Here is a 96,380-nt window from a genome sequence, read left to right as displayed (position 1 = left end):
GGTAGAGATTGTCAAAGGAATCGTGCAGGAGACAAAACCGGACTTTATTGTAGCCATTGATGCCCTTGCGGCGCGGAATTCTAAAAGACTGAACCGCACCATTCAGATTGCAGATACAGGAATACATCCCGGATCAGGTGTAGGAAACCAGAGAAATGCTATTAATCGGGAAACGGTGGGAGTTCCTGTAATCGCCATAGGCGTTCCGACGGTGGTTGATGCGGCTACAATTGTAAATGACGCTATGGAAAATCTTCTGGCGGCTTTGGAAAGCTCTGAGATGTTAAAAGGAGTAGGCGTGGTGATGCAGGGATACAGTGCGGCGGAAAAATATGAATTAGTAAAAGAACTGATAGCTCCGCATTTAAATGGAATGTTTGTAACGCCGAAGGACATTGACGATACGGTAAAACGAATCAGTTACACAATTTCAGAAGCTTTGAATCTGCTATTCTCAAATCAGGTATAGTTTCATATAGTATAAAAGTGAATGAATAAATGTCTGATTGGGCAGGAAATAGAAATGGGTGGGAATATTTGGAAAGAAAATGGAGCGTGCATACCGTATTGCTCGGACTGGTGTTTGGAATTCTCATAATCTATGGAGGAATCAAGCTCGATATTCATCCGTTTCAGGCGGTAGAAGGAGAGGTTGCGGAAGAACTATTGGAGCAGTCCAAAGTAATGTACCTGACCGGATTTTCTTATCTCGAAGGAGATAAAAGTCATTCGATGGGGGAATGGCTGCTGTCTAAGGCAAATGAATTGATTCCTCTTGGAGGTTACGTAGAAGGGAAGTCCGCATCCGAGACAGACACCTCGGATGCGGATACATATGCTATGATTCTGGCGGCACAGGCAAATGATGAGAATGAAGTGGGGGCAGACGGACAGTTGGTGAATGGAGAAGATGATTCAGCACAGACGCTTCACACCGCCGGAGTACCGTTGGATACTTCTATAGAGAAAATGAGCGATTTTAACTACCTCATCAGTAATTTCTATGCGGTAGACAGCAGTACTATGATACGGCCGGATGAGCTAAAAGGGGAAGAGCTGTTAAGTAAAAATATGAAGATTAACCAGGAGACGGACGGTCCGAAGATATTGGTTTACCATACACATTCACAAGAAATGTTTGCAGATTCTGTGGAGGGAGATCCGTCTACTTCTATTGTGGGAGTCGGCGATTATCTGACAGAGCTTTTAAATCATACTTATCAGATCCAGACGCTTCATCATACCGGCGTGTACGATTTGATTAACGGGGAATTGGACAGAAGCAAAGCGTATGATATGGCAAAGCCGGATATTCAGAAGATACTGGAAGAAAATCCAACCATAGAGGTTGTCATCGACCTGCACAGAGATGGTGTGAATGAGGGCACTCATCTGGTGACAGAGGTAAATGGCAAGCAGACTGCGCAGATTATGTTCTTTAATGGGCTAAGCAAGACAAGGGCTAACGGTGAGATTGATTATCTTGCAAATCCGTATATTCAGGACAATCTGGCGTTTTCCCTTCAGATGCAGGTGGCGGCAAACAATAAATATCCCGGATTTGCCAGAAGGATTTATCTAAGAGGCTATCGGTACAACATGCATTTCATGCCAAAATCACTGCTTATAGAGGCAGGTGCACAGACCAATACCGTAGAAGAAATGAAGAATGCTATGGAAGTGCTGGCAGATCTTCTGCATACAGTACTTATCGAATAAGACTGGAAATATTGCGTTTCTTAGGGTATACTATAAAAGATTGTGGGTACAAAAGATACGCGGAAGAGTTTGATAGAAGAGAGGTTTAGGTAACATGGCGAAGAAGAATACATACGATGCGGATAGTATTGCGGTACTGGAAGGACTTGAAGCAGTCCGGAAAAGACCGGGAATGTATATAGGAAGCGTGTCAACCAAGGGACTGAATCATCTGATTTATGAAATTGTGGATAATGCAGTGGACGAACACCTGGCGGGATATTGTACGGAGATACAGGTAACACTGGAAAAAGACGGTTCTGCGACGGTATCTGATAATGGACGTGGTGTTCCGGTCGGCATGCACGCCAAAGGCGTGTCTGCCGAGAGAATCGTATATACGACGCTTCATGCAGGAGGAAAGTTTGACAGTTCTGCTTATAAGACAAGCGGCGGGCTTCACGGGGTAGGCTCTTCTGTGGTAAATGCACTGTCTGCCTATATGGACGTAGAGGTCAGCAGGGAAGGATATATTCACCATGACAGATATGAGCGGGGCGTTCCGGTTATTGAGTTGGAAGATGGTCTTTTACCCAGAATTGGCAAGACGAAGAAGACCGGAACGAAGGTGAATTTTCTTCCGGATGATACGATCTTTGAGAAGACAAAATTCCGTGGAGAAGAGGTAAAGAGCCGTATGCATGAGACGGCTTATCTGAATCCGTCTCTTACCATTATTTATGAAGATAAACGTCTGAGTGAGCCGGAACATATCGTATTCCATGAACCGGATGGAATCCTCGGTTTTATTAAAGAGTTGAATGCTAAGAAAGAAACAGTACATGAGCCGGTGTATTTTAAAGGGATGGCAGAGGGAATTGAAGTGGAAGCGGCATTTCAATATGTAAATGAATTCCATGAAAATGTTCTTGGTTTCTGTAATAATATCTACAATGCAGAAGGCGGGACCCATCTGACCGGATTTAAGACAACCTTTACTACCGTTATGAACCAGTACGCTCGGGAGCTGGGGGTGCTGAAGGAGAAGGACGCTAATTTTACAGGTGCGGACATCCGTAACGGTATGACGGCAATCGTCTCCATTAAGCATCCGGATCCCAGGTTTGAGGGGCAGACGAAGACGAAGCTGGACAACCCGGATGCGGCGAAGGCCACCGGAAAAGTGACGAATGATGAGATTGTCCGTTTCTTTGACCGAAATCTGGATACATTGAAAAAGGTTCTTTCCTGTGCGGAAAAAGCGGCGAAAATCAGGAAGACAGAAGAACGTGCGAAAACCAATTTGCTGACGAAGCAGAAATATTCCTTTGACAGCAATGGAAAGCTTGCGAATTGTGAGAGCCGGGATGCTTCCCGGTGCGAGATTTTTATCGTAGAGGGAGATTCCGCGGGAGGCTCAGCTAAGACGGCAAGGGACCGAATGTACCAGGCGATTCTTCCAATCCGCGGGAAAATTCTGAATGTGGAGAAGGCGAGCATAGATAAAATACTTGCTAATGCAGAGATAAAGACCATGATTAATGCTTTTGGCTGCGGATTTTCCGAAGGATATGGAAATGATTTTGATATCAGCAAACTGCGTTATGACAAGATTATCATTATGGCAGATGCGGATGTGGACGGTGCCCATATTTCTACACTGCTTTTGACCCTGTTTTACCGGTTTATGCCGGAGCTTATCTATGAGGGACACGTATATATTGCCATGCCGCCTCTTTATAAGGCAATGCCGAAGAAGGGGGAAGAAGAATATCTGTATGACGATAAGGCGCTGGAACGATACAGAAAGACTCACAGTGGGCCGTTTACCCTCCAGAGGTATAAAGGGTTGGGAGAAATGGATGCAGAACAGTTATGGGAAACAACACTGAATCCCGAAACCCGGATTCTTAAGCGAGTGGAAATTGAGGACGCGAGAATGGCTTCCAGCGTGACAGAGATGCTGATGGGAACAGAGGTACCACCGCGGCGGGCGTTTATTTATGAGAATGCTACGGAAGCGGAATTGGATATATAGGAAGGAGCAGATGAGAAATGGAAAGCCAGCAGATTATCCGTACCGAATATTCGGACGTAATGAAAAAATCATATATTGATTATGCTATGAGTGTGATTATTGCGAGAGCCCTCCCGGATGTGCGTGACGGATTAAAACCGGTGCAGAGAAGAACGCTCTATGATATGCATGAACTTGGAATCCGGTATGACAAGCCTTATAGAAAATGTGCGCGTATTGTGGGAGATACCATGGGTAAATATCATCCCCACGGCGACAGTTCTATTTATGAAGCACTGGTGGTTATGGCACAAGACTTTAAGAAAGGCATGATTCTGGTAGACGGACACGGAAATTTTGGCTCTATTGAGGGAGACGGAGCCGCCGCCATGCGTTATACGGAAGCCAGGCTTGCCAAGTTTACCCAGGATGCATTTCTCGCGGATTTAGATAAGGATATTGTGGACTTTGTACCGAATTTCGACGAGACGGAGAAAGAGCCGGAAGTGCTTCCTGTGCGGGTTCCCAACCTTCTGGTAAATGGTGCGGAGGGGATTGCCGTCGGTATGGCTACCAGCATTCCGACTCATAATCTTGGAGAAGTTATTGATGCGGTAAAGGCATATATGAAAAATGACGCCATCAGCACGAAGCAGTTGATGAAATACGTGAAGGGACCGGATTTCCCTACGGGCGGTATTGTTGTAAATAAAGACGATCTTCTAAATATTTATGAGACAGGCTCCGGCAAGATTAAGATTCGCGGCAAGGTGGAAGTGGAGGATATGAAAGGCGGAAAGAAGCGCCTGGTAATCACGGAGATTCCTTACACCATGATTGGGGCGGGAATCGGGAAATTTTTAAATGATGTCTGTGCGTTGGTGGAGTCTAAGAAAACTTCCGACATCGTAGACATTTCCAACCAGTCTTCCAAGGAAGGAATTCGCATCGTTATTGAACTGAAGAAGGGAGCAGATGTAGAGAATCTCACCAATATGCTTTATAAAAAGACCCGGCTGGAGGATACCTTTGGCGTTAATATGCTGGCGGTAGCAGACGGACGCCCGGAAACCATGGGGCTTAAGAAAATTATTGAGCATCACGTGGATTTTCAGTTTGAACTTGCCACCAGAAAGTATAAGAATCTTCTGGCAAAGGAACTGGACAAGAAAGAGATTCAGGAAGGACTTATTAAGGCCTGTGATGTGATCGATCTGATTATTGAGATTCTCCGGGGCAGCCAGAATGTGAAGGACGCGAAGGCGTGCCTGACCCAGGGGATCACAGAGAATATTAAGTTTAAGTCAAAAATATCCCAGAAGATGGCGGCGATGCTCCGGTTTACTGAGCGTCAGGCGACAGCAATTCTGGAGATGCGTCTTTACAAATTAATTGGACTGGAGATTGAGGCGCTTCAGAAAGAGCATGACGAGACTCTGAAAAAAATTGAGAGATACGAGGATATTCTGAACAATTATAATTCCATGTCAGATGTAATCATAGAAGAATTAGATCAGTATAAAAAAGAATTCGGAAGAAAACGCCGTACCGTAGTAGAGAATGCGGAAGAAGCCGTATTTGAAGAGAAGAAGATAGAAGAACAGGAAGTGATGTTTCTGATGGACAGGTTTGGTTATGCGAAGACGATAGACCTGCCCACCTATGAACGTAATAAGGAAGCGGCTGACAGCGAGAACAAATATGTGGTCTCCTGTATGAACACCGGAAAGCTGTGTATCTTTACCAATACCGGAAAGATGCATCAGATGAAGGTATTAGACCTGCCTTTCGGAAAATTCCGGGATAAAGGACTTCCTGTAGATAATGTCAGCAACTATGACAGCACACAGGAGGAAATTGTCTATATCTGCGATGCGGAGCAGATGCGATTCGCCAAGCTTCTCTTTGCAACAAAGCAAGGTATGATTAAGAAGGTTGAGGGAACGGAATTTCAGGTGGCGAAGAGAACCATTGTGGCAACGAAGTTTCAGGATGGGGACGAGCTGCTCTGTGTTCAGGTCATCACGGATAATCAGCATGTTGTCCTGCAGACCCGGGATGGGTTCTTCCTGCGTTTCCCGGCAGAGGAAGTTTCCGAAAAGAAAAAAGGAGCCATTGGTGTCCGGGGAATTAAGCTTAAGAAGGATGATGAGCTGGAGAACGTATATCTCTTTGTGGAAGGAACGGAGGCGAAGGTAGCATTTAAAGAGAAGGAGGTAACTCTGAACCGGCTGAAGATAGGAAAGAGGGATACCCAGGGAGTGAAGAACAGGGGATAAAGGCTGATGGGGAAAAGGAGAAAAAAGAAAAAGATTAATTTTGAAGAATCATGGTTGGGAGTTTTTATAGAAACAGTGCTGTTTTTTGCAGCATATATTCTTTTAATGATGCTTCCGGGAGTTATTGTCAGACCGGCGCTGTTTTTTCTGGTGTCTGTTTATATTATCTACCATGATAACAGCGGCATAAGAAAAAAACTTGTGAAGAAACTTCCTAAAAAATTTCCCTGGTATAAATCGTGGGCAAGACCGGAAAAATTTGAAGATCATCGGATAGAAGTTTATAAAACATGTACCTTTTTTTGTCTTCTTTTAAGCTGGGGGGTTCCTTATATAGGATTTTTATTTACTACGGGAGCGGTAGTTTTTCCGGTTTTGACAATTGTACGTTATATTCGGAATAGCGACAGAATTAGTTTCTCAGAAGATAAACAAGGCGGTTTTACCTCTGTGGTAATAACGGTTCTGGTTTCTGGTTTTCTTTTCTTTATATGGGGCGCAGATAATCATAGGTATAACCAGTTATTTTGGGTAATGTGGGGTGCTATATCCCTTACTTTTATTATTCCTTTTTTCATTTTTTCAAAAGAATATAAGAGAAAAATACTGGTTGCTGCTGGTTATATCTTTTGTGTCAGTTTCTTTTGGTTCGGTGCACTTTGCGTTATTAATATAGATTTTGATTTTAGTGTGGCCGAGGAATATCGGGTAAGAGTTGTAGATAAACATTCGTCATCAGGTAAGGCAGAAATGTATTATGTAACTGTAAAACCATGGGATGGAAAATATGGAGATGAAGATATAGAAGTTTCAATAGATGAATATAAGCAGGCGGAAGAAGGAGATATAGTAACAGTTGTCCAGAGAAATGGACTTTTACGGATGAAATGGTACTATTTAGAATTTAGATAGCAGACAAACATAAAATATAAAATTCCCGCTCCATAACGAATCGTTTATGGAGCGGGAATCTAGTTTATACCTTAGTATGCAAGAAAGGGTGCCAGTGGCACGCTTTCTGTATCAGATTCCGGCAAATTTATTTGCAAGCTTTCAGGACTGCTTTCAGGTATTCCCAGGAACGTGCAGTGGATGCAATGTCAAGCCGTTCTTTTACAGAATGAACATCCGGCAAATTCGGGCCGAAGGATACAATGTCTAAATCCGCTTTCTTGTCAATCAGGATTCCACATTCTAATCCGCCGTGGGTAGTCTCTACGGTTGGCTCGGTACCGAACATATCGCTGTAAATCTTAATCATCAGCGGACGGAGGGTGGAATCCGGATAAAAGCTCCATCCGGGGTATTCGCCGGAAAGCTCATAGGAAGCGCCCACAAGCTCACACCACATATTCATCACATTTTTCATATCTTCTAATTTGCTCTTTAGGGAACTTCTTACCTGGAATCTTACACGTACCGTATTATCTGAGGTTTCTACAATTCCGGTGTTCAGAGAAGTTTCCACATTGGAGGGGAAGGTACGGTCATAGCACTGTACACCGTTCGGAGCGCCATACAAGTAGGTAATGACACGGGAAGTAGAGTCTGCATCAAATGCCTTTACAGTTTTGCTCTCTCCGATTGTGGCAGTCAGGATAAAATCCGGCTCTGAACCAAGAAATTCAGCAGAGATTTCTTCTTTTAACGCAGAGACAGCATTTACAATGGCTTCTGCCTGTTCTGTCTCTGCCACAATAACGGTCTGGTTATTCTGAGCAATAACATTGGCGGCAGAACCACCGTCGGTGCTGAGCAGGTTGAAGTCGTAGGTATTGGCGAGTGAGTTAAGAACACGCCCCATAATCTTGTGGGCATTGCCGCGCTGTTTCTGAATCTCAGCACCGGAATGGCCGCCCTGTAATCCATTTATGGAGAGCGTGATTTCTACTCCGTCCTCTTCGCTCCACTCTACTGGAATGTATGTATCGTAGACAAATCCTCCGGCGCAGCCTACGGTCAGAACACCTTCTATCTCCGAATCAATATTCAGACATTTTTTTCCCTTCAGTTCAGATAAATCAATGGCATATGCCCCGTACATTCCGATTTCCTCGTCAGTGGTAAAAATTGCTTCAATCGGTGGATGGGGGATGTTATCGCTTGCAAGAATTGCCATTGCAAATGCGATTGCGATTCCGTCGTCACCGCCCAGAGAAGTGTTCTTTGCACCGATCATGCCGTCTTCAACAAAGAGATCCAATGGGTCATTCTCAAAATCATGAGTACTTTCCGGTGTCTTTACGGCTACCATATCCAGATGTCCCTGTAAAATAACCGGTTCACTATTTTCATAGCCGGGAGTTCCCGGTTTCTTGATGATTACGTTATTTACTTCGTCCTGCACATATTCCAGGTGGTGTGTTTTTGCAAATTCTACACAGAAATCACTGGCTTTTTTTGTGTAAAATGTTTTTCGCGGTACGCGGCTTAATTCTTCAAAATAATAGAATACTTCTTTTGGTTCGATGTTTGATAAAATGCCCACTTTTCTATCCTCCGTTTATAGTCAATAATATGATTTCATTGTAGCACGTTAAAAATTATTTTTCTATGGAATCTGCGAAGATATTTTCGTTATATTTTTGTCATTCTTTCATGCATGACGATGAGAAATTCTTCCATAACACGGGTTTTGTATTTATGGTTTTTGTAGTAAAAAAATACCTGACGTTTCGCGGCGCTGCCATCAAGTTTATAGTAAACAAGGTTTTCAAAAGAAGGGAGTTGGCTTACCAAAATATCACTGATAAATGTTGCCCCAAGCTGTGTGGAAGCCGCCATGTAAGCCGTTGACTGCTGGTTGAGCTCCAGAATAATATTAGGGTGAAATCCGGCCTCCCTGCACAGCCTGTCTCCTCGGATACGGGTATCGTTTCCAGGAGCAAGCATGATGAAAGGCAGTTCGGAAAATGTATGGAGCGGAACAGCCGGATGTACAGAGTCCAGGTAGCTTTTGTTTTTGATGCTTTCATAGGAAAGCTGGTATTCTTCAAGACTTCCATGGATGGGAAAATGCTTCGGGACAGCAAGAAGAATATTTTCATGGCAGTAGAGTTCTTTGTTATACAGAGTACTGTCATAGTGGTAATTGTCAATGACAAAATCCAGAGAATTATTACTGAGCATTGTCTCTAGCTGGGTGGTATTTCCTTCAGTAAGATGGACACCGATATGAGGATACTTTTGCTTGAACTGGGTAATCAACGGCGGGAGTACATAGGCGGCAAAAAGATTGCTGGCGCCGATGGACAGATTTCCGGTTTTTAAGGTGGTTAGGTTATTGATATAATTCTCTACCCGCTGTTCGATTTGGAAAATCTCTTCCGCAGCTTCTATGTAGGCCTTTCCTACTTCCGTAAGCTGGAGAGGGCTTGTGCTTCTGTCAAAGAGAGGGAAACCGATCAGATTTTCTATTTTCTTAATACGGGCGCTTAAAGACGGCTGGCTAATATAGAGATTTTGGGCGGCTTTCGAGAAGCTCTTTTCCCGGTATACTTCATAGACATATTTTTTCCATGTAAACATAGTGATACTCCTTTTGCGCAAATATGGCGATATTTATTATAGTTAAAATAATATAATTATTATATGATTATATGTATTTGATTATATTATACTGCCGGAGTATGATGAAAGCAAATAAAAGATATTTCGGATAAAAAGGTGGGGAAAGGAAATGGAAAAAATTACAAGAGCAAAGCGGATGGAGAATATACACTCTGATATTAGAGGAACATTATTTATGGAAGCGATGGAGATGCAGGCACAGGGGTCAGAAATATTGAAGCTGAATACAGGGAATCCAGCAGCTTTTGGCTTTGGACTGCCGGAAAGTATTGAGCACGCTTTAGAGCATCATATTCGAGAGGGGGTAGGATATTGTGACTTTAAAGGGATGCCAAAAGCGCGGATTGCGATCTGTGAATACGAAAGGAGTAAGGGAATCAGAGGAATCACTCCAGAGGATGTTTTTGTTGGGAATGGGGTTAGCGAAGTCATTTCTTTTGCATTGCTGCCACTTTTGGATAAGGGGGACGAAGTGCTGGTTCCTTCTCCCAGCTATTCACTTTGGGGGAATTCGGTTTATATGGCGGACGGAAAGCCAGTGTATTATATCTGTGATGAAAAGGCGGACTGGTATCCAGATATTGCGGACATACGATCGAAAATTACGAAAAGAACAAAGGCGATAGTCATTATTAATCCCAATAATCCTACAGGAATGCTATATCCGCGGGAAATTCTTCTGGAACTGATTGGGATTGCAAGAGAGTATGGGATTATGATTTTTGCCGATGAGATTTATGACCGGTTGGTAATGGATGGGCTGGAGCATGTCTCTGTAGCGTCTTTGGCAGAAGATATTCCGGTAGTAACAATGAATGGATTGTCGAAGTCACATTTTCTGTGCGGCTACCGGTGCGGGTGGATGGTGATGAGCGGACCGAAAAATCTGACGGAGGACTACAGGCAGGGAATCGTCCAGTTGACGTCCATGAGACTTTGTGCTAATGCCCTTGCTCAAATTGTGATACCAGCAGCCCTGGAAGATATGGAAACGCCGTTTTCAATGGTAAAGCCGGGAGGTAGAATCTATGAGCAGAGAGAAGTCGCCGTGGGGGAACTGGAGAAAATAGACGGACTGTCATTTGTAAAGAATAATAGCGCGTTTTATATTTTCCCGAAGTTGGATGTAAAGAAATTTCATATTACCGATGATAAACAGTTTGCCCGTGAACTGCTACATGAAACGAATATTTTAATCGTACCCGGAAGCGGATTTGATTGGAACTGTCCTGATCATTTCCGGATCGTTCTGTTGCCGGAAGCAGGGGTTTTGAGGGACGCAATAAAATGTATGGGTAAATTTCTTGATGGATATAGGCAAAGATAACAGAAGAACATATATTGACATTTTGCTTCCGATTCTATATGCTTAAATTTGTTAAAGAATACACAAGGCATAAAAAGCAGGAGATGGAGGACAAAAGTTATGAACATGGTGAACGAGGTAATGAATTATATCAGAAGCTGTGATGAAGAGATAGGAGATGCACTTTTTCTTGAGATGAACCGGCAGAAAAGAAATCTGGAGCTGATTGCTTCCGAGAATATTGTCAGCCCTGCGGTTATGTTGGCGATGGGAACGGTGCCTACCAATAAATATGCGGAAGGGTATCCGGCGAAGCGCTACTATGGCGGCTGCGAGGATGTGGATATTCTTGAAAATGTGGCGATTGAGCGTGCAAAAAAGCTTTTCGGATGCGAACATGTTTGTGTGCAGCCGCATTCAGGGGCCAGTGCTAATACAGCTGTTTATCAGGCGTTTCTGAAGCCGGGAGATACAGTGATGGGATTAAACTTAGCGCATGGCGGACATCTGACGCATGGTTCACCGGTAAATTTATCCGGTTTGCTGTATCATTTTGTCCCTTATAATGTAAATGATGAAGGTTTTTTAGATTATGAAGAAATCAGAAGAATTGCGAAAGAGTGTAAACCGAAGATGATCGTTGCGGGAGCGTCTGCATATCCAAGAGAGATACGTTTTGATCTGTTTGCGGATATTGCGAAAGAAGTGGGAGCGTATCTTTTTGTAGATATGGCGCATATTGCAGGGCTGGTAGCGGCAGGTTTACATCAGAGCCCTGTGCCATATGCTGATGTGGTAAGTACGACGACCCATAAGACACTGCGTGGTCCAAGAGGCGGTATTATTATGTGTAAAGAAGAATACGCAAAGGCAGTTAACAAAGCGATTTTCCCGGGAACCCAGGGAGGGCCGCTAATGCACATTATTGCAGCTAAGGCAATCTGTTTTGGAGAAGCGTTAAAACCGGAATTTAAAGAATATCAGAAGCAGGTGGTTAAGAATGCAAAGGCTCTTGCAGAAGCAATGGTAGAAGAAGGATTTGATCTGGTAAGCGGCGGCACGGATAACCACCTGATGCTGGTAGATCTACAGAATATGAATATTACCGGGAAAGACCTGCAGAATCGTCTGGATGAGGTCTATATTACGGTAAATAAAAACGCGGTGCCTAATGACCCGGCGAGTCCTTTTGTAACCAGCGGCGTACGTATTGGAACACCGGCCGTTACGACAAGAGGGCTTGTAGAAGAAGACATGAGAGTGATTGCAAGGCTGATTAAGATGACGGTTACAGATTTTGACAGTAAAGCGGATGAAATTCGCGAGGCTGTGAACCAGATTTGTCAGAAATATCCGATCTATGAGTAAGGAGAAAAGGGCGGAGAAATGCTTACGATAGGAACACACATGTCAATTGCCGGAGGGATTGCGAAAACAGCGGAGAATGTTGTGAAAATGGAAGCAGACACTATGCAGATTTTCAGCCGCAATCCCCGCGGTTCCAATTATAAGACGTATACAGAAGAAGAAATCGGGAAGTTCCAAAAAATCCGAAAAGAACATGGCTTTGGACCACTTCTGGCACATGCACCTTATACTATGAATCTGGCAAGCAGTCAGGAGAAAGTATATGAATTTGCCTGTACGGTTATCAGAGAGGATATTGCCAGAATGGATGCGCTTGAAATTGAGAATCTGGTCTTTCATCCGGGAAGCCATACTGGAATTGGTGTAGATGCAGGAATAAAAAATATTATCAGAGGGCTGAATCTGGCTATTACCGGAAAAGAAAAGATTACTGTTTTGTTGGAAACTATGAGCGGAAAAGGAACGGAGATCGGAGACCGTTTTGAGCAGTTAAAAGAAATCCGGGATGGGATGAATTATCCGGAAAGGGTGGGAATTTGTCTGGATACCTGCCATATATTTGCGGCAGGGTATGATATTGTACACGATCTGGACGGTGTTCTTGAAGAATTTGATAAAATACTTGGACTGAATCTGCTTCGGGCAATTCATCTGAATGACAGTATGATGCCATTTGCGTCTCACAAAGACAGACATGCGGCTTTTGGCGAGGGAGAGATAGGGACGGAGGCTCTGCTTCGTGTCCTTGAACATCCACTGCTAAAGGATCTGCCATTTTATCTGGAGACGCCCCATGATGATGCGGGCCATAAGAAAGAGATTGCGAAGATCCGGCATCTTCTGTCTGAGAGAAAGCTTTGCAGCTAAGAAGGCGGCGGTGGCATGCATCGGCGCCGGGAGGAGAAAATGACTATGAAAAAAGATCTGACAACAGGAGATGTGTCAAAATCCCTTCTGGCCTTTGCCGGACCTATGATTTTGGGAAATCTTCTGCAGCAGTGCTACAATATTGCAGATACCTTTATTGTGGGACGTTTTCTGGGCGCCGACGCATTGGCAGCGGTCGGCGCCGCTTATACATTGATGACATTTTTAACTTCTATATTGATTGGGCTGTGCATGGGAAGCAGCTCATTATTTTCGCTTTATTTTGGGAGAAAAGACAGGCAGGAGATGAAGAACAGCATTTCGGCTTCCTTTCTTTTTATCAGTTTGGCGGCTGTTTTGATGAATGTGTTGCTATTTTTGTTTATTGATGAGATCTTAAGACTTCTTTCTGTGCCGGAGACAATCTGCGGAATGATGCGAAGTTATGTGTGGATTATTTTTTTCGGTATCTTTCCGGTTTTTTTATATAATTTTTTTGCCTTTGTATTAAGGTCGGTGGGAAATTCTGCCCTGCCATTATGGTTTTTGGGAATTGCGTCGGCTATGAACATTATTTTGGACTATTTATTTGTTGTCAGCTTTCGATGGGGAATAGAGGGGGCGGCCATAGCCACCGTGGCAGCCCAGATTTTTGCCGGAGCCGGAATCGGACTCTATGTCTGGATAAAAGAGAGAGAACTGATGCCCGGAAGAGTGAATGTTTCCTGGAAGAAGGGGACCATGAAAGAAGTGGTTCGATTTTCGCTGGCGGCTTCGGTCCAGCAGTCCGTCATGAATTTTGGAATTCTGATGATTCAGGGGCTGGTCAACAGTTTTGGAACAGTAGTGATGGCGGCATTTGCGGCGGCGGTAAAGGTGGATTCTTTTGCCTATATGCCTGCACAGGAATATGGGAACGCTTTCTCAATCTTTATTTCACAGAATCATGGAGCGGGAGAGAAAGAGCGTATCCGAAAAGGAACTGCCAATGCGGTGAAAGTATCGGCGATATTTTGCGTTCTTGTTTCGGTGGCAGTATTTTTGCTTGCCCCTTATCTGATGATGATATTTATCAGCCCTGAGGAAACAGAGGTTATCCGGATTGGCGTGGGCTACCTGAGGGTGGAAGGCTCCTTCTATGTGGGAATCGGAATTCTGTTTCTGCTGTACGGATTCTACCGGGGAATTGGAAAGCCGGAGATGTCGGTCGTACTTACTGTTATATCACTGGGAACGAGAGTACTGCTTGCCTACGTCCTTGCTCCTATCCCTGCGATCGGAGTGTGGGGGATCTGGTGGGCAATCCCCATTGGATGGTTTCTTGCGGATGTGACCGGATTTCTGGTAATGTCGCGGTATAAGGGCGGTTAATGGTGTGCCTGCTTTATGGAAAAACAGGTAAGCAGCATCAGAACCGGGAAAATAACGGCGGCAAGGATGCCTTTATGTAAATCCCCATCAAATATGGAGGCGGCCAGTCCGGCGAAGGTGGGACCAAGAGAGCATCCGGCATCGCCGCCCAGCGCCAGAAGGGCGAAAAGAGGGGTACCGCCTTTTGGTATGGTTTTGGATGCCGTGCTGAAGGTTCCGGGCCAGAGAATCCCTACAGACAGACCACAGATGCCGCAGCCCAGAAGGCTTATCGCTGGAAGCGGCGACAAGGATACAATAAGGTATCCGACGATACATAAGAAAGAACTTGCCTTCATAAATTGGTTTAAGTTTATTCTTTCACCGTATTTTCCATATATGGCACGGGAAGCTCCCATTAAGGCGGCAAAAAACATGGGACCTGCCAGATCACCGATGGTTTTGGAGACATGAAGCCCGCTTTCGGCGAAGAAGGACGCCCACTGGCTGACTGCTTGCTCGCTGGCTCCGGCGCACAGCATTGCCAGTAACAGAAGACAGAACAGCCGTGACCGGAACAGCTCTTTTACAGGGACTCCGGTATCACTGTCTTCCAGAAGAGAGTAGATAGGAACCCGGGTGAAGAGCAGGCAGTTAAAGAGTGGAACGATGGACCAGAGAATCGCCAGGATTTTCCAGTTTTCCGTCCCCGCTACTGCGAAAAACAGGGTGGATATCAGCACAACAGCCACATGGCCCCAGCAATAAAAGGAATGCAGGAGACTCATGGCAGTTTCTTTATTGTCTGTGGGACATGCTTCTACTACCGGGCTGACAAGAACTTCCAGAAGCCCGCCGCCGGCAGCGTAAACCATGACGGAGATAAGCAGACCAGCAAAAGGATCCGGAAGGAGTTCTGGCAGCAGTGTCAGTAAAAGTAATCCGGCAGCGGACAGAAGATGAGCTAATATCATAGAAGCACGGTACCCAATTCGATCGATAAAGCCGGCGCTCAAAAGGTCTACAATTAGTTGTATGCAGAAATTAAAAGTGATTAAAAGCGTTATTTTTGAGAGTGCTATATCGTAGCTGCTTTGAAACACCAGAAAAAGCAGGGGTACAAAATTATTGACGATTGCTTGTACAATAAAGCCAATAAAGCAGGCTTTGATGGTATGGTTGTAAGTGAACTGTTTTGTTTGTCTGAAATGCATATCTTTCATTACCTCATAATTTTTTTGTAATTATATTTTCTTTTTTTGTCTGTATCAATAGACTTTATTCCCCAAATATATTACAATCTTCCCGGAACGAAAAAAGATAAGAGGAAGGGGCAGACTGATGTGAAAGTAAATACGATTCCCATGAATGATAATATGCGTGAGCTTACACAACACGGTTCTGTTGGTTTCCCTATTCAGTATTATGTGGATGAAATATTCCGATTTCCCAATCATTCGGTTCCGCTCCATTGGCATCCTGAGTTGGAGTTTTTCGTTGTTAGGGGAGGGGATGTGTATATACAGATTGGAAAGCAGGTTTTTCAGGCCGAGGAAGGTACTGGCATTTTTATTAATGCAAATGTATTGCATGGATTTTGGCAGAAGGATGAAAACGCGCGATGCCAGTGCCCGAACATTGTCTTTTCAGAAGAATTGATTGCATCTGTGGGAAGCAGGATTTATCAAGAATACATTCGCCCGATTACGATGGACGGACAGATGCCGTATGTGCTGCTGAAGCCGGATAATCTGTGGGAAAAAGAGATTCTCCAATGTCTTGACCGGATATTTTCACTGCTGCAGAAATACGGGGATTGCGGTATTTTTGGTAAAACGCCAGTGTTAGCATTTGAAAATGGCGAAATCGCCAGCCCGTGTTATGAGATGGCGGTACAGAGCGAGCTGAACCTGGTGTGGCAGAAGTTGTTTTCTCATAAAAGTGAGGATCCGAGGGTTTCCTTTGCAAAAAATGAACATTTATTACAAATCAGGACACAAAAGATGTTGTGTTTTATCCAGAATAACTATGATAAGCCGATTTCACTGCCAGAGATTGCCCTGGCGGCAGATGTCAGTAAAAGTGAGGCTTCCCGTTGTTTTCAGGCATATCTTCATACTTCTCCGGTTCGCTACCTGCTTTGGTACAGAATTGAAAAGGCGAAGCAGGAGCTTTTGAAAAATCCAGGCACGATCGAGCAGATCAGCAGAGAGTGCGGATTTCAGTCATTTAGCTATTTTTGTAAAATGTTCCGTATTCAGACAGGTATGACTGCAAAGGAATACCGGCATGGAAAATATTAAGGTACGAGAGGAGAACATGATGCAGGGACGTATTTTTAAAACAATTGCATATGTGCATACAGATTTTCCTGCCAAATTTGGCATACCGAGACAGAGCGGGCTGGCGGACACGGCAGGAAGAATTATATTCGAGAAAGAGTATCGAAGCAGGGAGGCTGTAAGAGGGCTGGAAGAATATTCTCATTTGTGGATTCTGTGGGAATTTTCAGAAGCTGTCAGAGAAGAGTGGAGCCACACGGTGCGTCCGCCCCGGTTGGGAGGTAATAAAAGAGTGGGAGTATTTGCAACACGCTCCCCGTTCCGTCCTAATCCGGTGGGTCTGTCCTGTGTAAAATTAGAAAAAATAGAATTTACAGAAAAGGGACCGGTTTTACACATTTCAGGTGCAGATATGCTGGATGGAACGCCGGTTTATGATATTAAGCCTTATCTGCCTTACGTGGACAGCCATCCGGAAGCAGACGGAGGATTTGCAGAGAGGGTAAAGGAATATGAGCTGGAGCTTTATTTTCCGCGAGAATGCCTTGAAAAGGTGCCGGAAGGAAAAAGAGAAGTATTAAAACAGATTCTCAGGCAGGATCCCAGACCTTCTTATCAGAAGGATTCTGAGCGGATTTACGGGATGGAATTTGCAGGAATGGAGGTAAAATTTCAGGTGCGGGAAAATTGTCTGATTGTGAAAGAAATTATTGCTTAAAAGAACTGTTTCAGGAGTTGCGAAACAGCAGTAGGTTGTGGTAAGATAGTACAGTAAGCGGACAGGGATTCTATTTTGTCCCTGTGCTGAAATTAAGGGGATATTATAAATAAAGGGGAGCAGTTGAATAATGAAGGAGAGAATCATTCTGGCATTGCTCGGTATGATTTGTTTTTTTGCATTTTCCGGCGGAGAATGCCGCGCGGAAATTGCAGGGGACGATGCATTTACCGGGCTTTCATGGGAACAGGTGCATGAGGATGAGATACAGGCACCGTTAGGAGTTGTACAATCAATCTGTGCGACGGAGGATTACATTATCTGTATTGAGAATACGGCAGATAACGCGGTAGATACGGATACGGTATCGGCATATTACAGAAACGACGTGGATGAGAATGGAAATCCGGTAGAAAGGTATTCGTTGGCGAAGAGAGTATCCGATATGAATTGGGAGCATGGGAATGGAATGGCCTATAATCCGAATACCAATGAAATTTATGTGGCGTTATATACGAATTTGATTCCGGAAAACCGGGGATGCCTTTATGTAATGGATCCGCAGACGCTTGCATATAAAAGGAAAATCAAAGTCAGTGATGATTATAATATACTGGGTATTGACTATAAAGAGGATACAAACCAGTATGTGATACAGACGAATGCAGATGGAGGATACAGTTTCAAGATATTGGATGCTGATTTTCATGTTGTAGAGGATTTGGGAAGTTATGCTGCTACGGCAAAAGGAGATAATTTTCAGGATCTGGTAGTGGATGGGGATTATATTATTAATTTTCCGCTCACGCTTAATATGGGAATTGGGGATTATCTGCATGTATACTCTATTTCCAGAAAAACAATGGTCGCAGACCCACAAGTGGATTTTAATTTTCAGAATATCACCGCAGATGAGCCGGAGGCATTGTGTGAGATTGAACCGGGGGTTTATCTGGCTGCGGTGAATGTGACGGACAGCGCCGGGGCGAAGAAGCTCCGCCTATACCGGACAGAGATTCCTTATTATTTTCACATTACAGTAATAGATGGCGATGGCAGTGTAATAGAAGAGCAGCAGGTGTCCAGAGGTGAAAACTTTGCGCTGAATTGTATGCCGGAAGAAGGGTATCAGTTATCTAGTCTATTTGTGGATGGCGAGAAAAAAGACGTACAGGAATATGAAGAGGGTTATGTGCTTGAGAATATCCAAAAGGATTCAACAATTCAGGTGCATTTTAAAAAGATACCTGTCGCAGTACCCAAGGCAGTTGCGCCGAAAGAAAGTGGAGAGACTAAGGCAGAACTTCCTGTTAAAGAGATTTCCGTAGGGATTCTTCTTATAGTATGTGCTGTGGGAGGATATGGTTATTATCTCCATATTCAGATGGAACGGCGCAGAAAGCGTTTGCGGGCGCGCAGGAGGCATAGACAGTTTGTGCTGGATTATTATCATCTGGCTGCTATTCACTCACAGCAAGGCGCGAATTGATAAAAATTATTGACAAGCTTTTGAAAAATCCTTATAATAGGCTCTAAGGTAAGGGAGTAGTTGGCGCAGATATGCGTGGTTTTGTCAACATACTGGTGCAGGGGCATCTGGCATTACTTTAAATAATGAGACTTATCCGTGGATGATATGCCACGGATAGGTTTTTTTTATGCTATAGAACAGTTTTTGCTTTCGATAGCATAAAAATGATCTGCATAATATGCGCAGCGCCTTGTTCTATAACCAAAAAGATTTTGGAGACGATGAATGGAGGAAATAAAATGGGAATTGCAGAGCTTTTTTTAATTGCGGTAGGTCTGTCCATGGATGCGTTTGCAGTGTCTGTCTGTAAGGGACTCGCCATGAAGAAATGTACCTGGAAGAAAGCGGGAATTGTCGGACTGTATTTTGGCGTTTTTCAGGCAGGTATGCCTACGATTGGTTATTTACTGGGGGTACAGTTTCAGGATATTATTACATCTGTCGATCATTGGATCGCATTTATTTTATTGGGAATCATCGGTGCCAACATGATTCGTGAGGCGATGGGAAGCTGCGACGAATGCCAGGAACATGATGATTCTCTGGATGTACGTACCATGACAGGTCTTGCGGTTGCTACAAGCATTGATGCACTTGCGGTAGGTGTAACCTTTGCTTTCCTTCAGGTAGACATTATTCCGGCGGTGAGTTTTATCGGAGTAATTACCTTTTTGATTTCTTTCGCCGGAGTCAAAATAGGCAATGTATTTGGAGTCAGATACAAGAAGAAAGCCGAGATTACCGGAGGCGTGATTTTAATTCTTTTAGGTGTGAAAATCCTAATTGAGCATTTAGGCCTAATATGATATAATGAGCGCATAGCGACGAACGCAAATCCGTGTAAAAATGCGCCGGCTGCTTGCAGGCGGAAGCATCTTCACACGGATTTATGTGAGTGCAACGGACACCGAGGAAAGGAAGTTTCCGAGGTGGCGTTCGGAGCGTAAGATACGCAGAAGTCCGAAGTGCAACGGACACCGAGGAAAGGAAGTTTCCGAGGTGGCGTTCGGAGCGTAAGATACGCAGAAGTCCGAAGTGCAACGGACATCGAGGAAAGGAAGTTTCCGAGGTGGCGTTCGGAAGGAGAGCAAAAATGAAGTGGAATAAATTTCGTATCAAAACAACGACAGAGGCAGAAGATCTTATATGCAGCAGCCTGATGGAACTGGGAATCCAGGGCGTTGAGCTGGAAGATAAGATACCGCTTACCCAATCGGATAAAGAGCAGATGTTTGTAGATATTATGCCGGAAATTGATGTGGATGACGGTGTGGCATATATTAATTTTTATCTGGAAGAGGATGAAGATAAAGGAGCAGTGCTTGCTGCAGTGAGAGAAGAACTTGAAGATATTGCCGTTTACGCGAATGTAGGGGAAGCAAGCATTGAGGAATCACAGACAGAAGACGTGGATTGGGTGAATAACTGGAAACAGTATTTTCATCAGTTTACCATAGATGATGTTCTGATTATTCCGTCGTGGGAGGATGTGCAGCCGGAAGATGAGGATAAAATGATTATTCATATAGACCCGGGAACGGCGTTTGGAACCGGAATGCATGAGACAACGCAGCTTTGCATCCGACAGATTAAAAAATATGTAACGCCGGATACGGTGATTCTGGATGTGGGCTGTGGAAGCGGTATCCTGGGGATGCTGGCACTTAAATTCGGAGCGAAATATTCGGTGGGTACAGACTTGGATCCATGTGCCATTGATGCCACCCATGAAAATATGGAAGTGAATGGTATTTCCGGAGAGCAGTATGAGGTTATGATTGGAAATATTATTGATAATACAGAGGTTCAGGATAAAGTCGGTTATGAAAAATATGATATTGTAGTGGCAAATATTCTGGCAGATGTGTTAGTCCCGCTTACCCCGGTAATCCTTGCGCAGTTAAAACCGGGAGGCATCTATATTACCAGCGGAATTATTGATGACAAGGAACAGACAGTAGTGGACGCTGTTTTGAAAGCAGGTCTTACGGTGCTGGAGGTTCATCATCAGGGTGAATGGGTATCTGTTACTGCAAGAAAATAGAGAATGGACAAGGGTGAGTAAAGATGCAGCATTTTTTTGTAACGCCGGATCAGGTGAAGCCGCCATATATTTATATTAAGGGTTCTGATGTAAACCATATGAAGAATGTGCTTCGTATGCGGGAAGGGGAAGAACTGGTGGTGAGTGATGGGAATAATCAAAAGTATCTTTGTGTTGTAGAACATTTTAAGGCAGACGAAGCTGTTGTTTCTATCCGGGATGAGCTGCCGCTGGATACAGAGCTTTCGTCCAGGGTCTATTTGTTTCAGGGACTTCCTAAAGGTGATAAAATGGAGCTGATTATTCAGAAAGCTGTAGAACTTGGCGTGTATGAGGTTATCCCGGTTGAGACAAAGAGAACGGTAGTAAAGCTTGATGCAAAGAAGGCAGAGAAGAAAGTGAGCCGTTGGAACGAAATTGCAAAGAGTGCAGCGAAGCAATCCGGCAGGGGAATCGTGCCGCAGGTTACCCGGGTAATGCGTTATGCAGAAGCAGCAGAATATGCGAAAGAATTGGATGTTGTCTTAGTTCCCTATGAGCTTGCCGAAGGCATGGATTGCACGAGGAAAATTATAGAAGGGATTTGTCCGGGACAGTCGGTGGGAATTTTTATCGGCCCGGAAGGGGGATTCGAGAAGGCAGAGGTGCAGGCGGCGGCAGATAAGGGAGCCAGGGTGATTACCCTTGGCAGGCGGATTTTGAGAACGGAGACTGCAGGACTTACAACATTGTCCATACTGATGTATCACCTGGAATCATAAGCAGCATAAATTATATAGTAAGAATAATAGAAATAGGAGTTAATCATGGAAGTTTATCTGGATAATTCTGCGACTACCAGAGCCTATGATAAAGTGGGCGATATGGTGCGCAGAGTATTATGCGAAGACTATGGAAATCCGTCTTCCATGCACACGAAGGGCGTGGAGGCAGAAAAATATATAAAAGAAGCCAAAGAGACGTTGGCGAAAATTCTGAAGGTGCAGGAAAAAGAGATTTTCTTCACTTCCGGCGGAACAGAAAGTGATAACCTGGCGCTGGTTGGTGCGGCAAGGGCGAACCGCCGTGCGGGAAAGCATCTGATTACTTCTTCCATCGAACATCCTGCTATTCTGAATACTATGCGGTATCTGGAAGAAGAGGAAGGGTTCCGGGTGACATTTTTGCCGGTAGATCAGTATGGTAGAATCCGGCTGGATGCATTGAAAGAGGCGCTTTGTGACGAGACGATACTGGTTTCTGTCATGTATGTGAATAATGAAGTTGGCTCCGTACAGCCAATTGAAGAAGCAGCTAGTATGGTCAAAGCGTATAATAAAAATATTTTGTTCCATGTAGACGCAGTACAGGGATTTGGTAAATACCATATTTATCCGAAAAGGATGAAGATAGATATGCTTTCTGTCAGCGGTCATAAGATTCACGGCCCGAAAGGAGTCGGAGCACTGTATATTGGTGAACAGGTTAAGATTAAACCGATTATCTTTGGCGGTGAACAGCAGAAAAATATACGTTCCGGTACGGAAAATGTTCCGGGTATTGCCGGGCTTTCTGTTGCGGCAAGAGAGATTTATACGGATCTGGATAAAAAGGTTGCTTTTATGCGGGAACTGAAACAGCATTTTATAGAAGGCGTTACAAAGATCGAGAATACAACGATTCACGGATTGTATGATGAGACCAGCGCACCGCATATTATCAGTGTGGGATTTGCAGGTATCAGGAGTGAAGTACTTCTGCATGCATTAGAAGAAAAGGGAATCTGTGTATCGTCCGGTTCTGCATGTGCATCGAACCATCCGGCAATCAGCGGCGTGCTGAAAGGAATCGGGGCGAAGAAAGAATATCTGGACGCTACGCTGCGGTTCAGTATGTCGGAATTTACGACGAGAGAAGAGATTGACTATACGCTGGAAACCCTTTATAATTTAGTTCCGATGCTTCGCAGGTATACCAGACGCTAGAATACTGCGGATAAATGAGAAAGGAAAAGGAAAATGACATTTCAAACATTTTTGATAAAATATGGAGAGATAGGGATTAAAGGCAAGAACAGACATCTTTTTGAAGATGCACTGGTGCGTCAGATCAGATATGCTTTAAAAGATGTGGATGGGGAATTTTCTGTATATAAATCACAGGCGAGAATCTATGTTGACTGCGAAGGAGACTATGATTATGATGAAACGGTGGAAAGTTTAAAGAGAGTTTTCGGAATTGTAGGCATTTGTCCGGTAGTCAGAAAAGAGGATGAAGGTTTTGAAAAGCTTAAGGACGATGTAGTTGCTTATATGGATGAGATGTATCCGGATAAGAAGATTACTTTTAAGGTAGAAGCGAGGAGGGCAAGGAAGACTTATCCGCTGAATTCTATGGAGATTAATTGTCTGGTGGGCGAGGCAGTTCTGGAAGCATTTCCGGAAATCCGGGTAGATGTGCACAAACCGGATGTGATGCTTCATATAGAAGTAAGAAATCAGGTCTATATTTATTCGGAAATTATTCCCGGGCCGGGGGGAATGCCGGTGGGAACCAACGGGAAAGCAATGCTTCTTCTGTCAGGGGGAATCGACAGCCCGGTTGCAGGATATATGGTATCTAAACGTGGAGTAGGGATTGAGGCAACCTATTTTCATGCTCCGCCGTATACCAGTGAGCGAGCAAAACAGAAGGTGGTAGATCTTGCAAAACTGGTAGCAAAATATGCGGGGCCGATTAAGCTGCATGTAGTGAATTTTACTGATATTCAGCTTTATATTTATGACAAGTGTCCGCATGATGAACTAACAATTATTATGCGTCGTTATATGATGAAAATTGCAGAACATTTTGCAAAGGAAGATGGCTGTCTGGGATTGATTACCGGAGAGAGTATCGGGCAGGTGGCAAGCCAGACGATGCAGAGCCTGGCGGCGACCAATGAAGTTTGCACGCTCCCGGTTTACCGGCCTTTGATTGGATTTGATAAGCAGGAAATCGTAGAGGTTTCGGAGAAAATCAATACTTACGAGACTTCCATACAGCCTTTCGAAGATTGTTGTACGATATTTGTTGCAAAGCATCCGGTGACGAAGCCCAATATCAATATCATTAAGAAATCAGAAGAGAATCTGGCGGAGAAGATTGATGGGTTGGTGCGTCAGGCAATTGAGACGGTAGAAATTATAGAAGTAAAATAGCAACAGTCAAAACAGCCTCCATACAGTTTGCGTATATACAATCCGTATGGAGGCTGTGTGGGTGTTCTTGCATTTTAAATAAGATAGGGCTTTAATGCCTCAAGAATCTGGTCTACATCAGATTCAGCATGGATATTCAGCGTAATCGGCTTAGACAGGTCCAGGCTGAAGATGCCCATGATGGACTTGGCGTCTATCACATATCTGCCGGATACCAGGTCAAAATCATAGTTAAACTTTGTGATTTCATTTACAAATGATTTTACTTTATCAATTGAGTTTAAAGATATTTCTACTGTTTTCATTAAACTAAATGCCTCCTTAAATTCATATTCTATGTCTATCTTAAAAGGATAGTGCTGAAAAGTCAAGAAATAAAAAGGAAAAGAAAGGAAAAGCAGATGAAAAAAGCAGCGTTGCATAATCTGGGATGTAAAGTGAATGCGTATGAGACAGAGGCAATGCAGGAACTTTTGGAACAAAGCGGGTACGAGATTGTGCCTTTTGAGGAAGGAGCAGATGTCTATATTGTTAATACCTGCACGGTAACGAATATGGCTGACAGAAAGTCCCGGCAGATACTTCACCGTGCCAGAAAAATGAATCCGGATGCAGTAGTAGTAGCCGCAGGGTGTTATGTTCAGGCGAAGGCAGAAAATATAGATGATAGTATAGATATTGTAATTGGAAATAATAAAAAGCAGGATCTGATACAGATTCTCGATGAATATTGGAGAAAAAAAGCAGAAGACCGTCAAGTGAGCAGGGAAATACTGGATATCGGCCATACTGCGGAATATGAGAGTCTGCATCTTAGTAAGACTGCGGAACATACCCGTGCTTATATAAAGGTGCAGGATGGCTGCAACCAGTTCTGTTCTTATTGTATTATTCCGTATGCAAGAGGACGGGTCAGAAGCAGGGCGAGAGAAGAGGTTGTCCGTGAAGTGGAGACGCTGGCGGAGAATGGCTACAAAGAAGTGGTTCTGACAGGAATACATTTAAGCTCTTATGGTATAGAGCGGGGAGATAACCTTCTTTCGCTGATTCTGGCGGTACATGAGGTGGCCGGAATTCAGAGAATACGTCTTGGATCTCTGGAACCAAGGATAATTACGGAAGAATTTGTAAAAACGATTGCCGGGCTTCCTAAAATTTGTCCGCATTTTCACCTGTCGCTGCAGAGCGGATGCAATGCGACGTTAAAGAGAATGAACCGGAAGTATACCGCAGAAGAATATTTTGAAAAATGTGAATTGTTAAGAATGTATTTTTCAGACCCGGCGCTTACCACAGATGTGATTGTGGGATTTCCGGGAGAAACAGAAGAAGAATTTGCGCAGTCAAGGGCATTTGTAGATAAAGTGAATTTCTATGAAACACATATTTTTAAATATTCTAAGCGTGCGGGGACGAAGGCGGCGGAGATGAAAAACCAGGTTCCTGAGGAAATCAAAGCGGCAAGGAGCAGTGAACTGCTTGCGCTTGGACGTCAGAAAGAGCGGGCTTATGAAGAAAAGCTGATAGGAAGGACAGTGGAAGTCCTGATAGAAGAGAGGGCAGAGAGGGAAGATGGCATTTATCAGGTGGGGCATACGAAGGAATATGTCAAAATTGGACTTAAAACATCAGAAAATCTGGAGAATCAGTTGATAAATGTAGAAATTGAGAATCGTTTACAAATAATACATTGAATTTTTTCATAGATTCATGTAGAATAAAACTGAAGTATTTTTGGAGGACGTGAGTATATGAAGGATTTAAGCAACACCCAGTTTTTTCAGGTAGAAAGCGGTCCACAGATTCAAGCAAAAGATATACTTGAGATTGTGTACGAAGCGTTGAGTGAAAAAGGATATAATCCGGTGAACCAGATTGTAGGCTATATTATGTCTGGCGACCCTACTTATATTACCAGCTACAATGGCGCAAGAAGCCTGATTATGAAGATGGAGAGAGACGAGCTGGTAGAAGAGATGCTTAAGACGTATATTGAGCATAATGGTTGGAGATAATGGTATATGAGGATTATGGGGTTGGATTATGGCTCTAAGACGGTGGGCGTGGCAATCAGCGACCCACTCGGCTTTACTGCCCAGGGAATAGAAACCATTTGCCGTAAAGAAGAGAATAAGCTGAGGAAGACTTGCGCTCGTATTGAGCAGCTGATTGCTGAATATGAGGTGGAGTGTATTGTGCTTGGGTTTCCGAAGCATATGAACAATGATGTGGGGGATCGAGCGGAGAAATCTCTGGAATTTGGTGAGATGCTGAGACGGCGCACGGGGCTTGAAGTTGTGATGTGGGACGAGCGCCTGACTACGGTAGAGGCAGAACGGACTTTAATTGAAAGTAAAGTAAGACGGGAAGATCGCAAAAAATATATTGATAAAATTGCGGCTGTTTTTATATTGCAGGGATATTTGGACTCGAAATCCTTTCAGAAATCAACAAACTGACAGAATATGGATTTTGAGGTGTTTTTATGGAAAAAATTAAATTTATGTCTGAAGATACGGCAGAAGAAGTAGATTTTTTTGTGCTGGAACAGACGAAGATAAGTGGTACATCCTACATTCTTGTGACAGATTCGGAAGATGAAGACGCAGAATGTTTGATTTTAAAAGACATTTCCAAGACAGATGACGTGGAAAGCACATATGTAATTGTGGAAGATGATACAGAACTTTCTGTGGTGTCTAAAGTTTTTGAAGAACTGCTTGAAGATATTGATATTGAAAGGTAATATGCTATGTCTATAAGTCAAGAGAAATTCAAGGAAATGTTGAAGGCGAAAGGGTTGAAAGTAACGAATCAGAGGTTGCTTGTATTAGAAGTACTTGCAGAGCATCGTGACAAACACATGACTGCAGAAGACATTTATGAACTGGTGAAGGAAGACTATCCGGAAATCGGATTGGCTACTATTTACCGGACAATGCAGCTGCTGCTGGAAATGCAATTAGTGGATCGTGTTAATCTGGATGATGGTTGTATACGGTATGAAATCGGTGGATTGTTTGATGGGGAATTCAGGCATCACCATCATCATCTGATTTGCAGGACATGTGGACGTGTGTTTCCCTTTAAAGATGACCTTCTGGAGGATTTGGAAGGGCAGATTGAAGGAAAGACAGGGTTTCGCGTGCTTGATCACGAATTGAAATTCTACGGACAATGCAGAGAATGCCAAGAAAAAGAAGTAACGGATTAAATGAACATATGGAGGTGCAAGTTTGAAAAACGAAAACAAGGGAAAATTGCGAATCATTCCGCTTGGAGGTCTGGAGAAAATCGGAATGAACATTACTGCCTTTGAGTATGAGGACAGTATTATTGTTGTGGATTGCGGTCTGGCATTCCCGGAGGATGATATGCTGGGAATTGATCTGGTAATCCCGGATATTACGTATTTAAAAGAGAATATCCAAAAAGTGAAAGGATTTATTATTACCCATGGACATGAAGATCATATCGGGGCTTTGTCTTATGTATTACGGGAGATGAATTTACCGATTTATACTACAAAGCTTACTATGGGAATTATTGAGAAGAAACTTGCGGAGCATAATCTTCTCCGCAGCACAAGAAGGAAAGTTGTAAAGCATGGACAATCTATTAATCTGGGACAGTTCCGGATTGAGTTTATTAAGACGAATCATAGTATTCAGGATGCGTCTGCACTTGCTATCTATTCACCGGCAGGTATCGTAGTGCACACGGGAGACTTTAAGGTGGATTATACGCCGGTGTTTGGCGATGCCATTGATCTGCAGCGGTTTGGCGAGATTGGGAAGAAAGGGGTTCTGGCGCTGATGTCAGACAGTACGAATGCAGAGCGTCCCGGATTTACGCAGTCAGAGCGTACAGTAGGGCATACGTTTGATCATCTGTTTGCAGAGCACAGAGATTCCAGGATTATTATAGCAACCTTTGCGTCCAACGTAGACCGTGTACAGCAGATTATCAATTCTGCTTATAAATATGAGAGAAAGGTTGTGGTGGAAGGCCGGAGCATGGTAAATATCATCTCTACAGCTCAGGAACTCGGGTATCTGAACGTGCCGGATAAGACGCTGATAGAGATTGACCAGCTCAAGAACTATCCGCCGGAGAAGACGGTGCTGATTACGACGGGAAGCCAGGGCGAATCTATGGCGGCTCTTTCCCGCATGGCTGCTGATATTCACAAGAAGGTATCTATTATGCCGGGAGATACGGTTATATTTAGTTCTAATCCGATTCCGGGCAATGAGAAATCCGTGTCAAGAGTCATTAATGAACTTTCTGAAAAGGGTGCGAATGTTATTTTCCAAGATGCCCATGTATCCGGACATGCCTGCCAGGAAGAGCTGAAGCTGATTTATTCACTGGTTAAACCCAAATATGCAATTCCGATCCATGGTGAGTTCCGCCACAGAAAGGCAAATGCAACTCTGGCACAGTCTCTTGGAATTCCGAAGGAGAATATCTTTATGCTGCAGTCCGGAGATGTTCTGGAGGTCAGTGATAAAGAGGCGAAGGTGGCTGATAAGGTCCATACAGGAGAAGTGCTGGTTGACGGACTTGGAGTAGGAGATGTGGGGAACATTGTACTCCGCGACCGCCAGCATCTGGCAGAGGACGGAATCCTGATCGTGGTAATGACATTGGAGAAGAAAACGAACCGGCTTCTTGCCGGACCGGACATTGTGTCAAGAGGATTTGTCTATGTGAGAGAGTCCGAGGGGCTGATGGAAGATGCAAGGCATGTGCTGAATGATGCTATTGATAAATGCCTGAGTCATCAGCGCGGTGCGGATTGGAGTAAAATTAAATTGGTGGTGCGTGATACCATGAATGAGTTTATCTGGAAACGTACAAAGAGAAGACCGATGATCTTACCGATCATTATGGATGTTTAGGATTATGATAGTAGACGAGCGGATGGTAGCATTTATTCACTCTCTGGAGATGCCGGAGAGTGATTTTTTAGAGACAATTGAGCAGGAAGCGCTTGCGGCCCATGTGCCGATTATACGAAAGGAAACGAAGAGCCTTCTGAAGGTTTTAGTCGGCATTCGGAAACCAATGCAGATTCTGGAGGTTGGTACAGCGGTTGGTTTTTCCGCATTAGTAATGAATGCTTATGCCCCTGAGGGCAGCCATATTACGACGATTGAAAAATATGAAAAAAGAATCCCCATTGCCAGGGAGAATTTTCGGCGGGCAGGAAAGGAAACGGAGATTACGCTTCTCGAGGGGGATGCGCTGGAAGTCATGAAAGGACTTTCAGGTTCTTATGATTTTATTTTTATGGATGCTGCAAAGGGACAGTATATCCATTACATGCCGGAGGTAATGAGACTGCTTGGAACGGGCGGGATTCTGGTATCTGATAATGTGCTTCAGGATGGGGATGTGATTGAATCCAGGTTTGCCGTGGAGCGCAGGAACCGCACAATACACAGTAGGATGAGGGAGTATCTATATGCGTTGAAGCATAATGAGGAACTTCTTACTTCTGTAATCCCACTGGGGGACGGCGTGGCGCTTAGCGTCAGAAAAGAAAGGAATGATAAGTGATGACAAGACATCCTGAATTATTGATTCCGGCAAGCAGTCTGGAAGTATTGAAAACAGCAGTTATATTTGGAGCGGATGCGGTATATATAGGCGGCGAGGCTTTTGGACTCCGCGCGAAGGCAAAGAATTTTTCTATGGAAGATATGGCGGAAGGAATTCGGTTTGCTCATGAGCATGGGGTGAAAGTGTATGTGACAGCAAATATTCTGGCACATAACAGCGATCTTGCAGGAGTCAGGGAATATTTTAAGGAACTCAGAGAAATAGAACCGGATGCTTTGATTATTGCTGACCCTGCGGTTTTTGAAATTGCAAAAGAAGTATGTCCGGAGATTGAGCGCCATATTAGCACACAGGCAAATAATACCAATTATGGAACCTACAATTTCTGGTGGAAGCTGGGAGCAAAAAGGGTGGTTTCTGCAAGGGAGCTGTCGCTGGAAGAAATCAAAGAAATAAGGACAAATATTCCGGCGGAGATGGAAATCGAGAGCTTTATTCATGGCGCTATGTGTATTTCTTATTCCGGCAGGTGCCTGCTGAGTAATTATTTTACCGGAAGAGACGCCAATCAGGGGGCGTGTACGCATCCCTGCCGTTGGAAGTATTCTGTTGTAGAAGAAACGCGTCCGGGAGAGTATATGCCTGTTTATGAAAATGAACGGGGAACCTATATTTTTAATTCCAAGGATTTGTGCATGATTGAGCACATACCGGAGCTTCTGGATGCCGGAATTGACAGCCTGAAAATCGAGGGGCGCATGAAGACAGCGCTTTATGTTGCGACGGTAGCCAGGACTTATCGCAAGGCAATTGATGACTATCTTACAGACCCGGAACTTTATAAAGAGAATATGCCGTGGTATCTGGATCAGATATCAAATTGTACGTACCGCCAATTTACGACAGGTTTTTATTTTGGAAAGCCCAGTGAAGAGACGCAGATCTATGACAGTAATACCTATGTGAAAGAGTATACTTATCTGGGGATTATAGGAGAAGAAAAGAGTGGTCTGTACCGGATTGAACAGCGCAATAAATTTTCCGTGGGTGAACAGATAGAGATTATGAAGCCGGATGGCAGAAATGTTGAGGTGACCGTCAGGAGAATTATAGATGAAGATGGAAAGGAACAGACGAGTGCGCCGCACCCCAAGCAGGTTCTTTTCGTTGATCTTGGAAGTGCGGCGGACAAATATGATATATTGAGAAGAAAGGGTTAATTTTATTCGTTAATATATTACATTTCCAGTTCCAGAGACTGGGAAGCGGGAGCTGTCTTCGGTAAGGAGACAGCTTTTACTTTACGCTTGAATACAAAGGAGCCGACAAGACCTGCAAGGCATCCGCCCAGTATTGCGAAGAGTAAAGCTCCCAGCACATTAATTGCCGGATTGAAGGCAAATGGTGCCAAAAGTCCTGGAATAGGGGAAGCGGTTCCGGGTGCATTGTTTACAATATGGAACACAGCGGCAGAAATACCGGCAAGCCCGCCTCCGAAGAAGTTGGAACAATATATAGGGATAGGATGGGTAGTAATAATATCAGCCTGTGTCAAAGGTTCCAGCATTACTGCAATTACATTACTGCGGTCTCCTAATTTTAATTTTGAGAAAATAAGCCCGTTTGTAAAGGAACCGCCTACACATGCGATTGCGGCAATTCCCATTGCCAGCCCGTCCAATCCTAACATGGCCGTCAGCGCCATAGAGCTTAGCGGGGAGGTACAGATCATTTTGATAATTCCGCCCAGCAGGAATCCCATGATAATCGGAGATTGCTCTGCGGCTGCGGAGATTGTTCCGCCAATTTTTACCAGAGTAGCATTCACTGCCGGATTGACGAGAACAACAATTAGGCGTGACAGTGGAGCAATTAAGAGGGCGCCTGCAATAATGTTCAAGCCTTCTGGCAGTTTTTTTTCAATAACAGGAGCAACAAGTCCGATTATATAGCCGGCAACAAATCCCGGAAGAATACCGTAGCCTCCGACTGCAACACCTGCAACTACTGCGAATACCGGGTTTGCCCCCATTGCCAGAGGAACGGTAATCGCCGCGGCAACACCGCCGAGACTTCCGGCGGTGGTGCCCAGCGTTTGGAAGAATGACAGACCGAACAAATCACCGGTAATATACTTATGTACAGCTTCTATTAAAAAAGTAGCAATTGCAGCGTTTGCCATGCCAGACATTGCAAGTTGTCCCTTTGGCATTTTGAGGCTGAATAATGAAAATCCCGCCAGAGTCAATAGTAACAATCCAATTCCTGAAATAATCGTCCACATAGAATTCACCTCATCCTTTTAATATTGATAGTAATTATAAGTACGTTCTCTTATTGATGAGATGAATATACAATTGAGGTTTCAAAAAGTTTCAGAAAATATCAAAATAAATGATAAAAATATCAAAAACAATATATTTTTGTGAAAAATGCCGAAAACATCTGCTCTTTTTCTATTCCTGGCAGGAAATGAGGAGGGCATTAAGAAAATTCCTGATTTTAATATTTCCATGCTTGTTTGTTTTCCCGCGGATGAAGTCCATTTCTTTCCGAACCTGCTCAAAGTTATAGAGAGAATTAGCATATTCAGTAAATATTTCATTGCCATAGTCTTCCAGGCCAAGATGTGCCAGGTTTACCATGCCATTGGCGGCAGCGCGGCGTATTCTTTGCTCCATTGTTTTCGGAGAATCTGTGAAATGGCTGCACAATTCATGCAGAGTAGTATTCGTGACATCTTCTTTTTCTTCAATTAAATATTCTATTATCGTAATGATATCCTTGCTTCCTGCGTCACCGATGATTCCCAGACGCTGCAGGATTTTCTGGAGCTTGGGCAGATAGTCCTTTTGCTTTTGAGGTGTGGGAGAAACGGAGGTCTGCACGCTGTCTTCAAAAATATTCTGCATTTTCTGAAGAGTCCGCTGCATGGAAAGATTTCGGGAAACGGTTTGAATGACCTTTTCTGCTTCCACACTATTGAGTGGTTTTTGGATATAGAATTCAATGCCCTCTTCGTATGCATTTTCAATCATATCTTTTGATGCCACCTGAGAAAGCATAATGCAGGCAGCATCAGGAAGAATTTCTTTTGCTTTTTTTACAAAGGTTATCCCATCCATTTCCGGCATCAGAAGATCGGTGATGATGATGTCGGGTTTCAAAATCCGGATATCTTCCAGGGCCTCAACAGCGTGGGTGCTTGTCCCGCAGACCTCTCCAAGGTTTCTTTTTTGGATAATAATTTTTAAAATGTTAGTGATAGTTCTGTCGTCGTCAAGCAGATAGAATTTCATAGGTCTTTTTCCTCCAGTTCATCTATAGGGATATATAGAGTAAATGTGGTGTCCCCGGGGCGGGACGTAACGGCAATCTGTCCATGGAACTTGTGTTCCACGATATCTTTTACAATGTTAAGTCCCAGTCCCCGGCTGATTGTTCCGGTGTCATAATTTATTTTTGTTGAAAAGCCCGGATCGAAAATCTGATCCATACAGTCCTTGTCGATGCCGGGGCCATCATCAGAAATGGTGAAAAGATACCATCTATCCTGTATCGTTTGTATCAGAGAAATATTGACAGTATCAGAGACAGATGCCTCCAGTGCATTGTTAAAAAGATTGTGGAACACAGATAATAGAAGATAATGCCGGTCAGTATATAGATGGCGGTTACATTTTAGCGTGACAGATACCTTTTTCCCGACGGCCTTTCCCTCTAGAGTGACTGCATTTTCCAGCAGAGCGAGGATATCGGAGACAGGCATCCCTTCTACCTGAGTTTCTGTGTGGAGCGCTTCTGAAAGTCCCCGCATAATAAGCTGATATTCCTTTTTGATTTCATGGATATCCCTTGCAATTTTTAATGCAGAATTGGCAAGGTCGGGATCGCCGCCTTTTTCCTGAAGCTTGTGGTAGAGCTGATAGGAAGTGTTCATAGTTTTTTCGATGAAGGAAGAATTCTTCTGCATCCAGATAACTTCTCCGTTCAGGCGGGAGATTAAAAGCATCAGTCGTTCGTAGCGTTCAGCGTGTTCACGGTTAAGCAGAGTGAGACGGTAGCGGTTAAATATTGTAATGATTACGACGGCAAGAGCAGATCTTGCAAGAGCCACTACAAGAATCCCTAATTGTGTATGCAGTACAAGGGCCTCTGTTCCCACACGGAGCAGAAGCTCTGTCAGATTAGAAAAATAATCAATCAGGACAAGGGAAAGAAGAAGGCGGACAACGGACCAACCGGACTTGACTGCCCTGGTGTATACATATAGAAGACAGCCGTATATTAAATAAAAGAAAAACTCCGGCAGATAAGGCCGGAAAAAATACCGGATGCTGCCGTGCTGAAGCCAGTAGAGAAGGATGCGGGAAATGTAGACACCTGAGGCCGAAAGGATAGTAACGGGAATTAATGGCATATAGTCCAAAAGATATAGGAATACAGGAAAACAAATGACTGCAATAGAGATCTTGAAGTCATCGGTAAATAAGTTCATGTTAATTTGTGCAACAAAAATAACTATGAAGCTTAACAGAAGGATCCTGCCGGTTCTGGAAGCCATAGCAGACTTTTCGTGATTCATTGATACATTCCCCACAATGCATATTTCAATTACTACCTTTATCCTAACACAAATAAGAAGACTTTCAAAGAAAAACTGCGGGACTTTTTAAAAATAATCCCGCAGCTTTTCAATTGCGCTTTTTTCGATTCTTGAGACATAAGAGCGAGAGATACCAAGTCTCTGGGCAATCTCCCGCTGTGTATATTCTTCTTCGTTATATAGTCCATAGCGCATTTTTAATACTAATCGTTCTCTGGGAGAAAGGATAGATTCCACTTTGGAATAAAGAAGTCTGATATCTTCTCGGAGAGCCAGTTTTTGGTGGGCATCGCTGTCCTCCGTCTCAATGATGTCGAAAAGCTGTATCTCATTGCCTTCCCGGTCTGTGCCGATTGGTTCATACAGGGATACTTCCCGGGAAGATTTTTTTTTCGAGCGCAGATGCATAAGAATTTCATTTTCAATGCATCGGGCTGCGTAAGTGCCAAGACGGACATTTTTATTGGGGTTAAATGTTACAACAGCTTTAATCAGCCCGATGGTTCCAATAGAGAGGAGATCTTCCGCATTTTCTTCCATGGATTGGTATTTTTTGACGATGTGTGCGACGAGGCGCAGATTCCGTTCAATCAGAATATGCTTTGCTTCCAGGTCACCTTCCGTATATTTTTGCAGATAGTATTGTTCTTCGGCGGCAGTCAAGGGGTGAGGAAAGGATTTCAAAAGAAGCACCTCAAAGCGTATTTAATTACAGTTTATGAACCTGCTTGAAAGTTTGTGCTTTTCCATTTATAATAAATGAAAAGGATAGCCCCAATTAATCGCTTGACAGATTTATGTAAAGTATATATAATTATATTCAATAAATTCGTTTGTATTATTTTCTGACGCCAGGTCCGGGCTGCCGGACTCTGGTGTCTTGAGAGGTCGTTCGGCCGTTTTTTCAGAGGATCACTATAACTGCATAGAGAAAGTGCTCACAGTCTAAGAGATTTTTTAAAATTAACTGAAGAAGGAAGGAGCATTGAATGAGTTTCAGTAATGTATTATCGGCAGTATTACAAGGAATGGACGTACGTCTTGTTTCGGTAGAAGCTGATTTAAGCAACGGCCTGCCTATGTTCCACATGGTGGGTTATTTGTCGGCAGAGGTAAAGGAAGCGGGAGAACGGGTGAGGACGGCAATCCGCAATTCCGGTCTGGAGATTCCGGCAAAGAAAACAGTGATTAATCTGTCTCCAGCGGACATACGTAAAAGAGGGGCGTCTTTCGATCTGCCTATTGCTTTAGCGATTCTTGCTTCGCTGGGGCTGGTGGGACGGGCAAGGCTTGAGAAGACACTGGTGATCGGTGAACTTGGGCTGGATGGAAGGGTATGCAGATGTACAGGAATACTTCCCATTGTGGCGGCAGCAAAGAAAGAAGGGTGCCGTGCTTGTATCGTGCCTTTTGAAAATGCAAAGGAAGCAGCAATTATAGGGCAGATACAGGTAATAGGGGTGAAGTGCCTGGCAGAGGTGTACCGGTATCTGAATGGAGAGATTTCTTTTGAAGACGCCGGATATGTGGAAGATATGACTGATAAGGAAAGTGGGGACAGTTTGGATTTTCGGGATATTTACGGACAGGAGGCGGCGAAGCGTGCAGCAGAGATTGCTGTTGCCGGGCGGCATAATCTGCTGCTCATGGGACCACCCGGAAGTGGAAAATCCTTGCTTTCCAAAAGAATTCCTTCGATTCTTCCGACGCTTACTATGGAAGAAAGCATTGAGATTACGAAAGTATATAGCGTGGCGGGCCTGCTTAAGAAAGAGCATCCCCTGATAACTGAGCGCCCTTTCCGTGAGGTACATCATACGGTGTCTAAGGCGGCGCTGATTGGGGGCGGCAGTTTGCCGAAACCGGGTGAAATCAGTCTGGCAAGCGGGGGTGTTCTGTTTTTGGATGAATTGGCAGAGTTCCAGAAATCTGTATTGGAAGCGCTGCGTCAGCCTCTTGAGACCAGAGAAATTCAGCTTGTGAGAAGTCAGGGGAATTTCCGGTTCCCGGCGGATGTAATGTTAGTGGCGGCCATGAATCCCTGCCCTTGCGGCTATTATCCTGATTTAGAAAAATGTTGCTGCACTCCTTATCAGATCAGACAGTATTTGTATAAGGTCAGCCAGCCTTTCCTTTCGAGGATGGATATCTGTATGGAAGTACCGGGACTTAAGTATGAGGAATTACAGAGGAAACCACAGGGAGAATCTTCTGCAGACATACGCAAACGAATCATGCAGGCAAGAAAGATACAGAGAAAGAGATTTGCAGGAGCAAAATTTGCGTTTAATGCGGGGATTACAGCAGCAGAGATGGAAGAATACTGTGAACTTGACAGCGAAGGGAAACGGATGATGAGCCAGGTGTTTGACCGGATGGAGCTTACGGCAAGAACTTATCATAAAATCCTGAAGGTTGCCAGGACGATTGCAGATCTGGCAGGGGAAGACAGAATCCGGACGGAGCATCTTACGGAGGCGGTCGGCTACAGAATGATGGATAAAAAGTATTGGGGGCGAGTATAATGAAGGAAAAGAAGTCCGACAACCTTGCATATGAGTACTGGTTTGCGGGAATCAGGGCCTTGTCTGCCGGGAAAAAATGGAAACTCCATGAGCAGCTAAAGAGCGGCGAAAATATTTATTATATAGAAGAAACCAAGTTAAAATCTCTTGGATTTCTGACAGAAAAAGATATTTCGGCATTGAATGCAGCAAGGACGAATAAAGGAATATGTCAGGAATATGAAAGATGCATAGAAAAAGGGATATATTTTGTCCCGTATTTTCACCCTGATTATCCCAGCCGGCTGAGAGAAATACCATCGCCGCCATACGCACTGTATATCAAGGGAAAATTACCGGACGATGACAGACCGTCAGTGGCGATTGTGGGTGCAAGGCAATGTACATCTTATGGAGAACAGATGGCGATTGCTTATGGCGAGGTACTTGCAGCAAATGGAATACAGGTAATTAGCGGAATGGCAAAAGGAATCGATGGTGCAGGCCAGAGAGGCGCGCTAAATGCAGGAGGAGAGTCTTACGGAGTTCTGGGGTGCGGAATAGACATCTGTTATCCAAGGGAACATATCGGTTTGTATGCAGACTTACAGAAAGCAGGAGGCATTTTATCTGAACAGCCGGAAGGGACACCTCCGTTAAAAGAATTTTTCCCTGCAAGAAACAGAATCATCAGCGGATTATCGGATGTTGTTCTTGTTATGGAAGCAAGAGAAAAGAGCGGCTCTTTGATTACGGCGGATATGGCTTTGGAGCAGGGAAAGGATGTCTATGCACTGCCCGGGCCGGTGACAAGTCGGCTGAGCAGGGGGTGTAATGAGTTGCTCCGTCAGGGTGCGGGAATTTTGTTGTCGCCGGAAGAACTGCTTGCGGAGCTGGGATTATCCCGCAATTTTTTCCCTGCTAAAATAGGCGCGAACACAGACAAAAATGAAAAAACGCTTGAAAGAGCTGAAAAATTGGTGTATAGTAAGCTCGATTTGTATCCCAAAAGTTTAAGCAGGCTGCTTGATGAGACAAAAATGATGCCGGCAGAATTGATGCAGCAGTTGACATCGCTGATAATTAAGGGATACATTAAAGAAATATCAAAAAATTATTATGTCAGAGCACAGCTATAGCGTGGGCCTGGATCATGAATGAAGGAGTATAGGTAATGGCGCATTATCTCGTAATCGTAGAGTCTCCCGCGAAAGTGAAGACGATTAAGAAATTTTTAGGAAGTAACTATACGGTAATGGCATCTAACGGACATGTTCGCGATTTGCCGAAGAGTCAGCTCGGAATAGACGTTGAACATGATTTTGAACCCAAATATATTACCATCCGTGGGAAAGGGGAGATTCTTGCTGCGCTTCGGAAAGAAGTGAAAAAAGCGGATAAAGTGTATCTTGCAACTGACCCGGACCGTGAGGGAGAGGCTATTTCCTGGCATCTGTATAAGGCACTGAAGCTGGAGGAGAAGAAGACATACCGGATTAGTTTTAATGAAATTACGAAGAATGCAGTAAAGGCATCTATAAAAAACGCAAGAGAGATTGATATGGATCTGGTGGATGCCCAGCAGGCAAGACGGGCGCTTGATAGAATTGTAGGCTACAAGATTAGTCCGCTTTTGTGGGCAAAGGTGAAAAGAGGGCTGAGTGCGGGAAGGGTGCAGTCGGTAGCTCTCCGGATTATTGCTGACAGAGAAGAAGAAATTAATGCATTTATTCCGGAAGAATATTGGACGCTGGATGCGCATTTGAAGGTCAAGGGAGAGAAAAAGCTTCTTACTGCCAAGTTTTATGGGACAGAAAAGAAGAAAATGACAATTGGTTCCAAAGAAGAGCTGGATGAAATATTAAAAGAAGTGGAGACGTCAGATTATTCTGTCACAGAGGTAAAGAAAGGAGAGCGTGCGAAGAAAGCGCCGATTCCGTTTACTACAAGTACTTTGCAGCAGGAAGCATCTAAGGTGTTGAATTTTGCGACACGGAAAACGATGCGGATTGCGCAGCAATTATATGAAGGAATTGATATTAAAGGAAATGGTACAGTGGGAATTATCACTTATCTGCGTACAGATTCTACCAGAATCTCAGAAGAGGCTGATGAAAATGTAAGGAGATATATTGGACAGAATTATGGAGAAGAATATGTGGTTTCCGGTTCTGTGAAGAAAAGTACGGATAAGAAGATCCAGGACGCACATGAGGCAATCCGGCCTACCGATGTAAGTCGGACTCCGGCCGCTATGAAGGATTCTCTTACCAGAGACCAATTCCGGCTGTACCAGCTGATTTGGAAGCGATTTGTGGCGAGTCGCATGAAACCGGCATTATATGAGACAACATCGGTAAAGATTTCAGCAGGAAAGTATTGTTTTACTGTATCGGCATCGAAGGTTGTATTTGAAGGATTTCGACTGGTATATACCGAATCGGAAGAGGAGAAGGTTGAAAATAATGTTTTGCTGAAGGGTTTGGATAAGGATTCTGTCCTTACCAAGGATCATTTTGAGACAAAACAGCATTTTACCCAGCCCCCGGCGCATTACACAGAGGCCTCCCTTGTCAAAACACTGGAGGAGCTTGGAATCGGACGCCCCAGTACTTATGCCCCCACGATTTCTACTATTATAGCAAGGAGATATGTTGCTAAAGAAGGGAAGAACCTGTATTTGACGGAGATAGGAGAAGTAGTAGACCATATTATGGTACAGTCTTTTCCTGCAATTGTGGATGTGAATTTTACGGCAAATATGGAAGGACTCCTTGATAAAGTGGCAGAAGGGAAGGTAGAGTGGAAGTCGGTTATTTCCAACTTTTATCCGGATTTGGAGGAGGCTGTGCAGATTGCGGAGAAAGAGCTGGAAAGCGTAAAGATAGAAGATGAAGTGACGGATGTAGTCTGTGAAGAATGCGGACGGAATATGGTTATCAAATATGGCCCTCATGGAAAATTCCTTGCCTGTCCCGGATTCCCGGAATGCAGAAATACGAAGCCGTATCTGGAAAAAATCGGTGTTTCCTGTCCGAAATGTGGAAAAGATATTGTGCTCCGTAAGACAAAAAAGGGAAGAAAGTATTATGGGTGTGAAGATAATCCCGATTGTGATTTTATGTCCTGGCAGAAACCGGCGGAAGAGAAATGTCCGAAGTGTGGAGGTTATATGGTAATGAAGGGCAATAAGTTAGTATGCGGGGATGCGCAGTGCGGCTATGTTTTTGTTAAATAAATGAAAAAAAGTGAAAATCTATTGAAATTGTTAGAATTGTATGATAATATAACAATTAAAAATGGAGGAATAGAAAATGAGCGTACAGTTATTAGATAAAACTAGGAAAATCAACAAATTACTTCACAATAACAATTCCAGCAAAGTGGTTTTTAATGATATTTGTGCGGTATTAACGGAAATTCTGGATTCTAATGTATTAGTGGTCAGCAAAAAGGGGAAAGTGCTGGGTATCAGTAAGTGCGATAGGGTTAGACCGATTCACGAATTGATTGGCGGAGAAGTAGGGATTCATATTGATGAAATGTTGAATGAGCGGCTTCTTGGGATTTTGTCAACAAAAGAGAATGTTAATCTGGAGACCCTTGGGTTTTCACCGGAAACGGTGAAAGGCTATCAGGCAATTATTACTCCGATAGATATTGCAGGAGAGAGGCTGGGTACATTATTTATTTACAAAGAAGAAGCCGGATATGAAATTGACGATATTATTTTAAGTGAATATGGAACAACGGTAGTAGGGCTTGAGATGCTTCGCTCTGTAAATGAGGAAAATGCGGAAGAGACAAGGAAGGAACATATTGTCCAGTCTGCTATCAGCACGCTTTCTTTCTCTGAACTGGAAGCGATCATCCACATTTTTGATGAACTGGAAGGTACAGAAGGAATTTTGGTAGCAAGTAAGATTGCGGACAGAGTGGGAATTACCCGTTCGGTTATTGTTAATGCGCTCCGTAAGTTTGAGAGTGCCGGTGTGATTGAGTCCAGGTCTTCCGGTATGAAGGGAACATATATTAAAGTGGTAAATGACTACGTATTTACAGAGTTGGATAAGATCAAAGAAGAACGCAAAAAATAAATCGTAGAAAGGGCATCGTAAGGATGCCCTTCTTTTTGAAAGGAGAGCGGAAGATGCATGAAGGATGTTCAGTAGAATTACGAGAAAAAAAGGCATTTCTTATGGATGAAGAACTCAGCAGAAAAGTTTTTGACTGCAAGATAAAAAAATATAACGAAAATGATGATGAGATCTGCCTTCTCCTGAATAATGCACAGCTTCCCGAAATCTCTCTGGATGCTGAATACGAATGCAGAATCCGGGGAGCGGAAGGAGTGACGATATGTCTGGGCAGGGTTTTGGAGAGATATATAAATAAAAAAGGAAATCATCTCCGGTTCCGGATAGAAAATGGATTTTATAAAAATAATCTAAACTAAAACAAAGGGTGTTGACAAAGTAAATTGAGAGTGCTATTTTATATCTAGAGTTTTTTAGCACTCTCTTTTTATGAGTGCTAACAAAATAGATATTATTAAAAGGAGGAACCAGATATGAAATTAGTACCATTGGGAGACAGAGTCGTGTTAAAACAGTTGGAGGCTGAAGAGACTACAAAATCCGGAATTGTATTACCAGGGCAGACAAAAGAGAAACCGCAGCAGGCAGAAATTATTGCTGTCGGACCTGGTGGAATTGTTGATGGAAAAGAGATAGAGATGAATGTGGAAAAAGGACAGAAGGTTATTTTTTCAAAATATGCAGGAACAGAAGTAGAAGCAGATGACGAGACCTATATCATTGTAAGACAGAGTGATATTCTTGCAATTGTTGAAGAATAGAGAAGAATCGGTAAAGAAATTAAGGAGGTAATCTTATTATGGCAAAGGAAATTAAATACGGAGATGAAGCCAGGGCAGCTCTTGAGGCAGGAGTAAATCAGCTGGCTGATACAGTAAGAGTAACACTTGGACCAAAAGGACGTAATGTGGTTCTTGATAAATCATTTGGCGCACCGCTGATTACAAATGATGGTGTTACTATTGCAAAAGAGATTGAATTGGAAGATGCATTTGAAAATATGGGAGCACAGTTAATTCGTGAAGTGGCTTCCAAGACCAATGATGTAGCAGGAGACGGTACTACGACAGCTACTGTGCTTGCACAGGCTATGGTGCACGAAGGAATGAAGAATCTGGCCGCCGGTGCAAATCCAATTGTTCTTCGTAAAGGTATGAAGAAGGCTACGGATGCAACCGTGGAAGCGATTAAGAAGATGTCAAGCAAAGTAACGGGCAGAGAGCAGATTGCCAGAGTTGCGGCAGTATCTTCCGGTGATGACAGCGTAGGAGAGATGGTAGCGGACGCTATGGAGAAGGTGTCTAACGATGGTGTTATCACAATTGAAGAATCCAAGACAATGCAGACAGAGCTTGATCTGGTAGAAGGTATGCAGTTTGACCGCGGTTATCTCTCCGCTTATATGGCAACGGATATGGATAAGATGGAAGCAAACTTAGATGATCCATATATTTTGATTACAGATAAGAAAATTTCTAATATCCAGGAAATCCTTCCTTTATTGGAGCAGGTAGTTCAGGCAGGAGCAAGACTTCTTATTATTGCAGAGGATGTAGAGGGTGAAGCTCTTACTACATTAATTGTAAATAAACTGCGTGGTACGTTTAATGTGGTTGCAGTTAAGGCACCGGGATATGGAGACAGAAGAAAAGAGATGCTTCAGGATATTGCAATTCTTACAGGCGGTCAGGTGATTTCAGAAGAACTTGGATTAGACCTTAAGGAAGCAACTTTAGATCAGCTTGGACGTGCGAAATCCGTTAAAGTTCAGAAAGAGAATACAGTTATTGTTGACGGATATGGAGACAAAGCAGCAATTGAAGCAAGAGTCGCTCAGATTAAGAAACAGATTGAAGAGACGACATCTGATTTTGACAGAGAAAAACTTCAGGAAAGACTTGCGAAGCTTGCAGGAGGCGTAGCGGTTATCCGTGTCGGAGCTGCAACAGAGACGGAGATGAAGGAAGCAAAACTCCGCATGGAAGATGCACTTGCAGCTACCAGAGCTGCTGTAGAAGAGGGCATCATTGCAGGTGGTGGTTCTGCATATGTCCATGCAACGAAGGAAGTAGAAAAACTGGCCGAGACTCTGTCAGGTGATGAGAAAACAGGCGCTAATATTATTCTGAAAGCACTGGAAGCTCCACTGTTCCATATTGCAGCGAATGCAGGGCTTGAGGGAGCAGTAATTATAAATAAAGTAAGAGAACAGGAACCGGGAATTGGATTTGATGCTTACAAGGAAGAGTATGTAGATATGGTAAAAGAAGGAATCCTTGATCCGGCGAAGGTGACAAGAAGCGCTCTTCAGAATGCGACAAGCGTAGCATCCACATTGCTGACAACCGAATCTGTTGTGGCAAATATTAAAGAAGATGCGCCACAGGCTCAGGCAGGCGGAGCAGGCATGGGAATGATGTAATCCCTGTGACGAAAAATAAATATAGAAAATTCAGGGAACTCTCTTTTAGGGGAGTTTCCTTTTTGTATAAAAGTATGGTACAATACGATTGAGTATTGGATGGAACAGCGCATCCGAAGAGATGGAGGCAGTGAAATGGATGGTTTTTATACAGAACAGCTCATTAGAAAAAGAAAAAGCGTAAAAGACCTGATGATAGAAGTATTATTGCTTGCGGTAACCATTGTATCGGCAGCGGTTGTTTTTATTCATTTTGTTGGGATTATCCTTTTAATTGTTATGATTATTATTGATGTTTTTGTATTTCGGGCTCTGGATATAGAATATGAATATCTATATCTGGATGGAGATCTTGAGATTGACAAAATTGTGCATAAGGAAAGACGTAAAAGGTTGTTTTCGGTGAATGCTGCTGATGTAAAACTTCTGGCTCCATCAGGTTCAGATCGGTTGAATGCCTTTAAAAACGCAGACGTGCGAGATTATACCAGTGGGAATCCTAATGCAGAAGTATATGAGATGGTTGTTGTGTTTTCCGAGGAGACAAAGCGAATTGTATTTGAACCTAATGAGACGATTTTAAAGGGAATGAAGACGCTGGTGCCGCAGAAAGTAGTTTGTAAACAAAATATAGAAAGCCACAGAAGTATTTAATTGTGAAAAACAGGTTGACAAGTGCAGGGAATTTTTTGTATGATAACAGATAAAATACAAAAGAATGGAAAACAGAAAGAGAGGCTTAAGTCATGGAAAAAATTATTGGAGAAGGAATTACATTTGACGATGTGCTTTTGGTACCCGCATATTCAGAGGTGATTCCGAATCAAGTAGATCTGTCTACTTACCTTACGAAAAAAATCAGGCTGAACATTCCAATGATGAGTGCGGGGATGGATACGGTTACAGAACACCGCATGGCAATTGCGATGGCAAGACAGGGTGGAATCGGTATCATCCATAAGAATATGACCATAGAGCAGCAGGCAGAAGAGGTAGACAAGGTAAAGCGTTCTGAAAATGGGGTTATCACGGATCCGTTTTTCTTGTCCCCGGAGCACACACTGGCAGATGCGAATGAATTAATGGCGAAGTTTCGGATTTCCGGTGTGCCGATTACCGAAGGCAGGAAATTGGTTGGGATTATTACGAATCGTGATTTGAAATTTGAAGAAGATTTTACAAAGAAGATAAAAGAATCCATGACTTCTGAGGGATTGATTACCGCACAGGAAGGGATTACTCTGGAAGAGGCGAAGAAAATCCTTGCAAAAGCCAGAAAAGAGAAGCTTCCGATTGTTGATAAGGATTTTAACCTGAAAGGGCTTATTACAATCAAAGATATTGAGAAGCAGATTAAATATCCATTATCCGCAAAAGATTCTCAGGGACGTCTGCTCTGTGGAGCTGCAATCGGAATTACGGCAAACTGTCTGGAAAGAGCACAGGAGTTGGTGAATGCCAAGGTGGATGTTGTGGTTATGGATTCTGCACATGGACATTCTGCAAATGTAATCCGCACTGTGGATATGGTGAAGTCTAAGTTCCCGGATCTGCAGGTTGTTGCCGGGAATGTGGCTACGGGAGCAGCGACAGAAGCGCTGATTAAGGCGGGCGTTGATGCAGTGAAGGTTGGTATCGGACCAGGTTCTATCTGTACGACGCGTATCGTGGCCGGCATTGGTGTACCGCAGATTTCTGCTGTTATGGATTGCTATGAGGTGGCAGACAAGTATGGAATTCCGATTATCGCAGATGGCGGTATTAAGTATTCCGGTGATATGACGAAAGCAATTGCCGCCGGAGCGAACGTGTGCATGATGGGAAGCATCTTTGCGGGATGTGATGAAAGTCCGGGAACATTTGAATTATACCAGGGAAGAAAGTATAAGGTCTATCGCGGCATGGGTTCTATTGCGGCAATGGAGAACGGAAGCAAAGACCGTTATTTCCAGTCTGATGCGAAGAAATTGGTACCGGAAGGCGTAGAGGGACGTGTGGCATACAAGGGGACGGTAGAGGATACGGTGTTCCAGCTGATGGGCGGCCTGCGTTCCGGTATGGGTTACTGCGGAACACCTACCATTGAGGATTTAAAGAAGAATGGAAGGTTTGTGAAGATTTCAGCAGCGTCTCTGAAAGAGAGCCATCCGCATGATATTCACATTACGAAAGAAGCGCCGAACTATAGCGTAGATGAATAAGAGACGGAGCGCAGCGAGAAGCTGCGCTTTTTGCCATACGAAAGATTTGGTTTAATGAAAGCAAGGGAGATTTGGCAGATGAAGAAAGATTTTGGAATCACACAAAAAGGTGAGTATGCTTCTCTTTATACACTGAGTAATAAAAAAGGAATGAAGATTGCGGTATCCGATTACGGAGCAACTCTTGTCAGTATCCTTACTGCCGATAAAGATGGAAGAATCCGTGATGTAGTACTTGGGTATGATGATGTGGCCGGCTATGAAAAGGGCGGTGCATTTTTTGGTGCAATTATCGGAAGGAATGCGAACCGCATCAAAGGAGCCTGCTTTACGATAAATGGAAAAACTTATGAGCTTACACAGAATAACTTTAAAAACAATCTGCACAGTGGGCTTGATTTCTACAGTAAGAGGATGTGGAAGGTAGAAGAAGCAGATGAAAAACATATTATGCTGACGCTTGACAGCCCGGATGGAGATCAGGGATATCCGGGAAAGGCACATATTGAAGTAACTTATACTCTGACGGATGAGAACGAAGTGACAATCCATTATCATGGGACAGCGGATGCGGATACCATTTTTAATATTACAAATCACAGCTATTTTAATCTGAATGGACATGAGTCCGGCGAGGTCCTCGGACAGAAGGTATGGATTGATGCTGATACGTTTACACCGTCAGATGAAGAAACTGTGCCGACGGGTGTGATTCTTCCGGTGGAAGGCACGCCTATGGATTTCAGATTGATGAAGACGCTGGGAAGAGATATAGAAGAGGATTATATTGACCTGAAGTTTGGCCGTGGCTATGACCGCAACTATGTATTGAATGGAGAAGGATTCCGTAAGGCGGCGGAGATGCTTGCAGAGGAAAGTGGGATCCGGATGGAGGTTTACACAGATCTTCCGGGCATGCAGCTTTACACAGCCAATTATGTCGAAGATGAAACCGGAAAAGGCGGCGCCCGGTATCACTGGCGCCACGGAGTTTGTTTTGAAACACAGTATTTTCCGGATGCAGTCAATAAGCCGCAGTTTCAAAGTCCTGTTGTAAAAGCAGGAGATGCATACGATACGACAACTACATTTAAATTTTACTAATATACAATAAAGCAGATGGGAAAGAAACGAAGGAAGAAAAGAAAATTGACGGCCAGACAGCGCCAGCAGGGAATGAGAAAGATCCAAAAAGCAGGTGTTTTTGTACTTGCTTCAGTATTTGCTATTCTTGTAGGTGTGAAGTTTGTAGTGCCGCTTTTCGCAAGCGATGAATATAAGGAGAATAACGGAGAGGCGATCAATGCGTTTCAGCCGGATATTGATGTGGAGCTGTTGACTGTGAATCCTTATTCCAGACCTGGCACTGAGACGAATAAGATTACCGGGATTGTTGTCCATTATACGGCAAATCCGGGGTCGACGGCTATGGACAACCGAAATTATTTTGAAGGGCTGAAGGACAGCCATGAGACGAAGGCAAGCAGTAATTTTGTAGTAGGGCTTGAAGGAGAGATTGTTCAATGTGTGCCGACCTGGGAGGTGGCCTATGCGTCCAATTCCAGAAATATAGATACGGTGTCTATCGAGTGCTGCCATCCTGATGAGACGGGAAGGTTCAATGATGCTACCTATCAGTCTATGGTAAAATTGTGTGCATGGCTTTGTATGAAGTTTGACCTGACGTCGGAAGATGTTATCCGTCATTACGATGTAACGGGGAAAAACTGCCCCAAATATTTTGTTGAAAATGAAGATGCTTTTGCCGCTTTTCGGGATGATATAACACAGGCAATAGAAAACACACCGTCAGAATAGGTGCTTTTCAGTTTATATCAGAATAGGTGCTTTTCAGTTTTTTGTTGACATTTTGGGACAGATTGTTATAATAAGAAATAGCTGATTAACAGTATAGAACATGAGAAAAGCCAAGACGGAAAAGAGTAGCTTGTGGGAGTTATCCAGAGAGAAGGGCGGAAGCTGGAAGCCTTTTATAACAGAACACAGGGGAAAACCATTCCTGAGCTGTGATGCTGAACAGATTTCAGTAAGCATTGCCGTAATTCCAGCGTTAAGGGATAGGATTTATGAGAATCCGAAGTGAAAAGTTAAGGTGGAACCGTGCAGATAATTGCACCCTTAGACAGGCGTGAGGCGTCTGTTTAAGGGTGTTTTTTATGGTATAGGAAGTTCTTACGTTCCTGTATCATAAAATGCTCCCCTTGCTTTGGAAAAATGGGTATAAGTTGAAAGGAGAAAGTAACATGAAAGTAAGCATGAAAGATGGTTCTGTACAGGACCTGACATTTGCAGATGAACTGGGACAGGAGGCGTTTCATCACACAACCTCTCATATCCTGGCACAGGCAGTAAAACGTCTGTATCCGGATACAAAATGTGCGATTGGGCCGGCAATTAAGGATGGATATTACTATGATTTTGAATTTAGTTTTCCATTTACCACAGAGCATTTGGAAGCAGTAGAAAAGGAAATGCGTAAAATTGTGAAGGAAGCGCTGCCGCTGGAGCGTTTTACTATGAACCGGCAGGAAGCAATCGATCTTATGAAAGAAAAGAATGAGCCATATAAGGTAGAGCTGATTGAGGATTTACCGGAGGATGCTGAGCTTAGTTTTTATAAGCAGGGAGAATATCTGGATCTCTGTGCAGGACCCCACGTATCAAATACAAGTGTTATAAAAGCGTTCAAACTTCAAAGTGTGGCAGGAGCTTACTGGAGAGGGGACGAGCACAGGCAGATGCTGACAAGAATTTATGGTACTTCTTTCCCGAAAGCGGCAGAATTGGAAGCATATCTGAAGCGCATGGAAGAGGCAAGACTCCGTGACCACAGAAAATTAGGAAAAGAACTTGGATTATTTGCCATCATGGACGAAGGGCCGGGATTCCCGTTCTTCCTCCCGAAAGGAATGGTTCTTAAAAATCTGCTGATTGATTATTGGAGAAAGCTGCATCAGAGAGAGGGATATGTTGAGATTTCTACGCCGATTATCCTGAGCAGACATCTGTGGGAGAACTCCGGACACTGGGATCATTATAAAGATAATATGTACACGACGGTCATTGATGACGAGGATTATGCGGTAAAACCAATGAACTGTCCGGGCGGTATGTTAGTGTATAAGGTAGAACCTCGCTCTTACAAGGATCTTCCGATGCGTGTGGGAGAGCTGGGACTGGTACACCGCCATGAGAAATCAGGACAGCTTCATGGTTTGATGCGTGTGCGCTGTTTTACACAGGATGATGCGCATATTTTTATGACGGAGGATCAGATCCGTGACGAAATCAAAGGTGTTGCAAGATTGATTGATGAAGTATATTCTAAGTTCGGATTCAAATATCATGTAGAGCTTTCTACAAGACCAGAAGACAGTATGGGAAGCGATGAAGACTGGGAGATGGCAACAGAAGGCTTGAGAGGCGCGTTGGATGAACTGGGCCTTGCTTATGTTGTAAATGAAGGCGACGGTGCATTTTATGGGCCGAAAATTGATTTCCATTTGGAGGATTCTATTGGAAGGACGTGGCAGTGCGGTACGATTCAGCTTGATTTCCAGATGCCTCAGAGATTTGACCTGGAGTATACGGGAGCAGACGGTGAGAAACATCGGCCGATTATGATTCATCGTGTAGCATTTGGCTCCATTGAGCGGTTCATCGGAATTCTGATTGAGCATTATGCAGGCAAATTCCCGACATGGCTGGCACCGGTTCAGGTAAAGGTGATGGCGGTATCTGAGAAATTTGCGGATTATGCACAGAAAATACAGGATGAGCTTATAGAGGCAGGCGTAAGAAGCGAAATTGATTTAAGAAATGAAAAATTGGGTTATAAGATTCGTGAAGCGCAGATGGAAAAGGTACCTTACATGGTAATCGTGGGAGAGAAGGAAGTAGAAGAAGGTACGATTTCTGTGAGAAAACGTGACGAGGGCGATATTGGAGGCATGAAGGCCGAAGAGCTGATCACGAGGATTAAAGCAGAAGTATAGAATGGTAAAAGGTATTTGAGTTAAGAAAATATAAGCACGGATGACAGAGTAAAATCTGTTTTCCGTGCTTATATTTATTAGTCTTCCTCTTCTTTTTGTACGCTGTAGGTCTGACGCTTCCTTGCCATCTCATCGCTCTCCAGATATTCGTCGTAGGTGGTGATTTTATCAATTAGTTTGCCGCCCGGTACAATCTCCATAATACGGTTTGCCGTAGTCTGGACAATCTGGTGGTCTCGGGATGAGAATAAAATTACGCCCCGGAATTTGATAAGCCCATTATTTAGTGCAGTAATGGATTCCATGTCCAGGTGATTGGTCGGCTCATCCAGGAGAAGGACATTTGCGCCGGAAATCATCATCTTGGATAAAAGGCAGCGGACCTTCTCGCCTCCGGAAAGTACACGGACCTTCTTCACGCCGTCGTCTCCGGAGAAGAGCATACGGCCGAGAAAACCGCGGACGTAGGTGGTATCTTTGATTTCAGAATACTGAGTCAGCCATTCTACAATCGTGTAGTCATTGTCAAATTCATCACCACTGTCCAATGGGAAATATGCCTGAGAAGTAGTAACACCCCACTTGTAAGTTCCTTCGTCCGGTTCCATCTCACCTGTCAGAATCTGGAAGAGAGTTGTCTTGGCAAGCTCGTTGCTTCCGACGAAGGCAACTTTGTCGTCGTGGTTCAGGGTAAAGCTGATATTATCCAGAACCTTCTCGCCATCAATGGTTTTGCTTAACCCTTCTACCGACAAGACTTCGTTACCGATTTCACGCTCCGGGCGGAAGTCGATGTAAGGATATTTACGGCTGGAAGGCTGAATCTCATCCAACTGGATTTTCTCAAGGGCGCGCTTACGGCTGGTAGCCTGCTTGGATTTGGAAGCATTGGCGCTGAATCTCGAAATAAAGTCCTGGAGCTCTTTAATCTTTTCTTCTTTCTTTTTATTGGCCTCTTTCATCTGACGGATTAAGAGTTGGCTGGACTCGTACCAGAAATCATAATTCCCGGCGTAAAGTTTAATCTTGCCATAGTCAATGTCTGCAATCTGTGTGCAGACTTTATTTAAGAAATAACGGTCGTGGGATACTACGATTACCGTGTTGTCAAAATTAATCAGGAATTCTTCCAGCCATGCAATTGCATCCAGATCTAAGTGGTTGGTAGGTTCGTCGAGAAGAAGAATATCCGGATTGCCGAAAAGAGCCTGGGCTAAAAGGACCTTTACCTTCTTAGAACCGTTCAGGTCTTTCATGATTTTGTAGTGCATTTCTGTGTCAATTCCAAGACCGTTTAAAAGGGTTGCGGCGTCAGATTCTGCTTCCCAGCCATTCAGGGAAGCAAATTCTGCTTCCAGTTCACTTGCTTTGATCCCGTCCTCGTCTGTGAAATCCTCTTTTGCATAGATGACTTCCTTTTCCTTCATGATTTCATAGAGTCTTGCATTTCCCATAATTACAGTGTCAAGTACCATGTATTCATCGTATTTAAAATGATCTTGCTGTAAGAAAGAGAGCCGTTCTCCGGGGCTAATGATGACATCGCCGCTGGTTGGTTCCAGCTGGCCGGATAGAATTTTTAGAAAGGTAGATTTCCCGGCGCCGTTTGCTCCAATCAGACCATAGCAGTTTCCTTCCGTGAATTTAATATTTACATCTTCAAATAATGCTTTTTTGCCGACACGCAAAGTTACGTTGCTTGTACTAATCATAGTTATCTATCTCCTTATCAGCGTCAGTGCATACTGACGTTATCATTATTATAACCATCTTGTTGCATACATTGCCTATCTTATCAAAAAAAGCCGGAAATAGCAATAAATTTTACCTTTGCCATCTGAGAAAAACAGTATATAATAGATAGCGGAAAGCGAGGAATGGAAAATGACAAAAGCAACGATGGTATTAGAAGGCGGTGCAACCAGAGGTGTATTTACCTCAGGTGTCCTTGATTATCTGATGGAACAGGATTTCTATACGTCAGATGTAATCGGGGTATCTGCAGGAAGCTGCAATGCGGTGGATTATGTATCCAGACAGCCGGGGCGGACAAGAGACTGTATGATCCACAAAGAGAAAGAGTATAGTTATTACTATGGATTTACCAAATTTGTGAGAAAAAAGAGTTTGCTTGACATGGATATGATATTTGATAAGTATCCGAATGAGATATTCCCCTTTGACTATGATACGTATTTTGCGTCTGAAATGGAATGCGAGATTGTGACAACCAATTGTGAGACGGGAAAAGCTGAATATATGAAGGAACGGAAAGATAAAGAGCGTTTAATGAAAATGTGCCGGGCATCCAGCAGCATGCCGCTGATTTCGCCAATGGTGAATATGAATGGTGTACCTTATCTGGATGGAGGACTGGCGGATTCTATTCCCATACGCCGGGCAGTAGAATTAGGAAATAAAAAAATCATCCTGGTACTTACCAGAAATCCCGGATACCGTAAGAAATTACCTTCAAAAGGAAGCGTAAAGGTCTATAAAAAGGCGTATGCAAAGTACCCGAATCTGGTGAAAAGCGTGGTGAACAGAAATCCGTCTTATAACAGAACCATGGAATGGATTGAGAAGCTGGAAGCGGAGAAAAAGATATTTGTTATCCGGCCGCTTATCCCAACTGTGTCCAGGCTGGAGAAGGATTATGACACATTGATGAATTTCTATGAGCATGGTTATCATCTGATGGAAAAGCAATTTGACGAACTGAGAAGATTTATGGAGCAGTAAAGAATAAAGGAGGTTTCCCTATGTATTTATATGAACATCAGATTTCAACAAAAGGGGCGCAGCAGATGTCCAAGGTAACAAATATCGTGAGAGAAGATATTGAAAAAAGCGGAGTAAAGGATGGGATTGCTGTGGTGTACTCTCCCCATACGACGGCAGGATTCACGATTAATGAAAATGCTGACCCGGATGTGGTACATGATATGCTGAAAGGGTATGAGAAAGCCTTCCCCACGACGGCAGATTTCTACCGCCATGCGGAAGGAAATTCTCATGCACATATGAAGACCACCCTGGTGGGACCATCCCAGACTCTGATTATCAGTGGGGGAAGGATTGTGTTCGGAATCTGGCAGGATCTGTATTTCTGCGATTTTGACGGCCCGAGAAACCGCAGGTTCTATGTAAAGATTCTGGAAGGCTAAGGGTATGGATGGAAGAACATTGCTGGATTTTCTGGCGCTTGCGGAGAAGATGAAGTGTCATACCAGACATTCCTGGACTTCCAGCGGACGAAAAGAGAGTGTGGCAGAGCATACCTACAGGATGATGGTATTTGCATGGCTTGTGAAAGATGAATTTCCGGAATATGACATGGATAGAGTTATGAAGCTGTGTTTGTTTCATGATTTGGGTGAGGCGGTCACCGGTGATATCCCAGCCTTTGAGAAGACGGCCTCCGACGAGGACAGAGAAGAGAGAACTCTGGTTATGATAGCGGAGAAGCTGCCGGAACCGTACCGGGAAGAGCTGAAGGAAATATTCAGAGAAGTCGTGGAAAAAAGGACGAAGGAATCGAAGCTTACACAGGCGCTTGATAAGCTGGAGGCAGTTATCCAGCACAACGAAGCTCCGATAGAAACCTGGCTTCCGTTGGAATATGACCTGCAGTTTACTTATGGCAGTGAACAGGTGAAGGGCATTCCTTATATGCAGATGCTAAAAGAGATGGTGAACCGGGATACCAGAGATAAGATAGCGGGAGAGAAGGCGAGGATAGAAGCAGAGATGAGAGATAAGAAGTTTGGGTATAATATTGTACTGATAGGGTTTATGGGAACGGGAAAATCGACGGTTTCTGAATATCTCAGTACGATGTATAATATGGAGACCGTAGAGATGGATCAAGTGATTGCAGAGCGGGAAGGAATGAGCATTTCGGAAATCTTTTCTGCTCATGGGGAGGAATATTTCCGCAATCTGGAGACAAGCCTTTTGGCAGAACTTCAGTCGAGAAAGGATCTGATTATTTCCTGCGGAGGCGGCGCTGCCCTGCGGGAGTGCAATGTGGCTGAGATGAAGAAAAATGGAAAGGTTGTACTTCTTACGGCAAGACCTGAGACGGTATATGATAGAGTGAAGGAAAGCAGTGACAGGCCTAACTTACATGGACGGAAAACAGTGGAGGGAATTGCGCAGCTGATGGAGCAGCGGCGCGCAAAATATGAGGCTGCCGCAGATGTGGTGGTACAGACAGATGGGAAAACGGTACCACAGATTTGTAAAGAACTGGTAAATAAAATAAAAGAAATGGAAGAAGAATAATGTTTGATATGTTTTTTCCTGACCGCTATGTGGCATCCACATATGTCATAGACTTTGAAAAACTGTACGAAGAAGGAGTCCGGGGGATTATTTTTGATATAGACAATACGCTGGTGCCTCATGGGGCTCCGGCAGATCAACGTGCAATCGAGCTTTTTGAAAGGCTGAAAAAAATCGGCTTTCATTGCTGCCTGATTTCTAATAATCAGGAGCCGCGTGTAAAGATGTTTAATGAGAAAATACAGGTGGATTATGTCTATGATGCTCATAAACCTTCTACTAAGAATTACTGTAGGGCAATGGAGATTATGGGGACGGATGTAAGGAATACTGTCTTTGTGGGAGACCAGCTTTTTACAGACGTTTGGGGCGCAAAAAGGGCCGGTATTCCCAATATCCTGGTGAAGCCGATTCATCCGAAAGAAGAGATTCAGATTGTACTGAAGCGCTATTTAGAGAAAATAGTCCTGTTTTTTTATAAGAGAAGCCTGAAACAATAAAAAAAGGTTGAAAAAAGGCGTATTTTATTATAGAATGGAACAAGTGAATAGAAGGAATATTGCCGGAGGGCAAGTTTAAGGAGGGTAATATATGTTATCAGCAGGTGAATTTAGAAAGGGCGTTACAGTAGAGATTGACGGAAAGGTATGTGTAATCGTAGATTTCCAACATGTAAAGCCTGGTAAGGGAGCAGCGTTTGTCCGCACAAAGTATAAGAACATTATCACGGGCGCTGTACTTGAGACTGCATTTAAGCCGGAGGACAAGTTTAAAAAGGCTCATATTGACCGTAAGAAAATGCAGTATCTTTATAATGACGGAGATTTCTATTATTACATGGACCAGGAGACTTACGAGCAGATTTCCATTGGTGCTGATGTTGCAGAAGAGTGGATGAAGTTTGTGAAAGACAATGAGATTGTAACGGTAAGTTCTTATCAGGGGAATCCGTTCCTGGTAGAGCCGCCTACATCCGTAGAGCTTAAGGTAACAGAGACGGAGCCGGGTGTAAAGGGCAATACTGCTACAGGAGCAACCAAGCCCGCCACAGTTGAGACAGGAGCTTTAGTTATGGTTCCTCTTTTTATTGAGCAGGATGAGATGATTAAGATTGATACCCGTACAGGAGAATATCTGTCACGTGCATAAGGAGAGTAAGAGAGCATTCCGGGAGGAGTGCTCTTTTTGTTACAATTCACAGCACCCCACCAACATGCGCACTCGTCGCATCTTCGATGCTCCAGTCCCGCTCCTGAAGGAGCTAAGACTGCTTATGTGGGTGGGGTGACTGCCCCACAGTCCTGATTTGGAATCCAATATATCTTCTTGCGTGCAAGCACGACGAATCCATATTGGATTTCAAATCGACTGTGAATAGTAACGCTCTTTTTGACATTTTAAAGCTTTTTATGAAAAACACTTGCTTTTTATGGTAACCATGATTATAATAAAAGTTACCATAATATTTATCTATCCGGCATTAGCCGGTCTGCATCATAAGATGTCACGGTATTTTTATCATGCCATATCCATTTGTAAGATGTTGCAATTTTGATAGGAAGGAGAATTATGTCATATGAACAGTTTCTTGAGCGGATGAAGCAGGAGCTCGGTGAGTGTGCGGGAGAGAACCGTAGAGTTTTTCTGCAGTCTGCGTTAAAAAATAACGGGAGAATTCGAAAAGGGATTACATTCCAGGAGGCAGGAATCAATATATCGCCGACCATATATATGGAAGAATATTATGAACGATTTCAAAGGACGGGAGATATAAAACAGATTGTACAGTCGGTAATGGAATTGTATCAACAGGTAAAATTCAAGCATTCCTGGGAGGGGGATTTCGTACGTAAATATACCTGTGTGAAGGATAAAATTATCTATCAGCTGGTGAACCGGGATGAAAATATGCAGATGCTTCGGGATGTGCCATATGTTCCGTATTTGGATCTGGCAATTATCTTTTATGTGCTGGTAGAATTGAACAGGGGAGAAGAACGGCTGGCAACAATGCTGATTCGGAAAGAACATCTTGCGTGGTGGGAAATTGAGGAGGAAGAATTGTACAAAATCGCTCAGGAAAATACAGAAAAACTGCTTCCTTATGAATTTTCGGCAATGTCAGCAGCAGTAGGGGAGATGCTGGGAGAGGAAATGCCTGAGAATATAGAGGAAGAACTCTATGTCCTGACGAATTCTATCCGTAATTTTGGAGCGACGGCAATCCTTTATGAACATCGCCTGGAAGGAATCGGAGATTATTTTAAAGAAAATTATTTTGTGCTTCCCAGCAGTGTGCATGAGGTAATTATGATTCCGGAAAGTAAGGCTGCCAGGCAAAATGATCTGTCTGCCATTGTAAAAGAAGTGAATGAGACACAGGTGCAGAAAGAAGAGGTTCTTTCTGATCATGTGTATTATTATGACCGAAAGAAAAAAGAGCTGTTATTATAACATAGGAAAGTGAGAACTTTCCTATGTTATAAAAAAAGATTGCGCATAAGCGCAATCTTTTTTTAAAGCGTCTCTAACCAGAGTCGAACTGGCGCACCTGCCTCCGGAGGGCAGTGCTCTATCCACTGAGCTATAGAGACAATAATTATATTAACATATTTGTTCTTAAAAAACAATACCCAAAATGATTGACAATTAAAAATGAAGCGAGTATTATTTTAATGCATAACCGTATATCAATGCATAGTGGAGGTAGTCTATGAAGGCAAGATGGATTATGACCTGTGTGGTATTGCTTTGTGCAGCTGCAGCAGTGGGATTCATTCTTACCGAAGATAACGCACAGATGGCAGCGTCCGGTGAAGTAGTTGTATTGGAGGAAAACGAGGGATACCTGGATATGGAATCGAATCCACTCTTATCTGATACATACCCGGAGCTGGAAGATGCTGTGAGAAAGTACTATTCTGAACGGAAGGAAGATACAGGATTTGTAGAGGACTATCATAATGTACAGATTTATACGAAAAAGGGAAGGTATAAAGATTCTTATGTAGTATTTGTGCGCTACGATATGAAGATCAAGGATATTTATACGGAAGTACCGGGACTGGGGACGCTCTATGTGGAGAAAAATGCAGACAGTGGAGAATATCAGATAGATTCGGCTCCTGAACAGGAGGGAATCCAGGAACTGGTGAATACACTGGCATCCCATGGAGATGTACAGTCTTTGATGGCACAGATACAGACAGATTATGAGAATGCAGTTGCGTCGGATGCGCTGCTTGCGGAAGCATTGCAGGATTTAAAGAACGCTTACGAGAACAGATAAAGGAAGGAAGAAATCATGTCCGGATACAAAAAGGCATTTCGCCGGGCATTTCCCTATACTATACCGGTTCTTACTGGTTATTTGTTTATAGGGATTGCGTTTGGTGTTATGTTTGCAGAGAAAGGATATTCCTTTTTATGGGCAATACTTATGAGCCTGCTGGTTTATGCAGGCTCAGGACAATACTTGGCAGTGAATTTTTTCGTGCCGGGTATTTCTTTTATTCAAGTGGTATTTATGACCTTGATGGTGAATATCAGACATGTCTTTTATGGAATATCACTACTTGAGAAATTTAATAAAATGGGAAAGAAGAGATGGTATATGATATTCGGGCTTACCGATGAGACCTATTCCCTTCTTTGTACAACGAAAGTCCCGGATGACGTGGAAGAAGATAAGTTTTTATTTGCGATTTCACTTATGAATCAATCCTATTGGGTGATTGGCTCTGCAATCGGGGGACTGGCGGGAGCGTTGCTTCCCTTCAATTCAGAAGGAATAGATTTTGCGATGACCGCTTTGTTTGTGGTGATATTTGTAGAACAGTGGATGGAGGCAGAGAACCGGATTCCAGAGATTATTGGCATTGTGGCGGCATTTATCTGCCTTCAGATATTTGGAAAGGACAGCTTCGTGCTGCCTTCCATGATTTTAATTATCCTTGTTCTGTTTGTGGGAAGGACAAGGCTGGAAGGGCAGGTGGAAGAATCATGCCGGTAGGAGTCGGGACTTCACTTCTTATTATTTTACTGGTGGCAATTACTACGTTTGCGACGCGCGTGGTTCCGTTTCTTTTATTTCCGAAAGGAAAGGAGATTCCTCCGGTCATTCAATACCTGGGGAAGGTGCTGACGCCCGCTGTTATTGGGATGCTGGTGGTGTACTGCCTGAAGGCGACGCCTGTTATGGAAGCTCCCCATGGGATACCGGAGCTGATTGCCGTGGCTGTGACGGCGGGACTTCACGTGTGGAAGCGGAATAATCTACTTAGTATCGGGACGGGTACTGTGCTGTATATGGTGTTGATACAGGCGGTGTTTTGATATAATTCTCAAAGAATTACAAAGAGTCTTATAGATTGTGTATTGAAAAACGATAAGGAATTATACTAATTCTTAAAGAATGAATTGTAAATGGAGTTAGCTATGAATTTCAAATCTATGGGACAAAAAATTAAAAGAGCTAGAGAAAGAAAAGGATATACACAGGAAGAGTTAGCAGAAAGAGTTAATCTCAGTGTTCAGCATATTAGTGTAATAGAGCGTGGAATAAAAGCACCGAGGCTTGAGACATTTCTGAATATTGCGAATGAATTGGATGTTGATGCAGATTATTTGTTAGCAGATTTATTAAATGTTTCAGAACAGCTGACATCAAATGAGTTGTATGATATGATGGCGGAAGTATCTAAAAAAGAAAAAAGGAGAATATTGGAAGTAGTCAAAGTTTTGATTGAGATGGCAGATAAATAAAGACTTTTAGATTGATAATCTAAGAGTTTTTTTATGCTTGAAATATAGTTCAAAAAGAATTAAACTAATTCTAATAGAATTATAAGTTAAGTATTAGGAAATGGGAGGGAATGAAGGAGAATGAAAATGAAGAAAAAGGCATTAGCGTTATTAATTTGCATGGTGGTTGTTATCATAGGTGTGGCAGGAATTTATAATATTTCCCATGCGTCAGGTTTGACTTATAATCAATATCTTTCAAATTATTATTCCGAAGATTCTACTTTAAATTTTTATTTAGAAGAGTGTAATACTCCATACCGCACTTATGTAGAAACAGGTGGAACTAATTTTGAATCAACTCTTGCAGCGTGGGAAGTGGGAACGCTGGGGGCAGGTGCAGCAACTACATACACAACAAAACAAGTTGAATTTTATAAGTTGATATTGTTTGATATTTTATATCAGGATGTGTCTAATTCAACATTTTTAAAGGATTATGAAAAAAATATAAAAGCTTTGAATGTTTCTTGTTGGAAAAGCTTGGCAGAGTTGGATTCTACAATATCAAAAAGTGCGAAAGTGGATGAAGAACTTCTCAATAAACTGAATAATTTAAAAGTGTTTACAAAATCTATGAAGTATGTCAGCACCTTTACGAAAGGATTGGGATATGTAAATGATGCTGGTGATTTAATCAATAGGATATGTAAAATTGAAGCGCTTATGAATCTCCCAGATGAATGTGGAGAAGTGCTGACATCTATTATGGGAAATACCGATAATTTGGCTTTGGGTTATGCAATAAATGAAATGATTGAAGCATGCGGTGGTATGTTTACGGAAGAACAGATTGCCGCATGGTTTACAGCTGATACAGTGATAAGTATTGCCGCAGAAGAATGCTTTAAAGGGATATGGGACGGATTGCTGGCTAGTTGTGGTGCGGCAGGATTATCTATTAAAGTCGGACAATCTGTAGGAAAACTGGGCAGTAATATTTTAGTTGGCACAGATAAGATTGCGGAAGAATGGTATTCAATGAAAATGATTTGTGATTTTGAAGATGCACTGAAAAAAACGGTGAAAGGATACCAATCCAGATACAAATCTAACAGTACTGATGAGAATGCTGTGCTTTTTAATGAGTCTGTTCGTATGTTATATAAAACAATGGATATGGGAATGGATTATGCGAAAGATTTTGTGAAAGCAGTACGCAGCGGCGGCGTAGTCAACTGGTTATACAGTTTTTTTAATCAGACAAAGTATGATGAATTAGAGAAAACACTGGGAAATATTCAAGAGAATATGAATTCAGAAATGCTTTTCGTTAGCAATTATATGATGAATTTGTATTTGGATGAATATGGCTCTTCAGTATCGGCAAATACAGATGTTTCACAAGAAAAGCAGGAAATAACACAAGAAGAGCGGGAGACGATTGTCCAGCAATTGAGTGGGGATATGATTAAGACATCTAATCTTGTCATTACGAAAAATACTATATTAACAGGCGATTGGGAAACTTATGGTGATTTGGAAGTTCATGATGGAACATTAGATTTAAATGGATTTACGTTGAATGTAGGAGGAAATGCAAATCAGCCAGGTGGATATGTCAATGTAAATGGAGGGACGCTGAACATAGACGGCGCCTATAACCTATATGAGGAAATAGTGGACAGTGCAACCGGCCAGTCCAAGAAAATCGGTGGCGGGACATTGCAGATGAACAATACTACAGATGTGGTAAATGTAAAAGGGGATTTTGTGACGTATGGATATAATGGATCTTCACCATTAACGGCAGGTACATTAAATCTATATGGAAATTTTGAGCAGATAGGGGATTATGGGTATTTTTCAAGTAGTGGAAGTTTTGAACCGGGAGAAGAACTTTGTATTAATTTCCTGAAAGAAGGAACTCCTAAAATTAGTTTTGTAAGCACAAAGAGCCATCTGAATAACAATACATATTTTGCCAGCAAAAAGGTAGAGCTGTCAGGGAAGATAACCGGCTGGAAACTGACGGATAACCTTACGGTAGAAGGAGAGATGCCAGCGTTCGCAGGTACGTTTGATTTGGATGGACATACAATGAATATTAATGGGGATTTAAATCAGCCAGATGGATATGTCAATGTAAATGGAGGAACGCTGAATATAGATGGTGCCTATAACCTATACGAGGAAACGGTGGACAGTGCAACCGGCCAGCCCAAGAAAATCGGTGGCGGGACATTGCAGATGAACAATACTACAGATGTGGTAAATGTAAAAGGGGATTTTGTGACGTATGGATATAATGGATCTTCACCATTAACGGCAGGTACATTAAATCTATATGGAAATTTTGAGCAGATAGGGGATTATGGGTATTTTTCAAGTAGTGGAAGTTTTGAACCGGGAGAAGAACTTTGTATTAATTTCCTGAAAGAAGGAACTACTAAAGTTAGTTTTGTAAGCACAAAGAGTTATCTGAATAACAATACACATTTTTCCAGCAAAAAGGTAGAGCTGTCAGGGAAGATAACCGGCTGGAAACTGACGGATAACCTTACGGTAGAAGGAGAGATGCCAGCGTTCGCAGGTACGTTTGATTTGGATGGACATACGCTGAATATTAATGGGGATTTGAATCAGCCATCTGGAACAATGAAGTTAAATAAAGGAACTTTAAAGGTCAATGGAAATTATAATCTATGTGGGAGGAAGATAAATTCAGTTACAGATGAGACAGAGATTGTGCGGGGCGGCTCTCTGTTAATGCAGAATGTAAAAGAAATTGTGAATGTTACAGGCGATATGATTGTATATTCTTCTAATGGTTCTGATTCCTTGGTTGGAGGAACCTTGTACTTAAAAGGTAACTTTACGCAATATGGTGATTCATATAGTTTTAGAGCATCACAGTATCACAAAACGGTTTTGACTGGTGATGCTACACCGGAAAACAAGCAAAAAATTACATTTAATCATTCCAATTGTAAATTTCATATTTTACAGTTGAGTAAGCCGAAAGACTGCTATGAATTTCATCCGGAAGTATGTTGGGATGAATTGAATGAAATTTCCGGTAAATCTATTGTGGATGCAAAAGTAGAACTGGAAGAAGAGTCTTGTTTGTACGAAGGGAAAGAGGTTTGTCCAAAAGTAATAGTTACCTTAGGTGGTGAACAGCTTAAGGAGGATATTGATTTTGTAGTTTCTTATGAGGGAAACGATAAGCCCGGCACAGCAAAGATTAAAATTGAAGGAATTAATTGCTATGAAGGAGTAACAGAAAAGGAATTTACTATTATTTGTGAACACAAATGGGGCGAATGGATAGTTACTAAGGAAGCTACAAATACAGAAGAAGGCCAAAAAGAGCATATCTGTCAGACGTGTGGAGAAATTGAGGAAGAAGTGATTCCGATATTAGGAAAGCAGGCACAGGTTATCGAAGGGACGGATCATTATATAAAAACATACGGAGATAGCAATTTTAACTTAGATTGTATTCTTACAAAAGGAAATGGTGTTCTGTCATATACATCGGATAATGAGAAGGTGGTATCAGTAGACGCTAAAGGGACGGCTTCTGTCATTGGAGCAGGAACTGCCAGCATTACAGTGACTGCCGCAGGGACTGATGAGTATGTAAAAACAGAGAAAGTAATTGCTGTTACAGTGAATAAAGCAGAGCAAAAGTTTAATATTACATATAATACGGATATTCTTTCTGTGGGACAGACGCTCTCTATTAAAGCAGAATCATCGACAGGGTTGATTACTTATGAGTCCGCAGACGTGAGGATTGCAAATGTTGATAATCAGGGTGTAATTACTGCGAAAGCAAAGGGTGTTGTACAAATTGCGGTGAAATCTGCTGGAAACAACAATTATCAGGAGGCGGTAAAGCATGTTTCTATTACGGTTAAAGAAAATGAGCCGGTTAATCCGCCAGAAGAGCGTTCTTTTGTCGATGTTCAAGAAGGCGCCTGGTATTACGAGTATGTGCGTTATAATTATATGGCTGGGATAATGACGGGTAAAGACGATGCACATTTTGCACCTGATGAAAATCTAGCCAGAGCACAATTCGCCGTGATTCTACATCGGATGAATGATGAACCCGCTGTGACATATACAGAAGTGTTTCCAGATGTCTCTGATGATGTATGGTATACCAATGCTATCCTTTGGGCAAATAATATCGGAGTGGTAACTGGGTATAGCAATACGGGATGTTTTGGTCCGGCAGATAATATTAATCGTGAACAAATGGCAGTTATGATGTACCGATATGCCAATTACAAGGGTTATGATACAGGAAACAAGGCGGATTTTAATAATTTCTCAGATGCAGACAGAGTGAGTGCGTATGCAGAAGAAGCAATGCGGTGGGCGGTAGGAAATAAAATTATTAGCGGTAAAAATAATGGAACACTTCTCGACCCACAAGGAAATGCGACGAGAGCAGAATGTGCAACAATAATTATGCGGTTTACTGAGAAATTTGAAAAGTAATTTTGATAGGCAGAGTTTGAAGATTAGAATTTCACCGGGAATTGTGGCTTATACAGTCAACAATTCCCGGTGTTAAAAATTGCATATTTCTCAATTGTTACCATTCACAGCACCCCACCAGCACGCGCACTCGTCGCATCTTCGATGCTCCAGTCCCGCTCCTGTCGGAGCTAAGACTGCTTATGCGGGTGGGGTGACTGCTCCACAGACCGGATTTGAAATCCAATATATCTTCTTACGTGCAAGCACGACGAATCCATATTGGATCTCAAATCGGCTGTGAATGGTAACGGTTTAGTTCAGATTCATTTTCTTTTCCATCATCCAGTAGGAGATTCCATATAGTATGATAGAAGTAACTGTTTCGAGAATGATTGTTATCATAAGAGTGTTTTTAAAATAGTCATAAGGCAGGATCGTGTTTTCGGCAGCGGATGTCATTGCAACTGAAAAGCTTCCTGTCACTGTCATAAAGAGTAGTGTAAAAACAGAGATTAAGGCAGTCAGCACAAAATAGGCAACAACGGAACCGAGTACCCGGTGGCTGCCGAATAACTGTCCAAGTACAATGGATGCGTATAACAAAATGGTGTTGCCGATTCCGCCAATTAAAATAAGCAGAAGAAACCAGAAAAATACTGCTGCCAGAGAGATGGATTTAGGGATTCCGAATACCTGCAGAAGTTCGTCTCCGTTTTCTTTCACTGCTGTTATTACATAAGGAGTAGCAAGCAAGAGGAATGTGCACAAATAGATGAATATTGCGTCAATTGTACTCCAGATGCTTCCGGCAATCGTCTTGGACAGCAGGAGCTGGCCTCGGGTGACCGGAAGTGTGTTGGTTAAATATCCTTCGTCAGAAAAAATATTTTTATAGAATCTGACTGCGATAATAATCTGGGTTCCCCAGGATACACCAATAAAAAGTATGAAGTAAAAAATAATGGACAGTGCAAGCAGAATCTGATTCAGTTCGTTTGCATCAGCATTTATGCGGCCGGTTATAAAAAGCCGGCAGGCAGCGGATGCGGCCAATAAAAAAGCATGGATAAGAATCAGAAAGCGGTTTAAGGCCTTTAAGTCATATTTTATCAGTTTCCCTAACATCTGAATACCTCCCTGAATAATGTATCTACAGATTTCCCCTGCTCCATTCTAATCTCATCAACAGCGGCATTGAGGATGATTTGCCCGTTTTTCAGGAAGAGAACTCTGTCTAAGATGTTTTCAATGTCTGCAATAAGCTGGGTGGATAGGAGTATGGTCGCATTCTCGTTATAGTTCGTAAGAATAGTATTTAAAATGTAATCTCTTGCAGCCGGATCGACGCCTCCGATTGGTTCATCGAGAATATACAGGTCCGCGTCACGACTCATGACAAGGATTAACTGCACCTTTTCTTTCGTCCCTTTTGAAAGTGTGCGAAGCCTGTCTTCCGGTTTGATTTTCAGGTCTTCCAGCATGTGATATGCACGTTCTGGGATAAAATTACCGTAAAAATCCGTGAAGTAATGGATCAAATCCTGAATCTTCATAGTGGAATCGAGGTAAGTCCGCTCAGGAAGATAGGATATCAGTTTCTTTGTTTCCACTCCGGGGGTTTTCCCTGCGATCCATATACTTCCTTCTGTGGGAACCAAAAGGTCGTTGATTAGTTTGATAAGCGTTGTTTTGCCGCTTCCGTTGGGACCCAGCAATCCGATGATCTGACCGCGCTCCAGTACAAGATTGAGGTTGGCAAGAGCATAGAAATCGTTGGCGTATTTTTTGGAAAGTCCCCGGCATTCTATGATTGGATTCATGGCTGCATTCCCACTCCGTTGATAGTTTCTTTAATAAGACTCAGTATTTCCGGATCCTGATAGCCAAGCTGCCTCATCTTTTCTATAAATTCTTTGATTTGGCGGGAAGCTTGTTGTTCTTTCATCTTTCTTAACATGGTTTTGTCCTCCGTAATAAAACGTCCGCTTGTGCGGTAAGAATGCACAAGTCCGTTTCTTTCCAGTTCGGATAATGCTTTCTGCATTGTGTTGGGATTTACGGCAGCTTCTACTGCGAGATCCCTGACAGATGGAAGCTTATCACCGGGCTGGTAGACTCCGGCAATAATGTCTCGCTGTATGCGTTCCATTAACTGTAAATAGATGGGACGGTCATTATCTAACTCCCATGGCATCTGCTTCACCTCACTTTGTATTATCTTAATAGTACAATAATACGTTTGCCGGGAAAAGTCAAGTTATTATTGAGAGAGGATAAGAATTATGCTAAACTTATACATTAGATAGCAGTTTCTGCAAATGGCTATAACAAGGAGGATGACGAATGAAACAGATAATTGACCTCATAACAGCAGAGCTTAAGAAAGCTTTTGAAGAGGCAGGATATGATAAATCATATGCAAGAGTAACACTGTCCAATCGTCCGGATCTGTGTGAATACCAGTGTAACGGTGCGATGGCGGGGGCAAAGACGTATAAGAAAGCGCCGCTTATGATTGCGGAAGACGTGGTGGGAAGGCTTGGAGAAAGTAGGTGCATTGCGGAAGTTGAAGCAGTGAAACCGGGATTTATTAATATGAAATTAGATGACGGATTTGTGGCAGAGTATCTGAATCAGATGGCGGAGGATGAAGCGCTGGGGCTTGAGAAGGCAAAAGATCCTCAGATGATTCTTGTGGATTATGGCGGACCCAATGTGGCAAAGCCGCTCCATGTAGGACATTTGCGTTCGGCGATTATTGGCGAGAGCATTAAAAGAATTTGCCGCGCTATGGGACATGAGGTCCTGGGAGATATCCATCTGGGCGACTGGGGATATCAGATGGGACTGATTATTACAGAACTTAAAAAGCGCAAGCCGGAACTTCCGTATTTTGATGAAGCTTATTTGGGGGAGTATCCTGAGGAAGCACCATTTACCATTGGAGAGTTGGAGGAAATCTATCCGGCTGCCAGTGCATTTGCCAAGGAAAATGAGGAATATAGGGAAGAGGCGCTTCACGCCACATATCTGCTCCAGAACGGGCACAGAGGCTATACGGCTATCTGGAATCATATTATGCAGGTGTCTGTTGCAGATTTGAAGAAGAACTACCGCAACCTGAATGTGGACTTTGATCTGTGGAAGGGAGAATCTGATGCTCAGAAATATATCCCGGCTATGATTGACCGTTTGAAAAAAGAAGGGTATGCGTATATGGATCAGGGCGCGCTGGTGATTGACGTGAAGGAAGCGTCTGATACGAAGGAGATACCGCCCTGCATGATACAGAAGTCTGACGGGGCTTCGCTTTATGGAACCACAGATCTTGCTACGCTGGTTCAGAGGGAAGAAGACTATCATCCGGACAAGGTGATTTACATTGTGGATAAAAGGCAGGAACTTCATTTTATACAGGTATTCCGTGCAGCGAAGAAGACGGGGATTGTACCGGAGTCTACGGAGCTTATTTTCCAGGGATTCGGAACCATGAACGGAAAAGACGGCAAGCCTTTCAAAACAAGGGAAGGCGGCGTGATGCGCCTGGAGAATCTGATTGCAGAGATTACGGAAGAGATGTATAAGAAGATTGCAGATAACCGTACCGTAGAGGAAGCAGAGGCGGAAGAGACAGCGAAGATTGTAGGAATATCTGCGATTAAATATGGTGATTTATCGAATCAGGCAAGCAAAGATTATATTTTTGATGTGGACAGGTTCACGTCTTTTGAGGGAAATACGGGCCCGTACATTCTTTATACGATTGTGCGGATTAAGTCCATTCTGAATAAATATAAGGAAGCGGGAGACAGCCTGGACGGGCTGAAAATTGCAGGTGCACATAGTGAGAGCGAAAAGGCGTTGATGCTGGAAGCAGCGAAGTATAACGGGGTTATTAAGAACGCCTTTGAAGAGACTGCTCCTCATAAAATCTGCGCGTATATTTATGATTTGGCAAATGCATTTAATCGATTTTACCATGAGACAAAGATTCTTGCAGAAGAAGAAAAGGCGAAGAAAGAAAGTTATATTGCTCTGCTGGTGATTACGAAGAAAGTATTGGAAGCTTGTATTGATATGCTTGGTTTTGAGGCACCGGAAAGGATGTAATTCTATATGAAAGAGACGGCGAAATTGTATTATGCGGACGGTTATGTCCGTGAATTTGATGCCTGTGTAGTATCTTGCCGGCCGGAAGGAGAGAGATATAGGGTGGTTCTTGACAGGACTGCCTTTTTTCCGGAAGGGGGAGGCCAGTACGGTGATGTCGGGTGCCTGGACGGAGTGCAGGTGACGGATACGAAGGAAAAGGGCGGCATCATTTTTCATGAGACGGACACTGCCCTTGAAGAGGGAAAGTGCGTCCATGGGATTCTTGACTGGGAAGTCAGATTTGACCGGATGCAGCAGCACAGTGGAGAGCATATCGTGTCGGGAATCGTACACCGCAGGTTCGGATATGAGAATGTTGGTTTTCATCTGGGAGATGACTACTGTACGATGGATTTTAATGGTCCGATTACAAAAGAAGAATTAAAGGAAATTGAATGGGAAGCAAACCGGGCTGTTTTTGAAAATCTGGATGTCCTGGTGACTTATCCGTCCAAGGATGAGCTTGCGCAGATGGAATACAGGAGCAAGATAGAGATTGACGGTCAAGTACGTATCGTGACGATACCCGGATATGATGTTTGTGCATGCTGTGCCCCTCATGTAAAAAAGACCGGGGAGATTGGACTGATTAAGCTTGTTAATAGGATGAATTATAAAGGCGGCGAGCGTATCACCATGTTGTGTGGAGGACGGGCGCTGAAAGATTATGACAGAAAGCAGGAAAATGCAAAGCGCATTGGAGCGCTTCTCTGTGAAAAGGAAAATGAGATAGCAGAAGCCGTAGAAAGGCTGAAAGAAGAACAGGGAAGGCTAAAGAGCAAGGCGGCATCTCTCCGGCAGCAGATGCTTGTTTATAAGGCGCAGGAAATTGAGATTCAGGAACCTATCGTGCGTGTATTTGAGGAAGAGCTGACAGGAAACGAACCAAGAGAACTGATGAATCTTCTGCTGGAGCGGGGCGCGAGGGTGTGCGCTGTGTTTGCCGGGACGGATGTGACGGGATACCGCTATGTAATCGGCAGCAGGACGGAGGATGTAAGGCCGGTCAGCAGAATGCTGAATGAGAAATTTCAGGGAAGAGGCGGCGGAAAACCGGAGATGGTGCAGGGAAGCCTTTCCGCAGAAAAAAGCCTCATTGCTGAGGCCTTGGAAAGTCTTTAGAAGCTATGAAGAGGTTACGGTAATTCTTTCAGGCATTGTATTAACCGGGCATTGTCTTCTGGCTTCATGATGCAGAACCTGATATATTCTCCTTCGAGGCTTTTAAAAGAAGAGCAGTCTCTAATCATCAGCCCTTGCCGGATGGCGTGTTCAAAAACCTGATGGGAGGTCAGCCCTTCTTTTAAGAGCCGGACTAAGATGAAATTGGCATAGGGTTCGTAGATTTTTAAGAAGGGCACTTCTCTCAGAGTCTTACAAAGCTGCTTCCGCTGGGAAAGAATCAACGCTCTGGTTTCCTTTATATAAGCAGTATCCTGCAGCATTTTTTCACCGGCAAAAGCGGCTATACTATTTAAGCTCCAGGGATTCTGACAGCGTTTCAAGGAGGACAAAAATTCCTGGTTGCCGGTGACGCCGTAGCCGAGGCGGAGTCCCGGGGCAGCATAGAATTTGGATACGCCCCGAATAACCATGAGGTTGTCAAAGATTTTTGTAAGGGGCATGGCAGTGATTTCCTCTATGCAGGGCGCAAATTCCACATAAGTCTCGTCAATCATGACAAATATTCCTCTTTTTTTACATTCGGAAAGAATCGTTTCAATGTTTTCCTGTCTGACGGCAGAGGAAGTAGGATTATTGGGGTTGCAAAGGATTAAAAAATCAGTCTCCGGCGGAAGTGATTTTAAAAGGTCAGATGGATCCAGATGGAAATCTTCGTGTTCTTTCAGATTATAATAGGACATACTGCCCCCTGTCAGGGAAAGTTCTCTTTCGTATTCTGAGTAGGTGGGACCAACGACCAAGGCGTGCTTTGCTTTGCGATGGCCGATAAGCAGAGAAATCAGTTCTGTGGATCCGTTACCTACTGCTACCTGGTCAGTGTTGACGCTGCAATATGCAGCTATGGTTTCGCGAAGGGCTTTGTAGTCCCTGTCCGGATACCGGGTAATTACATCCAGATTGTCTGCAAGAGCAGATTTTACGGAAGGAGAGAGACCTAGTGGATTGACATTTGCCCCAAAGTTTATGATAGACTCCTGTGGAATGTGGTAGTAGGCAGCTATTTTTTCTAGATCACTGCCGTGAAAGGCTGGTGTTATATTTGTATTCATATGTCCTCCTTACAGAATCTTGAATAATGGTTGAATAATTTGTGTTTCAGCATTGCTATTCATATTAAAAGAATGCTATAATTTATTATAGTATGTTTAAATGAAAATGCAATGCAAGAAGAGGTGGCAGGCTTGAAAAATAAAATTAAAAAATTTTCAAAAGGTGATTTTCAGGTGGCTCATCCGGATATCGTATTCCCGGAGACACATCTGCTTCTCACCATTGGTGAAGGGGAAGTGTACAAGGGGAATTTTATAATAGAGAGCCTATCAGACGGAGTTATAAGAGGACTTGTATATCCGTCTTCTTTTCGTATGCGCTGTATCGAGCAGGGATTTGAAGGAAATCCTGTTAAGGTGAATTTTGAGTATGACGGCAGAGGACTGCGTCCGGGTCATGTGGAGAAAGGTACCTTTTCTATCGTATGTAATGGCGGAGAATACACAATTGCGTTTACAGCAATTATCGAGAAACCCTATGTTATGACTTCTTATGGGAAGGTTCAGAGTACGGAAGATTTCAAGCGTTTGGCTATTAAGGATTTTTCGGAAGCACAGAGATTGTTCCGTTCCAGGGAATTTTATGAAGTGTTGAAATATGAGAACCCACGAGTATTCCATCTTTATGATAATATGAGAAAATGGTCTCTTGATGAACAGGCGATGGAAGAGTTTCTTGTAGGAATCAAACAGAAAGAATGTATATTCCTTACCCTCTCAGGGGAAGGAATGCTGTTTGAAGATATTAAGGAAGCGTCGAAAGGAACTCTGAAGATCATTAAGAACACATGGGGGTTTATGCCGATAGAGGTACGCCTGGAGGGTGGATTTATTACAACAGGAAGAACCAGGCTGACTACCGATGATTTTGTCGGAAATATGTATGAGATGGAATTTCTTGTGCATCCGGAACGCCTACACGGGGGACGCAACTTTGGGAAAATTCTTTTTGTGACGCCGTATGAAGTGTTGGCTTATGAGGTTGAGGTAAGACAGAACTGCGAATATGATGAAGACAGAAGAGAAGTTACATTTTTGATGGCGCAGATTATGAAGGAATATATTTCTTATATGGCGGGGAGGATGGAATTGAACCGTTGGAGTGAAAGTGCGATTGAAAAGGCAAAGGAGATGCGTACTCATGCCCCGCTGGACGATATGATCCAATTATTCCTTGCGCATATTTATATTATTGGCAATTACATTGAAGAAGCAAAGTGGATCCTGGAAAACTATAATTATAACCGGTTCGCAATTGGAAAAGATCCGAAGAGCAATGCTTATTATTTGTATCTGACAGCGCTGATCCGCAGGCAGGGAAGCCATGTGGAGAGAGTGATTGATGAGATAGGGAAGGTGTGGATGCGGCATCAGGATTCCTGGGAGCTTTTTCTTATGCTTCTTGATATAGACTCGCAGTACAAAGATCCTTATCGGAGGATTAAAGTGCTGGAGCAGCAGTTTTATGCATATGATACGAATCAGGTCCTGATTTATCTGGAGGCATATCGCTGCTATAAGGAAAAGACAAATCTGCTAAAGAAGTTGGGAAAATTTGAATTCCAGGTACTGAATTTTGCATCGAAATACCGTTTGATGACGAAAGAATTAGCTCTTTATGTGGCAAATCTTGCCAGCCAGCAGAAAAGTTATCATGAAGGATTGTTCCGGGTTCTGGAGCGGATTTATGACATGTACAAGGAACCCATGATTTTGAATGCAATCTGTACATTTTTGATTAAAGGCAATAAAGATGAAAGACGTTATTTTGTATGGTATCAGAGGGCGGTAGATGCGGAGCTTAAGATAGCGCAGTTATATGAATATTATATGGCTACGATTGATGAGTCGAAAGTCAGGGATGCACTTCCGCGTTCGATTTTTCTGTATTTTATGCATGGGAATAACCTGAATTATAAGAAGGCGGCGCTGTTGTATGCGAATCTGATCACGCACGAGCAGTATGCCAGTGACCTTTATATCAGTTACCGGGAGCAGATGGTACAGTTTGCCTGGGAACAGCTGATGAAGCGCCATATCAGTGATTCTCTGAAGATTATTTATAAACGCTTTTGTACAGAAGAAGAGATGACAGGAGAACGACTGGAGGCGATGTATGATCTTTGCTATGCTTATCGGGTGACGACAAAGGCAGATAATATGAAATGTGTGCTGGTTATTGAGAAGGACGGAAGTATCAAACAAAGGGTTCCGGTCAGGAAAGAAGGGACGATTGTGTACCTTTATGACAAAGACGCACGTATTATCTGGGAAGGAAAGGACGGGCGGCACTATACGGATTCCATCTTGTACGAGACGGTTCGTCTGCTCTATGAACCTCGTTTTATGGAGATGTGTAAGAAATATATGACACATATATCCAATTGGTCCTATGAAAGGAACAAGGAAGAGCCTACGTTTGAGAATCTGCGGATGAAGGGAATGGATGCTTTTGATGAGAAAGAGATTTTCCGTCTTTGCAGTAAAAGAATACGGGAAGATAATTACGAGGAAGATGATTTCCTGTTGTATCTGTGTTTTGAGTTGTTTAAGCGGCAGCAGTATGACAAGGTGATTCTTACCTATCTTGCCAATTTCTATTGTGGGGCGACCAGGGATATGAAGAAACTGTGGGAGACTGCAAAAGAATATGGAGTGTTGGTTGTGAAGCTGGGAGAGCGGATCATTACACAGATGATTTTCTCAGAAGATATGTTCGGGGAAGAAGAGATTTTTCTGGATTATTATCTGAATGGGAATCCGTATTTCCGCTTGAAACAGGCGTATTTGGCATATGCATCCAGAGAGTATATGGTAAATGGGAGAATCAATGGGGAATCTGTATTTGAAATTATTATTAACGAATATAAGTTAAAGGAAGAATTGGCGGACATCTGCAAGATTGCTGTGCTACGGTACTATTCTGACAGGGAATATGATGACGAGATCGGAGAACTTCTGCATCAGGTGCTGCAGGAAATGTGCGAGAAGCAGATTGTATTTCCTTTCTATCTGGAGTATGATGAAGCATGGCTGAGAGAGACGCAGCTTTATGATAAAGTGATGGTAGAATACAGGGCATCAAAAGGCGGGAAAGTAAGAATTTTCTATAAAATGAAAAACGGAGAGTCAGAAGAACTGGATTACCGGAGCGAGGGACTTACTCCCATGTATGAAAATATATATGTGAAAACTTTTATGCTCTATAAGAATGAAGGGATTCGTTATTATTTTCAGGAAACACAGGAAAATAAGATTATCACACAGGAAGAAAGAGTGCTTGAGCAGAAGCGCAGGATTCCGTCTATCGGAAGATTTGGTAAATTGAATGCCATGTCGGAGATGGGAGCGGCAGAGCGGAAGAAGGCAATGATGGATTATCAGCAGGAACTGCTCATGGCAGAACGGATTTTTCAGGAATTTTAGATAAGGACAAAGGAGGCTATGCAAGGTGAAGGACGGGAAAATATTAGGATTTGAATTGAATGAAAAGACATGTCAGATCAGCTTTTATAACGAGGCATCCCATGAGCCGGAGACCTTGGAAACGGCTGTAGAAAACTACCAGCTTCCACTTGTGCTGGGATACTATCAGAATGCGTGGGTGTATGGAAGAGAGGCGAAGCGTCTGGCGACGATTAATGAAGGATGTACAGTATCGGATCTGTTCCGGAGAGCCGTGCATCAGGAAAAAATCCGTGTGGGCGCAAAGACACATGAAGCAATCTGGCTTCTGGCAAAGTACATTCAGCTTGCACTGGAACAGTTTAAGAATATTGAGTACATTACCTTTTCGGTGCCTTATACTAATATCGACATCAGCAAGATGTTAAAAGGAATCGGACAGTTTATCGGCGTACCGAAAGAACGGGTTTATGTACAGGATTATAAGGAAAGTTTCTGTCACTATATGTTTTACCAGCCCAAGGAATTGTGGCAGTATGAGGCGGCGTTGTTTTATTGTGATGGCAATGAAATACGGGCGTATATGCTGCGGAAGCTGCGCACAATAACAGGGAGGGGAAACGATGTGTTTGTAGCCGTTGATGAAGTGGCAAGGGCTCAGATGCAGGAGCTGGCAGCGATTTATCCTGTTTTGAATGTAGAGAAGGCGAAGAATGCAGATGAAAGATTTAAGACCTTCATACAAGGGGTTTTTGATAAAAAAGTGGTATCTTCTGTGTTCTTAACAGGAGAAGGATTTGAAAACAACTGGTATCCGAATTCTTTGAAGGTGCTTTGTAATGGACGAAGAGCTTTTATCGGAAATAATTTGTACAGTAAGGGAGCTTGCTATACCTCTTACAGAAGGTGCAGGGATTATGAGGGAAGTCCGGTATATTTGGATGAGACAAAGATGATGGAACAGATTTGTCTGCGTATGCGGGTAAATGGGAAGGAGGCCTGGTATCCGATTGTGGCATGGGGGTCGCACTGGTATGAAGCTGACGGACAATGGGAAGTGCTGCTTGAAGATACTTCGGATATTGAGATTCATGTAGAATCCCTGGCAACCGGAGAGCTTGAAGCAGAGACGGTATCACTTGCAGGTTTGCCGGAGCGGAGAGATTATTCTCTGCGGCTGTCTATCGAGACGATGTTTTTGGATGAAAAAACATGTAAGATTACTTTTAAGGACGCGGGGTTCGGAGATTTTTTCCCGGCTACAGATTTCCAGGTGGAAAAGGTTATACATTTAGGAGGAAGCAATGGGCAGTTTAATTCTTTGTCATAAAAAGAAAGCAAGACATCCATATGAAATATCCAGAGTGCATATGCACATTTATACAATGGAAGAGCTATGTTACTATTTCTGCAATAATCTTTACTTGATAGATTATACCATTACAAACCGGCAGCTTTGCGACTGGCTGGACGATGAACTGGGTCTGTCTGCATTGGCGGATGAATTGAGAGAACAGTTGAATCAGAATGCGCCGATGGAGCAATTCGTGCTGACGGTATTGAGCCATGCATCCATCTATTCGGCGGCAGAGATTACAAAGATTCATAATGTCCTGGAGCAGCTGCGGAATCAAAATGATGTAGAGCGTGAAAAATTCAAGGCAGACAATCTTTTGAAAACAGGAGAATATTCATCGGCAATTCTTGTTTATCAGTCCATTTTGAATAAAGAGTGGGATGATTCTGTGGGAAAAGACTTTTATGGACATATATACGGCTGCATTGGTTCTGCTTATGGAAGGATGTTCCTTTATGAGGAAGCAGCAAAGATGTATGAAAAAGGGTATGAGACCTGTCAGGATGATAAGATGCTTAAGACGTATCTGTATTGCTGTTACCGGTATATGCCGGAAAAAGAGTATGCAAAGATGCTGTCAAAGGAACCGGTGTTTTTAAGCCTGAATTCTCAGCTTAAGGAGGAAATGAAGGAAGTAGACGAATCGATAGATATAGATATGACGGAAGAAGTTTATGAAGAATGGAAAAAGGAATATCGCAGGATTGACAAGTAGCAGTTAAATGTGATAATATAACAGAACAGTTTAGCGTGGTAGAGTAATCAATTGATAAAAGAATGAAGCACCGCGCGGGAGGAAGGGATTATCACATGAAAAAGAGATTAGCATTATTACTGGCAGCTGTTCTTACACTTACGGCAGTAACGGCAGGTTGTGGAAGTAAAGAGGAAACCGAGAATAAGAGTGCAGATGAGAGTAGTGAAGCAAAAACGGAGTATGTACAGAAGGAAGAAGGCGACGAGTTTATCGTTGGCTTTGATCAGGATTTCCCACCTATGGGTTTTGTGGGCGATGATGGAGAATATACCGGATTTGACTTAGAACTTGCAGAAGAGGTCTGCAATAGGATGGGATGGAAGTTTACGCCGAAGCCGATTGCATGGGATTCCAAAGACGCTGAGCTTGCATCCGGCGGCATTGACTGTATCTGGAACGGTTTTACGATTAATGGACGTGAGGATGATTATACCTGGTCAGATGCATATCTGAATAATAAACAGGTATTTGTTGTAAGAGAAGACTCAGGTATTGAGACAGAAGCCGATCTTGCCGGGAAAGTAGTGGATGTACAGACAGATTCTTCTGCGCAGGCAGCACTGGATGACAATCAGGATCTGGTATCTACATTTGCAAATCTTCAGGTAATACCGGATTATAATACTGGTTTTATGGATTTAGAGTCAGGCGCGGTAGATGCGGTGGCAATGGACATTGTAGTGGCTTCCTACCAGATTGAGAAGCGTTCGGCAGCATTTAAGATTCTCGACTATGAGATTGCGGCAGAAGAATATGGCGTAGGATTTGCAAAGGGAAATGAAGCACTGCGGGATCAGGTACAGAGTGCATTAGAAGAGATGGCAAAAGACGGAACACTCGCCGAGATTTCTACAAAGTGGTTTGGTGAAGATATTACAACAATAGGGAAATAATAAAAATGATAGGAAAGGGCTGTCTTTATGATGGCCCGTTTTCTGTGCAAAGGAGTAATAGAATGGCAATTTCGGTTATGTTGGCTAAATTATCCGAAGGTATGGTAACGACCTTGTTTTTATTTGCGGTAACACTGGTATTCTCTTTACCTTTGGGGCTTTTAGTATCCTTCGGAAGGATGTCTAAAAATAAGCTTATTCAGTCTATTGTAAAGGTTTATATTTCAATTATGAGAGGCACTCCTCTGATGCTGCAGCTTATGGTAATTTATTTTGGACCTTTTTACATTTTCGGGATTCAGATAACTTCGAGTTGGAAAAATAGTGCGGTAGCTATTGGTTTTATACTGAATTATGCAGCGTATTTTGCAGAAATTTACAGAGGCGGCATTGAATCTATGGATCCCGGACAGTATGAGGCGGCACAGATTCTGGGATACAATAAGGTCCAGACCTTTTTGCGTATTATTCTGCCACAGGTCATGAAGCGTATTCTGCCGTCTGTTACGAATGAAATGATTACACTGGTAAAAGATACTTCTTTGGCATTTACCATCGGTATTCTGGAAATGTTTACGGTATCAAAGGCACTGGCATCTTCACAGGCAAATATGATTCCCTATGTTTTTGCGGGAATTTTCTATTACATATTTAACTTTATAGTAGCATTTCTGATGGAAAAGGTGGAAAAGAAGATGAATTATTATAAATAGAGGAGGAACTGCCATGAGTTTGCTGGAAATGAAGCATATCAAAAAAAGTTTTGACGGTATAGAAGTACTGAAAGATATTTCTCTGAAAGTAGACGAAGGGGAAGTTCTTGGGATTATCGGTCCCTCCGGTTCCGGCAAATCCACTCTTCTTCGCTGCGCGACGAATCTGGAGACGCAGGATTCGGGAGAAATCCACTATGAAGGGACATTTGGGTTAGTGTTTCAGAATTTTAATCTCTTCCCGCACTTTTCTGTGATGAAGAATATTACGGACGCCCCTATAAAGGTACAGAAGAGGAATAAAGAAGAGGTATATAAAGAAGCAAGAGAACTGTTAAAGAAGATGGGACTGGAAGATAAGGAAAATGCTTATCCGCATCAGCTTTCGGGAGGACAGCAGCAGAGAGTGTCTATTGCAAGGGCACTTGCCATGAGACCGGATATCCTGTTCTTTGACGAGCCCACGTCCGCGCTGGATCCGGAGCTTACAGGAGAGATACTGAAGGTAATTAAAGCTCTTGCGTCTGAGCATATGACGATGGTTATCGTAACGCACGAGATGAATTTTGCCAGAAATGTTTCAGATCACATTATATTTATGGACAAGGGAGTGATTGCAGAATATGGAACTCCGGAGGAGGTGTTTGGCTCTTCTAACGAAAGAATGAAGGAATTCCTTGGCAAATTTGGACAAGACTAAATATTGCTTTTATAATACTCTTGTATTATACTTGTTGTGTGAAATGTCACATTTTGACATTTTATCATTTAGAGAAAACAAAGAAAAGGATAGGTGCCGATTATGCAAAAATTAGAGCAGATGTATGAAGGAAAAGCAAAAAAAGTTTTTAAAACAGAAGATCCGGATATTGTAATTGTGGATTACAAAGATGATGCAACTGCATTTAATGGCGAGAAAAAAGGGACGATTGTAGGAAAAGGCGTTATCAATAATCGTATGACGAACTACATTTTCCAAATCCTTGAAAAGGAGGGAGTCCCGACACATTTTGTTGAAGAACTGAGTGACAGAGAGACAGCGGTAAAGAAAGTTGATATCGTTCCGCTGGAAGTGATTGTACGTAATGTGGCTGCTGGAAGCTTTTCTAAGAGACTTGGGATTGAAGAGGGAACAAGCTTAATTGCACCAACACTTGAGTTTAGTTATAAAGATGATGACCTTGGCGATCCGCTTATCAATGATTACATGGCAATTGCCATTGGAGCTTCTACAAGAGAGGAAATTAATAAGATTACAGAGTATACTTTTAAGGTGAATGAGGTCTTGAAGAAGTTCTTTAAGGAAGCAGGTATTGAGTTGATTGACTTTAAGATTGAATTTGGAAGATATCACGGAGAAGTCATCCTTGCAGATGAGATTTCACCGGATACTTGCCGTCTGTGGGATATTGAAACACATGAGAAGCTCGATAAGGATCGTTTCCGCAGAGATATGGGAAATGTAGAGGGAGCTTATCAGGAAGTGTTCAGAAGAATTGGCATTAAATAGACGAAAAAAACAGTCAGCATAAAGTAAGGAGCATAAACATTCATGAACAAATTTGAGAAGGTAACGACAGGTTTGGGAGAGGAATGTGGTGTATTTGGAGCCTATAATATGGATGGAGGCGACGTTGCCTCCACCGTATACTATGGGCTTTTTGCATTACAGCACAGAGGTCAGGAAAGCTGTGGCATTGCAGTGACCGATACGTATGGAGAACGGAAAGTTCACTCGAAAAAAGGAGTGGGACTGGTGAATGAAGTGTTCGACGCGGAGTCGCTGGAGTCTCTGAAAGGTAACCTTGGGGTAGGGCATGTGCGCTATTCTACAGCGGGAGCATCAAAGGCAGAGAATGCAATGCCGCTGGTTATCAACTACGTGAAAGGGACGCTGGCGATTGCCCACAATGGAAATCTGACGAATGCAGTAGAACTTCGGCATGAGCTTGAGTATACTGGAGCAATCTTCCAGACTACCATTGATTCAGAAGTGATTGCGTACCATATTGCCCGGGAACGGCTGAAGACAAGAAAAGCAGAGGATGCCGTTAAGAATGCCATGAAGAAAATCAAAGGAGCTTACGCACTGGTAGTGAGTTCGCCGAGAAAGATGATCGGAGCAAGAGACCCGTTTGGATTGAAACCATTATGTATAGGAAAACGTGATAATACCTGGTTCCTTGCATCTGAGAGCTGTGCGATTGCGGCGGTTGGAGGAGAATTTGTCCGTGATGTGAAACCGGGTGAGATTGTATCCTTTACAAAGCATGGAGTAAGCTCAGATATGAGTATGACGATTTCGCCGGAGAAGCAGGCAAGATGCATTTTTGAGTATATCTACTTTGCAAGAATGGACAGTGTGATTGATGAGGTAAATGTCTATCATTCACGAATTATTGCGGGAAAAGCCCTAGCAAAATCGTATCCCGTAGAGGCAGATTTGGTCGTGGGTGTGCCGGATTCCGGTTTGGTTGCGGCTAAGGGGTATTCGGAAGAATCGGGAATCCCATATGGAATGGCTTTTCATAAGAACAGTTATGTGGGAAGGACATTTATAAAACCGAAACAGAGTGAAAGAGAATCCAGCGTTAAAATTAAATTGAATGTTATTGGAGAAGTGGTAAAGGGAAAACGTATTGTTATGGTGGATGATTCCATTGTACGCGGGACAACTTGTGCCAATATCATCCGTATGTTGAAAAGTGCGGGGGCGACAGAGGTTCATGTGCGGATTAGTTCACCGCCGTTTCTCTATCCCTGCTATTTTGGAACGGATGTACCTTCCAATGAGCAGTTGATTGCCCATTCCCATACTACAGAGGAAATCAGAGAGATGATCGGCGCGGATTCACTGGGGTATATGGAGATTGAAAAGCTAAAAGAGATGGTTGGAGATTTAGGGTATTGTGATGCATGTTTCACCGGCAATTATCCTATGGAAGTGCCGGGAAAAGATATTTCCCATGCATTTGATTAGAATAATTAAGAGAAAAGAGAGGTAAGTATTATGAGCAGCGACAGATATCAAAGCCCGTTGTCGGAGCGTTATGCAAGTAAGGAGATGCAGTATATCTTCTCGCCTGATAAGAAATTCAGGACATGGAGAAGGCTCTGGATTGCTCTCGCGGAAACGGAGAAAGAGCTGGGACTCCCTATTACAGATGAACAGATTGAGGAGCTGAAAGCGCACGCAGATGATATTAATTACGATGTTGCAAAGGAACGGGAGAAGATTGTCCGTCATGATGTTATGTCCCATGTATATGCTTATGGCCAGCAGTGCCCGAAAGCGAAAGGAATCATTCATCTGGGAGCAACATCCTGTTATGTGGGAGATAATACGGATATTATTGTTATGTCTGAGGCTCTGAAGCTGGTAAGAACGAAATTGGTGAATGTGATTGCTGAACTGGCGGATTTTGCAGAGAAATATAAAGCACAGCCGACGCTTGCTTTCACGCATTTCCAACCGGCGCAGCCCACGAGCGTGGGAAAGAGGGCAACTCTGTGGTTACAGGAATTTTCAATGGATCTGGAAGATCTGGATTATGTGCTTGGAAGTTTAAAGCTTCTTGGCTCAAAGGGAACTACCGGAACGCAGGCCAGTTTTCTGGAACTTTTTGACGGGGATCAGGAAACCATTGATAAGATAGATCCTATGATTGCTGAGAAAATGGGATTTGAAAGCTGTTATCCGGTATCTGGGCAGACCTATTCAAGAAAAGTTGATACGAGAGTGTTAAATGTACTTGCCGGAATTGCTGCAAGCGCCCACAAGTTTTCAAATGATATCCGTCTTCTTCAGCATTTGAAGGAAGTGGAAGAACCTTTTGAAAAGACACAGATTGGCTCTTCAGCTATGGCGTATAAGAGGAATCCGATGCGAAGCGAACGTATTGCATCTTTGTCCAGATATGTGATGATTGATGCGTTGAATCCGGCAATTACATCGGCAACGCAGTGGTTTGAGAGAACACTGGATGACTCTGCAAATAAGAGGTTAAGCATACCGGAGGGATTTCTTGCGATTGACGGTATTCTGGATTTGTGCCTGAATGTGGTGGATGGACTGGTAGTATATCCGAAGGTGATTGAAAAACACCTGATGTCTGAGTTGCCGTTCATGGCTACTGAAAATATTATGATGGATGCCGTGAAGGCAGGCGGTGACCGGCAGGAACTTCATGAACGGATCCGTGAACTTTCCATGGAAGCGGGACGCAATGTGAAAGAAAAGGGACTGGAAAACAATCTGCTGGAACTGATTGCTGCTGATCCGGCATTTAACCTTACGTTGGAGGAATTGAAAGAGACGATGGATCCTTCGAAATATATTGGACGCGCCTCCGTCCAGGTGGATGATTACCTGAAAAAAGTAATCCGTCCGCTCCTTGACGCTAATAAAGATATTCTGGGTGTGAAAGCAGAAATTAATGTATAGAAGACAGAAAATGGCAAAATAACCAAAAATGTAAAAAAAAGTGCTAAGAAAAAAACAGCGGAAACTCTTATGTTTCTGCTGTTTTTTTGTTACGTAGCTTTTTTTGAATTACACAAAATATGTGAAAAACATACGAAAAAATTTTAAATTAATACAAGATATTGAATAAAATTTACAAAAATGTTAATATAGATATAATAAATGAATATATTAATATAATCTATGAGAAAAGGGGGTAATGTTGTGGAAAAAATATTAAACGACATATTTTCAACGATTGGCAGTTATCTTTCTAACTACATACTTATTGTTGCTCTTCTTGGCGGCGGTATTTGGTTTTCTGTCAAACTTGGTTTTATCCAAGTAAAAGGTTTTGGCGAAGGAATGAGAAGGACATTTGGTGGACTTTTTAACAAAAAGGGTTCGGCAGATAAGGATGGGATGTCTTCCTTCCAGGCGTTGGCGACAGCGATTGCGGCCCAGGTTGGTACGGGAAATATTGCCGGGGCGGCAACGGCGATTGCTATTGGAGGACCCGGAGCGATTTTTTGGATGTGGATTGCTGCTTTTTTGGGAATGGCAACTATCTATGCAGAAGCACTCATGGCGCAGAAGTATAAGCAGGTTGGCTCTGACGGAGTTGTAACGGGCGGTCCGGTATACTATATCCGCGCAGCGTTTAAGGGAACGGCAGGTAAAGTTTTGGCAGGGATTTTTGCAGTGCTGATTGTTTTGGCATTAGGCTTCATGGGAAATGCCGTACAGTCCAATTCCATCGCAGCGGCATGGAATACTGCTTTTGGAATTCCGCAGTGGATTATGGGGTTGATAATCGCTGTTGTAGCGTTGTTTGTATTTATGGGCGGTATGGGACGCATTGCTAAAATTACGGAGCTGATTGTTCCGGTTATGGCAGCTCTTTATATCGTAGGCGCTTTGATTGTAATTATTTTTAATTTTAAGGAAATTCCATATGCTTTCCATGCAATTATTGTAGGAGCTTTTGCGCCTTCTTCTATTGTTGGCGGCGCTGCCGGAGCAACGGTGAAGCTTGCTTTGACGAAAGGTGTTGCACGTGGACTTTTTTCTAACGAAGCCGGTATGGGTTCCACACCCCATGCACATGCGGTTGCAAAGGTAGATCATCCGGCAGAACAAGGATTTGTGGCTATGATTGGCGTGTTCATTGATACGTTTGTTATCCTGAACCTAACAGCTTTTGTAATTATCACGACTCATTCTATTCCGACGGGATTGACGGGCGCGGAGCTGAGCCAGTATGCTTTCTCTACGCTGTATGGAAAAGGCGGAGATGTTTTTATTGCAGTATGTATGCTGTTCTTTGCATTTTCTACAATCCTCGGATGGTATTTCTTTGGACAGGCGAATATCAAATATTTGTTTGGACCAAAGGCAGTAAAAGTGTATGCTGTTCTTGCGGCAGTGTGTGTGTTCCTTGGTTCTCTTGCTGAAGTTGAACTTGTTTGGACCATGCAGGATACATTTAATTCGTTGATGGTTATTCCGAATATTCTGGCATTGTTTGCACTGACTGGTGTGATTAAACAGGTGCATGAGGATTATTTTAAAAACTTTAAACCAAAGAAAAAGTAATTTTTAATGAAAATGCAGAGCGTGGTTTGTGCAATATTACAAAAAACAGGAAAATCTTTTGAAACTATTGCAAAAAAACTAACAATCAGTTACTATAGAATAAAACAATAACAAATATTTATAATATCTATATATTAAGTGAATAGCGGGATGATTTTTTTCAAGAGAGAGCCGTTAGGCGGCCGCCGAAGAGGCAAGCCGGGATGATGGAGGTGAACATGATCTGGGTGAAACTTTCAGGCAAAAGGACTGGAAAAAGGACTGCATTCTGAATCTTGTGTTGAAATGATAATAAGCTTTTGTTTATGGAAACGAAGCTATCAGGGCAAAAGACAGAAAGGACGATGGCACGTATCCGTGTTTGCATCGTCCTTTTTTAGTTGAGATTTAGGTAAGAGTTTTTGGAAAAGAGGCAAACTGATATGAGAACTCCCTATGTTATAGTTACGAATAATCCGTTGGTTGTTAAGAATCTTGAGAACAGCCGGGAGATTATTTATAAAGACGTTTCATATGAAGAGATTCTGCGGGAAACCCGGGACAGAATACATGAAGGACATGTGCTTTTGACACATCCATTGTCGGGCAGTGTCAAACCCAATGAAACGCCATACAAATCCATTTTAATAAGCCGGCAAAGGAGGGATGTGGATGCCGATTCTCTGAAGTTAATTGAAAATGCGATACAAGCGTGCCGAAAGTTTATGATGAAAGCAGACAAATATAAACCGGAGGTATATCAGGATTTTCAATTGATTGACTGGACATTATTAGAAAGTGCCATGGCGTCGGCAGATACTTTGTAATCACCCAAGAGGGTTGTAATAGCGAAGAGCTTTAACAATAATATCAATATTAAAAGGAGGGAATTTACAGTGAAGTTAGAAATGGGACACATATACATTAAGGATATTCAGTTCGCAGCAGAGTCTAAGATTGAAGACGGAATCCTTTATGTATCCGAAGAGGCCGTTAGGGCAGTTGCTCTTGAAGATGAAAAGATTAAGAGCGCATCATTTGATATCGCAAAACCGGGCGAGTCTGTAAGAATCACACCCGTTAAGGATGTAATTGAACCACGTGTAAAGGTAGAAGGAAGAGGGGGAATCTTCCCAGGCGTCATTGCCAAAGTTGATACTGTTGGAAGCGGAAAAACCTATGCATTAAAGGGGATGGCAGTTGTAACAGCAGGAAGAATCGTTGGATTCCAGGAAGGTATTATTGATATGACGGGTCCAGGAGCTGATTATACTCCGTTTTCTAAGACATTGAATCTTGTTATGGTATGTGAGCCCGTCGATGGAATCAAACAGCATGATTATGAAGCTGCTGTAAGGTTCGCAGGATTCAGAGTTGCCACATATATTGGAGAACTGGCACGTGAACTTACTCCGGATGAGACAAAGGTTTATGAGACATGTACGATAAAAGAAGGTATGGAAAAATATCCGGAGCTTCCGAGAGTTGCCTATGTCCAGATGCTTCAGAGTCAGGGACTTCTTCATGATACATACGTATATGGCGTGGATGCAAAGAAGATTGTTCCTACGATTATGAGCCCGACAGAGGTTATGGACGGTGCGATTGTGTCCGGTAACTGTGTATCTGCATGTGATAAGAACCCGACTTATGTACATCAGAACAATCCGGTTGTGCATGACTTGTTTGAACAGCACGGAAAAACGATTAATTTTGTATGTCAGATTATCACCAATGAAAATGTATATCTTGCAGATAAAATGCGTTCTTCTGATTGGACAGCAAAGATTTGTAAAATGTTAGATTTGGATGGTGTTATTGTATCTCAGGAAGGATTTGGAAACCCGGATACAGACCTTATCATGAACTGTAAAAAGATTGAGGCTGAGGGAGTTAAGACGGTTATTATTACAGATGAGTATGCAGGACGTGACGGTAAGTCACAGTCTCTTGCAGATGCTGATCCGGCTGCCGATGCAGTTGTAACCGGCGGTAATGCAAACCAGGTAATTATCCTGCCAAAGCTTGATAAAGTAATTGGAACATTGGATTATGTAACAAAGATTGCGGGTGCAAGTGAAGAGACACTTCGGGAGGACGGCTCTCTTGAGGTTGAACTTCAGGTACTTACAGGTGCAACAAATGAGACAGGTTTCAACAAGCTGAGCGCAAGATAGAAGGGAGGATAAGAACATGGCTAAGATTAAAGTGGTTCATTACATCAATCAGTTCTTTGCACAGATTGGTGGAGAAGAAAAAGCTGATTATCCGGCAGAAATCCGTGTTGGCGAAGTGGTTGGACCGGGTATGGCGCTTACAACGAATTTTAAAGATGAAGCAGAGATTATTGCGACAGTTGTCTGCGGTGACTCATATTTTAACGAAAATCTGGAGAAAGCGAAAGCGGATATCCTTGCATGGGTAAAGGAACAGGCTCCGGATGTATTTATAGCAGGTCCGGCATTCAATGCAGGCCGTTACGGTGTTGCTTGCGGTACAATTGCAGCAGCGGTTCAGGAAGAGCTTGGAATCCCGGCTGTTACAGGTATGTATGTAGAGAATCCGGGCGCTGATATGTTCAAGAATCAGGTATATATGATTTCTACCAAGAACAATGCGGCAGGTATGAGAGATGCGGTTAAGAAGATGGCTCCTCTTGCATTAAAGCTTGCAAAAGGTGAGACAATCGGTGCATCTTGTGAAGAAGGTTATATGCCAAATGGTGTTCGTGTAAACTTTTTTGAAAAAGAGAGAGGATCTCAGAGAGCAGTGAAAATGCTGCTTAAAAAGTTGGCTGACAAGCCATTTGAGACAGAATTCCCAATGCCGGATTTTGATAGAGTGGATCCAAACCCGGCAGTAAAGGATCTTGCACATGCTAAAATCGCACTTGTTACTTCTGGTGGTATCGTTCCGAAAGGAAATCCGGATCATATTGAAAGTTCCAGTGCGTCTCACTATGGAGAATATGATATTACAGGCGTTATGGATCTGACCGAAGAGACCTATGAGACGGCTCACGGAGGATATGACCCGGTGTATGCTAACGAAGATTCTGACCGCGTTCTTCCGGTGGATGTACTTCGTGATATGGAGAAGGAAGGAATTATCGGAGAATTACATCACTTGTTCTACACAACAACAGGTAATGGTACGGCCGTTGCATCCGCAAAAGCTTTTGCAGATGAGTTTTCCAAGAAGTTGGTTGCAGACGGAGTAGACGCTGTAATTCTCACCTCCACTTGAGGTACCTGTACTCGTTGCGGTGCAACGATGGTGAAAGAAATTGAGAGAGCCGGAATTCCGGTTGTACATGTTTGTACAGTAACTCCTATTTCTATGACAGTTGGCGCGAACAGAATTGTTCCAGCTATTGCAATCCCACATCCTCTTGGAAATCCTGCATTGGATAAAGCAGAGGAAAAAGCGCTCCGCCGTCATATTGTTGAGAAAGCACTTGACGCTTTGACAACAGAGGTTGACGGACAGACGATTTTTGATTAAATGAAGAAAGTGCCCGGCGCGCTCTTGCCGGGCAGAGTAAAGTAGATATTACTGCTTAAAAGAAAAGGAGAATGACAAAGATGAGTAAGATTTATGATGTTATTGTCCTGGGTGCGGGGCCTGCCGGTCTGGCGGCGGGACTGTACGCGGGAAGAAGCCGCCTTTCCGTTCTGATTATCGAAAAAGGCCAGGACGGCGGACAGATTGCGATTACAGATGAAATCGAGAACTATCCGGGGCAGATTGTAGAAGGTGAATCCGGGCCGTCCCTGATAGCAAGGATGACAGAGCAGGCTGCGAAGTTTGGCGCAGAGCGTGTATCTGACACGATAACGGAGGTTTCCCTGGAGGGAGAAGTGAAGGTGTTAAAGAGTGCGACGGCAGAGTACCAGGGAAGAAATGTAATCATTGCTACCGGTGCGCATGCGCGTCCGATTGGATGTAAGGGCGAGGCTGAATACATGGGCAAGGGCGTTTCTTACTGTGCGACCTGTGATGCGAACTTCTTTGAGGATTTTGAAGTGTATGTGGTAGGCGGCGGAGATTCTGCAGTAGAAGAAGCAATGTATCTTACGAAATTTGCAAGAAAGGTTACCATTATCCACAGACGTAACGAACTCCGTGCAGCAAAATCTATTCAGGAAAAAGCATTCAAGAATCCGAAACTTGAATTCATGTGGGATACTGTTGTGGAAGAAGTGGGCGGAGACGACATTCTCCAGTGGATGAAAGTGAAGAACGTAAAGACGGGAGAAATAACAACAGTAGAGGCAGATGAAGAAGACGGAATGTTCGGTGTATTCGGGTTCATAGGGACTGTCCCGAACAGTAAGCTGTTTGAGGGAAGCATCGACATGGATGAGAGAGGATATATTAAGACAGATGATGACATGCATACCAATATTCCGGGCGTGTATGCTGCGGGAGACGTACGCATCAAAAGCCTGAGACAGGTTGTGACAGCGGCGGCAGATGGCGCAATTGCTGCTGTACAGGTTGAAAGAAGTATGTCAGATTACTTCTAAAACATACAAACAATAAGAACTCAAAAGGAGGAGAAACCAATGGTAGATTTAGACAAAACAAATTTTGCGGCAGAGGTGTTGGAGGCAGAAGGATATGTATTCGTAGACTTTTACGGTGACGGATGTGTTCCATGCCAGGCGTTGATGCCGAAGGTACATGAATTTGCAGAAACTTATGGGGATAAGATGAAATTCACATCTCTGAACACAACGAAAGCGCGCCGTCTTGCAATTGCACAGAAGGTTCTCGGACTTCCTGTAATGGCAATCTATAAAGGCGGTGAAAAGGTGGAAGAGTTGGTAAAAGATGACTGTACACCAGAGACAATTGAAGCGATGATTAAGAAATACATCTAGACAGTAGAGAGTTTCTTTATCATATATAAAAGCATTACAAGTAGAAAGGAGACGCATAGTTATGGCTATTTTAGAAGGGAAAAAAGCAATAATTATCGGAGACCGTGATGGAATTCCAGGACCGGCTATTGCTGAATGTGTGAAAACAGCAGGCGCGGAAGTTGTATTTTCATCGACGGAATGTTTTGTCTGAACGAGCGCAGGCGCAATGGACTTAGAGAATCAGAAGAGAGTAAAGGAGTTTGCTGAAGAATACGGTGCAGAGAACCTGGTAGTCGTTCTCGGCGCAGCAGAAGGAGAAGCTGCAGGGCTTGCAGCAGAAACTGTAACAGCAGGAGATCCTACTTTCGCAGGTCCATTGACAGGGGTCCAGCTTGGACTCAGGGTATATCACGTATGTGAGCCGGAGATGAAAGAAGAGTTTGACGAAGCTGTTTATGACGAACAGGTAAGCATGATGGAAATGGTGCTTGACGTAGATGATATCATCGGAGAGATGACCGCCATCAGAGAAGAGTTCTGTAAATTTTAATTGCTAAGCGTCTAAAACGGGAAATGTGCTGGGGACAGCACATTTCCTTATATCAGATGCAGATAGAAGCCATAATCAATGTAGCCGTCAAAGAAAGGTGGAAGACCAATGAACAGTGTAATAAAAGGTGCAAGTTATGTGTTAGTACATACACCTGATATGGTTTTATATAATGGGACGACCCAGACAACAGAAAAAATCGTGAATCCGGAATCGGAGTATTTAAAAGAAGTGCCGAAGAACCTGCGTTCTTATGAGGAAGCAGTGAGTTATTGGCCGAACCAGACCTATATCGGTAATGTCCATCCCGATGAGCTGGCAGAGGTGGAGTTCCCCTGGTATGACAAGAAAAAAGAAGGGGCAGACCGTTATGGTAAATATGGCGAGATTATGCCACAGGAAGAATTTTTGTTCCTGGTACAGGCAAGCGACATGTTCGAGGTTGTAAGACTGGATAAAGAGTTTGTTGCTAAATATAAAGATGCATTTGCGGCAAACCCGATCATTACAGATGACATTGCAGGCAGAATCCATGAAGGTGTAGAACTCAGTGAGATTGAGCATTTTGTAAAGGAAGAACATGCGGAAGGCTTATACCATGATGGAAAATTAGTAGGATGTGTAAAGAGAGCCCATGATATTGACGTTAATTTATCCGCTCATGTAATGCATGAGAACTTAATGAGCAAGGCGTCCAGTGTGTTGGCTCTTCTCTATGCCGTACGCAATGCAGGAATTGATAAAGCGGAAGTAGAGTATGTTATCGACTGTGCGGAGGAAGCATGTGGAGACATGAACCAGAGGGGCGGCGGCAACTTTGCAAAAGCGGCGGCAGAGGTTGCGGGGCTTGTCAACGCGACTGGCTCTGATGCAAGAGGCTTCTGTGCGGCTCCGACCCATGCAGTGATTGAGGCTGCGGCATTAGTAAAATCCGGCGCGTACAAGACAGTTGTTGTTACATCCGGCGGATGTACGGCAAAGCTAGGAATGAACGGGAAAGATCATATCAAGAAGGGGCTGCCGATTTTAGAGGACTGCCTGGGAGGATTTGCGGTAGTCATTTCTGAAAATGATGGAGTGAATCCGGAGATAGATTTAAATATGCTGGGACGCCACAGTGTAGGTACAGGATCTGCGCCGCAGAATGTAATCGGAAGCCTTGTCGCTGACCCGCTTGACAGGGCGGGGATGAAGATCCCGGAGATTGACAAATATTCACCAGAGATGCAGAACCCGGACATTACCAAACCGGCAGGAGCAGGCGATGTGCCGTTGGCTAACTATAAGATGATCGCGGCCCTTGCTGTAAAACGGGGCGAGCTGGATAGAAAGGAACTTGCAGGATTTACAAAAGAGCACGGGCTTACCGGATGGGCGCCGACCCAGGGACATATCCCGTCCGGGGTTCCGTATATCGGATTTGCAAGGGAAGACATCCTTGCAGGGAAGATAAGGAATGCAATGATTATCGGGAAGGGAAGCCTTTTCCTTGGGCGTATGACCAACCTGTTTGACGGGGTATCTTTTGTTATCCATGGAAATACAGCTGCAGAGGAAGGGACACAGGCCGGAGTGTCTGAAGAAGAAGTTAAGGGACTGATCGCAAAAGCGATGAAAGATTTTGCTGCAACACTTATGGCAGAGTAAGGGGTGGTGAATATGGCAAAAAGTATTGAGAAAATGATTGCCTCCACCTTCCTGGAGATGGCGGAAGGGCTTGAGACCGGAAGCTTTGGAAAGAGACCGAAGATAGCGCTGACAGGCATGGGAAGTGAGCATGGGGAAGCAAACGCCATGGAAGCAGCGAAAGCAGCGGCAAAAGAAGGAGTAGACGTTTATTACATCGGTACCTTGGAGGCCGAGGGAGTAACGACTGTCAAAGTTGCAGATGAAGAAGAAGGCCACAAGAAGATGGAAGAACTTCTGAGGAATAAAGAAGTAGATGGTGCGGTTACCATGCATTTTCCATTTCCGATTGGTGTATCCACTGTGGGGCGTGCGATCACACCCGGAAAGGGCAAAGAAATGTATGTTGCCACAACGACAGGAACCTCCAGTGCAGACCGTATTGAGGGAATGATTAAGAATGCAATTTACGGTATCATTGCTGCGAAGACATGCGGGAATGCGAACCCAACGGTGGGGATTCTGAATGTTGACGGAGCGCGCCAGACAGAGATTGCGCTGAAACAGTTAAAAGAAAACGGATATGACATTACATTTGCAGAATCTGCAAGAGCGGACGGAGGATGCGTTATGAGAGGAAACGATGTGCTCCAGGGCTCGCCGGATGTCATGGTGTGCGATTCGCTGTCAGGAAATATATTGATTAAGATGCTGTCCTCCTTTACGACAGGGGGAAGCTATGAAGCGACCGGATATGGGTATGGACCGGGAATCGGGGAAGGATATGAACAGCTGGTTCTGATTATTTCCAGGGCGTCGGGGGCGCCGCTGATCAAAGGGGCAATCAAGTATGCGGCGGAGCTGGTAAAAGGGAAAATCTTTGAGGTTGCGTCAAAAGAGTTTGAGGCAGCGAACAAGGCAGGTCTGAAAGAGATCCTGGCGGCAAGAAAGGCGGCTGAGAAACCGGCTGCATCAGAAGAGGAAGTGACCGCACCGGCGAAAGAGATCGTAACATCCCAGATAGCAGGAATAGAAATCATGGATCTGGAAGAAGGAGTAAAGACGCTGTGGAAGATGGGAATCTATGCAGAGAGTGGTATGGGCTGCACGGGACCGATTATCTTAGTGTCAGATGGGAACCTTGCAAAAGCAGAGGAAGAACTTAAGAAAGCGGGATATATCAGCTAGTGGGGAAGGACTGTTATCCCGGAACAGAAGAACAAGGATAAGAAGGTAAGAAAGTGGCGCGCCAATGTGGCGAGAAGCCACTTTCTTTTCTGTTGTGATAATATTTCACAGATATTATAATAAGTCTATGAAAACAGAAGACGTATATATGCACTATGAAGAAATGAGATGTGAATTCTTCAATGAACATTACCGGAAGGGAGTAACGGGGATTATTTTGACGGCAATAATCTTGAGTTTACTTTTTGTTGTTCAAAAAATTACATTGCCTTATGAGGAGGAAACGGCAGCGATTCACTTTACCTCTGCGATACAAAGCAATCTGCTTGATGCTGGCTTTGTGGTTCCGGAAAATGTTTATGATGAAAATTTAAAGGAAGAAAGCGTGTTTGTTATTCCGACTGTTTTAAAAGATGAAATACGTAACATAACCAGCGGCAGAACTAAAGCGAATTTTCCTGAGTTGAGGGCAGAGGTGGAGATAGATACAGCGGTATTGGATGCGGAGCCGGAAACAGAGATAGAGACGGTGATTGATTATCCGGGCGGTAAAGAGAGTGGATTGTTGGAAACAGCGCCTTTATTCATTGTGGATGGAAACCTGAGAATGGATTATTGTGTCGGAAGTGAACCGGATCTGAAGCATCTTTCTATCAAACTGGGCGATGAGGCCGTACCATTGGATGCATGTACGGTTGAAGGGTTGGATACTTCTGTTCCGGGTGAGAAAATACTTACAATTATTTATGGGGAGAACCGCTTTGAACTTCCTTATGGCGTGGTGGAGTATCGTGTAATTTTTGATGGAAATGGCGGCAGTACAGAAGTCTTTTCTTCTGATTTGTATAATTACAGGCTGCGTGAGAGCGATTTGGTCGTTCCGGTGTATGAAGGAAAAGTATTTACCGGTTGGTATCTTGATCCGGAAGCGTCGATTCCCTTTGAAAAAGCAGAGCAGGGGCAGACGGAACTGAGACTGTATGCCGGATGGAAAGAAGTTGTCAGTTCGGTTTATGATGAAAGTGGTTACCTGGTTTCGGGCAGAGAACTTGTTGTAGAAGACGGATTGCTTTATCTGCCGTCAGATCCGGAATGCGTTGGAATCAGATCGGAAGCACTGGCTTCTTTTGGCGGAGAGGTTACGGATGTGTATATCCCTGCTAATATCTGTTATATAGAACCAGGCTCTTTTGATACACTGACAGGATTGTTTTATATTGAGGTGGATGCTAATAATCCTTATTATTGCAGTATAGAAGGAGTTTTATATACGAAAGACGCAACCAGCGTTGTGGCTTATCCAAAAGGAAGAGTCTGGTAGTGCATAAATGAAAAAACTGCTGTAAATTTCAAGGAGAGAGTGTTATAATAAGCTGAATTAGTTAGTGAAATATTATATAGAGGCTTATATTATGGAGATTCAGCAGATTATTGATAATAAAAAGGAATATTTGGATTTACTATTACAGGCAGATCCCCAGGAGGACATGATTGACAGATATCTGGACACTGGGGATATGTTTGCGTTATACGAGAATGGGATTGTACAGACAGTTGCGGTTGTGGTATTATTGAAAAACAGAAAATGTGAGCTTAAAAATATTGCTACCAGAGAAGATGCACAAGGGCATGGATATGCAAAATATCTCATACATTATCTCTGTGAGCATTACAGCAGCCAATGTGATTTTATGTATGTGGGTACAGGAAATTGCAGGAAGAGTATTGGATTTTATGAAAAGTGCGGATTTGTTAATTCCCATATTCTTGCCGGTTTTTTTGTTGATAACTATAGAGAACCGATTTATGAAGATGGGATACAGCTGACAGATATGGTATATCTGAAGAAAAAGCTGGATTCAGAAGTAGATCTGAAAAAAGTTCTGGATTTTGCGTTGGATGCAGGAAGCATTCTTTTGAAAAATGGCGGTGAGATTTTCCGGGTTGATGAAACAATTTTTCATATCTGTAACCGATTTCATGTAGATAAGGTGGATACGTTTACTTTGAGCCATGCAATTATTATTAGTGCTGAGAATCACGAAGGGGAAGTATATACCAGGGTAAGGAATGTTCCGTTATCATCGACACATCTGGGAATTGTGGCAGAAGTGAATGCTTTATCCAGAGAGATTGCTTCAGGCAAGGTAGGTCTTGATGAAGCAATAGCCAGGCTGGAGCAAATAGAAAAAATTCCGCCAAAGAAGGATTATTTCCAAATACTTGCTGCCGGAGTGGGAAGCGGATGCTTTGGCCTTCTTTTAAAAGCAGGAGTAGAAGAGAGCCTGATAGCATTTGTAATTGGCTGTATCTTATATGTATGGGTTTTGACTGCAAAAAAGCATCATATCTCGAAAATAATAATGAATATTGTGGGAGGCGTGCTGATTACTATCCTGGCGATAGGAGTGATGCAGATTTCCAGCGTGCCGCTGAAGCTGGATGGGATGATTATCGGTTCAATTATGCCTTTGATTCCGGGAGTTGCATTTGTGAGTGCCATCCGCGATATTGCAGACAGTGATTTTTTGTCCGGTACAGTCCGGATGATTGATGCTGTGCTTGTGTTTGTGTATATTGCGATTGGCGTGGGATTTACTTTGGGACTTTATAATAATATTTGGGGAGGCTTTTAATATGATGGAAATTCTGCATCAATTTTTCTGGAATATAGTATGCCCGTTTTTGGCAACTACGGCTTATGCGGTTATGTTTAATGTCCCGAAGCGTTATTATTTGTGCTGTGGTGCGACAGGCACGCTTTCCTGGCTGGTGTATTATCTGTCTGTAGGCAGTGTTTCGCCGGCGGTAGCATCCTTTTTGGGAACTTTAATGGGAGTTCTGTTTTCAAGAATGATGACGGTAAAAATGAAATGTCCGATTACGATTTTTTTGATTTCCGGAATCATTCCGCTGGTTCCGGGGGCCGGAATTTATTATACGGCATATTATTTGGTGACAAATCAGTATATGAAAGCAGCGGAAAAGGGAATAGAGTCTGTAAAAATTGCATTTGCTATTGTATTAGGCATTATTTTTATTGTATCCATTCCGAGAGAGCTGTTTCGATTGAAGTATTGGAAGCAAAGACGGCGAAGAATTATAAGATAAATGCAGATGAGTTATAACTCTCACCTGCATTTATCTTTTTCTATAACAAAATAGAAGAAAGACCACAAGCAGAATGCATTGGAGTTAATAACTCTGATGCATTTTTTTATTTGCCTAAAAGACAGGGAGGTGGAACGGAATGGCAATCGCACAGCGACCAAGGAAACAGTACAAGCGACTGAAATTCGAGGATCGTAAGAGAATCGAATCACTGGCAGCAGACGGAAAGACAGTCGATGAGATGGCACTCATTATCGGGGTTCACTCAAGTACCATGTACCGTGAACTCGAAAAGGGTGGAGTTCCATATCGGGCAGAGGTCGCACAGAAATCCGTCTAAAGGAGGAACGCAGGATGGAAGGGCAGAATGGGAGCACTGATACCTTGGACATCAAGACCGCAATCCAGATAGCGAAAATACTGGCGGCCGCACCAGACGAAAGGATACCAATGATACTGGATGTATTCAGTAAAGCAGAGGTAGACATTGACGGACTGGACGAACTGGCAGAGTGGAGGGCACTCAATAAGCAGACCGCCCTCATCGACACAGACGCATTTGTAAAAGAACTCACAAAAGGCAGGGAGCGGACAGACGGAGAATACCGAATCAAGGTCCCGGAGTTTAATCAATTCTGCAATGCCAAGGGAGTAAGCGCAAGATACGCACGGAAACATTTATTTGATAGCGGGCTGCTCCGCAGCAGCACAGATAATGGCAAGACCAACTACACCTGCCCAGTGCAGGACACAGAGTCAAAGAAAACAGAGCGGTGCGTATGCATCATAGCAAACAACTGAATATGGACTGGCACGCATCGACCAGTATAAAAACCGATAGGTGTGGACGAGCCGCCGCAATAAGTCGCCCCGGCAGCAGGAAGTGAGCCTGCATGGATGGCTGTCGTAATTGGGATAGGGAACGCAGGCCCAAGTAAAACAACAACGGTTCGGAGGCAGATGATAACACGCAGAGAGAGAACATCGGGAGCATGGATGCGTGGGTGCGAAACAATACCGATGGCGGCAAGGAAGAAACCGCACTGCAGGCGACAAGTACAGCTACCCCAAACAATACTCAGGGAGCATGGACAGAACAGTTACTCTTCAAAGCCTTGGAGAACCTGTTCCATGCCAGACCCAACAAGCCTAGAGAGCATAATGGGGTACTGGCAGAAAGTCAAGTATCTAAATACAGGAAGGGAGCAAAAAGATGAAGCAGCCAAAGAAACTGACAAGGGATCAGAAAGCGTATCTGGCAAAGAGAGGGATGCGCCCGGATGATTATATGCTGCATTCAAAGGATAGCAAGGAGATGATCCTCTACAACAAAAAGGAAAAGCGACTGGAATCGGTCGTGAAATAAGGAAAGAGGTGCATGATGAGTTGATAAGGCTGACACGCAGGCAAAAGCGGAGGTTGAAGCGGATGGTAGGGAAAGCGGTCATGACAGTGGCAGCAGGACTGGCAGTCAGCACATTGATTGTGTGGGTGTTCACGACCGAGGAATACGAGCCGACAGTGCCGGAGCATTATGGGCAGGTGGAGTACTGCGGAATCTGGTGGGATAAGGACGACTATGAAGCGATGATGGCAGAGCGTGAGGAGTACCTCGCAAGCGAACAGGCTGAAGCCAAAGAATTCACTGAATCCATTCGGGAGGCGCAGGAAAGATATGAACAGCAGCAGGACGCAATCGCCCTCCGGGAAGCATGGAGCCAGTCTTTGATAGGGAGCATGGACTTTGATGCGGAAGAATCCTACATGCTGTGCAAGATCGCTATGGCAGAAGCCGAGGGAGAGGACACAGAGGGGAAAGCACTGGTCATGCTTGTGGTGCTGAACCGAGTGTGGAGTGACGACTTCCCAGACACAATAGAAGGAGTCATTACTGAAGGTGGACAATTCACAGCATACGAGAACGGACGCTACGACCGGGTAGAGCCAAATGAGGACTGCTACCGGGCACTGGAAATGGTGCAGGCAGAACAATGGAACGAAAGCCGGAACGCAACCTACTTCGAGAAATCGACCGAGGAAGCAACATGGCACAACACCCATCTGAAAGAATTATTCACGCATGGGAATCACACATTTTATACCAAATAGGAGGATGACGAAATGGGAGCAATCAGAGTAATGGATGTAAAAGCAGGCAAGACCGTAAAAGTCGCAGGGTTCAACTGGGTGGTACTGGATCACATTGAAGGCAAGGGAACGCTCTGCCTCATGGAGAACATTCTGGAGGAAAGAGCATTCCACAAAGAGGACAAAGAGGGGTGCAACAACTGGGAGAACAGCAGCCTCCGGGAGTACCTCAATTCGGAATTTGTCGTAAG

General features: G+C 43.3%; 90 protein-coding genes, 1 tRNA gene, 1 riboswitch and 1 other annotated feature (1 of these 93 only partly in view). Of the genes, 77 read left to right on the top strand and 14 right to left on the bottom strand.

Annotated elements, in window-relative coordinates; translation table 11 throughout:
- The 5 genes from gpr to OCV99_RS04310 form a co-directional block, all read left to right on the top strand.
- On the top strand, positions 1 to 469 hold a 469-nt coding region (gene gpr / locus OCV99_RS04330), incomplete at its 5' end, for a GPR endopeptidase (RefSeq protein ID WP_158368602.1).
- A 68-nt stretch (positions 470 to 537) separates the two neighbouring features.
- Positions 538 to 1,719, top strand: a complete 1,182-nt coding sequence (locus tag OCV99_RS04325; protein ID WP_264471491.1) for a stage II sporulation protein P — start codon at positions 538 to 540, stop codon at positions 1,717 to 1,719.
- Between the two features lie 94 nt (positions 1,720 to 1,813).
- A complete protein-coding gene (locus OCV99_RS04320) occupies positions 1,814 to 3,736 on the top strand; it encodes a DNA gyrase/topoisomerase IV subunit B (protein WP_158368522.1) in 1,923 nt (640 codons plus the stop codon).
- Between the two features lie 17 nt (positions 3,737 to 3,753).
- Complete coding sequence (locus OCV99_RS04315; RefSeq protein ID WP_158368520.1) at positions 3,754 to 5,994, top strand: DNA gyrase/topoisomerase IV subunit A; 2,241 nt, start codon at positions 3,754 to 3,756, stop codon at positions 5,992 to 5,994.
- 201 nt (positions 5,995 to 6,195) lie between these two features.
- Positions 6,196 to 6,906: a hypothetical protein gene (locus OCV99_RS04310; protein ID WP_158368518.1), complete on the top strand. Its 711-nt coding sequence runs from the start codon at positions 6,196 to 6,198 to the stop codon at positions 6,904 to 6,906.
- A 127-nt stretch (positions 6,907 to 7,033) separates the two neighbouring features.
- Here the strand turns inward: OCV99_RS04310 and OCV99_RS04305 are convergent, their stop codons facing one another.
- On the bottom strand, positions 7,034 to 8,482 hold the full coding sequence (locus tag OCV99_RS04305) for an aminoacyl-histidine dipeptidase (protein ID WP_158368516.1): 1,449 nt from the start codon (positions 8,480 to 8,482) through the stop codon (positions 7,034 to 7,036).
- Positions 8,483 to 8,571: 89 nt separating this feature from the next.
- Complete coding sequence (locus OCV99_RS04300) at positions 8,572 to 9,522, bottom strand: LysR family transcriptional regulator (RefSeq protein ID WP_158368514.1); 951 nt, start codon at positions 9,520 to 9,522, stop codon at positions 8,572 to 8,574.
- A 151-nt stretch (positions 9,523 to 9,673) separates the two neighbouring features.
- Here OCV99_RS04300 and OCV99_RS04295 point away from each other — a divergent pair, with 151 nt between their 5' ends.
- The 4 genes from OCV99_RS04295 (at position 9,674) to OCV99_RS04280 (ending at position 14,476) form a co-directional block, all read left to right on the top strand.
- Positions 9,674 to 10,891 (top strand): aminotransferase class I/II-fold pyridoxal phosphate-dependent enzyme, encoded by a 1,218-nt coding sequence (locus tag OCV99_RS04295; RefSeq protein ID WP_158368512.1) that lies wholly within the window; start codon positions 9,674 to 9,676, stop codon positions 10,889 to 10,891.
- A 105-nt stretch (positions 10,892 to 10,996) separates the two neighbouring features.
- Positions 10,997 to 12,238 (top strand): serine hydroxymethyltransferase, encoded by a 1,242-nt coding sequence (locus OCV99_RS04290; RefSeq protein WP_158368600.1) that lies wholly within the window; start codon positions 10,997 to 10,999, stop codon positions 12,236 to 12,238.
- Between the two features lie 18 nt (positions 12,239 to 12,256).
- Positions 12,257 to 13,105 carry a deoxyribonuclease IV gene (locus OCV99_RS04285; protein ID WP_158368510.1) on the top strand — a complete coding sequence of 283 codons (849 nt, stop codon included), beginning with the start codon at positions 12,257 to 12,259 and terminating at the stop codon, positions 13,103 to 13,105.
- A gap of 45 nt (positions 13,106 to 13,150) precedes the next feature.
- Entirely contained in the window at positions 13,151 to 14,476 is a 1,326-nt protein-coding gene (locus OCV99_RS04280) for an MATE family efflux transporter (protein WP_158368508.1), read from the top strand.
- Here the strand turns inward: OCV99_RS04280 and OCV99_RS04275 are convergent.
- Complete coding sequence (locus OCV99_RS04275; protein ID WP_158368506.1) at positions 14,473 to 15,669, bottom strand: MFS transporter; 1,197 nt, start codon at positions 15,667 to 15,669, stop codon at positions 14,473 to 14,475. The two genes, OCV99_RS04280 and OCV99_RS04275, sit on opposite strands and share 4 nt — an antisense overlap.
- Positions 15,670 to 15,798: 129 nt before the next feature.
- Between OCV99_RS04275 and OCV99_RS04270 the strand changes: the two genes are divergently transcribed.
- The 8 genes from OCV99_RS04270 to thiI all read left to right on the top strand — a co-directional run bounded on the left by OCV99_RS04270 (position 15,799) and on the right by thiI (position 24,209).
- A complete protein-coding gene (locus OCV99_RS04270) occupies positions 15,799 to 16,758 on the top strand; it encodes an AraC family transcriptional regulator (RefSeq protein ID WP_158368504.1) in 960 nt (319 codons plus the stop codon).
- Positions 16,745 to 17,455 carry a tRNA (N6-threonylcarbamoyladenosine(37)-N6)-methyltransferase TrmO gene (gene tsaA, locus OCV99_RS04265; RefSeq protein WP_227193150.1) on the top strand — a complete coding sequence of 237 codons (711 nt, stop codon included), beginning with the start codon at positions 16,745 to 16,747 and terminating at the stop codon, positions 17,453 to 17,455. Before OCV99_RS04270 ends, tsaA begins: the two co-directional genes overlap by 14 nt.
- Before the next feature lie 130 nt (positions 17,456 to 17,585).
- Positions 17,586 to 18,944, top strand: a complete 1,359-nt coding sequence (locus OCV99_RS04260) for a hypothetical protein (RefSeq protein ID WP_158368502.1) — start codon at positions 17,586 to 17,588, stop codon at positions 18,942 to 18,944.
- Between the two features lie 281 nt (positions 18,945 to 19,225).
- Entirely contained in the window at positions 19,226 to 19,792 is a 567-nt protein-coding gene (locus OCV99_RS04255; RefSeq protein ID WP_158368500.1) for a manganese efflux pump MntP, read from the top strand.
- A 287-nt stretch (positions 19,793 to 20,079) separates the two neighbouring features.
- Positions 20,080 to 21,030 (top strand): 50S ribosomal protein L11 methyltransferase, encoded by a 951-nt coding sequence (gene prmA / locus OCV99_RS04250; RefSeq protein WP_158368498.1) that lies wholly within the window; start codon positions 20,080 to 20,082, stop codon positions 21,028 to 21,030.
- A 23-nt stretch (positions 21,031 to 21,053) separates the two neighbouring features.
- Positions 21,054 to 21,791, top strand: a complete 738-nt coding sequence (locus tag OCV99_RS04245) for a 16S rRNA (uracil(1498)-N(3))-methyltransferase (protein WP_158368496.1) — start codon at positions 21,054 to 21,056, stop codon at positions 21,789 to 21,791.
- 45 nt (positions 21,792 to 21,836) lie between these two features.
- On the top strand, positions 21,837 to 22,994 hold the full coding sequence (locus OCV99_RS04240; RefSeq protein WP_158368494.1) for a cysteine desulfurase family protein: 1,158 nt from the start codon (positions 21,837 to 21,839) through the stop codon (positions 22,992 to 22,994).
- Positions 22,995 to 23,027: 33 nt separating this feature from the next.
- The gene (gene thiI, locus OCV99_RS04235) at positions 23,028 to 24,209 is read left to right on the top strand and encodes a tRNA uracil 4-sulfurtransferase ThiI (RefSeq protein WP_158368492.1); all 1,182 of its coding nucleotides are present in this window, start codon (positions 23,028 to 23,030) and stop codon (positions 24,207 to 24,209) included.
- 74 nt (positions 24,210 to 24,283) lie between these two features.
- On the opposite strand, the gene OCV99_RS04230 is transcribed toward thiI, so the two are convergent.
- Positions 24,284 to 24,514, bottom strand: a complete 231-nt coding sequence (locus OCV99_RS04230) for an HPr family phosphocarrier protein (RefSeq protein ID WP_158368489.1) — start codon at positions 24,512 to 24,514, stop codon at positions 24,284 to 24,286.
- Between the two features lie 96 nt (positions 24,515 to 24,610).
- Here OCV99_RS04230 and mtaB point away from each other — a divergent pair, with 96 nt between their 5' ends.
- Genes mtaB through OCV99_RS04190 form a run of 8 tightly spaced genes read left to right on the top strand, consistent with a single transcriptional unit; the run spans position 24,611 to position 30,997 of the window.
- Entirely contained in the window at positions 24,611 to 25,903 is a 1,293-nt protein-coding gene (gene mtaB / locus OCV99_RS04225; protein ID WP_158368487.1) for a tRNA (N(6)-L-threonylcarbamoyladenosine(37)-C(2))-methylthiotransferase MtaB, read from the top strand.
- Between the two features lie 57 nt (positions 25,904 to 25,960).
- Positions 25,961 to 26,224, top strand: a complete 264-nt coding sequence (locus tag OCV99_RS04220; protein ID WP_158368485.1) for an IreB family regulatory phosphoprotein — start codon at positions 25,961 to 25,963, stop codon at positions 26,222 to 26,224.
- A 6-nt stretch (positions 26,225 to 26,230) separates the two neighbouring features.
- Positions 26,231 to 26,668 (top strand): Holliday junction resolvase RuvX, encoded by a 438-nt coding sequence (gene ruvX / locus OCV99_RS04215; protein ID WP_158368483.1) that lies wholly within the window; start codon positions 26,231 to 26,233, stop codon positions 26,666 to 26,668.
- A gap of 26 nt (positions 26,669 to 26,694) precedes the next feature.
- Entirely contained in the window at positions 26,695 to 26,955 is a 261-nt protein-coding gene (locus OCV99_RS04210; RefSeq protein ID WP_158368481.1) for a DUF1292 domain-containing protein, read from the top strand.
- Between the two features lie 6 nt (positions 26,956 to 26,961).
- Positions 26,962 to 27,423: a Fur family transcriptional regulator gene (locus OCV99_RS04205; protein ID WP_158368479.1), complete on the top strand. Its 462-nt coding sequence runs from the start codon at positions 26,962 to 26,964 to the stop codon at positions 27,421 to 27,423.
- A gap of 22 nt (positions 27,424 to 27,445) precedes the next feature.
- Entirely contained in the window at positions 27,446 to 29,113 is a 1,668-nt protein-coding gene (locus OCV99_RS04200; protein WP_158368477.1) for a ribonuclease J, read from the top strand.
- A 4-nt stretch (positions 29,114 to 29,117) separates the two neighbouring features.
- A complete protein-coding gene (locus OCV99_RS04195) occupies positions 29,118 to 29,774 on the top strand; it encodes an O-methyltransferase (RefSeq protein WP_158368475.1) in 657 nt (218 codons plus the stop codon).
- Positions 29,774 to 30,997, top strand: coding sequence for a peptidase U32 family protein (locus OCV99_RS04190; RefSeq protein WP_158368596.1), 1,224 nt, complete (start codon positions 29,774 to 29,776; stop codon positions 30,995 to 30,997). The genes OCV99_RS04195 and OCV99_RS04190 overlap by 1 nt, the downstream gene beginning before the upstream one ends.
- Positions 30,998 to 31,014: 17 nt before the next feature.
- On the opposite strand, the gene OCV99_RS04185 is transcribed toward OCV99_RS04190, so the two are convergent.
- The 4 genes from OCV99_RS04185 to sigK form a co-directional block, all read right to left on the bottom strand.
- Complete coding sequence (locus OCV99_RS04185) at positions 31,015 to 32,061, bottom strand: PTS sugar transporter subunit IIC (protein WP_158368472.1); 1,047 nt, start codon at positions 32,059 to 32,061, stop codon at positions 31,015 to 31,017.
- A gap of 172 nt (positions 32,062 to 32,233) precedes the next feature.
- Positions 32,234 to 33,076, bottom strand: a complete 843-nt coding sequence (locus OCV99_RS04180) for a response regulator (RefSeq protein ID WP_158368470.1) — start codon at positions 33,074 to 33,076, stop codon at positions 32,234 to 32,236.
- Positions 33,073 to 34,362 carry a sensor histidine kinase gene (locus OCV99_RS04175; protein WP_262574808.1) on the bottom strand — a complete coding sequence of 430 codons (1,290 nt, stop codon included), beginning with the start codon at positions 34,360 to 34,362 and terminating at the stop codon, positions 33,073 to 33,075. The genes OCV99_RS04180 and OCV99_RS04175 overlap by 4 nt, the downstream gene beginning before the upstream one ends.
- An 87-nt stretch (positions 34,363 to 34,449) precedes the next feature.
- Positions 34,450 to 35,067, bottom strand: a complete 618-nt coding sequence (sigK, locus tag OCV99_RS04170) for an RNA polymerase sporulation sigma factor SigK (protein ID WP_264471490.1) — start codon at positions 35,065 to 35,067, stop codon at positions 34,450 to 34,452.
- 305 nt (positions 35,068 to 35,372) lie between these two features.
- Between sigK and OCV99_RS04165 the strand changes: the two genes are divergently transcribed.
- From OCV99_RS04165 to thrS, 12 genes are all read left to right on the top strand, one after another.
- A complete protein-coding gene (locus OCV99_RS04165; protein ID WP_158368466.1) occupies positions 35,373 to 36,908 on the top strand; it encodes a YifB family Mg chelatase-like AAA ATPase in 1,536 nt (511 codons plus the stop codon).
- The gene (gene dprA, locus OCV99_RS04160) at positions 36,908 to 38,026 is read left to right on the top strand and encodes a DNA-processing protein DprA (RefSeq protein ID WP_158368464.1); all 1,119 of its coding nucleotides are present in this window, start codon (positions 36,908 to 36,910) and stop codon (positions 38,024 to 38,026) included. The genes OCV99_RS04165 and dprA overlap by 1 nt, the downstream gene beginning before the upstream one ends.
- Positions 38,027 to 38,061: 35 nt before the next feature.
- Positions 38,062 to 40,125 carry a type I DNA topoisomerase gene (gene topA / locus OCV99_RS04155; protein WP_158368462.1) on the top strand — a complete coding sequence of 688 codons (2,064 nt, stop codon included), beginning with the start codon at positions 38,062 to 38,064 and terminating at the stop codon, positions 40,123 to 40,125.
- 76 nt (positions 40,126 to 40,201) lie between these two features.
- Entirely contained in the window at positions 40,202 to 40,984 is a 783-nt protein-coding gene (codY, locus tag OCV99_RS04150) for a GTP-sensing pleiotropic transcriptional regulator CodY (protein WP_158368460.1), read from the top strand.
- A gap of 53 nt (positions 40,985 to 41,037) precedes the next feature.
- The gene (locus OCV99_RS04145; RefSeq protein WP_158368458.1) at positions 41,038 to 41,343 is read left to right on the top strand and encodes a hypothetical protein; all 306 of its coding nucleotides are present in this window, start codon (positions 41,038 to 41,040) and stop codon (positions 41,341 to 41,343) included.
- Between the two features lie 114 nt (positions 41,344 to 41,457).
- Positions 41,458 to 41,745: a co-chaperone GroES gene (locus OCV99_RS04140; protein ID WP_158368456.1), complete on the top strand. Its 288-nt coding sequence runs from the start codon at positions 41,458 to 41,460 to the stop codon at positions 41,743 to 41,745.
- 38 nt (positions 41,746 to 41,783) lie between these two features.
- A complete protein-coding gene (gene groL, locus OCV99_RS04135; protein WP_158368454.1) occupies positions 41,784 to 43,406 on the top strand; it encodes a chaperonin GroEL in 1,623 nt (540 codons plus the stop codon).
- 135 nt (positions 43,407 to 43,541) lie between these two features.
- Positions 43,542 to 44,060 (top strand): DUF6106 family protein, encoded by a 519-nt coding sequence (locus OCV99_RS04130; RefSeq protein WP_262574802.1) that lies wholly within the window; start codon positions 43,542 to 43,544, stop codon positions 44,058 to 44,060.
- 92 nt (positions 44,061 to 44,152) lie between these two features.
- Positions 44,153 to 45,607, top strand: a complete 1,455-nt coding sequence (gene guaB, locus OCV99_RS04125) for an IMP dehydrogenase (protein ID WP_158368450.1) — start codon at positions 44,153 to 44,155, stop codon at positions 45,605 to 45,607.
- A 78-nt stretch (positions 45,608 to 45,685) separates the two neighbouring features.
- The gene (locus tag OCV99_RS04120) at positions 45,686 to 46,711 is read left to right on the top strand and encodes an aldose epimerase family protein (protein WP_158368448.1); all 1,026 of its coding nucleotides are present in this window, start codon (positions 45,686 to 45,688) and stop codon (positions 46,709 to 46,711) included.
- Positions 46,712 to 46,756: 45 nt separating this feature from the next.
- A complete protein-coding gene (locus OCV99_RS04115; RefSeq protein WP_331490642.1) occupies positions 46,757 to 47,425 on the top strand; it encodes a peptidoglycan recognition protein family protein in 669 nt (222 codons plus the stop codon).
- Between the two features lie 103 nt (positions 47,426 to 47,528).
- Positions 47,529 to 47,751, top strand: a binding site (T-box leader).
- A 120-nt stretch (positions 47,752 to 47,871) separates the two neighbouring features.
- Positions 47,872 to 49,623, top strand: coding sequence for a threonine--tRNA ligase (gene thrS, locus OCV99_RS04110; RefSeq protein WP_158368444.1), 1,752 nt, complete (start codon positions 47,872 to 47,874; stop codon positions 49,621 to 49,623).
- Positions 49,624 to 49,700: 77 nt separating this feature from the next.
- On the opposite strand, the gene OCV99_RS04105 is transcribed toward thrS, so the two are convergent.
- Complete coding sequence (locus OCV99_RS04105; protein WP_158368442.1) at positions 49,701 to 51,335, bottom strand: ABC-F family ATP-binding cassette domain-containing protein; 1,635 nt, start codon at positions 51,333 to 51,335, stop codon at positions 49,701 to 49,703.
- A gap of 172 nt (positions 51,336 to 51,507) precedes the next feature.
- Between OCV99_RS04105 and OCV99_RS04100 the strand changes: the two genes are divergently transcribed.
- The 6 genes from OCV99_RS04100 to OCV99_RS04075 all read left to right on the top strand — a co-directional run bounded on the left by OCV99_RS04100 (position 51,508) and on the right by OCV99_RS04075 (position 56,364).
- Positions 51,508 to 52,365 (top strand): patatin-like phospholipase family protein, encoded by an 858-nt coding sequence (locus tag OCV99_RS04100; protein WP_158368440.1) that lies wholly within the window; start codon positions 51,508 to 51,510, stop codon positions 52,363 to 52,365.
- 20 nt (positions 52,366 to 52,385) lie between these two features.
- Positions 52,386 to 52,790, top strand: a complete 405-nt coding sequence (locus OCV99_RS04095) for a secondary thiamine-phosphate synthase enzyme YjbQ (RefSeq protein WP_158368437.1) — start codon at positions 52,386 to 52,388, stop codon at positions 52,788 to 52,790.
- Between the two features lie 4 nt (positions 52,791 to 52,794).
- On the top strand, positions 52,795 to 53,910 hold the full coding sequence (locus OCV99_RS04090; RefSeq protein WP_158368435.1) for a shikimate kinase: 1,116 nt from the start codon (positions 52,795 to 52,797) through the stop codon (positions 53,908 to 53,910).
- Positions 53,910 to 54,410, top strand: coding sequence for a YqeG family HAD IIIA-type phosphatase (locus tag OCV99_RS04085; RefSeq protein WP_158368433.1), 501 nt, complete (start codon positions 53,910 to 53,912; stop codon positions 54,408 to 54,410). Before OCV99_RS04090 ends, OCV99_RS04085 begins: the two co-directional genes overlap by 1 nt.
- 91 nt (positions 54,411 to 54,501) lie before the next feature.
- On the top strand, positions 54,502 to 55,059 hold the full coding sequence (gene efp / locus OCV99_RS04080) for an elongation factor P (protein WP_158368431.1): 558 nt from the start codon (positions 54,502 to 54,504) through the stop codon (positions 55,057 to 55,059).
- 420 nt (positions 55,060 to 55,479) lie between these two features.
- Positions 55,480 to 56,364 carry a DUF5688 family protein gene (locus OCV99_RS04075; protein ID WP_158368429.1) on the top strand — a complete coding sequence of 295 codons (885 nt, stop codon included), beginning with the start codon at positions 55,480 to 55,482 and terminating at the stop codon, positions 56,362 to 56,364.
- 68 nt (positions 56,365 to 56,432) lie between these two features.
- Here OCV99_RS04075 and OCV99_RS04070 read toward each other — a convergent pair.
- A tRNA-Arg gene (locus tag OCV99_RS04070) sits at positions 56,433 to 56,504 on the bottom strand.
- Between the two features lie 119 nt (positions 56,505 to 56,623).
- On the opposite strand from OCV99_RS04070, the gene OCV99_RS04065 reads away from it, so the two are divergent.
- The 5 genes from OCV99_RS04065 to OCV99_RS04045 all read left to right on the top strand — a co-directional run bounded on the left by OCV99_RS04065 (position 56,624) and on the right by OCV99_RS04045 (position 63,168).
- Positions 56,624 to 57,199, top strand: coding sequence for a hypothetical protein (locus tag OCV99_RS04065; RefSeq protein WP_158368427.1), 576 nt, complete (start codon positions 56,624 to 56,626; stop codon positions 57,197 to 57,199).
- 15 nt (positions 57,200 to 57,214) lie between these two features.
- Complete coding sequence (locus tag OCV99_RS04060; protein ID WP_158368425.1) at positions 57,215 to 57,922, top strand: AzlC family ABC transporter permease; 708 nt, start codon at positions 57,215 to 57,217, stop codon at positions 57,920 to 57,922.
- Positions 57,913 to 58,245 (top strand): branched-chain amino acid transporter permease, encoded by a 333-nt coding sequence (locus tag OCV99_RS04055; protein ID WP_158368423.1) that lies wholly within the window; start codon positions 57,913 to 57,915, stop codon positions 58,243 to 58,245. The genes OCV99_RS04060 and OCV99_RS04055 overlap by 10 nt, the downstream gene beginning before the upstream one ends.
- A gap of 90 nt (positions 58,246 to 58,335) precedes the next feature.
- Positions 58,336 to 58,674, top strand: coding sequence for a helix-turn-helix domain-containing protein (locus tag OCV99_RS04050; RefSeq protein WP_227193135.1), 339 nt, complete (start codon positions 58,336 to 58,338; stop codon positions 58,672 to 58,674).
- Positions 58,675 to 58,800: 126 nt separating this feature from the next.
- Positions 58,801 to 63,168, top strand: a complete 4,368-nt coding sequence (locus OCV99_RS04045) for an S-layer homology domain-containing protein (RefSeq protein WP_262574795.1) — start codon at positions 58,801 to 58,803, stop codon at positions 63,166 to 63,168.
- 294 nt (positions 63,169 to 63,462) lie between these two features.
- Here OCV99_RS04045 and OCV99_RS04040 read toward each other — a convergent pair whose 3' ends face one another.
- Genes OCV99_RS04040 through OCV99_RS04030 form a run of 3 tightly spaced genes read right to left on the bottom strand, consistent with a single transcriptional unit; the run spans position 63,463 to position 65,344 of the window.
- Positions 63,463 to 64,275, bottom strand: coding sequence for a hypothetical protein (locus tag OCV99_RS04040; protein ID WP_158368421.1), 813 nt, complete (start codon positions 64,273 to 64,275; stop codon positions 63,463 to 63,465).
- Complete coding sequence (locus tag OCV99_RS04035) at positions 64,269 to 64,970, bottom strand: ABC transporter ATP-binding protein (RefSeq protein WP_158368419.1); 702 nt, start codon at positions 64,968 to 64,970, stop codon at positions 64,269 to 64,271. Before OCV99_RS04035 ends, OCV99_RS04040 begins: the two co-directional genes overlap by 7 nt.
- Entirely contained in the window at positions 64,967 to 65,344 is a 378-nt protein-coding gene (locus OCV99_RS04030; protein WP_158368417.1) for a GntR family transcriptional regulator, read from the bottom strand. Before OCV99_RS04030 ends, OCV99_RS04035 begins: the two co-directional genes overlap by 4 nt.
- A 149-nt stretch (positions 65,345 to 65,493) precedes the next feature.
- Here OCV99_RS04030 and argS point away from each other — a divergent pair, with 149 nt between their 5' ends.
- Positions 65,494 to 67,260, top strand: a complete 1,767-nt coding sequence (argS, locus tag OCV99_RS04025) for an arginine--tRNA ligase (protein ID WP_158368415.1) — start codon at positions 65,494 to 65,496, stop codon at positions 67,258 to 67,260.
- Between the two features lie 6 nt (positions 67,261 to 67,266).
- Positions 67,267 to 68,424: an alanyl-tRNA editing protein gene (locus OCV99_RS04020; protein WP_158368413.1), complete on the top strand. Its 1,158-nt coding sequence runs from the start codon at positions 67,267 to 67,269 to the stop codon at positions 68,422 to 68,424.
- 14 nt (positions 68,425 to 68,438) lie between these two features.
- Here the strand turns inward: OCV99_RS04020 and OCV99_RS04015 are convergent, their stop codons facing one another.
- A complete protein-coding gene (locus tag OCV99_RS04015; RefSeq protein WP_158368411.1) occupies positions 68,439 to 69,536 on the bottom strand; it encodes a pyridoxal phosphate-dependent aminotransferase in 1,098 nt (365 codons plus the stop codon).
- Positions 69,537 to 69,668: 132 nt separating this feature from the next.
- Between OCV99_RS04015 and OCV99_RS04010 the strand changes: the two genes are divergently transcribed.
- The 27 genes from OCV99_RS04010 to OCV99_RS03880 form a co-directional block, all read left to right on the top strand.
- Positions 69,669 to 72,962, top strand: a complete 3,294-nt coding sequence (locus OCV99_RS04010) for a DUF5717 family protein (RefSeq protein ID WP_158368409.1) — start codon at positions 69,669 to 69,671, stop codon at positions 72,960 to 72,962.
- 25 nt (positions 72,963 to 72,987) lie between these two features.
- Positions 72,988 to 74,271, top strand: coding sequence for a DUF5716 family protein (locus OCV99_RS04005; RefSeq protein ID WP_158368408.1), 1,284 nt, complete (start codon positions 72,988 to 72,990; stop codon positions 74,269 to 74,271).
- The gene (locus tag OCV99_RS04000; RefSeq protein ID WP_158368406.1) at positions 74,246 to 75,013 is read left to right on the top strand and encodes a hypothetical protein; all 768 of its coding nucleotides are present in this window, start codon (positions 74,246 to 74,248) and stop codon (positions 75,011 to 75,013) included. Before OCV99_RS04005 ends, OCV99_RS04000 begins: the two co-directional genes overlap by 26 nt.
- A gap of 95 nt (positions 75,014 to 75,108) precedes the next feature.
- On the top strand, positions 75,109 to 75,948 hold the full coding sequence (locus OCV99_RS03995) for an amino acid ABC transporter substrate-binding protein (protein ID WP_158368404.1): 840 nt from the start codon (positions 75,109 to 75,111) through the stop codon (positions 75,946 to 75,948).
- A 62-nt stretch (positions 75,949 to 76,010) separates the two neighbouring features.
- Positions 76,011 to 76,661 (top strand): amino acid ABC transporter permease, encoded by a 651-nt coding sequence (locus OCV99_RS03990; protein WP_158368402.1) that lies wholly within the window; start codon positions 76,011 to 76,013, stop codon positions 76,659 to 76,661.
- Between the two features lie 13 nt (positions 76,662 to 76,674).
- A complete protein-coding gene (locus OCV99_RS03985) occupies positions 76,675 to 77,361 on the top strand; it encodes an amino acid ABC transporter ATP-binding protein (protein WP_158368400.1) in 687 nt (228 codons plus the stop codon).
- A 102-nt stretch (positions 77,362 to 77,463) separates the two neighbouring features.
- Positions 77,464 to 78,171, top strand: coding sequence for a phosphoribosylaminoimidazolesuccinocarboxamide synthase (purC, locus tag OCV99_RS03980; protein ID WP_158368398.1), 708 nt, complete (start codon positions 77,464 to 77,466; stop codon positions 78,169 to 78,171).
- A gap of 42 nt (positions 78,172 to 78,213) precedes the next feature.
- On the top strand, positions 78,214 to 79,641 hold the full coding sequence (purF, locus tag OCV99_RS03975) for an amidophosphoribosyltransferase (protein ID WP_158368396.1): 1,428 nt from the start codon (positions 78,214 to 78,216) through the stop codon (positions 79,639 to 79,641).
- Between the two features lie 30 nt (positions 79,642 to 79,671).
- Complete coding sequence (gene purB, locus OCV99_RS03970) at positions 79,672 to 81,105, top strand: adenylosuccinate lyase (RefSeq protein ID WP_158368394.1); 1,434 nt, start codon at positions 79,672 to 79,674, stop codon at positions 81,103 to 81,105.
- Positions 81,106 to 81,327: 222 nt separating this feature from the next.
- Entirely contained in the window at positions 81,328 to 82,719 is a 1,392-nt protein-coding gene (locus tag OCV99_RS03965) for an alanine/glycine:cation symporter family protein (RefSeq protein ID WP_158368392.1), read from the top strand.
- A gap of 151 nt (positions 82,720 to 82,870) precedes the next feature.
- Positions 82,871 to 82,981: riboswitch (glycine riboswitch) on the top strand.
- A 160-nt stretch (positions 82,982 to 83,141) separates the two neighbouring features.
- Complete coding sequence (locus OCV99_RS03960) at positions 83,142 to 83,525, top strand: GrdX family protein (RefSeq protein ID WP_158368390.1); 384 nt, start codon at positions 83,142 to 83,144, stop codon at positions 83,523 to 83,525.
- Between the two features lie 69 nt (positions 83,526 to 83,594).
- Complete coding sequence (locus OCV99_RS03955) at positions 83,595 to 84,875, top strand: glycine/sarcosine/betaine reductase component B subunit (RefSeq protein WP_227191951.1); 1,281 nt, start codon at positions 83,595 to 83,597, stop codon at positions 84,873 to 84,875.
- A gap of 16 nt (positions 84,876 to 84,891) precedes the next feature.
- A complete protein-coding gene (gene grdB / locus OCV99_RS03950) occupies positions 84,892 to 86,202 on the top strand; it encodes a glycine reductase complex selenoprotein B (protein ID WP_158368388.1) in 1,311 nt (436 codons plus the stop codon).
- 80 nt (positions 86,203 to 86,282) lie between these two features.
- Entirely contained in the window at positions 86,283 to 87,227 is a 945-nt protein-coding gene (gene trxB, locus OCV99_RS03945; protein ID WP_158368386.1) for a thioredoxin-disulfide reductase, read from the top strand.
- 39 nt (positions 87,228 to 87,266) lie between these two features.
- Positions 87,267 to 87,584, top strand: coding sequence for a thioredoxin TrxA (gene trxA, locus OCV99_RS03940; protein ID WP_158368384.1), 318 nt, complete (start codon positions 87,267 to 87,269; stop codon positions 87,582 to 87,584).
- Between the two features lie 61 nt (positions 87,585 to 87,645).
- The gene (grdA, locus tag OCV99_RS03935) at positions 87,646 to 88,116 is read left to right on the top strand and encodes a glycine/sarcosine/betaine reductase complex selenoprotein A (protein WP_158368382.1); all 471 of its coding nucleotides are present in this window, start codon (positions 87,646 to 87,648) and stop codon (positions 88,114 to 88,116) included.
- 108 nt (positions 88,117 to 88,224) lie between these two features.
- Positions 88,225 to 89,763: a glycine/sarcosine/betaine reductase complex component C subunit beta gene (grdC, locus tag OCV99_RS03930; protein ID WP_158368380.1), complete on the top strand. Its 1,539-nt coding sequence runs from the start codon at positions 88,225 to 88,227 to the stop codon at positions 89,761 to 89,763.
- 12 nt (positions 89,764 to 89,775) lie between these two features.
- The gene (gene grdD / locus OCV99_RS03925; RefSeq protein ID WP_158368378.1) at positions 89,776 to 90,930 is read left to right on the top strand and encodes a glycine/sarcosine/betaine reductase complex component C subunit alpha; all 1,155 of its coding nucleotides are present in this window, start codon (positions 89,776 to 89,778) and stop codon (positions 90,928 to 90,930) included.
- Positions 90,931 to 91,078: 148 nt separating this feature from the next.
- The gene (locus tag OCV99_RS03920; protein ID WP_262574784.1) at positions 91,079 to 92,251 is read left to right on the top strand and encodes an InlB B-repeat-containing protein; all 1,173 of its coding nucleotides are present in this window, start codon (positions 91,079 to 91,081) and stop codon (positions 92,249 to 92,251) included.
- A 91-nt stretch (positions 92,252 to 92,342) separates the two neighbouring features.
- Positions 92,343 to 93,566 carry a GNAT family N-acetyltransferase gene (locus OCV99_RS03915; RefSeq protein ID WP_158368374.1) on the top strand — a complete coding sequence of 408 codons (1,224 nt, stop codon included), beginning with the start codon at positions 92,343 to 92,345 and terminating at the stop codon, positions 93,564 to 93,566.
- A gap of 1 nt (position 93,567) precedes the next feature.
- Positions 93,568 to 94,041: a threonine/serine exporter family protein gene (locus tag OCV99_RS03910; protein ID WP_262574782.1), complete on the top strand. Its 474-nt coding sequence runs from the start codon at positions 93,568 to 93,570 to the stop codon at positions 94,039 to 94,041.
- A 139-nt stretch (positions 94,042 to 94,180) separates the two neighbouring features.
- Entirely contained in the window at positions 94,181 to 94,381 is a 201-nt protein-coding gene (locus OCV99_RS03905; protein WP_158368373.1) for a helix-turn-helix domain-containing protein, read from the top strand.
- Positions 94,382 to 94,395: 14 nt separating this feature from the next.
- Positions 94,396 to 94,842 (top strand): hypothetical protein, encoded by a 447-nt coding sequence (locus OCV99_RS03900; RefSeq protein WP_158368372.1) that lies wholly within the window; start codon positions 94,396 to 94,398, stop codon positions 94,840 to 94,842.
- A gap of 203 nt (positions 94,843 to 95,045) precedes the next feature.
- Positions 95,046 to 95,258 carry a hypothetical protein gene (locus OCV99_RS03895; protein WP_158368370.1) on the top strand — a complete coding sequence of 71 codons (213 nt, stop codon included), beginning with the start codon at positions 95,046 to 95,048 and terminating at the stop codon, positions 95,256 to 95,258.
- A complete protein-coding gene (locus OCV99_RS03890; protein ID WP_262574778.1) occupies positions 95,255 to 95,407 on the top strand; it encodes a DUF6906 family protein in 153 nt (50 codons plus the stop codon). The genes OCV99_RS03895 and OCV99_RS03890 overlap by 4 nt, the downstream gene beginning before the upstream one ends.
- A gap of 62 nt (positions 95,408 to 95,469) precedes the next feature.
- The gene (locus OCV99_RS03885) at positions 95,470 to 96,150 is read left to right on the top strand and encodes a cell wall hydrolase (RefSeq protein ID WP_262574776.1); all 681 of its coding nucleotides are present in this window, start codon (positions 95,470 to 95,472) and stop codon (positions 96,148 to 96,150) included.
- A gap of 12 nt (positions 96,151 to 96,162) precedes the next feature.
- Positions 96,163 to 96,380, top strand: the 5' end (the start) of a protein-coding gene (locus OCV99_RS03880) for a DUF6273 domain-containing protein (RefSeq protein ID WP_158368368.1). The gene runs 481 nt beyond the window's last position; only the first 218 of its 699 coding nucleotides appear in the window; the start codon lies at positions 96,163 to 96,165; its stop codon lies off the right edge, out of view.

The organism is Dorea acetigenes, from assembly GCF_025567385.1.
Lineage (GTDB): Bacteria > Bacillota > Clostridia > Lachnospirales > Lachnospiraceae > Claveliimonas > Claveliimonas acetigenes.
Note: the sequence above shows the minus strand (reverse complement) of the source record. Positions and strands in the feature narration are given on the sequence as shown.

Bases quoted from the DNA above. Each gene is read 5' to 3' on its own strand.
- purB (WP_158368394.1), top strand. From the start codon at position 79,672: ATGAGCAGCGACAGATATCAAAGCCCGTTGTCGGAGCGTTATGCAAGT.
- OCV99_RS03990 (WP_158368402.1), top strand. From the start codon at position 76,011: ATGGCAATTTCGGTTATGTTGGCTAAATTATCCGAAGGTATGGTAACG.
- groL (WP_158368454.1), top strand. From the start codon at position 41,784: ATGGCAAAGGAAATTAAATACGGAGATGAAGCCAGGGCAGCTCTTGAG.
- OCV99_RS04105 (WP_158368442.1), bottom strand. From the start codon at position 51,335: ATGATTAGTACAAGCAACGTAACTTTGCGTGTCGGCAAAAAAGCATTA.
- OCV99_RS03905 (WP_158368373.1), top strand. From the start codon at position 94,181: ATGGCAATCGCACAGCGACCAAGGAAACAGTACAAGCGACTGAAATTC.
- OCV99_RS04315 (WP_158368520.1), top strand. From the start codon at position 3,754: ATGGAAAGCCAGCAGATTATCCGTACCGAATATTCGGACGTAATGAAA.
- OCV99_RS04300 (WP_158368514.1), bottom strand. From the start codon at position 9,522: ATGTTTACATGGAAAAAATATGTCTATGAAGTATACCGGGAAAAGAGC.
- OCV99_RS04015 (WP_158368411.1), bottom strand. From the start codon at position 69,536: ATGAATACAAATATAACACCAGCCTTTCACGGCAGTGATCTAGAAAAA.
- OCV99_RS04290 (WP_158368600.1), top strand. From the start codon at position 10,997: ATGGTGAACGAGGTAATGAATTATATCAGAAGCTGTGATGAAGAGATA.
- OCV99_RS04075 (WP_158368429.1), top strand. From the start codon at position 55,480: ATGTCATATGAACAGTTTCTTGAGCGGATGAAGCAGGAGCTCGGTGAG.
- OCV99_RS04040 (WP_158368421.1), bottom strand. From the start codon at position 64,275: ATGTTAGGGAAACTGATAAAATATGACTTAAAGGCCTTAAACCGCTTT.
- purC (WP_158368398.1), top strand. From the start codon at position 77,464: ATGCAAAAATTAGAGCAGATGTATGAAGGAAAAGCAAAAAAAGTTTTT.
- OCV99_RS04255 (WP_158368500.1), top strand. From the start codon at position 19,226: ATGGGAATTGCAGAGCTTTTTTTAATTGCGGTAGGTCTGTCCATGGAT.
- OCV99_RS03960 (WP_158368390.1), top strand. From the start codon at position 83,142: ATGAGAACTCCCTATGTTATAGTTACGAATAATCCGTTGGTTGTTAAG.
- OCV99_RS04055 (WP_158368423.1), top strand. From the start codon at position 57,913: ATGCCGGTAGGAGTCGGGACTTCACTTCTTATTATTTTACTGGTGGCA.
- OCV99_RS04045 (WP_262574795.1), top strand. From the start codon at position 58,801: ATGAAGAAAAAGGCATTAGCGTTATTAATTTGCATGGTGGTTGTTATC.
- OCV99_RS03920 (WP_262574784.1), top strand. From the start codon at position 91,079: ATGCACTATGAAGAAATGAGATGTGAATTCTTCAATGAACATTACCGG.
- OCV99_RS04285 (WP_158368510.1), top strand. From the start codon at position 12,257: ATGCTTACGATAGGAACACACATGTCAATTGCCGGAGGGATTGCGAAA.
- OCV99_RS03885 (WP_262574776.1), top strand. From the start codon at position 95,470: ATGGTAGGGAAAGCGGTCATGACAGTGGCAGCAGGACTGGCAGTCAGC.
- argS (WP_158368415.1), top strand. From the start codon at position 65,494: ATGAAACAGATAATTGACCTCATAACAGCAGAGCTTAAGAAAGCTTTT.
- thrS (WP_158368444.1), top strand. From the start codon at position 47,872: ATGAAAGTAAGCATGAAAGATGGTTCTGTACAGGACCTGACATTTGCA.
- codY (WP_158368460.1), top strand. From the start codon at position 40,202: ATGAGCGTACAGTTATTAGATAAAACTAGGAAAATCAACAAATTACTT.
- OCV99_RS04030 (WP_158368417.1), bottom strand. From the start codon at position 65,344: ATGCCATGGGAGTTAGATAATGACCGTCCCATCTATTTACAGTTAATG.
- OCV99_RS04165 (WP_158368466.1), top strand. From the start codon at position 35,373: ATGAGTTTCAGTAATGTATTATCGGCAGTATTACAAGGAATGGACGTA.
- trxB (WP_158368386.1), top strand. From the start codon at position 86,283: ATGAGTAAGATTTATGATGTTATTGTCCTGGGTGCGGGGCCTGCCGGT.
- OCV99_RS04145 (WP_158368458.1), top strand. From the start codon at position 41,038: ATGCATGAAGGATGTTCAGTAGAATTACGAGAAAAAAAGGCATTTCTT.
- OCV99_RS03915 (WP_158368374.1), top strand. From the start codon at position 92,343: ATGGAGATTCAGCAGATTATTGATAATAAAAAGGAATATTTGGATTTA.
- OCV99_RS03900 (WP_158368372.1), top strand. From the start codon at position 94,396: ATGGAAGGGCAGAATGGGAGCACTGATACCTTGGACATCAAGACCGCA.
- tsaA (WP_227193150.1), top strand. From the start codon at position 16,745: ATGGAAAATATTAAGGTACGAGAGGAGAACATGATGCAGGGACGTATT.
- OCV99_RS04295 (WP_158368512.1), top strand. From the start codon at position 9,674: ATGGAAAAAATTACAAGAGCAAAGCGGATGGAGAATATACACTCTGAT.
- OCV99_RS04320 (WP_158368522.1), top strand. From the start codon at position 1,814: ATGGCGAAGAAGAATACATACGATGCGGATAGTATTGCGGTACTGGAA.
- OCV99_RS04035 (WP_158368419.1), bottom strand. From the start codon at position 64,970: ATGAATCCAATCATAGAATGCCGGGGACTTTCCAAAAAATACGCCAAC.
- OCV99_RS04000 (WP_158368406.1), top strand. From the start codon at position 74,246: ATGGGCAGTTTAATTCTTTGTCATAAAAAGAAAGCAAGACATCCATAT.
- ruvX (WP_158368483.1), top strand. From the start codon at position 26,231: ATGAGGATTATGGGGTTGGATTATGGCTCTAAGACGGTGGGCGTGGCA.
- OCV99_RS04065 (WP_158368427.1), top strand. From the start codon at position 56,624: ATGAAGGCAAGATGGATTATGACCTGTGTGGTATTGCTTTGTGCAGCT.
- OCV99_RS04020 (WP_158368413.1), top strand. From the start codon at position 67,267: ATGAAAGAGACGGCGAAATTGTATTATGCGGACGGTTATGTCCGTGAA.
- trxA (WP_158368384.1), top strand. From the start codon at position 87,267: ATGGTAGATTTAGACAAAACAAATTTTGCGGCAGAGGTGTTGGAGGCA.
- guaB (WP_158368450.1), top strand. From the start codon at position 44,153: ATGGAAAAAATTATTGGAGAAGGAATTACATTTGACGATGTGCTTTTG.
- OCV99_RS04185 (WP_158368472.1), bottom strand. From the start codon at position 32,061: ATGTGGACGATTATTTCAGGAATTGGATTGTTACTATTGACTCTGGCG.
- OCV99_RS04205 (WP_158368479.1), top strand. From the start codon at position 26,962: ATGTCTATAAGTCAAGAGAAATTCAAGGAAATGTTGAAGGCGAAAGGG.
- OCV99_RS04120 (WP_158368448.1), top strand. From the start codon at position 45,686: ATGAAGAAAGATTTTGGAATCACACAAAAAGGTGAGTATGCTTCTCTT.
- topA (WP_158368462.1), top strand. From the start codon at position 38,062: ATGGCGCATTATCTCGTAATCGTAGAGTCTCCCGCGAAAGTGAAGACG.
- OCV99_RS04260 (WP_158368502.1), top strand. From the start codon at position 17,586: ATGAAGGAGAGAATCATTCTGGCATTGCTCGGTATGATTTGTTTTTTT.
- OCV99_RS04180 (WP_158368470.1), bottom strand. From the start codon at position 33,076: ATGAAATTCTATCTGCTTGACGACGACAGAACTATCACTAACATTTTA.
- prmA (WP_158368498.1), top strand. From the start codon at position 20,080: ATGAAGTGGAATAAATTTCGTATCAAAACAACGACAGAGGCAGAAGAT.
- OCV99_RS04190 (WP_158368596.1), top strand. From the start codon at position 29,774: ATGACAAGACATCCTGAATTATTGATTCCGGCAAGCAGTCTGGAAGTA.
- OCV99_RS04210 (WP_158368481.1), top strand. From the start codon at position 26,695: ATGGAAAAAATTAAATTTATGTCTGAAGATACGGCAGAAGAAGTAGAT.
- OCV99_RS04230 (WP_158368489.1), bottom strand. From the start codon at position 24,514: ATGAAAACAGTAGAAATATCTTTAAACTCAATTGATAAAGTAAAATCA.
- grdC (WP_158368380.1), top strand. From the start codon at position 88,225: ATGAACAGTGTAATAAAAGGTGCAAGTTATGTGTTAGTACATACACCT.
- OCV99_RS04100 (WP_158368440.1), top strand. From the start codon at position 51,508: ATGACAAAAGCAACGATGGTATTAGAAGGCGGTGCAACCAGAGGTGTA.
- OCV99_RS03965 (WP_158368392.1), top strand. From the start codon at position 81,328: ATGAGAAAAGGGGGTAATGTTGTGGAAAAAATATTAAACGACATATTT.
- OCV99_RS04060 (WP_158368425.1), top strand. From the start codon at position 57,215: ATGTCCGGATACAAAAAGGCATTTCGCCGGGCATTTCCCTATACTATA.
- OCV99_RS04140 (WP_158368456.1), top strand. From the start codon at position 41,458: ATGAAATTAGTACCATTGGGAGACAGAGTCGTGTTAAAACAGTTGGAG.
- OCV99_RS04175 (WP_262574808.1), bottom strand. From the start codon at position 34,362: ATGAATCACGAAAAGTCTGCTATGGCTTCCAGAACCGGCAGGATCCTT.
- OCV99_RS04085 (WP_158368433.1), top strand. From the start codon at position 53,910: ATGTTTGATATGTTTTTTCCTGACCGCTATGTGGCATCCACATATGTC.
- OCV99_RS04245 (WP_158368496.1), top strand. From the start codon at position 21,054: ATGCAGCATTTTTTTGTAACGCCGGATCAGGTGAAGCCGCCATATATT.
- efp (WP_158368431.1), top strand. From the start codon at position 54,502: ATGTTATCAGCAGGTGAATTTAGAAAGGGCGTTACAGTAGAGATTGAC.
- OCV99_RS04050 (WP_227193135.1), top strand. From the start codon at position 58,336: ATGGAGTTAGCTATGAATTTCAAATCTATGGGACAAAAAATTAAAAGA.
- OCV99_RS03910 (WP_262574782.1), top strand. From the start codon at position 93,568: ATGATGGAAATTCTGCATCAATTTTTCTGGAATATAGTATGCCCGTTT.
- OCV99_RS04090 (WP_158368435.1), top strand. From the start codon at position 52,795: ATGGATGGAAGAACATTGCTGGATTTTCTGGCGCTTGCGGAGAAGATG.
- OCV99_RS04195 (WP_158368475.1), top strand. From the start codon at position 29,118: ATGATAGTAGACGAGCGGATGGTAGCATTTATTCACTCTCTGGAGATG.
- OCV99_RS04220 (WP_158368485.1), top strand. From the start codon at position 25,961: ATGAAGGATTTAAGCAACACCCAGTTTTTTCAGGTAGAAAGCGGTCCA.
- OCV99_RS04130 (WP_262574802.1), top strand. From the start codon at position 43,542: ATGGATGGTTTTTATACAGAACAGCTCATTAGAAAAAGAAAAAGCGTA.
- purF (WP_158368396.1), top strand. From the start codon at position 78,214: ATGAACAAATTTGAGAAGGTAACGACAGGTTTGGGAGAGGAATGTGGT.
- OCV99_RS04280 (WP_158368508.1), top strand. From the start codon at position 13,151: ATGAAAAAAGATCTGACAACAGGAGATGTGTCAAAATCCCTTCTGGCC.
- dprA (WP_158368464.1), top strand. From the start codon at position 36,908: ATGAAGGAAAAGAAGTCCGACAACCTTGCATATGAGTACTGGTTTGCG.
- grdD (WP_158368378.1), top strand. From the start codon at position 89,776: ATGGCAAAAAGTATTGAGAAAATGATTGCCTCCACCTTCCTGGAGATG.
- OCV99_RS03995 (WP_158368404.1), top strand. From the start codon at position 75,109: ATGAAAAAGAGATTAGCATTATTACTGGCAGCTGTTCTTACACTTACG.
- mtaB (WP_158368487.1), top strand. From the start codon at position 24,611: ATGAAAAAAGCAGCGTTGCATAATCTGGGATGTAAAGTGAATGCGTAT.
- OCV99_RS03985 (WP_158368400.1), top strand. From the start codon at position 76,675: ATGAGTTTGCTGGAAATGAAGCATATCAAAAAAAGTTTTGACGGTATA.
- OCV99_RS03890 (WP_262574778.1), top strand. From the start codon at position 95,255: ATGAAGCAGCCAAAGAAACTGACAAGGGATCAGAAAGCGTATCTGGCA.
- thiI (WP_158368492.1), top strand. From the start codon at position 23,028: ATGACATTTCAAACATTTTTGATAAAATATGGAGAGATAGGGATTAAA.
- OCV99_RS04240 (WP_158368494.1), top strand. From the start codon at position 21,837: ATGGAAGTTTATCTGGATAATTCTGCGACTACCAGAGCCTATGATAAA.
- OCV99_RS04095 (WP_158368437.1), top strand. From the start codon at position 52,386: ATGTATTTATATGAACATCAGATTTCAACAAAAGGGGCGCAGCAGATG.
- OCV99_RS04275 (WP_158368506.1), bottom strand. From the start codon at position 15,669: ATGCATTTCAGACAAACAAAACAGTTCACTTACAACCATACCATCAAA.